Source organism: uncultured Roseovarius sp., from assembly GCF_913057115.1.
Taxonomy (GTDB): domain Bacteria; phylum Pseudomonadota; class Alphaproteobacteria; order Rhodobacterales; family Rhodobacteraceae; genus Roseovarius.
Window position 1 is genome coordinate 57,002 of the sequence record NZ_CAJXNN010000002.1, and the last position, 112,967, is coordinate 169,968.

Annotated in this window: 110 protein-coding genes, 1 tRNA gene and 1 other RNA gene (2 of these 112 running past the window's edge); 44 read left to right on the plus strand and 68 right to left on the minus strand. The window is 61.4% G+C overall.

The features are described 5' to 3' along the window. Positions 1–1,288 carry the 3' portion of a 3-hydroxyacyl-CoA dehydrogenase NAD-binding domain-containing protein gene (locus QZ498_RS01415; RefSeq protein WP_294619483.1) on the plus strand. It extends 908 nt beyond the left edge of the window, so only the last 1,288 of its 2,196 coding nucleotides appear in the window; the start codon falls outside the window, past its left edge; its stop codon occupies positions 1,286–1,288. A gap of 67 nt (positions 1,289–1,355) precedes the next feature. Here QZ498_RS01415 and meaB read toward each other — a convergent pair whose 3' ends face one another. Continuing rightward, positions 1,356–2,330, minus strand: coding sequence for a methylmalonyl Co-A mutase-associated GTPase MeaB (meaB, locus tag QZ498_RS01420; protein ID WP_294619485.1), 975 nt, complete (start codon positions 2,328–2,330; stop codon positions 1,356–1,358). 88 nt (positions 2,331–2,418) lie between these two features. Here meaB and QZ498_RS01425 point away from each other — a divergent pair, with 88 nt between their 5' ends. From QZ498_RS01425 to QZ498_RS01440, 4 genes are all read left to right on the plus strand, one after another. After that, positions 2,419–3,120 carry a DUF3108 domain-containing protein gene (locus QZ498_RS01425; protein ID WP_294619487.1) on the plus strand — a complete coding sequence of 234 codons (702 nt, stop codon included), beginning with the start codon at positions 2,419–2,421 and terminating at the stop codon, positions 3,118–3,120. A 41-nt stretch (positions 3,121–3,161) separates the two neighbouring features. Further along, positions 3,162–5,618 (plus strand): ATP-dependent helicase HrpB, encoded by a 2,457-nt coding sequence (gene hrpB / locus QZ498_RS01430; RefSeq protein ID WP_294619489.1) that lies wholly within the window; start codon positions 3,162–3,164, stop codon positions 5,616–5,618. Positions 5,619–5,725: 107 nt separating this feature from the next. Next, the gene (locus QZ498_RS01435; protein ID WP_367117609.1) at positions 5,726–6,151 is read left to right on the plus strand and encodes an NUDIX hydrolase; all 426 of its coding nucleotides are present in this window, start codon (positions 5,726–5,728) and stop codon (positions 6,149–6,151) included. Positions 6,152–6,247: 96 nt separating this feature from the next. Then, the gene (locus QZ498_RS01440; protein ID WP_294619492.1) at positions 6,248–7,729 is read left to right on the plus strand and encodes an inorganic phosphate transporter; all 1,482 of its coding nucleotides are present in this window, start codon (positions 6,248–6,250) and stop codon (positions 7,727–7,729) included. Here the strand turns inward: QZ498_RS01440 and QZ498_RS01445 are convergent. Beyond that, on the minus strand, positions 7,726–8,718 hold the full coding sequence (locus tag QZ498_RS01445; protein ID WP_294619494.1) for a sterol desaturase family protein: 993 nt from the start codon (positions 8,716–8,718) through the stop codon (positions 7,726–7,728). The two genes, QZ498_RS01440 and QZ498_RS01445, sit on opposite strands and share 4 nt — an antisense overlap. A 91-nt stretch (positions 8,719–8,809) precedes the next feature. Between QZ498_RS01445 and QZ498_RS01450 the strand changes: the two genes are divergently transcribed. After that, positions 8,810–9,751 (plus strand): LysR family transcriptional regulator, encoded by a 942-nt coding sequence (locus tag QZ498_RS01450; protein WP_294619496.1) that lies wholly within the window; start codon positions 8,810–8,812, stop codon positions 9,749–9,751. Here the strand turns inward: QZ498_RS01450 and gndA are convergent. From gndA to QZ498_RS01465, 3 genes are all read right to left on the minus strand, one after another. Continuing rightward, a complete protein-coding gene (gene gndA / locus QZ498_RS01455) occupies positions 9,748–11,148 on the minus strand; it encodes an NADP-dependent phosphogluconate dehydrogenase (RefSeq protein ID WP_294619498.1) in 1,401 nt (466 codons plus the stop codon). The two genes, QZ498_RS01450 and gndA, sit on opposite strands and share 4 nt — an antisense overlap. A 76-nt stretch (positions 11,149–11,224) precedes the next feature. Continuing rightward, positions 11,225–12,151, minus strand: a complete 927-nt coding sequence (gene argF / locus QZ498_RS01460; protein WP_294619500.1) for an ornithine carbamoyltransferase — start codon at positions 12,149–12,151, stop codon at positions 11,225–11,227. 32 nt (positions 12,152–12,183) lie between these two features. Next, entirely contained in the window at positions 12,184–13,371 is a 1,188-nt protein-coding gene (locus QZ498_RS01465; protein ID WP_294619503.1) for an aspartate aminotransferase family protein, read from the minus strand. Between the two features lie 264 nt (positions 13,372–13,635). Here QZ498_RS01465 and QZ498_RS01470 point away from each other — a divergent pair, with 264 nt between their 5' ends. The 5 genes from QZ498_RS01470 (at position 13,636) to QZ498_RS01490 (ending at position 18,993) form a co-directional block, all read left to right on the plus strand. Then, positions 13,636–14,538, plus strand: coding sequence for a DMT family transporter (locus QZ498_RS01470; protein WP_294619504.1), 903 nt, complete (start codon positions 13,636–13,638; stop codon positions 14,536–14,538). Positions 14,539–14,598: 60 nt separating this feature from the next. Beyond that, on the plus strand, positions 14,599–14,991 hold the full coding sequence (locus QZ498_RS01475; RefSeq protein WP_294619507.1) for a hypothetical protein: 393 nt from the start codon (positions 14,599–14,601) through the stop codon (positions 14,989–14,991). After that, on the plus strand, positions 14,988–15,914 hold the full coding sequence (locus QZ498_RS01480) for a sterol desaturase family protein (RefSeq protein ID WP_294619509.1): 927 nt from the start codon (positions 14,988–14,990) through the stop codon (positions 15,912–15,914). Before QZ498_RS01475 ends, QZ498_RS01480 begins: the two co-directional genes overlap by 4 nt. A gap of 167 nt (positions 15,915–16,081) precedes the next feature. Continuing rightward, positions 16,082–17,332 carry a Zn-dependent hydrolase gene (locus QZ498_RS01485; RefSeq protein ID WP_294619511.1) on the plus strand — a complete coding sequence of 417 codons (1,251 nt, stop codon included), beginning with the start codon at positions 16,082–16,084 and terminating at the stop codon, positions 17,330–17,332. Between the two features lie 218 nt (positions 17,333–17,550). Beyond that, entirely contained in the window at positions 17,551–18,993 is a 1,443-nt protein-coding gene (locus QZ498_RS01490; protein WP_294619512.1) for a D-alanyl-D-alanine carboxypeptidase family protein, read from the plus strand. Positions 18,994–19,266: 273 nt separating this feature from the next. Here the strand turns inward: QZ498_RS01490 and ccoS are convergent, their stop codons facing one another. From ccoS to ccoN, 9 genes are all read right to left on the minus strand, one after another. Beyond that, entirely contained in the window at positions 19,267–19,425 is a 159-nt protein-coding gene (ccoS, locus tag QZ498_RS01495; protein WP_294619514.1) for a cbb3-type cytochrome oxidase assembly protein CcoS, read from the minus strand. Positions 19,426–19,429: 4 nt separating this feature from the next. Continuing rightward, complete coding sequence (locus tag QZ498_RS01500; protein WP_294619516.1) at positions 19,430–21,616, minus strand: heavy metal translocating P-type ATPase; 2,187 nt, start codon at positions 21,614–21,616, stop codon at positions 19,430–19,432. 4 nt (positions 21,617–21,620) lie between these two features. Next, positions 21,621–22,076, minus strand: coding sequence for a FixH family protein (locus tag QZ498_RS01505; protein WP_294619517.1), 456 nt, complete (start codon positions 22,074–22,076; stop codon positions 21,621–21,623). Next, the gene (gene ccoG / locus QZ498_RS01510; protein ID WP_294619518.1) at positions 22,076–23,515 is read right to left on the minus strand and encodes a cytochrome c oxidase accessory protein CcoG; all 1,440 of its coding nucleotides are present in this window, start codon (positions 23,513–23,515) and stop codon (positions 22,076–22,078) included. Before ccoG ends, QZ498_RS01505 begins: the two co-directional genes overlap by 1 nt. Positions 23,516–23,617: 102 nt before the next feature. Beyond that, complete coding sequence (locus QZ498_RS01515; RefSeq protein ID WP_294619520.1) at positions 23,618–24,514, minus strand: LysR family transcriptional regulator; 897 nt, start codon at positions 24,512–24,514, stop codon at positions 23,618–23,620. Positions 24,515–25,005: 491 nt separating this feature from the next. After that, positions 25,006–25,878: a cytochrome-c oxidase, cbb3-type subunit III gene (gene ccoP, locus QZ498_RS01520; RefSeq protein WP_294619522.1), complete on the minus strand. Its 873-nt coding sequence runs from the start codon at positions 25,876–25,878 to the stop codon at positions 25,006–25,008. A gap of 5 nt (positions 25,879–25,883) precedes the next feature. Then, the gene (locus tag QZ498_RS01525; RefSeq protein WP_294619524.1) at positions 25,884–26,114 is read right to left on the minus strand and encodes a cbb3-type cytochrome c oxidase subunit 3; all 231 of its coding nucleotides are present in this window, start codon (positions 26,112–26,114) and stop codon (positions 25,884–25,886) included. Positions 26,115–26,131: 17 nt separating this feature from the next. After that, positions 26,132–26,860 carry a cytochrome-c oxidase, cbb3-type subunit II gene (gene ccoO / locus QZ498_RS01530; protein WP_294619526.1) on the minus strand — a complete coding sequence of 243 codons (729 nt, stop codon included), beginning with the start codon at positions 26,858–26,860 and terminating at the stop codon, positions 26,132–26,134. 16 nt (positions 26,861–26,876) lie between these two features. Further along, positions 26,877–28,481: a cytochrome-c oxidase, cbb3-type subunit I gene (ccoN, locus tag QZ498_RS01535; protein ID WP_294619528.1), complete on the minus strand. Its 1,605-nt coding sequence runs from the start codon at positions 28,479–28,481 to the stop codon at positions 26,877–26,879. Between the two features lie 201 nt (positions 28,482–28,682). Between ccoN and QZ498_RS01540 the strand changes: the two genes are divergently transcribed. Next, the gene (locus tag QZ498_RS01540) at positions 28,683–29,522 is read left to right on the plus strand and encodes a universal stress protein (RefSeq protein WP_294619530.1); all 840 of its coding nucleotides are present in this window, start codon (positions 28,683–28,685) and stop codon (positions 29,520–29,522) included. 74 nt (positions 29,523–29,596) lie between these two features. Here QZ498_RS01540 and QZ498_RS01545 read toward each other — a convergent pair whose 3' ends face one another. Together QZ498_RS01545 and fnrL are read right to left on the minus strand one after the other, a co-directional pair. After that, positions 29,597–32,143: a VWA domain-containing protein gene (locus QZ498_RS01545; protein WP_294619532.1), complete on the minus strand. Its 2,547-nt coding sequence runs from the start codon at positions 32,141–32,143 to the stop codon at positions 29,597–29,599. 307 nt (positions 32,144–32,450) lie between these two features. After that, positions 32,451–33,197, minus strand: a complete 747-nt coding sequence (fnrL, locus tag QZ498_RS01550; protein ID WP_294619534.1) for a transcriptional regulator FnrL — start codon at positions 33,195–33,197, stop codon at positions 32,451–32,453. A 71-nt stretch (positions 33,198–33,268) separates the two neighbouring features. On the opposite strand from fnrL, the gene hemN reads away from it, so the two are divergent. Continuing rightward, positions 33,269–34,624, plus strand: a complete 1,356-nt coding sequence (hemN, locus tag QZ498_RS01555) for an oxygen-independent coproporphyrinogen III oxidase (protein ID WP_294619536.1) — start codon at positions 33,269–33,271, stop codon at positions 34,622–34,624. Here the strand turns inward: hemN and QZ498_RS01560 are convergent. The 5 genes from QZ498_RS01560 to QZ498_RS01580 form a co-directional block, all read right to left on the minus strand. Beyond that, a complete protein-coding gene (locus QZ498_RS01560; protein WP_294619538.1) occupies positions 34,621–36,213 on the minus strand; it encodes an ABC transporter ATP-binding protein in 1,593 nt (530 codons plus the stop codon). The genes hemN and QZ498_RS01560 overlap by 4 nt on opposite strands. Then, positions 36,210–37,316, minus strand: a complete 1,107-nt coding sequence (locus QZ498_RS01565) for an ABC transporter permease (protein ID WP_294619540.1) — start codon at positions 37,314–37,316, stop codon at positions 36,210–36,212. Before QZ498_RS01565 ends, QZ498_RS01560 begins: the two co-directional genes overlap by 4 nt. A 3-nt stretch (positions 37,317–37,319) precedes the next feature. After that, entirely contained in the window at positions 37,320–38,411 is a 1,092-nt protein-coding gene (locus QZ498_RS01570; protein WP_294619542.1) for a microcin C ABC transporter permease YejB, read from the minus strand. 7 nt (positions 38,412–38,418) lie between these two features. Continuing rightward, entirely contained in the window at positions 38,419–40,263 is a 1,845-nt protein-coding gene (locus QZ498_RS01575) for an extracellular solute-binding protein (protein WP_294619694.1), read from the minus strand. A gap of 268 nt (positions 40,264–40,531) precedes the next feature. Continuing rightward, a complete protein-coding gene (locus QZ498_RS01580; RefSeq protein WP_294619544.1) occupies positions 40,532–41,569 on the minus strand; it encodes a cytochrome c family protein in 1,038 nt (345 codons plus the stop codon). A 120-nt stretch (positions 41,570–41,689) separates the two neighbouring features. Between QZ498_RS01580 and QZ498_RS01585 the strand changes: the two genes are divergently transcribed. Further along, a complete protein-coding gene (locus QZ498_RS01585) occupies positions 41,690–42,523 on the plus strand; it encodes a prephenate dehydratase (RefSeq protein ID WP_294619547.1) in 834 nt (277 codons plus the stop codon). A gap of 104 nt (positions 42,524–42,627) precedes the next feature. On the opposite strand, the gene QZ498_RS01590 is transcribed toward QZ498_RS01585, so the two are convergent. After that, positions 42,628–43,095, minus strand: a complete 468-nt coding sequence (locus tag QZ498_RS01590) for an SRPBCC family protein (RefSeq protein WP_294619549.1) — start codon at positions 43,093–43,095, stop codon at positions 42,628–42,630. 41 nt (positions 43,096–43,136) lie between these two features. Further along, entirely contained in the window at positions 43,137–44,108 is a 972-nt protein-coding gene (gene nudC, locus QZ498_RS01595) for an NAD(+) diphosphatase (RefSeq protein WP_294619551.1), read from the minus strand. A 202-nt stretch (positions 44,109–44,310) separates the two neighbouring features. Here nudC and QZ498_RS01600 point away from each other — a divergent pair, with 202 nt between their 5' ends. Next, positions 44,311–46,188 (plus strand): bifunctional 2',3'-cyclic-nucleotide 2'-phosphodiesterase/3'-nucleotidase, encoded by a 1,878-nt coding sequence (locus QZ498_RS01600; RefSeq protein ID WP_294619696.1) that lies wholly within the window; start codon positions 44,311–44,313, stop codon positions 46,186–46,188. A gap of 42 nt (positions 46,189–46,230) precedes the next feature. After that, an RNA gene (gene ffs / locus QZ498_RS01605) (signal recognition particle sRNA small type) lies at positions 46,231–46,329 on the plus strand. Between the two features lie 31 nt (positions 46,330–46,360). On the opposite strand, the gene QZ498_RS01610 is transcribed toward ffs, so the two are convergent. The 3 genes from QZ498_RS01610 to QZ498_RS01620 all read right to left on the minus strand — a co-directional run bounded on the left by QZ498_RS01610 (position 46,361) and on the right by QZ498_RS01620 (position 49,433). Then, a complete protein-coding gene (locus QZ498_RS01610; protein WP_294619553.1) occupies positions 46,361–47,359 on the minus strand; it encodes a type I glyceraldehyde-3-phosphate dehydrogenase in 999 nt (332 codons plus the stop codon). 214 nt (positions 47,360–47,573) lie between these two features. Beyond that, the gene (locus QZ498_RS01615; RefSeq protein WP_294619555.1) at positions 47,574–48,236 is read right to left on the minus strand and encodes an SOS response-associated peptidase; all 663 of its coding nucleotides are present in this window, start codon (positions 48,234–48,236) and stop codon (positions 47,574–47,576) included. 3 nt (positions 48,237–48,239) lie between these two features. After that, positions 48,240–49,433 carry a class I SAM-dependent methyltransferase gene (locus tag QZ498_RS01620; protein WP_294619557.1) on the minus strand — a complete coding sequence of 398 codons (1,194 nt, stop codon included), beginning with the start codon at positions 49,431–49,433 and terminating at the stop codon, positions 48,240–48,242. A 101-nt stretch (positions 49,434–49,534) separates the two neighbouring features. Here QZ498_RS01620 and QZ498_RS01625 point away from each other — a divergent pair, with 101 nt between their 5' ends. From QZ498_RS01625 to QZ498_RS01640, 4 genes are read left to right on the plus strand one after another with little or no spacing between them, the layout of a single operon-like run. Beyond that, positions 49,535–49,873, plus strand: a complete 339-nt coding sequence (locus tag QZ498_RS01625) for a DUF952 domain-containing protein (RefSeq protein WP_294619698.1) — start codon at positions 49,535–49,537, stop codon at positions 49,871–49,873. After that, a complete protein-coding gene (locus QZ498_RS01630) occupies positions 49,870–50,928 on the plus strand; it encodes a quinone-dependent dihydroorotate dehydrogenase (RefSeq protein ID WP_294619559.1) in 1,059 nt (352 codons plus the stop codon). Before QZ498_RS01625 ends, QZ498_RS01630 begins: the two co-directional genes overlap by 4 nt. Next, on the plus strand, positions 50,925–51,266 hold the full coding sequence (gene arsC, locus QZ498_RS01635) for an arsenate reductase (glutaredoxin) (protein WP_294619562.1): 342 nt from the start codon (positions 50,925–50,927) through the stop codon (positions 51,264–51,266). The genes QZ498_RS01630 and arsC overlap by 4 nt, the downstream gene beginning before the upstream one ends. Before the next feature lie 60 nt (positions 51,267–51,326). Continuing rightward, positions 51,327–52,970 (plus strand): hypothetical protein, encoded by a 1,644-nt coding sequence (locus tag QZ498_RS01640; protein ID WP_294619564.1) that lies wholly within the window; start codon positions 51,327–51,329, stop codon positions 52,968–52,970. Between the two features lie 231 nt (positions 52,971–53,201). Here the strand turns inward: QZ498_RS01640 and ileS are convergent, their stop codons facing one another. Both ileS and QZ498_RS01650 read right to left on the minus strand, forming a co-directional pair. Then, on the minus strand, positions 53,202–56,108 hold the full coding sequence (gene ileS, locus QZ498_RS01645; RefSeq protein WP_294619566.1) for an isoleucine--tRNA ligase: 2,907 nt from the start codon (positions 56,106–56,108) through the stop codon (positions 53,202–53,204). Positions 56,109–56,196: 88 nt separating this feature from the next. Next, positions 56,197–56,397 carry a hypothetical protein gene (locus tag QZ498_RS01650; protein WP_294619568.1) on the minus strand — a complete coding sequence of 67 codons (201 nt, stop codon included), beginning with the start codon at positions 56,395–56,397 and terminating at the stop codon, positions 56,197–56,199. Positions 56,398–56,445: 48 nt separating this feature from the next. Here QZ498_RS01650 and QZ498_RS01655 point away from each other — a divergent pair, with 48 nt between their 5' ends. Beyond that, the gene (locus QZ498_RS01655) at positions 56,446–57,078 is read left to right on the plus strand and encodes an MSMEG_1061 family FMN-dependent PPOX-type flavoprotein (protein WP_294619570.1); all 633 of its coding nucleotides are present in this window, start codon (positions 56,446–56,448) and stop codon (positions 57,076–57,078) included. Positions 57,079–57,189: 111 nt separating this feature from the next. Continuing rightward, complete coding sequence (locus QZ498_RS01660; protein ID WP_294619572.1) at positions 57,190–57,600, plus strand: group III truncated hemoglobin; 411 nt, start codon at positions 57,190–57,192, stop codon at positions 57,598–57,600. Between the two features lie 23 nt (positions 57,601–57,623). On the opposite strand, the gene QZ498_RS01665 is transcribed toward QZ498_RS01660, so the two are convergent. From QZ498_RS01665 to dapE, 3 genes are read right to left on the minus strand one after another with little or no spacing between them, the layout of a single operon-like run. After that, complete coding sequence (locus tag QZ498_RS01665) at positions 57,624–58,193, minus strand: TIGR04282 family arsenosugar biosynthesis glycosyltransferase (protein ID WP_294619700.1); 570 nt, start codon at positions 58,191–58,193, stop codon at positions 57,624–57,626. Continuing rightward, positions 58,193–58,615 carry a GNAT family N-acetyltransferase gene (locus tag QZ498_RS01670; RefSeq protein ID WP_294619574.1) on the minus strand — a complete coding sequence of 141 codons (423 nt, stop codon included), beginning with the start codon at positions 58,613–58,615 and terminating at the stop codon, positions 58,193–58,195. The genes QZ498_RS01665 and QZ498_RS01670 overlap by 1 nt, the downstream gene beginning before the upstream one ends. After that, the gene (gene dapE / locus QZ498_RS01675) at positions 58,612–59,766 is read right to left on the minus strand and encodes a succinyl-diaminopimelate desuccinylase (protein WP_294619576.1); all 1,155 of its coding nucleotides are present in this window, start codon (positions 59,764–59,766) and stop codon (positions 58,612–58,614) included. The genes QZ498_RS01670 and dapE overlap by 4 nt, the downstream gene beginning before the upstream one ends. 290 nt (positions 59,767–60,056) lie before the next feature. Here dapE and QZ498_RS01680 point away from each other — a divergent pair, with 290 nt between their 5' ends. Together QZ498_RS01680 and QZ498_RS01685 are read left to right on the plus strand one after the other, a co-directional pair. After that, positions 60,057–61,655, plus strand: a complete 1,599-nt coding sequence (locus QZ498_RS01680; RefSeq protein ID WP_294619578.1) for a Hint domain-containing protein — start codon at positions 60,057–60,059, stop codon at positions 61,653–61,655. Between the two features lie 2 nt (positions 61,656–61,657). Continuing rightward, positions 61,658–62,746: a Hint domain-containing protein gene (locus QZ498_RS01685; protein ID WP_294619579.1), complete on the plus strand. Its 1,089-nt coding sequence runs from the start codon at positions 61,658–61,660 to the stop codon at positions 62,744–62,746. An 11-nt stretch (positions 62,747–62,757) separates the two neighbouring features. On the opposite strand, the gene QZ498_RS01690 is transcribed toward QZ498_RS01685, so the two are convergent. After that, the gene (locus tag QZ498_RS01690; RefSeq protein ID WP_294619580.1) at positions 62,758–63,090 is read right to left on the minus strand and encodes a hypothetical protein; all 333 of its coding nucleotides are present in this window, start codon (positions 63,088–63,090) and stop codon (positions 62,758–62,760) included. A 171-nt stretch (positions 63,091–63,261) separates the two neighbouring features. On the opposite strand from QZ498_RS01690, the gene QZ498_RS01695 reads away from it, so the two are divergent. Then, the gene (locus QZ498_RS01695; protein ID WP_294619582.1) at positions 63,262–63,654 is read left to right on the plus strand and encodes a rhodanese-like domain-containing protein; all 393 of its coding nucleotides are present in this window, start codon (positions 63,262–63,264) and stop codon (positions 63,652–63,654) included. Positions 63,655–63,663: 9 nt separating this feature from the next. Here the strand turns inward: QZ498_RS01695 and QZ498_RS01700 are convergent, their stop codons facing one another. From QZ498_RS01700 to QZ498_RS01715, 4 genes are all read right to left on the minus strand, one after another. Beyond that, positions 63,664–64,695, minus strand: a complete 1,032-nt coding sequence (locus tag QZ498_RS01700; protein ID WP_294619584.1) for a sodium:calcium antiporter — start codon at positions 64,693–64,695, stop codon at positions 63,664–63,666. A 158-nt stretch (positions 64,696–64,853) separates the two neighbouring features. After that, a complete protein-coding gene (gene dapD, locus QZ498_RS01705; RefSeq protein ID WP_294619586.1) occupies positions 64,854–65,681 on the minus strand; it encodes a 2,3,4,5-tetrahydropyridine-2,6-dicarboxylate N-succinyltransferase in 828 nt (275 codons plus the stop codon). 103 nt (positions 65,682–65,784) lie between these two features. Next, on the minus strand, positions 65,785–66,204 hold the full coding sequence (locus tag QZ498_RS01710) for a hypothetical protein (protein ID WP_294619589.1): 420 nt from the start codon (positions 66,202–66,204) through the stop codon (positions 65,785–65,787). Positions 66,205–66,238: 34 nt separating this feature from the next. After that, the gene (locus QZ498_RS01715; protein ID WP_294619591.1) at positions 66,239–67,162 is read right to left on the minus strand and encodes a threonine/serine dehydratase; all 924 of its coding nucleotides are present in this window, start codon (positions 67,160–67,162) and stop codon (positions 66,239–66,241) included. An 81-nt stretch (positions 67,163–67,243) separates the two neighbouring features. Here QZ498_RS01715 and QZ498_RS01720 point away from each other — a divergent pair, with 81 nt between their 5' ends. Continuing rightward, positions 67,244–68,065, plus strand: a complete 822-nt coding sequence (locus QZ498_RS01720; RefSeq protein WP_294619593.1) for a TIGR00730 family Rossman fold protein — start codon at positions 67,244–67,246, stop codon at positions 68,063–68,065. Positions 68,066–68,074: 9 nt separating this feature from the next. On the opposite strand, the gene QZ498_RS01725 is transcribed toward QZ498_RS01720, so the two are convergent. The 8 genes from QZ498_RS01725 to QZ498_RS01760 form a co-directional block, all read right to left on the minus strand. Next, the gene (locus QZ498_RS01725) at positions 68,075–68,614 is read right to left on the minus strand and encodes an adenine phosphoribosyltransferase (protein WP_294619595.1); all 540 of its coding nucleotides are present in this window, start codon (positions 68,612–68,614) and stop codon (positions 68,075–68,077) included. A 204-nt stretch (positions 68,615–68,818) separates the two neighbouring features. After that, positions 68,819–69,367, minus strand: coding sequence for a hypothetical protein (locus QZ498_RS01730; protein WP_294619597.1), 549 nt, complete (start codon positions 69,365–69,367; stop codon positions 68,819–68,821). Positions 69,368–69,541: 174 nt separating this feature from the next. Beyond that, entirely contained in the window at positions 69,542–70,414 is an 873-nt protein-coding gene (locus QZ498_RS01735) for an S-methyl-5'-thioadenosine phosphorylase (RefSeq protein ID WP_294619599.1), read from the minus strand. Between the two features lie 120 nt (positions 70,415–70,534). After that, the gene (locus tag QZ498_RS01740; protein ID WP_367117610.1) at positions 70,535–70,735 is read right to left on the minus strand and encodes a hypothetical protein; all 201 of its coding nucleotides are present in this window, start codon (positions 70,733–70,735) and stop codon (positions 70,535–70,537) included. Between the two features lie 115 nt (positions 70,736–70,850). Continuing rightward, positions 70,851–71,543 carry a gamma-glutamyl-gamma-aminobutyrate hydrolase family protein gene (locus QZ498_RS01745; RefSeq protein WP_294619602.1) on the minus strand — a complete coding sequence of 231 codons (693 nt, stop codon included), beginning with the start codon at positions 71,541–71,543 and terminating at the stop codon, positions 70,851–70,853. 1 nt (position 71,544) lies between these two features. Beyond that, the gene (locus QZ498_RS01750; protein WP_294619604.1) at positions 71,545–72,504 is read right to left on the minus strand and encodes an amidoligase family protein; all 960 of its coding nucleotides are present in this window, start codon (positions 72,502–72,504) and stop codon (positions 71,545–71,547) included. Positions 72,505–72,580: 76 nt separating this feature from the next. Continuing rightward, complete coding sequence (rlmN, locus tag QZ498_RS01755; protein WP_294619704.1) at positions 72,581–73,768, minus strand: 23S rRNA (adenine(2503)-C(2))-methyltransferase RlmN; 1,188 nt, start codon at positions 73,766–73,768, stop codon at positions 72,581–72,583. Positions 73,769–73,880: 112 nt separating this feature from the next. Beyond that, a complete protein-coding gene (locus QZ498_RS01760) occupies positions 73,881–74,465 on the minus strand; it encodes a DNA-3-methyladenine glycosylase I (protein WP_294619606.1) in 585 nt (194 codons plus the stop codon). A 110-nt stretch (positions 74,466–74,575) separates the two neighbouring features. Between QZ498_RS01760 and QZ498_RS01765 the strand changes: the two genes are divergently transcribed. The 4 genes from QZ498_RS01765 to gcvA all read left to right on the plus strand — a co-directional run bounded on the left by QZ498_RS01765 (position 74,576) and on the right by gcvA (position 78,899). Further along, positions 74,576–75,412, plus strand: a complete 837-nt coding sequence (locus tag QZ498_RS01765; RefSeq protein ID WP_294619608.1) for an EAL domain-containing protein — start codon at positions 74,576–74,578, stop codon at positions 75,410–75,412. 132 nt (positions 75,413–75,544) lie between these two features. Next, positions 75,545–76,720: an acetyl-CoA C-acetyltransferase gene (locus QZ498_RS01770; protein ID WP_294619610.1), complete on the plus strand. Its 1,176-nt coding sequence runs from the start codon at positions 75,545–75,547 to the stop codon at positions 76,718–76,720. Positions 76,721–76,912: 192 nt separating this feature from the next. Further along, positions 76,913–77,635 carry an acetoacetyl-CoA reductase gene (phbB, locus tag QZ498_RS01775; RefSeq protein ID WP_294619612.1) on the plus strand — a complete coding sequence of 241 codons (723 nt, stop codon included), beginning with the start codon at positions 76,913–76,915 and terminating at the stop codon, positions 77,633–77,635. 310 nt (positions 77,636–77,945) lie between these two features. Further along, the gene (gcvA, locus tag QZ498_RS01780) at positions 77,946–78,899 is read left to right on the plus strand and encodes a transcriptional regulator GcvA (RefSeq protein ID WP_294619613.1); all 954 of its coding nucleotides are present in this window, start codon (positions 77,946–77,948) and stop codon (positions 78,897–78,899) included. Here gcvA and QZ498_RS01785 read toward each other — a convergent pair. From QZ498_RS01785 to QZ498_RS01795, 3 genes are all read right to left on the minus strand, one after another. Next, entirely contained in the window at positions 78,896–79,066 is a 171-nt protein-coding gene (locus tag QZ498_RS01785) for a YdcH family protein (protein ID WP_294619614.1), read from the minus strand. The two genes, gcvA and QZ498_RS01785, sit on opposite strands and share 4 nt — an antisense overlap. Before the next feature lie 113 nt (positions 79,067–79,179). Further along, entirely contained in the window at positions 79,180–79,950 is a 771-nt protein-coding gene (locus QZ498_RS01790) for a methyltransferase (RefSeq protein WP_294619615.1), read from the minus strand. Further along, positions 79,943–80,158 carry a DUF2007 domain-containing protein gene (locus QZ498_RS01795; RefSeq protein ID WP_294619617.1) on the minus strand — a complete coding sequence of 72 codons (216 nt, stop codon included), beginning with the start codon at positions 80,156–80,158 and terminating at the stop codon, positions 79,943–79,945. Before QZ498_RS01795 ends, QZ498_RS01790 begins: the two co-directional genes overlap by 8 nt. Before the next feature lie 55 nt (positions 80,159–80,213). Between QZ498_RS01795 and QZ498_RS01800 the strand changes: the two genes are divergently transcribed. After that, positions 80,214–81,215 (plus strand): polyprenyl synthetase family protein, encoded by a 1,002-nt coding sequence (locus QZ498_RS01800; protein WP_294619619.1) that lies wholly within the window; start codon positions 80,214–80,216, stop codon positions 81,213–81,215. On the opposite strand, the gene QZ498_RS01805 is transcribed toward QZ498_RS01800, so the two are convergent. The 3 genes from QZ498_RS01805 to QZ498_RS01815 all read right to left on the minus strand — a co-directional run bounded on the left by QZ498_RS01805 (position 81,212) and on the right by QZ498_RS01815 (position 85,515). Beyond that, complete coding sequence (locus QZ498_RS01805; RefSeq protein WP_294619621.1) at positions 81,212–82,051, minus strand: 4-(cytidine 5'-diphospho)-2-C-methyl-D-erythritol kinase; 840 nt, start codon at positions 82,049–82,051, stop codon at positions 81,212–81,214. The genes QZ498_RS01800 and QZ498_RS01805 overlap by 4 nt on opposite strands. Further along, positions 82,038–83,753 (minus strand): tetratricopeptide repeat protein, encoded by a 1,716-nt coding sequence (locus tag QZ498_RS01810; protein WP_294619623.1) that lies wholly within the window; start codon positions 83,751–83,753, stop codon positions 82,038–82,040. The genes QZ498_RS01805 and QZ498_RS01810 overlap by 14 nt, the downstream gene beginning before the upstream one ends. A 112-nt stretch (positions 83,754–83,865) precedes the next feature. Then, positions 83,866–85,515, minus strand: a complete 1,650-nt coding sequence (locus QZ498_RS01815) for an electron transfer flavoprotein-ubiquinone oxidoreductase (protein ID WP_294619625.1) — start codon at positions 85,513–85,515, stop codon at positions 83,866–83,868. A 268-nt stretch (positions 85,516–85,783) separates the two neighbouring features. Here QZ498_RS01815 and greA point away from each other — a divergent pair, with 268 nt between their 5' ends. The 3 genes from greA (at position 85,784) to QZ498_RS01830 (ending at position 87,821) form a co-directional block, all read left to right on the plus strand. Next, positions 85,784–86,254, plus strand: a complete 471-nt coding sequence (gene greA / locus QZ498_RS01820) for a transcription elongation factor GreA (RefSeq protein ID WP_294619627.1) — start codon at positions 85,784–85,786, stop codon at positions 86,252–86,254. 13 nt (positions 86,255–86,267) lie between these two features. Then, positions 86,268–87,281, plus strand: a complete 1,014-nt coding sequence (locus tag QZ498_RS01825) for a hypothetical protein (protein ID WP_294619629.1) — start codon at positions 86,268–86,270, stop codon at positions 87,279–87,281. Positions 87,282–87,365: 84 nt separating this feature from the next. After that, on the plus strand, positions 87,366–87,821 hold the full coding sequence (locus QZ498_RS01830; protein ID WP_294619631.1) for a universal stress protein: 456 nt from the start codon (positions 87,366–87,368) through the stop codon (positions 87,819–87,821). Between the two features lie 3 nt (positions 87,822–87,824). On the opposite strand, the gene QZ498_RS01835 is transcribed toward QZ498_RS01830, so the two are convergent. The 5 genes from QZ498_RS01835 to QZ498_RS01855 are packed head-to-tail and all read right to left on the minus strand — an operon-like array spanning position 87,825 to position 93,774. Further along, the gene (locus QZ498_RS01835) at positions 87,825–89,315 is read right to left on the minus strand and encodes a class I adenylate-forming enzyme family protein (protein WP_294619633.1); all 1,491 of its coding nucleotides are present in this window, start codon (positions 89,313–89,315) and stop codon (positions 87,825–87,827) included. After that, positions 89,312–90,715: an aldehyde dehydrogenase family protein gene (locus QZ498_RS01840; protein ID WP_294619634.1), complete on the minus strand. Its 1,404-nt coding sequence runs from the start codon at positions 90,713–90,715 to the stop codon at positions 89,312–89,314. The genes QZ498_RS01835 and QZ498_RS01840 overlap by 4 nt, the downstream gene beginning before the upstream one ends. A 59-nt stretch (positions 90,716–90,774) precedes the next feature. Beyond that, positions 90,775–91,743, minus strand: coding sequence for a tripartite tricarboxylate transporter substrate binding protein (locus QZ498_RS01845; RefSeq protein WP_294619635.1), 969 nt, complete (start codon positions 91,741–91,743; stop codon positions 90,775–90,777). A gap of 40 nt (positions 91,744–91,783) precedes the next feature. Further along, on the minus strand, positions 91,784–92,248 hold the full coding sequence (locus tag QZ498_RS01850; RefSeq protein ID WP_294619636.1) for a tripartite tricarboxylate transporter TctB family protein: 465 nt from the start codon (positions 92,246–92,248) through the stop codon (positions 91,784–91,786). Continuing rightward, the gene (locus tag QZ498_RS01855; RefSeq protein ID WP_294619638.1) at positions 92,245–93,774 is read right to left on the minus strand and encodes a tripartite tricarboxylate transporter permease; all 1,530 of its coding nucleotides are present in this window, start codon (positions 93,772–93,774) and stop codon (positions 92,245–92,247) included. Before QZ498_RS01855 ends, QZ498_RS01850 begins: the two co-directional genes overlap by 4 nt. Positions 93,775–93,877: 103 nt before the next feature. Here QZ498_RS01855 and QZ498_RS01860 point away from each other — a divergent pair, with 103 nt between their 5' ends. Beyond that, the gene (locus QZ498_RS01860; RefSeq protein WP_294619640.1) at positions 93,878–94,894 is read left to right on the plus strand and encodes a LacI family DNA-binding transcriptional regulator; all 1,017 of its coding nucleotides are present in this window, start codon (positions 93,878–93,880) and stop codon (positions 94,892–94,894) included. Positions 94,895–95,158: 264 nt separating this feature from the next. On the opposite strand, the gene QZ498_RS01865 is transcribed toward QZ498_RS01860, so the two are convergent. Then, positions 95,159–95,896, minus strand: a complete 738-nt coding sequence (locus QZ498_RS01865) for a glutamine amidotransferase (RefSeq protein WP_294619642.1) — start codon at positions 95,894–95,896, stop codon at positions 95,159–95,161. A 215-nt stretch (positions 95,897–96,111) separates the two neighbouring features. Here QZ498_RS01865 and QZ498_RS01870 point away from each other — a divergent pair, with 215 nt between their 5' ends. After that, positions 96,112–97,329, plus strand: coding sequence for a glycosyltransferase N-terminal domain-containing protein (locus QZ498_RS01870; RefSeq protein WP_294619644.1), 1,218 nt, complete (start codon positions 96,112–96,114; stop codon positions 97,327–97,329). Beyond that, positions 97,329–98,321 carry a tetraacyldisaccharide 4'-kinase gene (lpxK, locus tag QZ498_RS01875; protein WP_294619706.1) on the plus strand — a complete coding sequence of 331 codons (993 nt, stop codon included), beginning with the start codon at positions 97,329–97,331 and terminating at the stop codon, positions 98,319–98,321. Before QZ498_RS01870 ends, lpxK begins: the two co-directional genes overlap by 1 nt. An 86-nt stretch (positions 98,322–98,407) precedes the next feature. Here the strand turns inward: lpxK and rpe are convergent, their stop codons facing one another. The 3 genes from rpe to QZ498_RS01890 form a co-directional block, all read right to left on the minus strand. Beyond that, the gene (rpe, locus tag QZ498_RS01880) at positions 98,408–99,091 is read right to left on the minus strand and encodes a ribulose-phosphate 3-epimerase (protein ID WP_294619646.1); all 684 of its coding nucleotides are present in this window, start codon (positions 99,089–99,091) and stop codon (positions 98,408–98,410) included. Positions 99,092–99,228: 137 nt separating this feature from the next. Next, positions 99,229–99,963 carry an SDR family NAD(P)-dependent oxidoreductase gene (locus QZ498_RS01885; protein ID WP_294619648.1) on the minus strand — a complete coding sequence of 245 codons (735 nt, stop codon included), beginning with the start codon at positions 99,961–99,963 and terminating at the stop codon, positions 99,229–99,231. After that, positions 99,960–100,688, minus strand: a complete 729-nt coding sequence (locus tag QZ498_RS01890; RefSeq protein ID WP_294619650.1) for an SDR family NAD(P)-dependent oxidoreductase — start codon at positions 100,686–100,688, stop codon at positions 99,960–99,962. The genes QZ498_RS01885 and QZ498_RS01890 overlap by 4 nt, the downstream gene beginning before the upstream one ends. A gap of 163 nt (positions 100,689–100,851) precedes the next feature. Here QZ498_RS01890 and QZ498_RS01895 point away from each other — a divergent pair, with 163 nt between their 5' ends. Together QZ498_RS01895 and QZ498_RS01900 are read left to right on the plus strand one after the other, a co-directional pair. Beyond that, on the plus strand, positions 100,852–102,495 hold the full coding sequence (locus tag QZ498_RS01895; RefSeq protein ID WP_294619652.1) for a long-chain fatty acid--CoA ligase: 1,644 nt from the start codon (positions 100,852–100,854) through the stop codon (positions 102,493–102,495). Further along, complete coding sequence (locus QZ498_RS01900) at positions 102,492–102,905, plus strand: PaaI family thioesterase (protein ID WP_294619654.1); 414 nt, start codon at positions 102,492–102,494, stop codon at positions 102,903–102,905. The genes QZ498_RS01895 and QZ498_RS01900 overlap by 4 nt, the downstream gene beginning before the upstream one ends. On the opposite strand, the gene QZ498_RS01905 is transcribed toward QZ498_RS01900, so the two are convergent. Next, positions 102,902–103,315 (minus strand): NUDIX hydrolase, encoded by a 414-nt coding sequence (locus QZ498_RS01905; RefSeq protein WP_294619657.1) that lies wholly within the window; start codon positions 103,313–103,315, stop codon positions 102,902–102,904. The genes QZ498_RS01900 and QZ498_RS01905 overlap by 4 nt on opposite strands. A gap of 104 nt (positions 103,316–103,419) precedes the next feature. On the opposite strand from QZ498_RS01905, the gene QZ498_RS01910 reads away from it, so the two are divergent. Beyond that, complete coding sequence (locus tag QZ498_RS01910) at positions 103,420–104,673, plus strand: DNA polymerase IV (RefSeq protein ID WP_294619659.1); 1,254 nt, start codon at positions 103,420–103,422, stop codon at positions 104,671–104,673. Between the two features lie 147 nt (positions 104,674–104,820). Here QZ498_RS01910 and QZ498_RS01915 read toward each other — a convergent pair whose 3' ends face one another. Further along, complete coding sequence (locus QZ498_RS01915; protein ID WP_294619661.1) at positions 104,821–105,414, minus strand: NAD(P)H-dependent oxidoreductase; 594 nt, start codon at positions 105,412–105,414, stop codon at positions 104,821–104,823. A gap of 102 nt (positions 105,415–105,516) precedes the next feature. Here QZ498_RS01915 and QZ498_RS01920 point away from each other — a divergent pair, with 102 nt between their 5' ends. Next, on the plus strand, positions 105,517–106,092 hold the full coding sequence (locus QZ498_RS01920) for a TetR/AcrR family transcriptional regulator (RefSeq protein WP_294619663.1): 576 nt from the start codon (positions 105,517–105,519) through the stop codon (positions 106,090–106,092). Positions 106,093–106,094: 2 nt separating this feature from the next. Here QZ498_RS01920 and QZ498_RS01925 read toward each other — a convergent pair whose 3' ends face one another. Next, positions 106,095–106,958, minus strand: a complete 864-nt coding sequence (locus QZ498_RS01925; protein ID WP_294619665.1) for an N-formylglutamate amidohydrolase — start codon at positions 106,956–106,958, stop codon at positions 106,095–106,097. A 146-nt stretch (positions 106,959–107,104) separates the two neighbouring features. On the opposite strand from QZ498_RS01925, the gene QZ498_RS01930 reads away from it, so the two are divergent. From QZ498_RS01930 to QZ498_RS01940, 3 genes are all read left to right on the plus strand, one after another. Further along, positions 107,105–107,179: transfer RNA gene (locus QZ498_RS01930), tRNA-Val, on the plus strand. An 80-nt stretch (positions 107,180–107,259) separates the two neighbouring features. Further along, positions 107,260–107,385: a type B 50S ribosomal protein L36 gene (gene ykgO / locus QZ498_RS01935; RefSeq protein ID WP_008562923.1), complete on the plus strand. Its 126-nt coding sequence runs from the start codon at positions 107,260–107,262 to the stop codon at positions 107,383–107,385. Positions 107,386–107,552: 167 nt separating this feature from the next. Further along, positions 107,553–108,065, plus strand: coding sequence for a hypothetical protein (locus QZ498_RS01940; protein ID WP_294619668.1), 513 nt, complete (start codon positions 107,553–107,555; stop codon positions 108,063–108,065). Between the two features lie 182 nt (positions 108,066–108,247). Here QZ498_RS01940 and QZ498_RS01945 read toward each other — a convergent pair whose 3' ends face one another. The 6 genes in view from QZ498_RS01945 to QZ498_RS01970 are tightly spaced (at most 16 nt apart) and all read right to left on the minus strand, a layout consistent with a single transcriptional unit that may run on beyond the window. After that, the gene (locus QZ498_RS01945) at positions 108,248–108,616 is read right to left on the minus strand and encodes a carboxymuconolactone decarboxylase family protein (protein ID WP_294619671.1); all 369 of its coding nucleotides are present in this window, start codon (positions 108,614–108,616) and stop codon (positions 108,248–108,250) included. Positions 108,617–108,619: 3 nt separating this feature from the next. Next, entirely contained in the window at positions 108,620–110,308 is a 1,689-nt protein-coding gene (locus tag QZ498_RS01950; protein ID WP_294619673.1) for a thiamine pyrophosphate-binding protein, read from the minus strand. Between the two features lie 12 nt (positions 110,309–110,320). Next, entirely contained in the window at positions 110,321–111,121 is an 801-nt protein-coding gene (locus tag QZ498_RS01955) for an alpha/beta hydrolase (protein ID WP_294619675.1), read from the minus strand. Beyond that, the gene (locus QZ498_RS01960; protein ID WP_294619677.1) at positions 111,122–111,718 is read right to left on the minus strand and encodes an amino acid synthesis family protein; all 597 of its coding nucleotides are present in this window, start codon (positions 111,716–111,718) and stop codon (positions 111,122–111,124) included. It abuts the gene before it with no gap. Then, positions 111,708–112,766, minus strand: a complete 1,059-nt coding sequence (locus tag QZ498_RS01965) for an LLM class flavin-dependent oxidoreductase (RefSeq protein WP_294619679.1) — start codon at positions 112,764–112,766, stop codon at positions 111,708–111,710. Before QZ498_RS01965 ends, QZ498_RS01960 begins: the two co-directional genes overlap by 11 nt. Positions 112,767–112,782: 16 nt before the next feature. Further along, a protein-coding gene (locus tag QZ498_RS01970; protein ID WP_294619681.1) for an aldehyde dehydrogenase crosses the window boundary here: on the minus strand, positions 112,783–112,967 show its end. 1,288 nt of this gene lie beyond the right edge of the window; the window shows 185 of its 1,473 coding nt (coding positions 1,289–1,473); its start codon lies beyond the right edge, outside the window — the gene reads right to left on this strand; its stop codon occupies positions 112,783–112,785.

The following is a 112,967-nucleotide window of genomic DNA, read 5'->3' on the forward strand; positions in this document are numbered from 1 at the left end:
GCTTTTCATCAACAAGGAAGCACTTGAGAAAGGCGCGAACCGCCCCGATGTTCCGGACCATAAGGTCAAGAAGGTCGGCGTCATGGGCGCGGGCATGATGGGCGCGGGCATTGCGCTTGTCTCGGCCATGGCCGGGATGGAGGTTGTCCTGATCGACCAAAAGCAGGAGGCCGCTGACAAGGGTAAATCCTACACCGCCGATTACATGGATAAGGGCATCAAACGCGGCAAGGCGACCGAGGAGAAGAAAGAGAAAACGCTTGGTCTCATCACCGCCACCACCGATTACGCCGCGCTTGAGGGCTGTGATCTGGTGATCGAAGCGGTGTTCGAAGACCCCGGCGTAAAGGCCGAGGTTACAAAGAAGGTTCTGGAAGCCGTCGGCGACGATTGCATCTTTGCCACCAACACCTCGACCCTACCGATCACGGAACTGGCCAAAGCCTCCGACAAGCCCGAGCAATTCATCGGCATCCACTTCTTCTCACCGGTTGAGAAGATGATGCTGGTCGAGATCATCAAGGGCAAGGAAACCGGCCCGCGCGCCGTGGCCAAGGCGCTGGATTACGTCCGGCAAATCCGTAAGACCCCGATCGCGGTGAACGATGCGCGCTTCTTCTACTGCAACCGCTGCATCATCCCTTACATCAACGAAGGCATCCGCATGGTGTCCGAAGGCGTGGCACCCGCGCTCATCGACAATGCCGCACGCCAACTGGGCTTCCCGGTGGGGCCGCTGCAACTGGTCGATGAAACCTCGATTGATCTGGGGGCCAAGATTGCCCGCGCCACCCGTGCCGCCATGGGCGACGACTACCCCGATGAAGCCGTCGATGAGGTGATCTTCTGGATGGAAGGCGAAGGGCGCTTGGGCCGCAAGGCAAACGCCGGGTTCTTCGACTACGACGAGAAGGGCAAACGCCAAGGGTACTGGGCCGGACTGGCGGAGAAATATCCGCAGGCCGAAGATCAGCCCGACCTGATCGAAGTTCAACATCGCCTGATGTTCGCTCAAGTCCTCGAAGCGGTCCGCGCACTGGAAGAAGGCGTGCTGGAAGACATCCGCGAAGGCGACGTCGGCGCGATCCTCGCGTGGGGCTTTGCCCCGTGGTCGGGGGGCCCCTTCAGCTGGCTGGACATCATCGGCACGCCTTATGCCGCCGAGCGTTGTGACCAACTGACCGAGGCGCATGGCGCGCGGTTCACCTGCCCTGATCTGCTGCGCGAAATGGCCGATAAATCCCAAAGTTTCTACGGACGCTTCGGGTCACAGGCCGAAGCCGCCTAAGCGGAACACCGTAGCCCCAAAAGAAAGCGCCCCAAACCGGGGCGCTTTTTTCATGGCGTCGGGCACTTTAATCCGACAAGCCCTGCAACAACTGCTGCGCCGCAACTGCTGGCGTTACCGCCCCTTCGGCAACCGCATCGGCGGCCTCTCCCATGGCCCGTTGCGCCTCGGGCGTCCGAAGCCGCGCCAAAAGCCGCTGCTTCACCTCTTCCTCGAACCAATAGCGCGCCTGCTCGGCACGGCGACCATCGAAATGCCCGGTCTCACGCCGCCATTCCACCAAGGAGGTCATTTCCTCCCAAGCGGTACGCAACCCCTCTTCCTCAAGGGCGGACACCATCATCGCCTTGGGGAAGCCCTCAGGGTCTTGCGGGCGTTTGCGAAGCAGACGCAAAGCCCCGGAATAATCCGAACAGGTCCGCGTCGCCGCCGGTTTCAAATCGCCATCGGCCTTGTTGATCAGGATGATATCGGCCATCTCCATGATGCCGCGCTTCACCCCCTGCAACTCATCGCCCCCCGCCGGGGCCAGCAGCAGCACGAAGAGGTCCGACATCTCGGCCACCACGGTTTCCGACTGCCCCACGCCCACGGTTTCGATCAGAACCACGTCAAAGCCCGCGGCCTCGCAAACGGCGACCGCCTCGCGCGTCCGGCGGGCCACACCGCCCAAATGCGATTGGCTGGGCGAGGGTCGGATAAAGGCATTGGGATCACGGCTCAAACGCTCCATCCGCGTCTTGTCGCCCAGGATCGACCCGCCCGACCGGGCCGAACTGGGATCAACCGCCAGAACCGCCACCCGTAGGCCCTGCCCTGTCAAAAGGGTGCCAAAGCTTTCGATAAAGGTGGATTTGCCCACACCCGGCGTTCCCGAAAGTCCCACCCGAATGGCCTGCCTATTGCTGTCCTTGAGCATCTCCAACAGCTCGGTCGCCTGTTCCCGATGATCGGCGCGTGAGCTTTCGATCAGGGTAATCGCACGGGACAGGGCGCGCCGATCCCCCTTGATTATTTTCTCGCTGAGTTGTGCAATGTCCATGGAAGCGGCCCGATGTTCGATTGGTCCCCTCCCTATGCCTTGGGTGGCTGGCGAATGTCCAGACCGGCTCCCTACTGCGGAGGTCTGCATGATACGAAAGTGCCTTGGTCTTGTCTTGTGGATGCTTGCAGCGCCAGTGGCGTCGCAAGAAAAAACCGCCATCCTCTATGACGTCCACCTGATCGGCGCAAAGATCGGCGAAGTCACGATTGCAGGCAACCAAGCCAACGGCAGGTATGCCGCGCGCTCACAGTTCAGAACAACAGGGGTCGTCAAAGCCCTCAAGCGCATGCACGGCGACGTTTCGGTCAAGGGGCGCGTGGCCGGAATAAGTCACACCCCCGGTCAATATTCCGAGACAATCAACGACGGCAAACGCTTCACCGATGTGAAAGTCAGGTTCGAAGGTAAACCACCCAAGCTGATATCAGGCGACCCCGACAGCCGCGCGGCTCCCGCCGAGACAAACGGTTTGAGCAATGCGCTTGATCCCTTGACAGCCCTCTACCTCATCCTGCGTGACCAGCCCCGCAAGGAACTGTGCCAGTTCCGGCGCGAAATCTATGACGGCCACCGGCACGCGCGCCTCTCCCTCGGCAGTCCACGGGAAAAACAAAAGCGCGTCACATGCGCGGGCGAATATCGCCGGATTGCCGGCTATTCCTCCTCCGAGAAGAAAGAACGCCGCATTCCCTTCACCGTGCTTTACGAGGCCAAGGCAGGCGAGATGCTCGCCACCCGTGTGGATATCCAAACCAAATACGGCAAAGCGGTTTTGCTTCGCCGCTAGAGGCTATGGAAAATCGCCAACACTTGGCCGATAACGCGGGCATGACCGCCCAACTACCCATCCAAGATGCAATCGCGCCGCTGCTTGAGGCTTTATATGCCCAGGGTCGCGCCGTGCTTCAGGCCCCGCCGGGGGCGGGCAAGACAACCGTGGTCCCGCTTGAGATGCTGAACGCGGGCCTGACCAAGCACCGCATCCTGATGCTCGAACCCCGCCGCCTCGCCGCCCGCGCCGCCGCTGAACGGATGGCGCAAACCTTGGGCGAAAAACCGGGCGAAACCGTGGGTTACCGCGTTCGGGGTGAGGCGAAGGTGACAAAATCCAGCCGCATCGAAGTGGTCACCGAAGGGATCCTCACCCGGATGCTGCAATCCGACCCGGAACTGCCGGGCGTGGGCGCGGTGATCTTCGACGAATTTCACGAACGATCCCTCAATGCCGATCTGGGCCTCGCCCTCTGCCTTGAGGTGGCTGAGGCCCTGCGCGATGACCTGATCCTGCTGGCCATGTCCGCCACGCTGGATGCCGCGCCGGTTGCGGCGCTGATGGGCGACGTGCCGGTCATCACCTCCGAAGGGCGCAGCTTTCCGGTGGAAACCCGCTGGCTCGACCGGCCCACCCCCAAGCAGCGCCGCTTTGAGGAGGCCGTGGCCGATCTGGTGGCACAGGCCGTGTCAGAAACCCAAGGCGGCGTTCTGGTCTTCCTACCCGGTGAGGGTGAAATCCGCCGAGTCGAGGCCCTGTTGCAAAGCCGCCTGCCCGCCGATTGTCACCTGCGCCCCCTCTTCGGGGCCATGGATTTCGCCAAGCAACGCGCCGCGATTGCCCCTTGCGCCAGTGGCCGCAAAATCGTGCTGGCCACCTCTATCGCTGAAACCTCCCTCACGATCCAAGACATCCGGGTTGTCGTCGATGGCGGCCGCGCCCGCCGCGCGCGGTTCGATCCCGGCTCAGGCATGTCGCGGCTTGTGACCGAGAAAGTCACCCGCGCCGAAGCGACGCAGCGCGCAGGCCGCGCGGGCCGCGTCGCCGAAGGCACCTGTTACCGGCTTTGGACCAAAGGGGAGGAAGGCGCGCTTCTGGCCTATCCCCCGGCGGAAATCGAAGCGGCGGATTTGGCGGGGCTGGCGCTTGAATTGGCCCTCTGGGGGGCCACGCCCGACGATCTGGCCTTTCTCACACCGCCCAACCCCGGCACCTATGCCGAGGCGCAGGCGCTTTTGCAGATGCTGGGCGCGCTCGATGATCAAGCCCGCATCACGCCCCACGGCAAAACACTCGCCGCCCTGCCGCTGCATCCTCGCTTGGCGCATATGCTGGCCGTAGCGGGGTCAGATGCCGCAACGCTTGCGGCACTACTGGCCGATCGTGACCCGCTACCGCGCGGCGCACCCGTTGACCTGTCTCTACGCCTTTCGGCACTGCGCGACCCAAGAGGTTATGGCGGCCGGCACCCATGGCCTGCCAACCGCGGCGCAGTGGAGCGTATCCGCGCCGAGGCCAAGCGCCTGCGCGCGCAGGCCAAGGCCAAGGATGCGCGCCCCCTCAACGATGCCGCCATGGCCGCCCTCGCTTACCCCGACCGCGTCGGTCTGCGCCGCAAAGGGAACGAGTCCCGCTTCGTTCTTTCCGGCGGCAAGGGTGCGATCCTGCCACAAGAGGATGATCTTGCCGCTGCGCGCCTCATCGTTGCCACCGATCTCGATGGCAACCCGCGCGAGGCCCGCATCCGGCAGGCGATCCAGATATCCGAGGGGGAGTTGCGCGACCTCTTCGCGGATCAAATCACATGGGTCGACCGCTGCGCTTGGGACAAACGCGAGCGCCGCGTCGTCGCCCGCCGTCAGGAGTGTTTCGGGCAACTCGTTCTGGATGATCGCGTCTGGAAAGAAGCCCCCTCCGACCAAGTGGCCCTTGCCATGCTGGACGGCGTGCGCGATCTGGGCCTGAATTGGAGCGATGCCGCACGCCGCTTCGTGGCGCGGGTTGAACTCGTCCGCGACGGCAGCGACACTCTGCCCGACATGCGCGAGACCACATTGCTCAATACACTGGACGGCTGGCTCTTGCCGCATCTGACAGGGCTCAAAACCGCACAGGACTGGAAAGGCTTCGATATGCTCGACGCCCTGCGCGCGCGGCTGACATGGGACCAGATGCAACATCTGGATGCCGCCGCCCCGGCGCATTTCACCACGCCCTTGGGCCGTCGCATTCCCATCGACTACAGCGGCGAAACCCCGGTAATCTCGCTTCGCCTACAAGAAATGTTCGGCCAAACCACGCACCCGATGGTCGGGCACACGCCCTTGCGGGTCACCCTTCTTTCCCCCGCTGGACGTCCAGTGCAAACCACCATGGACATCCCCGGTTTCTGGGCCAATTCCTATGCCGATGTCCGCAAGGATATGCGCGGGCGCTACCCCAAACATCCATGGCCCAAAGATCCGACCGAGGCAGACCCGACCCTGCGCGCGAAACCTCGCAAGGGCCAATAATTTGCATTTCCAAACTATCCACATATATTGGAGCGATAATAATTATTTAACCTTGAGCAGACACAGACGTTCTTATGACCGAAGGAATAAAGAGAGCATGGGCTGAAATGGTCCAGCCGTTGCTGCGGCGCCCCCCCGAATGTCAGGTGGCGGCGCTTTGTCTGCGCGAAGGGCCTCGCGGCTCCAAGGTGCTTTTGATCACCAGCCGCGACACAGGCCGTTGGGTCATTCCCAAAGGCTGGCTGATGGAAGGCAAAACCGCCCGCGAAGCCGCACAAGCCGAGGCATGGGAAGAGGCTGGCGTACAAGCCGCCAATGTCGAAGCCGACCCTATCGGCAGCTATACCTACGACAAGCGCCTTGATGATGGGTATGTCACGCCTGTCGATGTCCACGTGTACAAGATGGTTGTCACCGACCTCGTCGATATTTTCCCGGAAGCCCGAGAACGGACACGCAAATGGGTTAGCCCGGCCGAGGCTGCTGAAATGGTCGAAGAACCCGGCCTTCAGGCGCTTTTCCAAGGACTGTAAAAGTTTTGTAACGGTTTTATGACGACCGCGCATTGATAATCCAGATCAGACCCACTAGCGGTGAGCCCCGAACGCGCTATTGGGGAGGCTGCGATTGTGGCACAGACGCCTGAATCCAATCAGTGGAAAACACTGGACAAAGACCTCAACCGGATTTCGCAAGTTGAATACGCGACGACCTATGTCTCGCGTCCGCTTATCGGCATGGGCCTTGCACTTGTCTTCATGTTCATCGCGGGCCTTGGGGCCGCGCTGTTCTTCGGCACCCACCCCAATAACATGGTCGTGGTCGCGGCTGCGGTGTTTGGCGCCTATATGGCGCTCAACATCGGGGCCAATGACGTGGCCAACAACATGGGACCCGCCGTGGGGGCCAATGCCCTGACCATGGGCGGGGCCATCGTGATTGCCGCCATTTGCGAATCCGCAGGCGCACTTTTGGCCGGGGGCGATGTGGTCTCCACCATCTCCAAGGGCATCATTGACCCCAAAAGCGTATCCGAAGCGCGCGTTTTCATCGGGGCCATGATGGCCGCGCTGATTTCGGCAGCGCTATGGGTCAACCTTGCCACCAAAGTGGGTGCACCGGTTTCAACAACCCATTCGGTAGTGGGGGGCGTCATGGGGGCCGGGATCGCGGCCGCAGGCTTTGCCGCCGTCAACTGGCCCACCATGGGCAAGATCGCCGCCAGTTGGGTGATCTCCCCGGTCTTGGGCGGGGTGATCGCGGCGCTGTTCTTGGCCCTCATCAAATCGCGCATCATCTACCGCGAAGATAAAATCGCAGCCGCCCGCACTTGGGTACCGATCCTCGTGGGCATCATGGCAGGGGCCTTTGCCTCCTACCTTGCCCTCAAGGGCCTGAAACGGATCATCAAGATCGACATTCAAACAGCGCTCCTGATCGGTTTGGTGATCGGCCTTGCCATCTGGGCGCTCACCCGCCCCCTGATCCGCCGACAATCCGAAGGCATGGAAAACCGCAACAAATCCCTCAAGGTTTTGTTCGGCCTGCCGCTTGTATTCTCGGCCGCGCTTCTGTCCTTCGCCCATGGGGCCAATGACGTGGCCAATGCCGTGGGCCCCCTCGCCGCCATCGTCCACGCCAGCGAATTCGGCGTCGCGGCGGGCAAGGTCACCATCCCGATGTGGGTCATGGTGATCGGGGCCTTCGGGATTTCCTTCGGCCTCTTCCTTTTTGGCCCGAAACTCATCCGCATGGTCGGCAGCCAGATCACCAAGCTGAACCCAATGCGCGCCTATTGCGTCGCCCTGTCGGCGGCGATCACCGTGATCGTCGCCTCGTGGCTTGGCCTGCCGGTGAGCTCCACCCATATCGCCGTGGGTGGCGTCTTTGGCGTGGGGTTCTTCCGCGAATGGCATATGGAACGCCGCCTTCGCAACGGTCGGCGCGCCGCCGGGAAACCCAAGATCTTGGCCGTAGAAGAACGCCGGCGCCGCAAACTCGTGCGCCGCAGTCACTTCATGACCATCGTCGCGGCATGGGTGATAACCGTTCCTGCCGCCGCCCTGATGTCGGCGCTCATCTTCCTGCTGATCAACTCAACACTGGCCTAACCCCGCCGCCCACGGCGATCTTTCAGCGCCTCATGCGCGTCAACCGTGCCGTCGTGGAAGGTGCCAAACCACTTGTCCCATGGCATCTCAAGGTTGCCATAGTTCACCTCGAAATACCGGTGGTGCATCTGGTGATGGAAGGTCCCAAGCGCCAGTTGCTTGCGATCCTTGACCAACAAATCCTCGTACCCGGTGTGCGAGGTCGCCGCCGTCAAAGACTGATGCTGCATATGGAACAGAATATGCAGCGGATGCGCCGGCACGATGCAATGCACAAGGATCGAACTGAAGAAAATCAGATGCTCTACCGGATGCATGGATAACCCCGACCAAGGCCCGACATTCACGTTCCGATGATGCAACGCATGCGCCAACTTATAAAGCGGCCCCCAATGCAAGGCCCGATGCACCCAGTAGAAGTGAAACGAAATCCAAACCGGCGTCAGCAGAAAAATCAGCACGAACCAAACCGGGCTATCGGCCCATGCCAGCACCGGAATCCACCCGTTGCCCATAAGCCAGAACATCAAAACTTCATAAGCGGTCCAAAAGCCTACACCGCTGAACAAGGTCCAGAACATGTTGTCCCGCACCTGCCCGCCAAAGGTGAACTGCCGCCCCTTCACCATCAACTCTCGCGGATCGAACTTCAGGCGATCCCCCTGCCCGCGACGCATGTAGAAAAACCAATGCAAGCCCCCGGCAACCACTGACATCAGCACGATATTGCGCAGCCAGATGAAGGCGACCCAGTCAAGCGACAGGGTTTTCGTTGTCTCCAAGGACGGCTGAAACCACGCCCAGGTGATCAAGGCGACGACAACCAGAATGCTGTTTTCCGCCAAACGCAGCCACCGTGCGGCGATCCATTGCACCATGCGCGCCGGATTTGGCGGCCATGAAAAGAACGGCGAAACCGCAATCGGCACCTCCGGCACATGATTCCAACCGGGCAATGTTTTTGACTCTGACGGGGTCTTGTCCTGCATGGCTGTTCCTTTCCCTATCTCACGAAAAGCTTGCCACACCGCCCCTTCCCGGAAAAACTGAAATAAGTGATAAATGATTTCAGGTTTTCATATGTCAGATCAAATAAGCCCCCTCCGCCTCTCGCTGCGCGCCTTGCGCGCCTTTACCGCGACGGTCGATCACGGCTCCATCAGCGCGGCGGCGCAAGCCCTGAATGTGGCTCCCTCCGCTGTCTCGGCTTTGCTGGATCAGGTCGAGGGAGAGTTTGGCGCCACGCTTTTGATCCGCAGCCGCGCCCGCGGCGTCGTCGCCACAGCCGAGGGGCGGCGCATGGCCAACCGCTTCCGCCGCTTGCTCGAAGACTATGCCGAGATCATCGAAGACGGCCATGAAATCGCCAAGGGCATGCAGGGCACGCTGCGGGTGGGCTATTATGCCCCCGTCGCCCCGGCCTTCCTGCCATCGGTGCTGAAACCGCTGATGCAGGCCAACCCCGGCCTACGCCTCGACCTTCGGGAAACCGACAACGACACGGCACAGGAGAGCCTGCTGGCCGGGGGTTTGGATGTCATCCTCTTCGCCGGGCAGGACATCCGCGCCGGCATCGAAACCCACAGCCTTCTTGATTTGCCGCCCTATGTCCTTGTTCCCGCCGCACACCCCTTGGCCGCACAGGACAGGACCACGCTGCAAGAGGTCGCCACCTACCCCCTGATCGAACTGAACCGCCCGCTCGCGCGGCCCTATGTCGCCCGGCTTTTCGCAGATCAAAACCTAACCCCGCAGGTCATCGCCCAAGCCAATACCACCGAAATGGTTCGTAGCCTTGTCGGCGCCGACCTTGGCCTAGCCATTCTCGCCATGCGCCCCCGTACTCAAACAAGCTATGCCGGGGATACGCTCCGCGCTCTTCCGCTCGACCCAGACCTACCGCGCCTGCACCTCCTCTCGGGGAAAATACCCGGTCAGAACCGCAGGCTTGTGTCGGCCTTCATCGACGCCCTGCACGGTTGGGCGCAAAGCGCGTCTGCCTTGGAATTTTCAGTGCGTTAATCCCACCAAGGCCCATGGTGCTTGCCGCTTTCGCCAAGCCGCTCAAACCCGTGGTGACCAAAGAAATCACGCTGCGCCTGAATGATATTGGCGGTCCCATGGCCCTGCCGCATGCTGTCATACCACGAAAGCGCCGCCGACAACGCAGGCACCGCATGACCGCCCTGCACGGCCCCGGCCACAACCTCACGCAGCGCCGGAATGCTGGCCGCCAACATCTGCGCAAAGCGCGGCGCAAGGATCAACTGCCCGGCGGGCAACTCCCCCCGGAAGGCCTCGGAAATATCGTCCAACAGCGCCGACCGGATAATGCAGCCCGCGCGCCAAATCTCGGCAATCCGCGCATAATCCAAGGGCCAGTCATATTCCTTCGCCGCCGCTTCCAAAATCCGAAACCCCTGCGCATAGCCAAGGATGCGCGCCGCAAGGAAAGCCTCGGCCAAGGTCTCGCGCGGCACATCCAACGCATGGCACGCCCCGCCAAGAATCCCCTCGGCGGTCTGGCGTGTCTCTTTTTCCGATGACCAACTGCGCGCGCCCACGGCGGCCTCGATCGTATTGGCCGCCTGTCCCATGCGCACGGCCTCAACCACGGTCCAGCGGCCGGTGCCCTTCTGGCCCGCCGCATCCTTGATCACATCCACCATCGGGTGGCCGGTTTGCGGATCATCATATTGCAGGGCCTTGCCCGTGATCTCGACCAGATAGGATTTCAGCGCGCCGTTGTTCCATTCCTCGAAAATCTGGCCAATCTCCGCCGGGGCAAGCGCCTTGCCATGGCGCATCAACCCATAAATCTCGGCGATCATCTGCATATCGGCATATTCAATGCCGTTATGCACCGTCTTGACGAAATGCCCAGCCCCATCGGGCCCAAGGTGATCGACACAAGGGTCCCCCTCGAACCGGGCCGCAATGTCGCGCAGGATCGGGCGCAACTGCTGCCAGCTATGCGCGCTGCCGCCCACCATCATCGAGGGGCCAAATCGCGCGCCTTTTTCACCACCCGACACACCCATCCCGACGAAGTGAATGTCATGCTCTGCCAAAGCGGCGGTTCGCCGCCGGGTGTCATGGAAATTCGCATTGCCGCCGTCGATGATCGTATCGCCCGGCGCCAATAAAGGCGTCACCGCTTCGATCATCGCATCCATCGGCGCGCCCGACGGGATCATAAACAGGATCACCCTTGGCGTCACAAGACCTTGAACAAAACTCTCAAGCGTCTCATGCGGGTGCAACTTCGCGCCAAGCTCCCCCGCTTCATTCACAAACGGGGCGATCCACTCAACCTCGCGGTTGGTCACCGCCACCTCAAACCCGCTTTCGGCCATGTTCAGCGCAAGTGCGCTACCCATGGTACCCAGCCCATAAACCCCGATTTGTGCCTTTGGCATATCAGCCCCTGTTAGCGATCACAGGCTTCAGCCTACTGAAATGGTCCGCAGGCGCAAGCCATCCCGGCACGCCGGATCAAACACCCAGACACCACCGCATGATCGCCTTTTGCGCATGCAGACGATTTTCGGCCTCATCGAAGATGACCGAGTGCGGCCCGTCCATCACCGCACTTGTCGCCTCATCCTCGCGGTGCGCGGGCAGGCAATGCATGAACAAGGCATCGGGTTTCGCCGCTGCCATCAGGCGCTCATCCACCTGATAGGGGCGCAGCATATTGTGCCGCCGCTCCTTGGTGGATTGGCTGTCATGCATGCTGACCCAAGTATCGGTCACCACCAGATCAGCACCCTCAACGGCTTTCATCGGGTCACGCTCAATCTGCACCGTGCTACCTTTACTGCGCGCCAACCCGATAAACTCATCCTCCGGATCCAGTTGCGACGGCCCCGTAAAGGTCAGGTCGAACCCAAACTGCCCTGCGGCATGCAGGAAGGAGGAACAAACGTTATTGCCATCCCCCGACCACACCACCTTTTTCCCGGTGATAGGGCCACGGTGCTCCTCATAGGTCATGACATCGGCCATGATTTGGCAAGGGTGGGTGCGGTCGGTCAGGCCATTGATCACCGGCACATCGGCATATTCCGCCATCTCCAAGAGAACCGATTCATCAAAGGTCCGGATCATGATCAGGTCAACGTAACGCGACAGGACACGCGCCGTATCGGCAATGGTCTCACCATGGCCCAACTGCATGTCGGCCCCGGACAAGACCATCGTCTGCCCGCCCATTTGCCGGACGCCAACGTCAAAGGACACGCGCGTCCGGGTCGAGGGTTTTTCAAAGATCAAAGCGACCATATGACCGTCCAACGGCATTTGGTCATCAGGCGTGCCACGCGGTCGACCCTTGCGCGCATCCTTCATTGCGCGTGCATTGTCGATCATCTGCCGCAGATCATCTGTCTCAGTCTTATGGATATCCAGAAAATGGTTCATTTGTCGTCTTTCACTTCAAAGCTCTGACTGCATCAGGCCGTTTGCATCGCTTGTTCAACTTGGGTGGCGGCGGCATCAAGGCGGCGCAGGGCCTCCCCGATGTCCTCGTCCGAGATATTGAGCGCCGGCAGAAGCCGCACCACGTTATCAGCCGCCGGAACGGTGGTGACTTCGGCCTCATAACCCGCCGCAACCACATCGGTATTCGCCGCCTTGCAGATCAGCCCCAGCATCAGGCCCTGACCGCGCACGCCCTCGAATACCTCCGGATGCGCTGCAACCAAGCCTTCCAACCCTTGGCGCAACAACCCCGCCTTGCGGCTCACCTCCTGCAAAAACGCAGGCTCGGCCACGATCTCCATCACCTTCGCGCCCACGGCACAGGCCAAGGGGTTACCGCCATAGGTGGACCCATGCGTGCCCGCCGTCATACCGCTGGCCGCATTCTCAGTGGCCAGCACAGCCCCCAGTGGGAAGCCCCCACCGATGCCCTTGGCCACCATCATGATGTCAGGGTCCACCCCAGCCCACTCATGGGCAAACAGCTTCCCGGTCCGGCCCATGCCGCATTGCACCTCATCCAAAATCAACAGGATGCCGTGATCATCACACAGATCGCGCAACCCCTTCAGGCATTGATCGGGCAGCGGGCGGATGCCGCCCTCGCCCTGCACAGGCTCAATCAGGATCGCGGCGGTGTTCTCGTTGATCGCCGCGTGCAGGCCCTCGTGATCGCCCCATGCCACATGCTGAAAGCCCGGCAAAAGCGGCCCAAAGCCCTTGGTCATCTTCTCTGATCCTGCGGCGGCAATCGCCGCATGCGACCGGCCATGGAACGACCCTTCAAAGGCGATGATCTCGACCCGCTCGGGCTGCACCTTCTCGTAGAAATACTTGCGCGCCATCTTCACCGCCAATTCACAAGACTCCGTCCCGGAATTGGTGAAAAACACCGTGTCGGCAAAGGTGGCTTCTACCAGCTTATCGGCAAGCGCCTGCTGCTGCGGAATGTCATACAGGTTCGAGGTATGCCACAGCTTGCCCGCCTGCTCGGTTAGCGCCTCCACAAGCGCAGGGTTGGCATGGCCCAAGGCATTCACCGCAATCCCGGCGCCCAGATCCAAAAATCGGCGCCCATCTTCCTCAATCAGCCAGCTTCCCTCGCCTTTGACGAAGGTCAAAGGCGCACGGTTATAGGTCGGAAGGACAGACGGGATCATGGATGTATCCTTTGTTCAAGAAGCTCTCTAGGTGCCGCATGGCACAGGCTAAGTCAATCATTTGGGGGGTTGGCGGCGCGACATGCGCCATGGATCAAAAGGGTGACGGACGTCAGGCGCGGGTGCGTCGGCGTCGGGTCTCGGAATATGTCACAGGTTTGATCATGGCGGCGGTGTAGCGCGATCCTTGCCGCAAGGGAAGGCATTTTTGCCCGCGCCACTTTGGGCTTGTCCAAAGCGCGCAAAAAGATCACTGCATAGCCCATGTTCACACCCCAAGCCCAGAACCCCGCGCTTGCCGCGGGCCTTACTGTTCTTGCCGCGGCTTTCGCGGCGGGAACGACCCTGCTTGCCAAGGCATTGGGCACGGGCGTTCTCGGCCCCGACATGCACGCTCTGCAAATCAGCTTTGGGCGCTTTCTCTTTGCCCTGATGGCCATCTCTTGCGCGGTGGCGGTCCTGCGCCCCACGTTCACCCGCCCGCACCTTGGCCTGCATGCCGGGCGCTCGGCCCTTGGGTGGAGTGGGGTCACGCTGATGTTCGCGGCGGCGGCCTTTATTCCTTTGTCGGATGCCACCGCCATCAGCTTTCTCAACCCGGTGTTCGGCATGCTTCTGGCCATTCCGCTTTTGGGCGAAAAGGTTGGCCCCATACGGTGGAGTGCTGCCATCATCGCCCTTGCCGGGGCCGCGATCCTCACTCGTCCGGGTGGCGAGGCGATTGAACTGGGTGCGGTGTTGGCGCTCTGCTCGGCGCTCTGCCTTGGGGCTGAACTTATCTTGATCAAGCGCCTCTCAGGCCGGGAAGCTCCCATTCAAATCCTCTTTATAAACAACGCCATAGGCCTCTGTATCGCGGGCATCGCGGCCTCTTTCGTCTGGCAAACTCCGACCCCGGCGCAATGGGCGGCCCTTGCCGGGATCGGGGTGCTCATGGCCGGGGCGCAGGCCTGTTTTGTCAACGCCATGGCCCGCGCCGATGCAAGTTTCGTCGCGCCCTTCTTCTATGCTGCCCTCGTCTTTGCCGCGCTCTATGATGCTGCTGTCTTCAAAGTGCTGCCCGATGGTATCTCAATCCTCGGGGCCTGCATCATCCTCACCGGCGCGGGCCTTCTGGCATGGCGCGAGGGCCGCATCCGCGCCCCCTTCCCCGCCCCGCGCAAGTGACGCAACGCCAGCTTTGACAACCACGACCCGGATTTGGCTTAATCCCGCAAGGGAGGAGCCATGCCGCTGCACATTCTATTGCCATTGGTGGTTTTGGGCATCGCAGGTATCGCGGTGCTTTTGCATCTTATCGGCTGGTCAAAGCCTGCTACCTTGGCAGATGATGCGGCGGCAAAACGGGCATGGCTCGAGGAATTCCCCGACGACCCGCCCAAGCGCGTGGTGCTGAGCCATGATCACCACGCCGCCCTGATCGAAACCGAAAAAGGCCATGGCGTGGTCTGGCCCATGGGGGCCGACACCACCGCGCGTTACCTAACCGATGCGAAAATATCCCGCACGGGCAAAGGCTTACGCATCGACCTGCCCGATTACACCGCCCCGCGAATCCACCTGACACTGGACGCGGAGGAAGCCAACCAATGGCCCAGCCTGATGGAGCACCCCGCATGACCGACCAGATCACCTTCCCCGATGTCGTTAGTTGGGCCGTGCCCTTCTTCATCGCCGCCATACTGATCGAGGTGCTTTGGATCGCCATGAAAGGCAAAGGCGGACGGTACGAAACCCGCGACGCGGTTACCTCGCTTATCATGGGGGCGGGTAACGTGGCTTCGGGACTGCTGCTTGGTTTCATCGCCTACGGATTTTTCATGGTATTATGGGCCCTTACACCGCTTGACCTTGGCACATCGTGGTGGGTCATCGCGGTCTGTTTCGTGCTGGATGACCTGCGCTACTACTGGGTGCATCGCTTTGGCCACCGGATCAGATGGGTCTGGGCCAGCCATGTGAACCACCATTCCAGCCAGCACTACAATCTCACAACCGCCCTGCGCCAAACGTGGACAGGCACCTTTACCTTCATGATGATCGTGCGTAGCCCCTTGATTTTGCTGGGCTTTCACCCGGCCATGGTGCTGTTCTGCGGCGGGCTGAACCTGATTTACCAGTTCTGGATTCACACTGAGGCCATCGGCAAAATGCCCAAATGGTTCGAGGCGGTGATGAACACCCCCTCGCATCACCGGGTCCACCATGGCCGCAATGCGCGTTATCTGGATGCGAACTATGCCGGAGTTTTCATTGTCTGGGATAAGCTCTTTGGCACCTATGTGCCTGAACTGGAAGAAGAAAAACCCGATTACGGCTTGGTTCACAACCTTGGCACCTTCAACCCGCTCCGCGTCGCCTTCCACGAATGGGTGGGCATTTTCAAGGATGCCACGCAACCGGGCATCACATGGCGCGATCGGTTGAATTACTGCGTCATGCCCCCGGGGTGGAGCCATGACGGAAGCCGCGACACCAGCGAAGAGATCAAGCGCAAGTACCTTGCCCACCACCCCGAAAAACGCGGCACGCCGGGGTTTTGAAGAACGTACGACTCGTACGTTTTCTACGTGAGTTTCGTACGAAAATCGCAGCCCCCTGAATTGGGTTCGTACGAGTCGTACGAAACTCCGCCACCCCGTCATCGGGCTTGACCCCATCCGCCCGCTGTGGCCGCATGGCAGCCAACACCCGACACAAGGAGTCTGCCATGCCCGCCCCAGGTGAAAATCTGCGTATCAACCCCGAACGGCTTTGGGACAGCCTGATGGAAATGGCCAAGGTCGGCCCCGGGGTGGCGGGCGGCAACAACCGCCAAACCCTCACCGATGAAGATGCCCAAGGCCGCGCCCTTTTCCAAAGCTGGTGCGAGGCGGCGGGGGCCACCATGGGGCTGGACCAGATGGGGACGATGTTCGCCCAACGCGACGGCACCGACCCCGACGCCCTGCCCGTCTATGTCGGCTCCCACCTTGATACCCAACCGACGGGCGGCAAATACGACGGTATCCTTGGCGTGCTGGCGGGGCTTGAGATTCTGCGCACGCTCAACGATCTGGATATCCGCACCAAGCGGCCCATCGTCGTGGTCAACTGGACCAACGAGGAGGGCGCACGCTTTGCCCCTGCCATGCTGGCCTCGGGCGTCTTTGCCGGGCTGCATACCCAAGACTGGGCCGAGGATCGCGTCGATGCCGAGGGCAAGCGTTTCGGCGATGAGCTGGACCGCATCGGCTGGCGCGGAGACGAAACCGTGGGCGCGCGCAAGATGCATGCTTTCTTTGAGCTGCACATCGAACAAGGCCCGATTTTGGAGGCCGAAGGAATTGACATCGGCATCGTCACCCACGGCCAGGGCCTGCGCTGGACCGAAGTGACCCTGACCGGCAAGGACAGCCACACCGGCACCACGCCCATGCACCTGCGCCACGACGCGGGGCTTGCCATGGCGCGGATCATCGACCGGGTGGAACGCATCGCACTGGATAACGCCCCGCGCGCCGTGGGCTCGGTCGGCCATATCGAAGTGGCCCCCAATTCGCGCAACGTGATCCCCGGCAATGTGGTCTTCACCGTCGATCAACGCTCCCCCGATCTTGATGTGCTTGAGGCGATGGTGACGCAGATGAAATCCGAGGCGCGCGAGATTTGCGAGAGCATGGGCGTCGAGGTCAGTTTCGAAACCGTGGGCGGTTTCGATCCGGTCACCTTCGATCCCGAGTGCGTCTCGGCCCTGCGCGCCGCCGCCGAACGCCTCGGGTACAGTCACCGCGATATCATCTCGGGCGCAGGTCACGATGCCTGCTGGATCAACCGGGTGGCCCCCACCGCCATGGTGATGTGCCCCTGCGTTGGCGGGTTGTCGCACAACGAGGCCGAGGAGATCACCCGCGATTGGGCGCGTGCCGGGGCCGAGGTATTGATGCACGCCGTGGCCGAAACGGCAGGTATCGAAGGCTGAGGTTTAACCACGCAGAGCCGCCACATTCTTGCCGCAATCGCCAGTGTTGCGGCGAATGAGGTGCGTCACACAAGATGTTGATAGCTGGCAGCGCAGGTACCAAGAATTTCCAGTTAAATGAGTACTTTAAACAGTTTGGCGGCTGTGCTACGCTTACGGCAATAAATTTAAGTCAGTCGGATAACCGGCGGCGAACGAGGCAGAAAAAGAGTAGTTCCATGAAGGCTCGGAGCAGTCAGCCGATCCGTTGGGGTTTGGTGGCCCTGGCGACGATCTGGATGTTGATCATCGTCCCGCTGAGCGCGGCGGCGGCCCCCTATGCAGCACTGGTGATGGATGCCCGGAGCGGTGAGGTCTTGCACTCCCGCAATGCCGACACGCGATTGCATCCTGCCTCCCTGACAAAGATGATGACGCTTTATGTCGCCTTCGAAGCGGTCGAGAATGGCGAGATCGGACTTGATACGCCGGTGCGCATCTCAAAGCACGCCGCGAGCGAACCGCCCAGCAAGCTGGGCCTGCGCGCCGGGCAAACGATCCGCCTGCGCTATCTTTTGCGTGCTGCCGCGATCAAATCGGCCAATGACGCGGCGACAGCCATCGGGGAAGCGATCGAGGGCTCGGAAGCGAAATTCGCCCGTCGCATGAACCGCACCGCCAAGGCCATGGGCATGACGCGCACCACCTTCAAGAACGCGCATGGCCTGACCGAAAGCGGCCACCTGTCGACCGCGCGGGACATGACCCTTCTGGGCCGCCATGTGTTTTACGACTACCCGGAGTATTACAATCTTTTCTCGCGGATTTCGGCGAATGCCGGGGTGAAGAAGGTCTATCACACCAACCGCCGCCTCCTGCGCAACTATCGCGGCGCCGACGGGATCAAGACGGGCTACACCCGGGCCGCCGGTTTCAACCTGACCGCCAGCGCCGAGCGCGGCGGCGAACGGATTATTGCGACGGTGTTTGGCGGGCGCTCCACCGCGTCGCGCAATGCCAAGGTGGCCGAATTGCTGGACCTTGGGTTCCGCCGCGCGCCCAGCCGCGTGGCCGTGCACAAACCTCGCCGCCCGGCTTACATGGGCAAGGTGCGCGATGGCACGCCGGGCGGCTTTGGCAAGAGAGTTCGCCTTGTCACTGCGGCGGCCGTGAAGAAAAGCCTGCGCCCGCAGGCCCGCCCGGTGCCGGAGACCGTCCCGGTGGCAATCGCCGCCAGGGACGATATCGAAAAGGCGATCAAGGCCGCGCAGGCCGCCGATCTGGCCGCCGTGCAGGAAGAGTCGCAAGACGTGGCAACCGCCGCACTGCCAAAAGTGAACCCCGAAGCGCGCCCAGAGGATCTCGTGCTGGCCAGCGTACAAGAGCCCGCCGAAGACCCTGTGCAAGAGGTCGTCACCCGCATCTCCACCTCGGGCGGGCGCAATTGGGGCATCAACGTGGGCCGCTATCCCAGCCAATACAAAGCACGCAAGGTGCTGTTGAAAACCGCCCTGAACGAGATGAGCACGCTGGACGGATCGTTGCGCAAGGTGGTCAAACGGCGTTCCGGGTTCGATGCGAACTTCATGGGATTGAGCCGCGAAACCGCCGATCTGGCCTGCCGCCGCTTGCAGGCAAAGCAAATCACTTGTTTCATGATAGAACCCGGCGGCGGTGCCTGAGGCGGAAGAGGCACTTTAGGGGGCTTTGCCCCCTCGGCCTACGGCCTCACCCCCAGGATATTTATAAACAGAAGAAGTAAGGGATCCTTAACCCTGGCCGGATATTCTCGGTTGGCGGCACAGGCAGGGATGCCGATGGCCGTAACAGGAGAAGGCCCTTTTTGGGGTCTCGGGCGCGGGGTTGCGAACTCCGCGTCTTCTTCTGTTCAAAAATATCCCGGGGGAGTCGCCCAAAGGGCGACGGGGGCAGCGCCCCCTTAGACCGTCCAATGGTTAGCGCTTGGGGTGATCGTCATACTCGTCGCTGAGAATGCGCCGCGCGTCGCCCTCGGGGTCGTCGTACTGGTTGCTTTTGACCGTATAGACGAAGAAGGCAAGGCCCAAGCCCCCCAGAAACAGCGAGATCGGAATGAGATAGGCGAGAATGGTCATCGGGTCACCTCAGGCGCAGGGCATTGAGCGACACGGTAATCGAACTGGCCGACATGGCCAAGGCCGCGATCAGCGGTGAGCATAGTCCCGCCACCGCCAAGGGCACGGCGATCACGTTGTAAACCGTGGCGATGCGGAAATTTTCGCGGATGCGCCGGGTGGCGGCGCGGGCCGTGTCGCAGGCTGCTGCAATCGGCGAGAGGTCGCCCCCCAAGAGCACGATATCCGAGGCGACCCTTGCTGCATCCAGCGCCGTGGCCGGCGAGATCGAGACATGTGCGGCGGCCAGTGCGGCGGTGTCATTCAACCCATCGCCCACCATCAGCACATGTTTGCCCTCGTCGCTCATCGCCTGAATACGGCCCGCCTTGTCGGCGGGCAGCGCTTCGGCCATCCAGTGGGTGATGCCAAGGCGCTTGGCCAAGGCCTCAACCGCCGGGGTGGTATCGCCGGACATCAGGTACACCTGCTTGCCGCTGTCGAGCAGAGCCTTCACCGCCTCCTCGGCACCCTCGCGCAGGCGGTCGGTAAAGGTGAACCCCACCGGCGCGGCCTCACCCCGTTGCAGGAAGGTCGCGGTTTCCGCGCGCCCCTGCGCCCCGGTCCAGCTGGCCCGGCCAAGGCGGACCTCTTGCCCGTTCAGCATCCCCTTGGTGCCATAGCCCGGCACCTCGGTCACATCCGTGACTTGCGCCGGGGCAAAGCCTGCATCACGGGCGGCGCGGGTGATGGCCTGTGCGAGTGGGTGCGATGACCCTTCGGCCAGTGCCAGCGCCAGTTCCACGTCACGGCGTGGCAGATCGGCCAGATTGGTGAGTTCGGGTGTGCCCGCCGTCAACGTACCGGTCTTGTCGAAGACCACCGTATCCACCTGCGCCAAACGCTCCAGCGCGGTTTCATGCTTGATCAGCATCCCCCGCCGGAACAGCCGCCCCGAGGCGGCGGTTGTCACCGCCGGTACCGCAAGGCCCAGCGCACAGGGGCAAGTGATGATCAGAACGGCGGCGGCAATATTGAGCGCCGTGCGCAGATCGAAGGTGTAAAGGTACCAGCCCACGAAGGCCAAAGCCGAGAGGATATGCACGCCGGGCGCATAGAGCTTCGCCGCCTTGTCAGCCAGAGAGGTATAGCGCGAGCGGCCGGATTCCGCGATGGCCACCAGATCGGCCATTTGATGAAGCGAAGTGTCTTGCCCCACGGCACTGGCGCGAATGGTCAGCGGCCCGGTCAGGTTCACCTCCCCTGCCGAAACCCCCTGCCCCACTTCGGCAAAGACCGGCAAGGTTTCGCCCGTCAGAAGCGAGCGGTCCAACTCGGACGTGCCTTGGGTGATCTCGCCATCCACGGGCATGCGTGCGCCGGGGCGTACGAGGATCAAATCCCCCACGGCCAGATCTGCCACGTTCACCACTTCCTCGCTGCCGTCCTCGCGCACGCGCGTGGCGCGTGGCACCTCAAGCGCGGTCAGTTCCTCCGCCGCCGAGCGGGCAATCGCGCGCGTGCGGTGGTCAAGGTAGCGGCCTGCCAGCAAGAAGAAGGTCAGCGCCAGAGCCGCATCGAAATAGGCGTGCTTGCCCGAGAGCGAGGTTTCCCAGAGCGAGGTGATGATCGCCAGCAGGATGGCCAGCGTGATCGGCACATCCATGTTGAGTTGTCGGTTGGACAGCGCCGCCCATGCGTTGCGGAAAAACGGCTGCCCGGAAAAGGCGATGGTCGGCAGGGCAATGGCCGCGGAAATCCAGTGGAACAGGTCGCGCGTGGCATCCGCCGCGCCGGACCAGACCGACACCGACAAAAGCATGACGTTCATCGAGGCAAAGCCCGCCACCGCCAGCCGCATCAACAGGTCGCGGCCCGCCTTGTCGGTTGCCGTGGCATTCAATGTGCCGGCGTCCAGCTCATGCGCCTCGTATCCCAGCCCTTCGACCAAATGCTTCATCTCTTGAGCGGTGACATCCGGCTCGGCCTCGATGCTGGCGCGCTTGAGGGTCAGGTTCACCCGAGCGGATGTGACCGCCGGATGCGCATTCAGCGCCTTCTCGATCTTGGTGATACAGGCCGAGCAATGAATCCCCGGCAGCGACAGGGCGATCTGGGCCGGGGTCCGGTCGACCTCGGCCAGCGATTCCGCCGCCGGGGCGGCGGCACAGGCCGGGCAAGCCGAGGTGTTGGAGCGCATGGTGGCGGTCATCACATCAGTCCTTGATCAGCACGACCCGCTGTTTGAACTCGGTCCCGTCATCGGCCAGCGCGATCATGCGAATGTTCCAGTTTCCATCGCCCAGTTCCACCGGTGCCACATAGGCCGAGCCATTGAAAATGAACTCGGGCGTAACGTCATCTTTCACATGGGTCGCGCGGCCTACCGTGGCTTTGAGGTCGGCCACTTCGACGGGGGCACCCTGCGGGTCGGTGATGCCAAGCGTTAGGATACCCGCCTTGTGGTGTGCGCTAATCTGCCAACCAAGCGCCTCCTGCGCTGCCTTGCGATCATCGAACGTCTGGCTGGCCACATAGGAATTCTTAACCTCCAACCCGGGGAAGGTTTTGACCGCGGAATAGGCCAGCACGAGATTGACCCCGATAATCACGGTGAAAGCGGCGACAAAGCCAAAGAGCACATGTTTGCCGGTGAGTTTGCGTTCGGCCATCAGTTGGACCTCCCGTTAAAGAATGTATCTTCGTAAGCGCGTTCGCCATTGGCGATATCCTCGACCCAGAGGCGGACCTCGGTGCGCTCATCCTCGGCAGCGTCCGAGGAAGGCGGCGCAATGAGGTAGACACGTTGCAGTTTGGTGGAGTCCGCGGGGACATCCACGGTGGCATAGGGCGTTCCCTCCAGTTGCAGGCGGATCGACGGATCCTCACCCTTGACCGAAAGGCGGAAGGGGCGATCCTCGCCATGCTTGTTGCGCAGGCGCACCTCATAGGCGTTGCGGATCGAGCCATCGGACATGGTCACGAAGGTCGGGTTACGCACCGGGGCCACTGTCATGTCGATATCAGACCGGATGAAAAGCGCAAAGATCAGGCCGACCCCGACCAGCGACCAAAGCGAGGTATACAGGATCGTCCGGGGGCGCAGGATATGCTTGATGATCGGTTTCGGCTCACCGCCCGCGCGCTCGGACACTTCATCGGTCAGCGCCATGTAGTCGATCAAGCCGCGGGGCTTGCCGATCTTGGCCATGATGTCATCGCAGGCGTCGATACAAAGCGCACAGGTGATACACTCAAGCTGTTGCCCGTCGCGGATGTCGATGCCCACCGGGCAGACGTTGACGCAGGCCATGCAATCAATGCAATCGCCCTGTTCGGCCCCGGCCTTGACCTCTTCTGAGTTCTTGCGCGGCTCACCACGCCATTCGCGGTAACCGACGGTCAGGGTGTCTTCGTCCATCATCGCCGCCTGAATGCGCGGCCACGGGCAGGCATAGATGCAAACCTGCTCCCGCGCGATCCCGCCGAAAAAGAAGGTGGTGCCGGTCAGGATGGCGACGGTGGTATAGGCAATCGGGTGGGCGTTCAGCGTGAACAGATCTACCAAAAGCGTTGGAGCATCGGCGAAATAAAACACCCAAGCGCCGCCCGTCGCCGCCGCGATCAACAACCACGTGATCCACTTGGTCAGGCGCAGGCGCACCTTGCGCGCATCCAGCTTTTTCTGCCGATGCAGCCGCAGGCGCGCGTTGCGGTCGCCTTCGATCCAGCGCTCCACCAGAATGAAAAGGTCGGTCCAAACCGTCTGTGGGCATGCATAACCGCACCACACGCGGCCCAAGGCCGAGGTAAACAGGAACAGGCCCAGCCCGGCCATGACAAGCAAACCGGCGATGAAGTAAAACTCATGCGGCCAAATCTCGATCCAGAAGAAATAGAAGCGGCGGTTGGCAAGGTCGATCAACACCGCCTGATCCGGCAGGCTTGGCCCCCGGTCCCAGCGAATCCAGGGCGTCAGGTAATAGATGCCCAGCGTGACCGCCATGATGATCCACTTGAGATTGCGGAATTTGCCGTAAACCTTCTTTGGAAAGACAGGCTCCCTGGCGGCATAAAGGCTTGGGGGTGTGTCGGGTTGGGTGTCGGCCACGGAATCACTCCGATGTTCGCGTTCTTGTTCTAGGCTGTTCTTTCAGGCGCGGGGCTGGCCAGCCTTGATTTGGGTCAAATTCTGACTCTGAAAGTGATCTATTCATTCCTGCGCCAAATCGCGTGCGGCATTTCGCGCCTCGCGCCGCAGCCAATTGGCAAAGGCTTTGGCGCGCGGGCGCAGTGGGCCTTTGCGCGAAACGATGTAGTATCCGGCGCCTTCCTTTTCGCGGAAGAGTTCCAGCAACCGGCCGGCGGCAATGTCCCGGCACACCCATTCATGCACGGTCACCGCCACGCCATAGCCATTGCGCAGCCCATCCAGAAGCAGGTTCCCCGGAACTTGCGTCAAACCGCCTTCGCGGTCTGCGGTAACGCCTTGGGACCGCAGCCAATCCGAGGACTCATTCGTTCCGTACTCCTGCAACCATGGCAGGCCGACGAGATCGGCAGGTTCCGATATCTCCTTGCCCTCGACAAGGCCGGGGGCGGCCACCGCCACGATAGGCGACTTGAACAACAGATGCGCATCAAGACCCGGCCAATCCCCGCTGCCATGGCGAATGGCAATGTCGATCCCGCCGGGCTCAAGCGTGACCATCTGCGGTGTCGGGTCGATCATGATGTCGGTGCCGGGATGCGCCTGCCGGAATGCGGCCAGCCGCGGCATCAGCCAATGCGCCGCGAAACTGGGCGTGGTCGAGATTTGCAGCGCACGCCCCGCATCAGCCCCGGTCAGCGCCTCTATGGTGCGGGCAATGCCGCCGAACCCGCTTGTTAGCGCCTCGGCCAGTTGCCGCCCCTCGGGCGTCAGGGCCAGACTGCGCCCCGACCGATCCACCAGCGTCAGCCCCATATGCCCTTCAAGCGTTTTGATCTGCTGGCTGATCGCCGCGTGGCTGACGTTCAGAGCCGCACCCGCGGCACTGGCCGAGCCTGTCTCGGCCAAGGCGGCAAAGGCGCGAAGCGCGGTCAGGGGCGGCAGGTTCAGCCAATCCAAGTGTCAGTTTTCCTTACATCTCAAAATTTTTCCTGAGTCGCATTATGCGCAGTCAGTAGCCATAAATAAAGGCAGGAAACGCACAGAGGAAAGGACAAACCATGCTTGGTATTTTCGCAAAATCTTTCAATACTGCCACTCGGACCGATCACCGCGTACATTGGGGCGCACCGGGCCATTGGAAAAAGGGGCCCGCCTTCGACACCCGCGACAGCGCCGAGCTCGTCGCCCACACAGAGGGCCGCCGCCGTGACTGAAGGCTTGGCAGACCCGCTTGAGCGCCCCGGCTCAATGGCCGGCCACAGGCAGCACTGGCCTTGGACACATGGCCGTTGGAAAACGCCAAAAACGCCCGAGCGGCGTTGACAGAGGCCAGTGATTTCGCGGAGAAAAGTGGCACCGGCCTTCCAGGAAACGCGCGAACAGGACGGAAGGGCCGGTGCCGAACCCGCAGGCGCGATGCGTCTGCGGGTGTTCTTTTCAGGCGGGGCTTATTCGCCGCCGCCCAACTGGTGGACATAGGTGGTGACAGCGCGGATTTCCGCCTCGCTGAGTTCGGCACCACCCATCGGGGGCATCACGCCAAAGCGCGAGTTGACCACCGTGTATTTCACCGCGTCGTAATCCCCACCATAAAGCCAGATGGCATCGGCAAGGTTCGGCGCGCCTTGGTAGATATCGCCCATCCCGTTGTCGCCGTGACAAGCGGCACAGTTGTCCAGATAGACAGTCTGGCCCGCCTCGACCAATGACGCATCGACCGGCTCGTATGCAGGCGACAGCGACATCACGTAGTTGACCACCTGTTCAACCTGCGCCTCGTCCAGAAGCTCGCCAAAGGCGGGCATTTCCGAGTAACGCGCATCGGGGTCGTCTTCGTTCCGGATGCCGTGTTTGACGCTGTAATGGATGTCCTCCATCGTGCCGCCCCAAAGCCATGCATCGTCTTGCAGGTTGGGATAGCCCTTGGCGCCAGCCGCGCCCGAGCCGTGACACTGCGCACACCACGTCATGAAGATCGACTCACCCGCCGAGGTGGCATAGGTGGCCAGTTCTTCATCACCAGCGATCGAGGCCAGCTCGACCGAGGCGAGTTTTTCGTTGATCGCGGCATTGGCGGCTTCGGCCTCGGCGATGTCCTGCGCCACGTTGGCGCGGGTCGACCAGCCAAGGTAGCCCGAGGTGGCATCCTTGATACCGGGCCAGGCCGGATAGGCGATGGTGTACCAGATGCCCCAGACGATCGTGGCGTAGAAGATCCACAGCCACCAGCGCGGCAGGGGGTTGTTATACTCCTGAATGCCGTCCCATTCGTGGCCGGTGGTATCCGGTTCCTGTTTTTGCTGTTTTGGATTTTTTGCCATGTCGTTCACGCCTCCTTGGCGTCGGCTTCACCGCGCTTGGCGGAATTGTCTTCGGCGTCAGCGTCCTCGCCCGTGGCGGGCTTGTCCTCGTGCCGGAAGGGGATGTTCGATGGGTTATCATAGGTCTTGGTGGATCCGGGTCGGAAGACCCAGATCACCACACCGATGAAGAACACAAAGAGAAACAGAAGCATCCAGCTGTCGGCGAACTGACGAAGAAAGGAATAGGTTTCCATTGGTCCTTGTCCTTTTCCTAGCGGTTTGCCACCGGGGTGAAGGTTGAGAAGTCAACCAAGGTACCCAGCATTTGCATATACGCGATCAGCGCGTCAGCTTCCGATATGCCCGGCTGCCCGTCGAAGTTGCGCACGTTCACGTTTTCGCCGTAGCGTTCGAACAACCCGTCGGTGTCACCGAATGGATCGGTCTGCACGGCAAAGTCAGCCTGCGCGTTTTCGATCATCTCGTCGCTGTAGGGCACACCCACAAGGGCATGTGTCGACAGCAAGTCCGCGATATAGGTGCCTTCGATCATCCGGTCTTCGAGATAACCATACTTGGGCATCACCGATTCCGGCACCACCGATTGCGGATCGCGCAGGTGGTCGACGTGCCACTCGTCCGAATAGCGGCCACCGACGCGGGCAAGGTCGGGCCCTGTCCGCTTGGAGCCCCACTGGAACGGGTGATCGTACTGCGATTCCGCGGCGAGGCTGTAGTGACCATAACGTTCGACCTCGTCCCGCATGGGGCGGATCATCTGGCTGTGGCACACATAGCAACCCTCACGGATGTAGATATCGCGCCCGGTCAGTTCCAGCGGGGTGTAGGGGCGCATGCCCTCTACATCCTCGATGGTGTTCTCCAACCAGAACAGGGGTGCGATCTGTACGATGCCGCCGATGGTGACAACGAGGAAGGCAAAGATCGAAAGAAGCGTAACGTTCTTCTCAAGGATCGTGTGTTTGTCGAGAATTCCCATTGATCGGTCCCTCCTCTTATTCGGCCGGGACAACGGAGTTGTTGGCTTCGACAGCCGGGCTCCGTCTTACGGTCATGTAAAGGTTGTAGCACATGATGATGCCACCAGCGACATAGAGCACCCCGCCCAGACCACGTACGATGTACATGGGCAGCTTGGCGTCCACGGTGTCGGCGAAGGAGTTCACGAGGAAGCCGTTTGCATCCACTTCGCGCCACATCAGGCCCTCCATGATGCCGGTCACCCACATGGAGGCGGCGTAGAGGATGATGCCAATGGTCGCGAGCCAGAAGTGCCAGCTGACCATGCTCAGGCTGTAAAGACGTTCCTTGTTCCACAGCTTGGGCACGAGGAAGTACAGAGCACCGAAGGTGATCATGCCGTTCCAGCCAAGCGCGCCAGAGTGGACGTGGCCAATGGTCCAGTCGGTGTAGTGCGACAGCGAGTTCACCGCGCGGATCGACATCATCGGACCCTCAAAAGTCGACATGCCGTAAAAGCCGATCGAGATCACCATCATGCGGATGATCGGATCGGTGCGCAGTTTGTCCCATGCACCCGAAAGCGTCATCAGGCCGTTGATCATGCCACCCCAGGAGGGCATCCACAGAACGATCGAGAACACCATGCCCAGCGTCGAGGCCCAGTCGGGCAGCGCCGTATAATGCAGGTGGTGCGGACCGGCCCAGATATAGATGAAGATCAGCGCCCAGAAGTGGATGATCGACAGTTTGTAGCTGAACACGGGGCGTTCGGCCTGTTTCGGCACGAAGTAATACATCATGCCAAGGAAACCGGCGGTCAGGAAGAAGCCCACGGCGTTGTGGCCGTACCACCATTGCGTCATGGCATCCTGCACGCCCGAGAAGACCTGAACCGATTTGGAGCCCCAGATGGAGACCGGAATGCTCAGGTTGTTCACCACGTGCAACATGGCCACGGTGATGATGAACGACAGGTAGAACCAGTTGGCCACATAGATATGCGGCTCTTTCCGCTTGACGATGGTGCCAAGGAACACGGCCAGGTAGGCAACCCAGACGATGGTCAGCCACCAGTCAACGTACCATTCCGGCTCGGCGTATTCTTTCGACTGGGTCGCGCCCAGAAGATAGCCGGTGGCGGCAAGGACGATCACCAGTTGGAAACCCCAGAAGACGAACCACGCAAGATTGCCGCCCCAAAGGCGGGCTGCCGATGTGCGTTGCACCACGTAGAAGGACGTCGCGATCAGGGCATTGCCCCCAAACGCGAAAATCACCGCCGAGGTGTGCAAGGGCCGCAACCGACCGAAGTTCATGTAGCCCTGCGCCCACTCGAAGTTGAGCTGCGGAAAGGCCAGTTGGAAGGCGATGAACGTCCCGGCCAGAAAGCCGACAACGCCCCAAAGGGCGGTCGCGATCACGCCGGCGCGCACGACGCCATCCATATATTCGCCGGACAGGTCCACGTTCGGTACGGGCTCATCCGTATTGCGCAAAACCCAAATAAATAGGCCACCAGCGGCCAGCGCCACCGTCAGCGCATTGACCAGATAGGCCAGATCGCGCGCGAAATTGGCGGCAATCAACGCGAAAAGCGTGATGAGGCCAAGCACGATCAGCTTGATGTAGTTCGTCATGTTGCGTCCCTTCGTCTCTTACCGCGCGATTCGAACTTCGTCGCGCGGGCGCGTTTAGACTGCTGCGTTAATGCTGCGCGTGCCAAGACGTTGCCTTGATCTGCATCAATAACGGGTGGCACATTTCTTGATGCGCATCAAAGCGGAATCCATGCGAAGGCGATTAGCGTAGGAGCAGCAACCAAACATGAGGATACCCCGATGACGTATAACAGCCTGTTCTCCGTGGTTACCGATGAAGCCTTTGTCGACGACACCATGGCGCAGGCCATGGCCATGGCAACCGCGCATGATGCGCATCTGGATGTGCTGTGCCTTGGCGTCGATCGCAGCCAGACGGGATATTACTACGCCGGGGCAAGCGCCGTGGTCTTGCAGGAAACCATCACCCGGGCGCATGAAGAATCAGAGGCGCTTGAGGCGAAAGTCAAGAAACTGCTCGACGGCTCGGGCATCCGCTGGGCCAGCGAAACCGGTGTCGCGCAACTGGCCGATCTGGGCCGTCATGTGGCCGCAAGGGCGCGGTTTTCGGACTTGGTCGTGCTGCCGCGTCCCTATGGCGACAACTGCGGCGCTGAACTGGAACCGGTGACCGAATCGGCGCTTTTCGAAGGCAATACTCCGGCGCTGATCGTGCCCCCCAAGACAAAGCCACAGCCCACACCGGGCCGGATAATGATCGGCTGGAACGAAAGCAACGAGGCGCTCAGCGCAATCCGCGCGGCGATGCCGCTTATCACGGCGGCGGACGCGGTGCATGTGGTGGTGATCGACCCGCCGCAGCACGGGCCCAACCGCTCGGACCCCGGCGGGCTGGTCTCGCAATACCTGGCACGGCACGGCGCGAAGGTGGAAATCGACGTGCTGTCGAAGACCCTGCCGCGCGTGTCCGACGTCCTGCTGCGCCATGCCGACGACATGAACGCCGATATGCTGGTCATGGGGGCCTATGGCCACTCGCGCTTCCGCGAGGCGGTGTTTGGCGGGGCCACGCGCGATATGTTGGAACAAACCGACCTGCCGGTGTTCATGGCGCGGTAAGACCATCCCGAATTACCGACAAAGGCACACCCGCTTTGGGTGCGCCTTTCTTGTCTTCCGCATAAGCCTTTTAGCTACTCCACGGTAATCGTCTTTCGCGCCAAGACCTTCTTGTTGGCCACATCAAGGACCCGGATCTCGTAGATCCCGGCCTCATCCGGCAGGCTGATACGCATGGGCGGATCGCCGGTGATCTTCTTGGCCGCAATCCAGGTGAAAATCGCCTGTTCCGCAAGCGCCACGGTGATACGCTGATCGGCACTGGCGCTTTCTACTGCCCAGCCAACCTCGATCTCGGCCCCCACCGTGGCCGTATCCGGGGCCTCGATCGAGGCGCCGGTGCTCAATTGCGCATCCTTGGGCAACACTTCGACTGTCGCCCGTGCCAGAACCCGCCGTCCTTCGCGCAGAAGATACCGCGCCTCGTAAAGGCCGGTCTCATCGGGCGCGGTGATGTCGTGTTGCGTCTTGTCGCGCACCTGAGTGTAGGCCCCGTATTCATCCTCGGGGGCGCCCACGGGCACGAAATTGATGTAATCCGAAGAACTTACCGTCCCCGTCCACGTGATCCGCAGGTCATCCCCGGCCCTGACTTCACCGGGTGCGGAAACCGAAACCTCTGGCTCGACGATCTCGACCATCGCCGTTGCCAAGGTCTTGGAGCCCTCGCGCAACACGTAGCGAATTTCATAAAGCCCGGTCTCTGCCGGCGCCTGCAATTCGCCCTCGGTATTGGACCGAACGACAATATAGTTGCCGAAATCCCCCTCGTCGGTGCCCATCGGCACGATGTTGATATAGTCTTGTGCGCTCACCCCGCCGGTCCAGGATACCTCGAACTTGCTTCCGGCCAGCGCGGTGTCCGGCGCGGATACGCTCACCTCGGGTTCTGTCACTTCGATAGACGCGCTGGCGATGGTTTTCGATCCTTCGCGCAGGACATAGCGCAACTCGTAGAGGCCAGGATCGGCCGGGGCGGTCAGGGTGCCGGTCTCGTTGTCGCGAACGACGATGTAGTTTCCGAACTCGCCTTCATCCGACCCGGCGGGCAGAATGGTCATATAGTCTTGATTGTTGATCGTGCCGGTCCAGGACACATCGAACTTTGCCCCGGTGACCACCGCCTCCGGCCCGGAAATCTCTACCGAGGGGGTCGTCACCTCCATCATTTCACTTGCCAGCGTCTTGCGCCCTTCGCGCAGCACGTAACGCACTTCGTACATCCCCTCGACAGCAGGCGCCTTCAGCTCCCCTTTGGAATTGTCGCGCACGACAAAGTAGTTGCCGAACTCTCCTTCATCGGCCCCCACCGGGACGATGGTGATATAGTCCTGGCTGTTGACCGTCCCTGCCCAGCTGACATCGAAGGCCGCGCCGGTCTGCGCAGTTTCGGGTATCTGCAAGGTCACCTGCGGGTCCGTCACCTCAATCTGGCGCGAGGCCACGGTGCGCCGGTCGACGTTCAGAAGATAGCGAACTTCGTACAGCCCCGGCTCAGCCGGGGCATTGAGCCTGCCTTCTGCCTTGTCCCTGACGGTCAGATAGTTGCCGAACTCCCCATCATCGGCCCCCATAGGCACCACCGTAACATAATCCCTCTGATTGATCGTCGGCGTCCATGACACCTCGAAGGCCGCGCCGGTTTCAACGCTTTCGCCCGCCGAAAGCTCGACCTCGGGCTTGGTAATCTCAAGGTCGGCGCTACCCAACACCTCTTTGCTTTCGCGATGGACATAGCGAATCTCATACAGGCCTTCTTCGCCCGGAACCGATAGGGTCACCTCGTCCGAGTTACCGACCCGCTTATAAGGCCCGAACTCATCCGCGTCCGCGCCGAAGGGTACGATATTGATGTAATCCGCATCGTCGATGGTGGGCTCCCATGTCACTGCAATCTCCGATCCGCCAACTGCGGTCTCCGGTCCGGTCACGGTGACCGACGGGGCCTCGGGTTCGGGGTCCGGCGCTGGTTCGGGGTCCGGCGCGGCCTCCGCCACGGCTGTCCCCACCGCATCGAAGGCCTTGCCAAGCTCCTCCGCGTTCGTCGCGGCGATATACTCGCCGCCGGTGATCTCGGCGATGCAGGCCAAGGAACTCACATCATCATTACCGCCAAGCCCGAAGCCAACGACATGCGCAGTGAAATCGACGCCACCGCGTTCCAGGGCCTCGGCCAAGGCGCAGGGATCACGTTCACAGCTTTCGACGCCATCGGAGATCAGAACGACAGTGGCGGGTTGATCGGTATGCGACAGGGTCTTTGCGGCCATTTCGACGGCATCGGTCAGCGGCGTTTTCCCGGTGGGCGTGATCGCATTGACGCGGTCCAGAATAGACTGCCGTGCGCCTTGGCCCGGCGACACAAGAACTTCGATATCGCCGCAATCTCCACGACGCCTGTGGCCATAGGCCATGAGGCCGACGCTACGATCATCGGCCCAGTCACCCAGTAGGTTATCCATGACATCGCGGGCGATCTCGATCTTGGCCTTACCGTCGATCTGGCCCCACATGGAATTCGAGCCATCGAAAACGACCATGACATTCTCGTCGGCCTTTGCCGGTGAGGCCAAAACCAAGGTCGCTGAAAACACGCTCCCCAGAAATCCCGTCCAACGCATGGCAAACCCCTTCCGGTCAATGCTCCTGAATGCGTTGAGTGAACCACACTCTTGTGTGTTGTTTCAACTTTCACGGTGGATCGCAGGGTGGGGCGGCACTGCGGCGGGTTGTTTTGGCCGGCAGCGTGGCATCGGGTTTTCGTACAAAACACGCGTATGTTTTGTACGGTTTTCACCGCACGTTCCGTTAATTCGGGGGGTATCGGGAAAGAATACCGACGCAATACCGACGTCATACGAACGCGTTACAGCATGGGATTTCTGTTGTTAACCAGTGGGTTATCACCGATTCGCCCGCGAGTGCCGATCAGGCCAGCATCCCGCCGTCGTTGTCGTCGCCCGCTTCTTCCATCAAACGGTCGAAATCCGGCACGGTGATGTGGCGCTTGCCCTCAAGTTGGATCACCCCGTCCCTTTTCAGCGCCGATATCTGTCGGCTGACGGTTTCAAGCGTCAGGCCAAGGTAGTCGGCCATGGCTTCCCGCGTCAGCGGCAGGTCGAACACCATCGACCCCGTGGGCTTTGTCAGCTTGAGCGAGGCATCTCGCCGCGCGATGATCGAAAGCAGCGAGGCGATCTTCTCACGGGCGGTCTTGCGGCCCAGAACCAGCATCCATTCGCGTGCCGCGTCCAGTTCATCGAGGGTCATTTCCAACAGGCGCTGCGCGATATGCGGTGTGTGGACCATAAGCTCTTCAAAGGGCTTTTTTCTAAAGCAGCACATGACCATATCGCTTGTCGCGACCACGTCATAAGCCGCCTCATCGCGGCCCGGACGGCCGACGAAATCACTGGGCAACAGCAGGCCAACCATCTGGGTGCGGCCATCCTCCATGGTCTGGGTCAGGGTGGCGATTCCCGATACGACCGAGCCCACGAAATCCATCTTGTCGCCGGCCCAGATCACCGTCTGGCCGGCTTCGAAACTGCGGTAATACTTGATCTGATCCAGCGATTCCAGCTCGTCCGCCTCGCATCGCGCGCACACAGCACGATGCCGGATGGGGCAGTCACCGCAATCGCGCGGAACGGCTTTGGTCTCTTCGTCGAGCATAGCGGATCACATTCCTGTTCTTTTGATCTGCATCAAGGATGCCACTCGTCACGCGATATAACGGTACGCACATGATTACAAAAGCACAACTGGGCAAGTTGGGTCTCTTTGACGCAAAGGTTCCGAGATACACCAGCTATCCCACCGCCCCCCACTTCACCCGCGATATCACTGCGGGTGATTTTGTAAACTGGATCGAGGCGATACCGGAAGGATCGCAGATTTCGCTCTATGTTCACGTACCGTTTTGTCGGCGGTTGTGCTGGTTCTGTGCCTGCCGCACGCAAGGAACGCAAAGCGACAAACCTGTCATGGCGTATCTGGAGACGCTCAAGGCTGAACTCAAGATGTTGAAACAGCATTTGCCCAAGGGCGTCACCCTGTCGCGCCTGCATTGGGGTGGTGGCACGCCCACGCTTTTGCAACCGGGCATGATGCAGGAGCTGGCCGGGGCGATCAAAGATGTGGCCCCATTTGACACCAACACCGAATTCTCGGTCGAAATCGACCCCAACGAAATTGATAGCGCGCGTCTTGATGTGCTAGCCGCCGCAGGGATGAACCGTGCCTCGATCGGGGTACAGGATTTCAACGAGGAAATTCAGCAGAGTATCGGGCGTTTGCAGGGCTACGATATCACCCGTTGGGCCGCCGAAGAGATCCGCGCACGCGGTGTGCACAGCCTGAACGCCGATATCCTTTATGGCCTGCCGCATCAGACCAAGGCGCGGATTACGGAAAGCGTGCAGAAGTTGCTTTCTCTCAACCCCGACCGGGTGGCGCTTTATGGCTATGCCCATGTGCCCTGGATGGCCAAGCGGCAACAGATGCTGCCCTCGGATGCCCTTCCAACGCCGCAGGAGCGGCTGGAGCTTTATGAAACTGCCCGAAAACTGTTCCTGTGGGACAACTACGCCGAAATCGGGATCGACCATTTCGCCACGCAGGACGACGGCCTGACCATTGCCCAGAAAACCGGCAAACTCCGCCGGAATTTCCAAGGCTATACCGACGACACCGCCGCGGCGCTGATTGGTGTGGGGGCTTCCTCGATTTCGCGCTTTCCGCAGGGCTATGCGCAAAACGCGCCCGCCACGGGTGCGCATACTTCGGCAATCCGCGAGGGGCGCTTTTCGACCACGCGGGGCCATGTGTTCCGCGGTGAGGATAAGTTGCGCAGCCGATTGATCGAGCAATTGATGTGCGAGTTCCGGATTGATGCCGGTGAGATCACCAAGAGTTTCGACATCACCGCGCCCGCCCTACGCAAGATGTTGGACCGTGTCGGTTCAGAGTTCCCCGGCCTGTTGCAGGTGGATGAACATGGGCTGTTCATCCCGATGGAGGCCCGCCCCCTGACCCGCATGATCGCCCGCAGCTTTGACGCCTACGAGTTGGACAAGGCCGGGCACAGTTCGGCCATCTAGGCCGGTTTGAGGTCAAGCGCGGCCTGAAGCAGGTTTCGGGCGTATTCCGTTTGTGGTGCCTCGAACAGGGTTTCCGCATCGGCGTATTCAACGACATCGCCCTGTTTCATCACCACCACGCGGTGACTCATGGCGCGCACCACGGCCAAGTCATGCGAGATGAAAAGATAGGCCAGCCCGTATTTCACCTGTAGCCGCCGCAGCAGATCGACGATTTGCACCTGCACGGTCATATCGAGCGCCGATGTGGGTTCGTCCAGCACCACCATCTTGGGCCGCAGGATCATGGCGCGGGCAATGGCAATCCGTTGTCGCTGGCCGCCGGAAAACTCATGCGGGTAGCGGTCCATCGTGGCGGGGTTGAGGTCCACCTCTTCCATCACTTCGGCCACCAGATCGCGTTCGGCCCGGCCATCGGGGTTGCCATGCACGCCAAGCCCCTCGGCAATGATCTGTTCGCAGGTCATGCGCGGGCTGAGGCTTCCAAACGGGTCTTGGAACACGATCTGCATCTGGGCACGCCTACGGCGCAACTGCCGGGTGGACCAGCCATGCACGTCTTCGCCATCGAAGGTGATGCCGCCCTCGGATTGGATCAGGCGCATGATCGCCAAGGCCAGCGTGGTTTTGCCCGAACCGGATTCGCCCACGATGCCAAGGGTTTCCCCCGCCCGGACGCTGATCGTGGCCTCGTTGACGGCCTTCACATGGCCCACGGTCTTGCGCAGGAACCCCTTCTGGATCGGGAACCACACGCGCAGCTTGTCGGTTTCCACAAGCGGACGCGCATCCTCTGGCACCGGGTCAGGCTCCCCCGAGGGCAGGGCATTCAACAGCTTTTGCGTATACGCGTGCTGTGGGTTTGCGAAAATCTCGGCCGTGGGGCCGCTTTCGACAATCTCGCCATCCTTCATCACACAAACTTTGTCGGCGATGCGCTGCACAACGTTGAGGTCATGGGTGATGAACAAAAGGCCCATCCCCTCTTCGCGTTTGAGCTCTGCCAAAAGGTCGAGAATCTGCGCCTGAATTGTCACATCAAGCGCTGTTGTCGGCTCGTCGGCAATCAGGATGTCTGGCTTGTTGGCAAGCGCCATGGCGATCATCACGCGCTGCCTCTGCCCACCCGACAACTGATGCGGATAAGCGCCAAGCCGGCTTTCGGGGTCACGGATACCCACCCGGTCCAGAAGTTCGATGATGCGGGTGCGGGCGGCGTCATCGGTCAGGCCCTGGTGCAAGGCAAGGCTTTCACCGATCTGCTTTTCAATCGTGTGCAGCGGGTTGAGCGAAGTCATCGGCTCCTGGAAGATAAAGCTGATGTCGTTGCCGCGCACCTGCCGCAGGCGCTTGTCCGGCGCCCCGATCATCTCTTGCCCGTCATAGGTGACGCTTCCTTCGACCTGCGCCGACGCCCCCAGCAGGGAAACGGTGGACAGCGCCGTAACGGATTTGCCTGACCCGGACTCGCCCACAAGGGCCACGGTTTCGCCCTTGTCCACGGTGAAGGACACGCCATGCACCGCCGGGATGATGGCCCCGTCCTGCTTGAAGCTCACCTTCAGGTTTTCAACACACAACAGGCTCATTCAAAGGTCTTTCTGGGATCAAAGGCATCGCGCACACCTTCGAAGATGAACACCAGCAGCGACAGCATGATCGCGAAGGCGAAAAAGGCGGTGAAGGCCAGCCACGGAGCCTGAAGGTTCTGCTTGGCTTGAAGGGTCAATTCGCCCAATGACGGGGCCGAAGACGGCAAGCCGAAGCCCAGGAAATCCAGCCCCGCCAGAAGCGAGATCGTGCCGGTGATCACAAAGGGCAGCATGGTCAGCGTCGCGACCATGGCATTGGGCAGCATGTGGCGGAACATGATGGTCAGGTTCGACACGCCAAGCGCCTTGGCCGCGCGGACATATTCGAGGTTGCGCGCGCGCAGGAACTCGGCGCGCACAACGCCCACGAGGGCCATCCAGCCAAACAGCACGGTAATCACCACCAAGAGCCAGAAACTTCGCGGCAGGATCGCGAACAGGATGATGATCACGTAAATCTGTGGGGTGGAGGCCCATATCTCGATGATCCGCTGGAAAATCAGGTCGAGCCAGCCGCCGAAATACCCCTGAATCGCCCCGGCGAAAATCCCGATGATCGACGAGAGCGCGGTGACGATCAGCGTGAACATCACCGACAGGCGGAAGCCATAGATCACCCGCGCCAACACATCGCGCTTGGTGTCATCCGTGCCCAGCCAGTTCTGTTCGTTGGGTGGCAAGGGGGCCGCCCCAGGGCGATCGACCGAGGTGTCATAGCTATAGGGAATAGGTGGCCAGATCATCCAGCCCTTGGTAATCTCTTCACCTTCTACAACACCGTCTTGGGAATCTTCGATTACCCCCTCGGGATCATCGAAACAGATATCCAACCCGCCCGATGTGATCAGGCATTGCACCTCGGGGTCGCGATAGATCGCCTCGGTCTCGAAATCACCGCCGAACTGGGTTTCGGGATAGAAATTGAAGATCGGAGTATAGAAATCTCCGCGATAGTTCACGAGGATCGGTTTGTCGTTCGCCACGAACTCGGCAAAGAGCGTGATCACGAAAATCACCGAGAAGATGATCAAGGACCAAAAGGCGCGCTTGTTGCGTTTGAAATTGCGCCAGCGGCGTTGATTGAGGGGGGATAGTGCCATGGCCTACCCCTCCCGCTTTTCAAAGTCGATGCGCGGGTCGACCAGCACGTACATCAGGTCAGACAGGATATTGACCAGCAAGCCGATCAGCCCGAACAGGAACAGCGTGCCGAACATCACCGGATAATCGCGGCCCACCGCAGCCTCGAAACCAAGCCGCCCCAGACCATCGAGCGAAAAGATCGTTTCGATCAGGACCGAGCCGCCAAAGAAAACCCCGATAAAGACCGCCGGGAAGCCCGCGATCACGATCAGCATGGCGTTGCGGAAGATATGGCCGTAAAGCACCTTTCGCTCGCTCAACCCCTTGGCGCGGGCGGTCATCACATAGTGCTTCTTGATCTCGTCCAGAAAGGAGTTCTTGGTCAAAAGCGTCAGCGTGGCGAAGGCCGCAATGGTCGAGGCCAAGACCGGCAAGGCAATGTGCCAGAAGTAGTCAAGCACTTTGCCCACAAGGCTTAACTGCTCCCAATTGTCCGAGGTCAGGCCCCTGAGCGGGAAGATCGAGAAATAGGAACCCCCTGCGAACAGCACCAATAGCATGATGGCGAAGAGGAAGGCCGGGATGGCGTAGGCCACGATGATGATCCCGCTGGTCCATGTGTCAAAGCTGCTGCCGTCATACACCGCCTTGCGAATGCCAAGCGGGATGGAAATCAGGTAGGCAATCAGGGTGGACCACAGGCCAAGCGTGATACTCACCGGCATCTTTTCCAACACCAGATCAAGCACGTCGATCTTGCGGAAATAACTCTCGCCGAAATCGAAGCGCATGTAGTTCCACATCATGTTGAAGAACCGTTCAAGCGGCGGTTTGTCGAGGCCGAATTGTTCTTCCAGCTCGGCAATCAGTTCCGGGGGCAGGCCCCGCGCGCCAAGGTATTGCTCATTATCGCCGCCGCCGGTCATATCCTGACCCGCGTCATTGCCCGACCCGGCGAAGCCTTCAAAAACGTCGCCTTGGCCCTGCATATTGGCGATCACCTGCTCCACCGGGCCACCGGGCACGAATTGGACCAAGGCGAAATTGATCACCATGATCCCCAGCAATGTGGGAATGATCAGCAGCAGCCTGCGCAGGATATAGGCGCCCATGGGCGGGTTACCTCAACGCGCCAGAGGCTTTCAGCGCCTCGGCCTTCTCGGCGTTGTACCACCAGAAATCCAGCACGCCCAAGGCATAGGGCGGCAGGGTTTCGGGGTGTTCGTACATGTCCCAATAGGCCACCCAGTAGCTATCGTTGTACCAGACCGGCACCATGAAACGCTCGAACCGCAAGGCGCGGTCAAGTGCCGTCAGGGCCACGCGCTCTTCCTCGCGGGTTTCGGCCGCAAGCGAGGCGTTGATGATGGCATCGACCATCGGGCTGGCCAGCCCTGCGGGGTTAAACAGGCTAAACGCCGCCTCAGAGGAGCCATAGCGCTGCAACAGGCCGGTGCCGGTGCCGAGGAATGTAGTGTAGTTGTCGAACACCATGTCATAATCGCGGTCGCGGTTGCGCAGGGTATATTGTGACGGGTCCACGTTCTCATACCGTGCGTCAATGCCCATCAGTTGCAGATTGCTGACAAAGCTTTCGACAACCGCACCCAGCGTGGCTGATCCGGACGACGGAATCGGGAAGTCAATGCTCAAGGTTTCACCTTGCGCGTTGCGACGTATGCCATCGTCGCCCACGGTCCAGCCCGCCTCATCCAGCAGTTTCATCGCCTTGCGCAGGTTCCGGCGATCATTGAGGCGTGACGCGCGCGATTCATGGGCGCGCACCGCCGGTTCGGTCAGCATCTCGGGCGGAATCACGTCACCCAGGGATTTCAGAAACTCAAGTTCGGCCCCTTCCGGGGGCCCCATCGCCTCGATCGGAGTGTCTTGCACGAAAGAATGGCGTTGTTTGAACAACCCGTATTGCAGGGATTCATTGGTCCATTCGAAATTATAGGCGAGTGCCACGGCCTTGCGCACGCGCTCGTCCTTGAACTTGTCGCGGGCGAGGTTGAAAACGAAGCCCGTGGGGGTGGGCGGTGTACCGTCGGGCAGTTCATCAAGTTTCACGTGGCCCGCATTGGCCGCCGGAAAATCATATCCCGTCGCCCATTTCTTGGAATTTCCCTCCGAGCGGAAGGTATATTCACCCGCCTTGAAAGCCTCAAACGCGGCGCTGTCATCGGCGAAGTATTCGATTCGGATACGGTCGAAATTGTGGCGCCCTTGGTTGATCGGCAAATCCCAGCCCCAGTAATCGGGATTGCGCTTGTAGGTGATGCTGCGATTCACATCGACACTTTCCACCTGATAGGGGCCAGAACCGGGCGCGGCCTCAAGCCGGGGTTCATCAAGACGGGCCGCGTTTTCTTCATACCATTTGCGGGGAAAGACCGGCGTACCGCCCACCTGATCAATCAGTGAGCGGCGCGAGATGCCTTCGGCAAAAGTGAATTTCACGGTGTGATCGTCCAGGGCCTCGGCCCCCGTGACCCGGCGGCTGACTGCCTGCGCGTAGGATGGCAAGCCCTGCTCCAGAAACAGGTTGTGCGAGAACACCACGTCATGCGCGGTGACCGGCGTGCCATCGGCAAACCGCGCCTCGGGGCGCATGTGGAAAATCACCCATGTCTTGCCCGCGTCATACTCAAGGCTTTCGGCCAACAATCCATAGGATTCGCCATAGGCATCGGCGGGTGCGGGGCCGCCACCGGCGGGCATTTCCCCAAGCAGGCTTTCATATACCATCCAAGACAGCCGCCCGGCCCGGCCCTTGCGCGAGTAGGGGTTCATCGAATCAAAGGTCCCCGGCGCATAAAGCGAGATTTCCCCGCCCTTGGGTGCCTCCGGGTTCACGTAGTTGAAATGCGGGTAATCGGCGGGATAGCTAAGGTCGCCGTAAAAAGAATAACCATGCGAGCGGATGATCCCGTCGCTTTCCTGCGCCATGGCCTTGTGCACCATGAGGGCGGCGATCAACAGTCCAACCAAAGCGAGGGTTGCGACGCGCGGGGCGGTGAGAATCATCGCCCGGGCCTTGGCCCGGTTGCGCTCTGTTGTCATGCCGTTCTCCTTTTGCTGCCGATAGTCAATCTGGCGCGTTTACGGTTGCAGGCAAGCTAATGGACGCAGGCCGCCATATTCAAGCACCGAAAGCAGGACGGCGGCACAGTGCGCAAAAAAACCGCCGCCCACGGAGGGCGGCGGCGCTGGAATTCACTTGCAGCACTGATTATTCAGTGGCGCTTTGCATGTAAGCTATAAGCGCTGCGCGATCTTCTTCCTTGCGCAGGCCCCGGTAGCTCATCTTGTTGCCCGGAGCATAGGCCTTGGGGTCTTCCAGCCATGCGTTCAGCTCATCCACGGTCCAAGCCTTGTCGGAAAGGTCTTGCAGCGCGCTGGAATAGCGGAACCCTTCGACGCTGGCGATTGGACGGTCAACGATATTGGCCAGATGTGGGCCAACGCCGTTCTTGCCATCTTCCAGCTTGTGGCAGGCTTGGCACTGACGCCATGCTTTCTTGCCATCCGCAGGGTCGGCAGCCGCGACCATATCGGCAAAACCACCTGCGGCAGCAGCTTCTTCGGCGGCAGGCGCTTCAGCAGCGGCTTCCTCGGTTGCAGCTTCCTCGGTTGCAGCTTCCTCGGTTGCAGCTTCCTCGGTTGCGGCCTCCTCGGTTGCGGCTTCCTCGGCGGCGGGTTCTGCTGCCGCTTCTTCTGCGGCGGCAGGCATCTCAATCTCATAGGTGTCGCCATCGGATTGATCGAGATAGGCGATCAGGTTCGCGCGGTCTTCCATGTCCTTGACGCCAGCAAAGCCCATGGTGGTGCCCGGTGCATAGCCTGCGGGATTCTCAAGAAATGCCGACAATTCTTGCGGTGTCCAAACATCGACAACCGCTTTCAGGCTACCGGAATACCCGAACCCGTCGGCACTGGCGACCTCGCGACCGACCACTCCGTAAAGGTAGGGGCCCGCCCCGTTGGCGCCTTCTTCAAGCTGGTGGCAAGCCTTACACTTGTTGTAGACCCTTTCACCCTTGCCTGCATCGGCAGCAACGAAAAGCTCTTCAAAGCTGGGGCCAGCGTCTTCCGCTGCTTCGCCACCTTCATCATCGCCGGTTTCGATCACATAGGCCTGCTTGTGGTCATCGCCGTGACCGCCGCCGGTGTGATAAATCAATTCGGCAGCCCAGCCGCCCAGCAGAAAGATCAGGAGGGCGCCACAGAAGGCACCAACGACCTTGGTAAGTGTCATCGTATCGAACATAGGCCCGTTTCCATTTGAATTCCGTCGCGGCGTATCTATCCGCTTCCCCTATGCGGGCGCAAGGTGTAGTTTCCGCGACCAAACGCCCGACTGGGGGCATTCAACAGGAAAAAACCCGTAATGACCAAGCGCATTGCCTTTCAGGGTGAGCCGGGTGCCTATTCGCATCAAGCCTGCCGCGAGACATATCCCGAGATGGAATCGATGCCCTGCCGCACCTTCGAGGATGCGATCGAGGCGGTCCGGTCCGGCGAAGCGGAATTGGCGATGCTGCCTGTTGAAAACTCCACTTTCGGGCGGGTGGCGGATATTCACCACCTTCTACCGGAGTCGGGCTTGTACATTGTTGGTGAGGCTTTCGTACGCGTCCACATCAACCTGCTTGCCCTGCCCGGCGTCACTTTGGACAGGGTCGAGCGCGCCATGAGCCACACCATGCTTCTGGGGCAATGCCGTGAGTTTCTGGGCAAGCACGGCATTCACCGCGTCACCGGTGCCGATACCGCAGGATCGGCGCGACATGTGGCCGAAGCCGGAGAGCCTGCCCTGGCCGCGCTTGCCAGCGAATTGGCGGGCGAGATCTACGGGTTGGACGTGTTGGCCCGCGAAATCGAGGATCACGGCAACAACAGCACCCGATTCCTTATCATGTCACGCGAGCCGGACTGGAGCCGCCGTGGCACAGACGGCATGATGACGACCTTCGTCTTTCAAGTGCGCAACATTCCCGCCGCGCTCTACAAGGCCATGGGCGGCTTTGCCACCAATGGCGTCAACATGACCAAGCTGGAAAGCTACATGGTGGGCGGGTCGTTCACGGCAACGCAGTTCTATGCCGATATTGAAGGACATCCCGACGACCCCGAGGTGAAGCGCGCATTGGATGAACTGGACTATTTCACGTCCAACATCACCATGCTCGGCGTTTACCCGGCTGATCCACGCCGCCATTAGGCGCGGCATCCCTCCGGGGATGTCAATTGGTACAAGGCACCGAATATTTCGTTTCGGATGGCATTGCTTAGCCCAATATGAGCCTGTTTGGCACAGGGTGTCTTTTATGCGATGCGCTTGTGTCGCTCTTCCAGTTCCTTCGCGAAGTGCGCGACCCGAAACCGAAACTTCTTATCCAGACCTGAACGCGCCAGTTTCAGCGATTGCACCAACAACCGAGCTGTCAGGTTCCGCGGTGCAAAGGTGCTTTCCACGCTCAATCTCGTTCGATTGCGCGACAAAGCCACCAGATCGACGTCCAAGGTACCGCTTAGCAACTGCGTTTCGTATAGGCACCCCAGTGAATTTGGCCTTTCAAACTGCGTGACTTCGATGCGGATTTCGCGTTTGCGGCCACGAAAGTTGAACTGCGCCTCCCAAGTAAGCCCGACCCCGGCACTCTGAAGCGTATCGACCCGCTGTACCTCGGCACCGCGACGCAGAGCCGCGCGCTCGAATGATTGGAAATCGGACACTGCGTCGAAGACGAAATCAATTGGCGCTTCAACGTCTTCTTTGGTGCTGAACTTCATTCACTCGCCTCTGGTTTTCCTGCTCGGTCGAGAGTTTCGCCTCATTCAAGTGTATCCGCAAGCCAGTTGCGCAACAAAAATTGCGCAATCGCCCCCCTGCGCGCGGGCATAAGTATAGGGTGTTGCCCAGCAAATGCGGCAAGCACATCATCGCGCGACACCCAGATAGCATCCTCGATTTCAGTGGGGTCGATATTGATATCATGCGAGGTGGCACGCCCCCAGCACCCGAACATCAGTGACGACGGAAACGCCCATGGTTGACTGGCCAAGTAGGACACTTCGCCCACCTTGACGCCAGCTTCTTCGAACACTTCACGGCGCACGGCAGCCTCCATCGTTTCACCGGGCTCGACGAAACCCGCCAGCAGCGAGTACATCCCCTCGGGCCATCCCGGAGACCGGCCCATCAGCACTTGGTTACCATGCGTGATCAGCATGATGACAACCGGATCGGTACGCGGAAAATGCTGCCCCCCGCAGTCTGGACAACCGCGTTGCCAGCCTGACATGACCTCTCGGCTTTCCGAGCCGCATCGCGAACAATACCGATGGGTCTGGTGCCACCCCAAAACCGCGCGCGCCATTGCGGCGAGTTCGGCGTCGCGCGCGTCCAGACGGGTCATGATGCGGCGCAATTCGGCAAAAGCCGTATCACCGGGCAGATCCGGGTGTGATTGTTCGGAAGCATCTAGAAACCGATCCAGTTCGGCCAAATCCAAATCTTCGGGCTGCCAATCCGACAGATCGTGCGCATGGATCAGTTTCCCCGTTTCGTCGCGCCCCAGCAAGAGCTGCGTACCGCCATGGCTGGCCAAAACCGGGTGATCCAACGGCACACGGACCAAAGCATCAAGATCAGGGCATTTCACAAGCGGCTTGCCGCGCCACATGACGAGCGTGCAGGCCCCGTGATGCTCGATTTCTCGCTGTATCGCCTCGTCGTCGCCTCGGATTTCTGCGGCCCGATCAAAGGATGACCCGCCAAAAGTGACGGTTTCCGCGTGTTTCATTGCCCCACCCCTTTAGTAAACACGTCGTGTGAACATATTTTAAATTCTTGATTTTTATACCACCTCAACTTTAAAGTGTGTGTATTATACGCCTACATTGAATACCTGCGTGTGCTTTGTCTGTTGTGTTCTACACACCGGGTCTTTTGGAACCAAGCAAGCATTCTCATTCATCGAGATATCAACCCGTCAGGACCCACCGATGCCCTACCGTACCGATGCGCAAATCACTGTTGAATTGCGCCTTCTTGAAACAACCGATGTGCACGGGCAAATCTTACCAGTCGACTATTTGACAAACGGCAAGGATACCGGTGCCGGGCTGGCCCGCATCGCCACGCTAATTAAGCAGGCGCGGCGCGAGGCCGAAAACTGCTTGCTGTTCGACACCGGTGATTTCCTGCAAGGCGCGCCACTTATTGACGCAACCGGACAGTCCGATAGCGGCTGGACCGGCCCGCATCCCGCCATCGAGGCCATGAACGCACTTGCATATGATGCCGTTGGCCTTGGCAATCACGAGTTCAACTTTGGAGTCGATTGGCTGCTCGCGACACTTTCCTCGGCCGCGTTCCCTGTTACCTGCGCCAATGCCATTCGGACTCCGGGGCAAACTCCGCAGCACGATGAAACCTTGGTGTCCCAATACCTTATAATTGATCGCACCTTGCGCGACAAAGTGGGCCGAATGCACCGCCTGCGCATAGGCGTCATTGGGCTTTTGCCGCCCCAGATTACGCATTGGGACCGTTTTCACCTTGAAAACCGGGTGGTCAGCCGCCCTATCGAGGCCACGGCGCGCGCCCTTGTACCCAAGATCCGCGCCGAGGGCGCCGATATCGTTGTTGCACTCGCGCATACGGGAATCGAACTGCAAGCTCCTTTTGTTTCCGAGGAAAACGCAGCCCTCGCACTCGCAGATGTTCCGGGAATTGATGCCATCCTCGCGGGGCATAGTCACCTGGTCTTTCCGTCATCGGATCATGCTCTGATTGAGGGCGTGGACAATGAGCGAGGTCGCCTGCGAAATGTCCCGGCAGTCATGGCAGGTGCACATGGATCACACCTTGGAGTGCTGGACCTCACCTTGCACAAAAGCCAAGAAGGTTGGACCGTTGCCTCAAGCAAGGCAGAAGCACGCGCGGTCGCGCCCGAACGACCGCACCCCCCGGTCGTTCCTGATCCAGACCTTTGTGCCTTGCTCGAACCGGCGCATCAGGCAACCTCGGCGCTCATGCAGAAACCATTGGGTCACAACCCCGATGGCATGCACACCTATCTTTCCATGGTGCGTAGCGATCCGGTGGTACAGCTCATCGCGAGAGCGCAACGTGACGCCCTGTACCGGATCGTGCCCGAAGAAACGCTAAACGACTACCCGGTGGTCTCGGCCGCCTCAGCTTTTCGAACGGGGGGGCGCGGGGGGCCGGCTCATTTTACCATCATTCCTGCCGGCCCGCTCACCCTGAGACATGCTTCAGACATCTATGCCTTCCCGAATACGCTTTGCGCGTTGATTCTCACAGGGCGGCAGTTATGGGATTGGTTGGAACGGGCGGCGGCATATTTCAATCAGGTCGTCCCCGGTGTGCCCGATCAGCCTCTCATCAATCCTTTCTTTCCCGGTCATCATTTCGACGTCATCGACGGGCTGAGCTACGAGATCGACCTTTCAACACCCAGCCGATACTGTCCTGATGGAACACGCACGAGCCACAAAGAACATCGAATCGTGAATCTCCGCCATGAAGCACAACCCATTGATATGGAACAGGAATTCATTGTCGCCACCAATAATTTCCGACTTCATGGGGGGGCTCCTTATGCATCGCGCGAAAATATTCGCAGGGTATACAAAAGCCATTTCCCCGTGATCGAAGCCGTGAAAGGGAAACTTCGCGTCATGGATAAAGCGGTCGATGCGCAAGGGGCATGGCGATTCCGATCATTGCCGGGCACCAGTGTCGTCTTCGAAACCGGGCCTGGCTTGCGAGAATTCCCCGAAGATATCAATGCGCTCTGTCTGAGCGATCTTGGCGATACAGACGCAGGTTTTGCGCGTTTCCGGATGGAATTATAGGGACCCCTTGCGAATCCAAGCTATGGCGACTATCTGAAAACTCGAGAGGTTGGCGCGGGCAAGCGCCTCGCCAACCCGGTCAGGTCCGGAAGGAAGCAGCCGTAACGAGCCCCGCTTGGGTCGTTGTCCAGCCTCTCACCCTATATTTACTCCTTATTTTCAATGGCTTGCACTATCTACGCGCAATTAGGCGCGCCATGTCGAGCATTCGGCAGGAAAACCCCCATTCGTTGTCATACCATCCGAAAACGCGCAGCAAACCGCCGGTCGAAACCGAGGTTTCAGGGTCGCAGAGGATGATGGATTCGGGTCGCCCGCGCAGATCGGAACTGACCAATGGCTTTGCCGTCCAGCCAATAACATGCGAGGAAGCCGCTGCTGCTTTAAGAATTGAATTCACATCATTTTTCGTGACGTCGTCGCGGGTCTGAACCGTCAAATCTATGCAGGACACACTTGCCGTTGGCACGCGGATCGCGCGGGCCTCGATCCTGCCTTTCATGTGAGGCAAGACAAGACCCGTCTGGTCCTGCGCGGATGTCGTGGTCGGCACCATGGACAGGGCGGCGGCGCGGCTTCGCTCGGGGGCTTGGCGGGGTTTGTCGACGGTGGGCTGGCTGCCGGTGTAGCAATGCACCGTTGTCATCTGGCCGCTGATGATCCCGAAGGCGTCATCAAGCAGCCGAACAAGCGGGGCAAGGGCATTCGTGGTACAAGATGCATTCGAGATAATCCTTTGATCTGAAAGATCTTTTTCGTTTGCACCCAAGACAAGTGTCACATCTGCCTCGGCTGATGGCCCCGAGACCAACACCGCCTCGGCCCCGGCCTCAAGCCCGCGTTCGGCAATTGCGCGGGTGCCGCCCATGCCTGTGCACTCCAAAACAAGGTCGATTCCGGTAAGGTCGAGGGCGCGGAGGTCGGATTCAGAGTGGAAGGGGATGCGGTGGCCATCGACCAGAAGCGCACCATCCCCCGCCTGCACATCCCCCGGCCAAGGGCCGAAAACACTATCGAATTCAAAGAGATAGGCACAGGTAGACAGCGGTTCGATCTCGTTGATCAGAACCAGTTCGATATCGCGGGCATCGCGCAGAAGGATGCGCAGGATGGTGCGGCCAATGCGGCCAAAGCCATTGAGGGCAACGCGAATGGGACGATCTGCGGGCATGGCGGCAAATCCCTTTGAAACAACAGGTTAGTCGCCGCCACAGTTGCCGCAAAAGCCCCGAAAGACCACCCCAGAAATATAATTTGATCAAATTCCCGGCGCGCGGAGGAAGTTTCGTACGAGTCGTACGTTTACCCCCCGATTTTCGTACGAAACTGCGGCCCTTGCTGTAAGCACTCGTACGAGTCGTACGAAACAACCGGCAAAGGGTGCGTTATTCCTCAATCGGCTCGATCAGCTCTGGCCCTTCGGCGCGGTTGGAATTGACTTTCGGATCGACGCGCCAGAAACGCAGGGCATCCTCGGGCGCGGGCCGCATCAAGGGAGCCGCGCCATGCCCCGCCTCGCCCAGCCAGAGCGGCCAGTCGTCCGGCTCCAGGACAACGGGCATGCGGTGGTGGATCTTCGACATCGGCGCATTGGCGTCACAGGTGACAATCGCGCAGGTCGACATCCGATCCTCGCCTTGCCCCCAATCCTGCCAGACACCCGCAAAAGCCAAGGGCGCGCCATCGGTACGGGTGATGTACCATGGCAGGCGGTTGCCCGCGTCGTCCTTGGTCCATTCGTAAAACCCATCAGCCGGGATCAGGCAGCGGCGTTCGCGGCAGGCGGCGGCAAAGGCCGGTTTCTTGGCGATGCTTTCGGCGCGGGCATTGATCAGCAGCGGGCCATCACTGGGGGATTTGTACCAATGCGGAATGAAGCCCCATCGCATCGCGCCAAGGCGCCGCCCCTCGCCGCCGGTGACCACATGCACCGCGTTTGTGGGACAGACGTTGTAATTGGGCACCTTTGGCAAGTCATTGGCCGGGGCTGCGGCGAAGAGTTGCGCCATGGCGTCCGAGGGGGTGGTTATGGCAAAGCGGCCACACATGGATCAGGCCAGCAGGCTGGAATAAAGCAGCAGGCCCCAAGGCGCGAGCTTGGCGTCGACCTTGCCCCATGTTGCGCCCATGGCGATCGGGTCTTGGCCCGTCGCCTGCGCGATCTGTGCCAAGGATCGACGGCCATTTATTGCGGCAATCAGCGGTGCGGCCTCTTTCGGCAGGGTCAGTTTCTCGCCGATGCCATCGGAACTGACCGGGATTTGCTGCCCCTTGGCGACCGCTTGGGCCAATGGGCCGGCTTGCACGCCTTTGAGGTGGGGAATGAGCGCGCGGTTGCTGCCGCGCGCAGGCTTGCGGGCCTCATCCGAAGCGGTGACATAGGCGGTATGGGTGCGGATCGTGCCATTGAGGCGCTCGGCTGTGGCCATGGCCGTAACCTCATCCATGCCTTCGGGGACGGGGGCGAAGCGTGTGAGGTCGTAAAGCGCAGGGCAGGTGAAGCCCGACAGCGCCCAGCCCGTGGTGCTGAGCGTGTCGATCAATTGGCGGACGTCATAGGACCGATCTTGGGAGTGCAGGAGCAGGTCATAGAACCCGGCGTCGCCATGGGTGTGGTCGTTGAGGTTGGGATTGACCTTGAAGGGGTGGCCCTCGGGCAATCGCTCCATAATTTTGCGCGCGGCTTTGAGGCGGTCTTTGGGGGGCATATCGCCGTAAAGGTCGCCAAAGGCCTGTTGCAGCGGGTAGACCCCCGACCGCCCGTAAGGCGCATAGACCATCATCCCCATACCGCCCCCCGGCGCCAGCGCGGCGCGCAGGGCGCGAAACCCTTCTTCCGGTTCGGGCAGGTGGTGCAGCACACCGCAACAGTCGATGTAATCGAACGATCCAAAGTCCGGCGCATCGAGAAGCGAGCCGGTGTGAAACGTGATGCTGTCGATCCCGCGCGCCTTGGCCCGCGCCTCGGCCACTTGGCGCGAGGCGGTGGAGAGGTCGATATAGGTGATCTGACAGGCACGGCCCGCCTGTTTCATCACCGCGGCCAGTTGGATCAGCCCATCGCCGGTGCCGCCCCCGGCCACAAGCGCGCGCAGGGGTTTTGACCAATCGCGCGCCCCGCCCCAGAGGAAATGGTCCATCTCCAAGGGGTGTGAGGGGGAACCCATGATCAGGCGCTTGGCCTCATCCGCCGGGTCGCGGTGCGGATAGGGATAGGCCTCATATTGGTCTTTGACGGTGCTCATGGGTGCGCTTTCGGTGGTTGGTCCGTAGAATGCCCGGATTGACGGGGGGCGCAAGGGCGAAGCCGCTTGACCGTCGCGCATGGGCGGGGCATGACCGGGACATGCTGATTTACAAGATTTTCCGGGCTGACGAATGGCAGGCGTTGCGCGCCGAGACGGTCAGCCAAGGTGCCCCGGTCGACCTTGCCGATGGCTATATTCACTTTTCGACCGCCGAACAGGCCCCCGAAACGGCGGCCAAGCATTTCGCCGGTGAGGATGAGCTGATGCTGGTGGCGGTTGAGGTCGACCGTTTGGGCGAAGCGCTCAAATGGGAAGTGTCGCGCGGCGGGGCGAAGTTTCCGCATCTTTATCGTGAGCTGCGGCTGGAGGATGTGGCATGGGCGCAGCCCTTGCCGCTGACGGGTGGCGTGCATGATTTTCCGGCGGGGATGGAATGAGCCTGTTTGAACAACTGGGCCTTCGCGCCCTGCGCGGGCTGGACCCGGAGCGCGCCCATAACGCGGCACTTTTGGGCCTGCGGGCGGGTGTTGTGCCGCTTCCGGGGCTTGTGACCTCGCCGCGGCTGCGGTGTGAGGTGGCGGGCCTGCATATGGCCAATCCGGTGGGCTTGGCGGCGGGGTTCGACAAGAACGCCGTGGCGCTGTCGCCCTTGTCGCGCGCCGGGTTCGGCTTTGTCGAGGTGGGGGCCATTACGCCGCGCCCGCAGCCGGGCAACCCCAAGCCGCGCCTCTTTCGTCTGTCCGAGGATCGCGCGGTGATCAACCGCTTTGGCTTCAACAACGACGGGATGGAGGCGGCGGCGGGGCGTCTGGCCAATCGCCCGCGCGACATGGTGCTGGGCCTTAACCTTGGGGCCAACAAGGACAGCGCCGACCGGGCCGAGGATTTCGCGCGGGTGCTGTCGCATTGTGGGCGGTATCTGGATTTTGCGACGGTCAATGTGTCGAGCCCCAACACCGAGAAGCTGCGCGATTTGCAAGGGGCGGCGGCGCTGCGGCAATTGCTGGCAGGTGTGATGGAAGCGCGCGATTGGCTGGAAAGCCCGATCCCGGTGTTTTTGAAGATTGCGCCAGATTTGAGCGACGGGGAACTGGCCGAAGTGGCGGGCGTGGCGCAGGAGGCGGGTGTGGCCGCCATCATCGCCACCAACACCACGCTTGACCGCGACGGGCTGCACGGGCCCCATAAGGCCGAGGCCGGGGGGCTTTCCGGTGCGCCCTTGTTCGAGAAATCCACGCGGGTTCTGGCGAAACTGTCGGCGCTGACCGGCGGGGAAATGCCCTTGATCGGGGTGGGCGGCGTTGGCTCGGCTGAGCAGGCCTATGAGAAAATCCGCGCAGGCGCCAGCGCGGTACAGCTTTATTCGGCGCTGGTTTACGAGGGGCTATCCTTGGTGCCGCGCATCGCCCATGGGCTTGAGGCGCTGTTGGAGCGTGATGGTTTTGGGAATGTGGCCGAGGCCGTGGGCACAGGACGGGGGGATTGGACATGATCACCATTTGGCACAACCCGCGATGCAGCAAATCGCGGCAGGCCTTGGCCCTGCTGGAAGGGCGCGGCGAGGAGGTGCAGGTGCGCCGCTATCTCGACGATGCGCCAAGCGCCAAGGAGTTGCGCCTGACCCGTGACACGCTGGGCCTGCGCGCGATTGAGATGATGCGCACGGGCGAGGCGGCATTCAAAGAACTGGGCCTGAGCAAATCCGATGATGACGAGGCACTGATTGCGGCCATGGCCGCCAATCCCAAGCTGATTGAACGCCCGGTCGTCTTTGCCAAGGGACAAGCGCGGATCGGTCGCCCACCCGAAGCGGTGCTTGAGATTCTGTGATTTGGCGTTGCGGTGAACCTCGTTTAGCTTAGCTCAAATCAGATTTACTTCGGGGAGCGGATGACCACCACATCACAACGCAAAGGGCCGATGGCATGGATTGATGCCGTGGTCTTTGATCTGGCCCGGCAGATGCGCTGGACCTTCCTGCCGCCCTTGATGGTCTATTTCGCCGCTGGCTTTTCCGGGCTGACGGGAATCGTCGGCACCTTTTTCGTCAAGGAATATCTTGATCTCTCGGCGGCCTATCTGGCCGGGCTGGCGTTTTGGGCGGGCCTGCCTTGGGCGCTGAAGATGCCCTTGGGCCATCTGGTGGATATCATCTGGCGGTGGAAATGGCTGTTGGTTTACCTTGGCGCGGGGCTGATCGGGCTGAGCGTTTTCATCATGTATCTGGTGCTGACCCAGACCGAGATGATGGAAGCCGTGATGCCAATCAGCGCGTGGTATATCACCAGTTTCCTGATGGCGCCATGTGGGCTGGTGGTTCAGGACGCGGTGGCCGATGCCATGTCGGTCGAAGCGGTGCCGAAGGTGGATGCCGAGGGCAACCCCATTTCCGAAGACACCTCGCGCGCCCTGCATACCACCATGCAAACGCTGGGCCGATTTGCCCTGATTGGCGGGACGGTGGCGGTGGCCGTTCTCAACATCAACATGTTTTCCGGGATCGAGGATTTGGCCGCCGAGGCCAAGCGGCAGGTCTATGCCAATATCTACCTTGCCGCCTTGGCGATTCCGCTGGTTTCGGTTTCGGGCGTGATGCTGGCGGGGGTGCAGAAATGGCGCGCGCGGCACAACCTGCTGAAAACCGGCCTCTCGCCCGAAGCGGCCGACGCCCTGTTCGAGCGGCCGGACGAGGATACCAAGCCCAACCCGTGGTATTTCATCGGTGGCGGGGCCTTTGTGGCGCTAACGCTGGCCGTCGGACTTGGCGGGCTGCCCTATGGGCAAGAGATCATCTTTGCCGGGTCGATGGCGATTGTCCTGTTCCTGATGCGGCAGTTGATCGCGGTGCTGTCCCCGGCGAAGGCGCGCACGCTGATCGGCACGGCGGTGATCATTTTCATGTTCCGCGCCGTGCCGCGACCCGGTGATGGGATCACTTGGTTCAATATCGACGTTCTGGGCTTTGACCAACAATTCCTGTCGGTGCTGTCGCTGATCACCTCGGTATTGACCTTGGTGGGCATGGTCGTGCTGCGGCCCCTAATGGCGTCAAAGCCGATTGTCTGGATCATCGTCATGCTGACGATTGCGGGCGGTGTCCTGACCCTGCCGAATATCGGGCTTTATTACGGGATACAGGACGTCACCGCGCCCTTGACCGGCGGCGTGGTGGATGCCCGCTTCATCGCCATTCTGGACACGGCGATTGAATCGCCGCTGGGTCAGGTGGCGATGATCCCGATGCTGGCATGGATCGCACGCAATGCGCCCAATGACCTGAAGGCGACCTTCTTTGCGGTGATGGCGTCCTTCACCAATCTGGCACTCTCGGCCAGCAGCCTGACGACCAAGTACCTCAACGAGATTTTCATCGTTACCCGCGAGGTCACAGACCCCGAGACCGGGGCGGTGACAGTGCCGGCGGATTATTCGCAGCTTGGGGTGCTGTTGATTGTGGTGACCTTGATCACCGTGGGGGTGCCTTTGTTGGTGGTCTGGTTGGTGCAGCGCTCGCCGTTGCGGACAACGGATTGAAGGCAAGAAGGGCCGCGGCAAAGACGCCTCGCTCGTTTACCGTCTTGCCCGGGCTTGCCCCCGGGAGGGCGCATGGGTGCCGTTATGCGCCGAAGAAATGGTTCGAGCGCGACGGCGTAATATCCTGAATGAGGGTTGCAAAGCCCTCCCAGGGTCGGGCGCGGCCCTTCTTTCTGCAATTACCGCCCAAACGCAAAAAACGGCCCGACCAACAGGCCGGGCCGCTTCGTTTTATCCAAGCGCCTCGTTGCAGCGCTTGCAGGTGCCGGGGTGCTTATGCGTGCCCACATCCGGCAGGATTTTCCAGCAGCGCTGGCATTTCTCGCCTGCGGCGCGTTCAAAGACCACCGTTACACCCTCAACCTCGGGCAAACGATATGCCTCATCGGGGCTTGGGTCGCCCGTCAGCACGATATCCGAGGTGATGCAGATATCGTGGAAGTTCACCGATTTCAGCGCCTCCAGCATCTCGCCCTCGCGGACATGCACCACCGGGGCGGCCTCCAATGACGCGCCGATCACCTTGTCGGTGCGCTGCACCTCCAATGCGGCGGTGACGACCCGGCGGGCGCGGCGCACCATGGCCCATTTCGCCGCCAGCGGCTCATCCAGCCAATCGGCGGGGGTTTCGGGAATATCGGTCAGGTGGATGGAGCTTTCCTCGCCCGGGAAGCGTTCAAGCCAGACCTCCTCCATCGTGAAGACCAGCACCGGCGCAAGCCATGTGGTCAGACGGTGGAAGAGGATATCCAGAACCGTGCGCGCGGCGCGGCGGCGGGCGGTGTCGCCATCGCAATAAAGCGCATCCTTGCGGATATCGAAGTAAAACGCCGACAGTTCCACCGTAGCGAAGTTGAAAAGCTGCTGGAACACGCCTTGGAAATCATAGGCGTCATAGCCTTTGCGCACCACATGGTCCAACTCGGCCAGACGGTGCAGAACCCAGCGTTCCAGTTCCGGCATCTCCGCCGGGTCCACCCGGTCGCTTTCCTCGAAATGCGCCAAGGCCCCCAGCATGAAGCGCATGGTATTGCGCAAGCGGCGGTAGCTGTCGGCGACGCCTTTGAGGATCTCCGGCCCGATGCGCAGATCGGCGGTGTAATCCGCCTGCGCCACCCAGAGCCGCAGGATATCCGCGCCATATTGCTTGGTCACATCCTCGGGCGCGACGGTGTTGCCCAAGGACTTGGACATCTTGTTGCCCTTCTCATCCAAGGTGAACCCGTGGGTCAGAACCCCGCGATAGGGCGCATGGCCGATGGTGCCACAGGCCTGCAACATCGAGGAATGGAACCACCCGCGGTGCTGGTCGGTGCCTTCAAGGTATAGATCGGCGATACCGTCGTCGGAGCCATCCTCACGGTCGCGCAGAACGAAAGCATGGGTCGAGCCGGAATCGAACCAGACATCCAGGATGTCATCGACCTTTTCCCACTGATCGGCGTCATGGTCATTGCCCAAGAACCGCTCTTTCGCGCCGGGCTTGTACCATGCATCGGCACCCTCTTCCTCGAAGGCCGCAAGGATACGGGCATTCACCGCCTCATCGCGCAGAAGGTAATCCGGGTCGGTGGGCATCGCGCCTTTCTTGACGAAGCAAGTCAGCGGCACGCCCCAAGCGCGTTGCCGCGACAGCACCCAATCGGGCCGCGCTTCGATCATCGAATAAAGGCGGTTGCGCCCGGTCTTGGGTGTCCAAGTGACCAGTTGGTCGATCGAGGTCAGGGCGCGTTCGCGGATCGTCTTGCCGTATTGGTCCTGCCCATCGCCGACCTCGCGGTCGATGGCGGCGAACCATTGCGGGGTGTTGCGGTAGATAACCGGCGCTTTCGAGCGCCAGCTATGCGGATAGCTGTGCTTGATCTTGCCACGCGCCAGCAGGCCGCCGACGGAGGCGAGCTTGTCGATGATCGCTTTGTTGGCGTTGCCCTCTTTCCCCTTGCGGTCAAGAATGTATGTACCGCCAAAGAAGGGCAGATCGGCGCGGAAGCCGCCATCGTCCATCACGTTGTAGGTGATGACCTGCTCCAACATGCCCAGATCACGGTAAAGCTCGAACTCCTCCATCCCGTGGGAGGGGGCGCAGTGGACAAAGCCGGTGCCTTCCTCGTCGGTGACGAAATCGGCGGCGCGGAAATCGCGGGGGTCGTCCCATTCGCCGTTTGCGCCTTCGGCCCCGGCGAGTGGGTGGGCGAGGGAAAGCCCCGAAAGCTCCTCGGCGCTCACGCCACGCACACGTTTCCACATGCTGTCTTCCAGACGGGCGCGCGCCATCACGTCCCCGGCCAGCTTGTCGGCCAGCAGGAAGCGGTCGCCGGGCTTGGCCCAGCATTCCTCGGGCGTGTCGGTGACCTCATAGAGGCCATAGTCAAAGCTTTCGCCATAAACGACGGCCTTGTTCGACGGGATGGTCCATGGTGTCGTGGTCCAGATCACCACGTTGGCGCCTTGCAAATCGCCTTCGGTGGTCACCGGGAATTTCACCCAAATCGTGAAACTTTCCTTGTCGTGGTACTCGACCTCCGCCTCGGCCAGCGCGGTTTTCTCGATGGGCGACCACATCACCGGCTTGGAGCCTTGGTACAGCGTGCCGTTCATCAGGAATTTCTGGAACTCCTCCGCGATGATCCGCTCGGCGCGGTAATCCATCGTCAGATAAGGCTTTTCCCATTTGCCGGTCACGCCGAGGCGCTTGAACTCGTCGCGCTGCACGTCGATCCAGCCATCGGCAAACTTGCGGCATTCCTGACGGAAATCGACGATATCGACCTCGTCCTTGTTTTTACCCTTCTTGCGGTACTGCTCTTCGATCTTCCATTCGATGGGGAGGCCGTGGCAATCCCAACCGGGGATATAGCGCGCGTCGCGGCCCATCATCTGTTGGGAGCGCACGACCATATCCTTGAGGATCTTGTTGAGCGCGTGGCCGATATGCAGGTGGCCGTTGGCGTAAGGAGGGCCATCGTGCAGGGTGAAGGGCTTCCTACCCTCTGCTTTTTCGCGAAGGCGGTCATAGATGCCGATCTTTTCCCAGCGGGCCAGCCACTCGGGTTCGCGTTTCGGAAGGCCCGCGCGCATCGGGAATTGGGTTTGCGGCAGGTTCAGGGTGTCTTTGTACTCGGGCGTGTCAGCGCACATCGGTGACGTCCTTTGTCACTTGAATTTCGTCTTGGGGGGAGGGGCGGCGCGAAGGCTCATACGCCATTGTCCCGGCGGCTCGTATCACTCAGAGCGCCGGGCAGGTAATTCGAATGATGATGGCGAAGCGGGTCATCATGGGGCGCGTTATACGCCCCAGTTGGCGCAGCGTCCAGAGGGGGGCGGCACCGCTTTCTTCAAAAGAAAGCGGACCGAAATCTTTTGAAGATTTCGGCACCCGCGCAGGCCGTTGAAGCGCATGGCGGCATGATACTTCATCGCGCGTCATGGTTGCGTTCCATGCTACCCTTGCGCCACGCACCAAGCAGGAGGCCCCATGTACACCCCGAAACACGTGATCACCTCGGTCGATGAAATCTACGCCGACATGCGGCAACCCTATGACAGCCAGATCAGGAAGTTCCTTGACCATATCGATGATCTTTGCCGCGCTTGGATCGAAAAGGCGACCTTCCTGACCATGGCCACCGTGGACAAGGCGGGGAATGTGGATGTCTCGCCCAAGGGCGACCCGGCGGGCTTTGTTAAGGTGCTGGACCGGCATACGCTGGCCATCCCCGACCGCCCCGGCAATCACCGCTATGACGGGTTTCGCAATATCCTTGAAACGGGGCGCGTGGGCCTGGTTTTTCTGGTGCCTCACCGCAACGAGGTTCTGCGCGTCAATGGGGCGGCTTGGGTGGTGCGCGACCGCGACGTGCTTGACCAATGCGCCATCAAGGGCCGGGTGCCGGATTTTGCCGTGATCGTCCGGGTGGAAGAGGCGTTTTATCATTGTGGCAAATCAATCATCCGCTCGCGCCTCTGGCAGAGCGATCAGCACCCCAAGCCGGAAGGGTTGCCCACCTATGCCGAGGCCTTGATCGCCCATGGGGAACTGTCCGTCAGCTATGATGAGATGGCCGCGCATTTGAAGAACAATGACGAAAACCGGCTTTATGACGAATAACGCGTTCACTCGTTGCACGCGTTCCGCCTTTGGCTGATGTCGAGAGTGAAAGGCGGAACGCTTTAGGGATTGGCCTTGAAACCGCTCAGGCGCTGACGCATCTCTTGGCCTATGAGCAACGCCCTGCCCCCCCGGTTCGACATCACCCGCCCCGAGATCGAGCGGGTCGTGGCCGAATTCTATGCCACCATTCGCGAACACCCCGGCCTTGGGCCGGTCTTTGCCGTGCATGTCAGCGACTGGCCCGCGCATGAGGCCAAGGTGGCCGATTTCTGGGCCAATTCCATCCTGCATGAACGCAGCTATGACGGAAGCCCCATGGCGGCCCATGTGAAGGCCGGAAACGTCAAGCCGGGAATGTTTTCAACATGGCTTGATCTGTTTGACGCGACCCTGCGGCGCGAGTTGGAGCCGGGCAAGGCCGCCGCGTGGTCGGCGCTGGCGCATCGTATCGGGCGCAGCCTGCGGGCCGGCGTGGTGGAGCGTGAGACCCTGCCCGGTGGGGTGCCAAAGCTGCGCTGAGCGGGCTTGGCGCAGGATGCCTTTTACAAATCCGCCGCCTCATCCACATCGTTGAGGGTATCGACCAAAGCCACGCGCAGGCCCGGCAGGGTGTCAAGCGTGTCTGAGAGCGTGTGTTCGCTGGACCATCGCACGCCTTGAAAGAGGGTGGCAGGTGGCGGGGCCACGCGCTTCATTCCCACCAGCCAATATCCACCATCCGGCGCGGGGCCCAAAACCGCCTCGTGATTGCCCAGCGCGGCAAAGGCGCGGGCGATATGGGCGGGCGTGATGCCGGGAATATCGCCGCCCACGATACAGACCGGCCCGCGCGGCAGGCCGCGCAGCAAGCGGCCCATGCGGTCGCCCAGATCGCCGCGCCCCTGCGCCACGCGCGGCAGATGCGCGGGCCAGATGCGGCTTTGCAGGCCTTCGTGGTCCGGCGACACCGCAAGGGTGAGATCCCAGCGCGGATCGTCCAGCCGCCGCAACAGGCGTTTTGTCTGGTGGCGAAACCACCATGCGGCGCGGGTCATACCGATCTCGCGCCCCAACCGGGTTTTGACGCGGCCCGGGTGCGGCTCTTTCACCATGACCACAAGGCGCGGGCGGATCACAGGGCGCGCTCCATATCGCGGTGGGGGATGCCCGCGTCGTCGTATTCCGGGCCGTAGGCGGTGAACCCCAGGCCCTCGTAAAAGCCGATCGCGCGGGTTTGCGCGCCCAGTTCGGCGCGGGTCATGCCCGGCAGCGTGGCGATGTGATCGACGCAGGCCTTGACCAGCGCCGCACCGATGCCCCTGCCCCGCCCTTGCTTGAGAACGCAAACGCGGCCGATTTTGCCGGTCTCGCCTTTGAAAAGGATGCGCGCACAGCCCACGGGTTTGCCCTCCAGCGTGGCAAGAAGGTGATGTGCTTCACCGTCCCGACCATCCATTTCCTCGGCTTCCGAAACCCCCTGTTCGTCGATAAAGACCGTCCGGCGCAGGGCAAAGCAGGTGGCCAGATCATCGGTCAGGGCCACAGCAAGCGTCATGCGAAATAATCCCGCAGGATACGGCCATAGATGGTTTTGAGGCGCGGGATCAGGGCGACCTCAACCCGTTCGTCCACCTGATGCATGGTTTTGCCGACAAGGCCGAACTCCACCACCGGGCAGTGATCCTTGATAAAGCGCGCGTCCGAGGTGCCCCCCGTGGTGGAGAGTTCCGGCGTCATGTTGGTTTCGGCCTGCACCGCCTTGCTGACCAGATCGGACAGGTCGCCCGGCGGGGTCAGGAAACTTTCGCCGGATATCTTCACCTCCATCTCGGCCTTGACGCCAAATTCCTGCGTCACGCGGTCCAGTTCGTATTGCAGCCAGTCTGTCAGGCTGGCGCCACTATGGGCGTCGTTGAAGCGGATATTGACCGTGGCGCGACATTGCGCGGGGATGACGTTGGTCGCCGGGTTGCCGGTGTCGATGGTGACGGCGGCAAGGGTCGAGGCATCGAAATGCTCGGTGCCTTGGTCCAACTCGTGGCTCGATAGCCTGTCGATCAACCGCGCCATGGCGGGCAGCGGATTGTTGGCGCGGTGCGGATAGGCGGCGTGACCCTGTTCACCCGTGAGGGTGATCCAAGCGGTGAGCGAGCCGCGCCGCCCGATCTTGATCATCTGGCCCAGTTCATCGGGGCAGGTGGGTTCGCCCACAAGGCAATGGTCCATCGCCTCGCCATTTTCCTGCATCCAGTCCAGCAGGGCCGCGGTGCCATCCACGGCATCGCCTTCTTCGTCGCCGGTGATGGTCAGGATCAGCGCGCCATTCTTGGGTGGGGTCGTGTGCACGAAATCAATCGCGGCGGCGACGTATGCCGCGACGCCCGATTTCATATCGGTCGCCCCGCGCCCCCAAAGAAAGCCATCCTTTTGCTCTGCCCCGAAGGGCGGCATGGTCCAGGCCGCCTCATCACCCAAGGGGACCACATCGGTGTGGCCGTTGAACCCGAAGGTGCGCGCCGCATCCTTGTCCCCCCAGCGGGCGAACAGGTTGCTGACACCGCCACGGTCGACGCGGGTGCAGTCGAAACCCGCATCGGTCAGCAGTTTTTCAAGCAACACCAATGCGCCACCTTCCTCGGGGGTGACGGATGGGCAGCGAACGAGATCGGCTGTCAGGGCGATGGGATCGACGGGGCTGTGCGGCATGGGGCTTCTTTCCTTTGACGTGCTGCCTTGGCCTAGCGCGGAATGCGGCCACGCGCAAACCTGTGACCTTACGACCACCCATTCAAGATGCTGATTTTTCTTAACTTGTTTTCGTGTTCTTGATAGGATTGACTTCAATAAAACCCGAGGCAGGGCAAAACAAAGCCGGGCGAAACGCCCATGGACCGAGCAGTCCATCCAAGAAAATAACGCGGCAAGGGCCCTGATGCCCTATGTCTGCAAGGCTTTGTAACGCTGCGCTGACCTTGGATGTGAGGTGGGGCAGAGTTATGGTTCAAGGGGTCGAAATCCCGATTGACGACAATGCGTCTGCGGTCGAAATGGCCGAGACGATTTTCGGCGAAGGCACGACAATTGTCAGTGCCTCCTATACCGGGGACAGGGATTCCTCGGGGATTTACACGGATGGCGACAGCATCGCCCCGGGTGTCACGCCCAGCGATACAGGCGTGATGTTTTCTACCGGGGATTTGCGGGGCTTTACCAACAGCAGCGGCAACGCGTGGTGGAATCAGGACGCCAACCAGTCCAGCAGCACCACCACCAATTCCAGCGGCCCCAACAACAACGCCGATTTCAACGCGGCGGCGGGTGCCAATACCTACGACGCCTCGTTTCTGGATGTGGATTTCATTCCCACGGGCGACGTGATGACGATGCAATTCGTTTTCGCCTCGGAGGAATACCCTGAATATGCCAACGGGGCTTTTCAGGACTTTGTTGGCGTCTGGATCAACGGCACGCAGGTCGAGATGTCCGTGGGCGATGGTGACATCGACCCCAACAACCTGAATGGCGGCTCCGCCGAAAACCTGTTCATCGACAACACTGACAGCCAGTACAACACCGAGATGGATGGCTTCACCGCGACGCTGACCCTGACCATCCCGGTCAATGCCGGAGAGGTGAATTCGATCCGGATCGGGATCGCCGATGTCACCGACAGCAACTATGACTCGACGCTGATCATCGCCGCCGACAGCGTGCAAACGACGCTTGTCGCCAATGATGACAACATCCGCGTGGACCCGGATGACAGCCGCACCCTAGACATTCTGTCAAACGACGTGAACAACACCGGCGGGACGCTTTCGATCACCCAGATCAACGGTCAAGCGGTGGTCGCGGGCGATATCGTGACGCTCAATTCGGGCCAGCAAATCCAACTGAACGCCGATGGCACGATCGACATTGTCGCCGACAGTGACGAGGAAAGTTTCAGCTTCAACTACGAAGTCACCAGCAGCACCGGCCAGAACGATGTCGGTTTCGTAAATGTCGATCAGGTGCCCTGCTTCGTGGCCGGGACGATGATCAAGACGCCGCAGGGCGATATGCCGGTCGAACAGTTGCAGGCCGGCGATCTTGTGATCACGCAGGACAATGGCGTGCAACCGGTGCGATGGGCGGGACGCCGAGAGGTTTCGGCAACCGGGCAATATGCGCCGATCCGGATTGCCGCCAATACATTCGGGCGGCACCGTGCCTTGCTTTTGTCGCCGCTGCACCGGGTGTTGATACGCGACAGCCTGTCGGAGATTCTGTTCGGCGAGCCGGAGGTTCTGGTTGCGGCGCGCGACCTGATCAACGATCTGAGCGTACGGCGCATGGAGGGGGGCATGGTCACCTACGTGCATATCCTCTTTGACGAGCATCAGGTTGTCTATTCCGAGGGGCTGGAAACCGAAAGTTTCCTGCCCGGCCCGCAGATCACCAAGAGTTTCGAGGCGGAGATCGTCGCGGAAATCTACGCTCTCTTCCCAGAAATCGACCCATCCACCGGCGCAGGTTACGGACCGGCGGCGCGCCCTTGCCTGAAACCCTATGAGGCAAGGTTGCTCATGCGCGAACAAGAAAGAGCGGCCTGACCTTGGCCTGGATCGGCATATCGGACCACGCCGGCGGGTGTTTCGCGGGCCAAGGCCTGACCAGCCGCCAACAACAGACCGCACCGATCCCAAGCGACATGCTGATGCCGCGCGGCACGCTCTTGCTGGAAACGCGCCTGTCGCCGGAAGGGCGACCGCAAACCCTTTTGGCCTTCAATCGCTCGCACCCCTGGCCCGGCAGCTTCACGCTTCAGGCCTTGCCGGATGGCGGTATCGTTCTTGTCGAAGCGCAGGGTGACGACATGCGGCACGTGACCTTGCCGCTCGAGCCGGATGGACGGTTGGATGTCTTGCGGCTGACTTATGCGTGGGACGCCCCGGCGCGATGGGCACAATTGAGTGTCGAACGGCCCGAGGCCGATACGCCTGTATTCGCTGAACCGCATTCCCCGCACCCGCTCTTGATGTCGGATGCGCAGATCATTTCGACCGACCCGAGGCGGCGGACCGTTGACCGCGATGTTCTTTTCTTTGCCCTATCCGAAAGTGTTGAACCAGTAGGCCCCATGCCGGGCCTGACCGGGGCCGTACCCATCGCGACCCCACAAGGCGACGTCCCCGTGAGGGACGTGAAACGCGGCGATCTGGTGGTGACCCACGACGGTGAGGTTGTCCCGGTGCTTCAGGTGGTCAAACGTGTCGTTCCGGCCAAGGGCAACCTCAGGCCGGTCCACCTGCGGGCACCTTACTTCGGCCTGCGCCGCGATATCCTTGTCGCCCCGCAACAGCGTCTGGTGATCGGCGGGAGCGAAGTGGAATATCTGTTTGGCCGCGAGGCTGTTCTGGTGCCGGCCCAGCATTTGGTGAACGGGGTATCGGCCCTGCACGGGGACGGCCCGGATTTCGTGACGTATCACCACCTGCTGCTTCCGGGGCATGAGGTTGTCATGGCCGCCGGCTGTCCGCTCGAAAGCCTTTATGTCGGCCGGTTACGCCGCAGGCCCGAGGCGCTTGCGCGCAGCGTTCTGGCGCCCTTTGACCGGTCACGGCTACCCGAGCACGCAAAACCGGTCTGGCCGATTCTCAAACCCTTCGAGGCGATCACGCTGGCGATGAACCGGGCAGCCTGAGCCGCGCCGGGTCAGTCGTAGAATGGGGTCACCTGCGCCACGATCACGGCGTTTTCCTCCAGCGCGCGCTGCATCAGGGCGCGCTCTTCATCATTGATGTCGTGGCCTTCGGCCTCGCGTTCGGCCAAGGTGCCGTAGCCGCTGACATCGAGGGGGGCCATATCCGCCTGTTTGAGGATGGCCACGGTTTCGCGCACCGCCTCGGCCTCGTCCACGCCACTGGCATAAACCATGAGCGCGGCACCAGTGGCCTTTTTCGGCAGGCCGTCGCCGTCCTTGCGGCCCACCTGAACGAGTAGGGTATAGACCTGCTGTTTCGACGGTTTGTCTGATGTCTTCGTCATACCGGCCCCCGCCGCATGTTTCGCCTGTCGCGCCCTACCCCTTGCACCCTGCGCCGTCAATCCAAGCTCCGTGTGCCGGGCATCAATTCATCCCGGCCGCCTGCCTGGCTTTCAATACATTGGGCGAGGGTCTAGTGTACCCACGACAGGACGACAAGGAAGGAACAGTGCATGAAACGCGCAAGTGACATGGTGGCCGAAGCCAACGCCGTGGTGGATCACGCCCCGGCCTCCGAAATGCTCCCCTTGCATGGCCAAGAGGGGGTGACATTCGTCGATCTGCGCGACCCGCGCGAGTTGGAACGCGAGGGCATGATCCCCGGCGCCTTCCATTGCCCGCGCGGGATGCTGGAATTCTGGATCGACCCGGAAAGCCCCTATGCCAAGCCGCAGTTTCAAAACGGTGGCCGTTTCGTGTTCTACTGCGCGTCAGGCTGGCGTTCGGCCCTGTCGGCACGGGTGGCCCAGGACATGGGGCTGGAGGGAGTCAGCCACATCGACGACGGGTTCTCGGGGTGGAAGAAAGCGGGCGGCCCGGTGGGGGAGCGGCCCAAGAAGGGCTGAAACAGCCCGCTAACCGCTGATCACTTGCACCACGACAGCGCAGGCATAGACCACGATCATCAAGACACCATCAAGCCCGATGCGACCCGGCCCGTGCTTTTGCCGAAAAACCAGCCCGGCCAGCAGAACCGCGGTCATCACCAGCCCGGTTGCAAGCCAGTAGACGTCATCTCGCGTCAAGGCATGATAAAGCGAGCCTTCGCGATAGGCCGCATCGGCAAAGATGAGAAACAAGGTATCGAAGGTATTGCCGCCGATGATGCCACCCACCGCCAGTTGCAGTGCCCCACGGCGCACGGCCGCCAGTGTCGTCACCAGCTCGGGCAGGGACGTGACCACGGCGGTGATCAAGGCCCCCACCAGCGATGAGCCCAGCCCGAAGCGGGCGATGAATTCGCCCCCGGCCTGACCGATGATCAGCCCGCAGAGGCCCAGCAGGGTGACAAGGCCCAAGAAGGCCAGCGCCGGGGCCTTGGCCGAGCGGTTCGGTTCTTCTGCATCTTCCGGTTCATCGCGGCGGGTTTCATGGGTCTGCACCGGCGTCCACATCGGGCTTTCGCTGACATGGGCGGAGATGCGCAGGCCCGTCAGATAGGCAAGGAACAGCACGACCGAAACCGGGTGGATTCCGAGCACCGCAGCATCGGGCCCGAAAATGCCAAGCAAGGTCACGCTGAGCAGGATGATCAGCATAACCGCCTGCACGAGATTTTCGGGCTGTGCGGCAGAGTGTTCGAGGTTCGCCTTGCGGTGCAGCACATCGGCGATGGCCAGAAACAGCGTTTGCGCCGCGATTCCGCCGATGGCATTGGAAAAGGCAAAACTGGCATCTCCGGACCATGCGCCAGAGATTGAGACGATGATACCGGACAACGAGGTTGCACCCCCCAGGATGACGCCGCCGGCCAGCGCCTCGCCCAGACGGGTGCGATCGGCCAGCATATCGGCCAAGGCTGTCGCCCGGACCGAAGCGATGACGACGACAGCACCGGCCACGCCGAAGGCAAGCAGCAACACGGGGGTGGAAAGCGTGCCGATCATGGGGCGGCTTGGTCTGTCAATGGGGCCAATTGGGTCATGCAATGGATTAACCGCCAGCCGCTTGGCAAGTTCCCATCAGAGGCCAAAAGAGGCCGGTGCACTGCAAAGGGCGCGCCCCGCACCCAGCGGAACGCGCCCTGTTTTCAATTCAAGCTGGATCAGTCGCGCAGCAACTCGTTGATGCCGGTTTTCGAGCGGGTCTGTTCGTCCACCCGCTTCACGATCACCGCGCAATAGAGGTTGAGGTTGTTCTTGGTCGGCATGGAGCCGGAGACGACAACCGAATAGGGCGGCACTTCGCCCATGAAGACCTCGCCGGTTTCGCGGTCGACGATCTTGGTGGATTTGCCGATATATACGCCCATGCCAAGGACCGAACCTTCGCGCACGATGCAGCCTTCGACCACTTCCGAACGCGCACCGATAAAGCAGTTGTCCTCGATGATTGTCGGGCCGGCCTGCATCGGCTCCAACACACCACCGATGCCGACGCCGCCCGACAGGTGGACGTTCTTGCCGATCTGCGCACAAGAACCGACGGTCGCCCAAGTGTCGACCATGGTGCCCTCATCCACATAGGCGCCGAGGTTCACGAAGCTGGGCATCAGAACGACGCCTGGGGCGATATAGGCCGATTTGCGCACCACGCAGTTGGGCACGGCGCGGAAGCCTGCGGCTTTCCATTCGCTATCGCCCCAGCCTTTGAACTTGCTATCGACCTTGTCCCACCAGCCGGCACCCTGCGGGCCGCCGTCTTGCAGTTCCATATCCTTGATGCGGAAGCCCAGAAGCACGGCCTTCTTGGCCCATTGGTTGACATGCCAATCGCCGTTTTCCTGACGCTCGGCGACGCGCAGTTTGCCACTATCCAGGGCGTTCAGGGTGTCTTCGATGGCATCGCGGGTTTCACCGCCGGTGCTGGGCGTGATGGTGTCACGGATTTCCCATGCGGATTCGATGGCGGTTTCAAGCTGTGCATTGGACATGGCGTCTCTCTCCCTCGGGTCGGGTTGTTTGGCTTTGCATGGCCTATAAGGGGCCGGGGCGCGGGGTGCAATGCGACGCGGCGCGCGTCAAAGGCGGCAAAGCCTATCTCACACGATTGAAAAGATAGGCGTGGCTATGGCCGGGGAACGGCGCGTGAAAGCGGCGCATGAGGCGTGAATAGCTATAGCCGAGGTCCGAGGCCTTGGCGCGTTTCTCGCCGCTTTTGCGGCAATGCAGGGCAAGGCCAGCCCCGGCTTCACGCAGAGTGTAGCCCTTGGCCGCAAGACGCGATTGCAAATCCGGCCAATCCCTAGCATAGGCGAAATCCTCTGCGAGGAGCGCCCGCAAGGGCGCGATGAGCCGCTCATCAGGCCTGACGGCCTTCTTCGCGCGGGTTCGGCGAAACAGATCCCGTCGGATCGCATCGCGGATCAGCGACGTCGGATCGCCGCCGTCTTGCGCCGCGATCTGCCGCAGGGCGGCATCGGTCGCGTCATCTATCCATAGGTCCAAGCGGGGCATATGCTCAGCCTGCCCCAGCTTGGTAAATGATCGGTTAAACCGCCAGCGGATCTGGCGCGATATTGCCGCCGCAAATCAAAACCGCCACGCGCTCGCCGTCTTCCGGCACATAGGCCCCCGCCATCAGCGCCGCCAACGCCGTTGCCCCTGCCGGTTCCACCAGTTGCCGCGCCTCGCGCCAAAGCGCCTCTTGCGCCAGGGTGATGTCGCGGTCCCGGACGGTGACGCTTTGCACCCCTTGCGCTTGGGCCAGATCAAAACAAATCTGGCCGATACGCCGCGCGCCAAGCGCATTGGCGGCAACTCCCGCCACATCGACATCCACGGGTGCGCCGGTATCCAGCGCCTTGTGCAGGGCGCAAGCACGCTCGGGCTCGACCGCCACCACCTTGCGCGCACCGGAAAGCCAGCCAAGCGCCCCGGCGATCAACCCGCCACCGCCCACGGCAATCAGCACGGTATCGGCCTTGAGGCCCTGATCCTCCCATTCGGCCATGCATGTGCCTTGGCCCGCCACGGTGGCGGGCGCATCATAGGCGTGGATTTCCATGGCCCCCGTCGCCTCGCGCCATTCGGCGGCGCGGGTGGCGGCCTCGGCATAGGCGCCCTTGACCACCTGCAATTCGGCCCCCGAGGCGCGGATCAACTCCATCTTGGCCGGGCCTGCGATTTCTGGAACATAGATGCGCGCACGGTGGCCGAGTGTGGCGGCCGCATAGGCCACCGCCGCGCCGTGATTGCCGCCCGAGGCGGCCACGACCCCACCCTCCGGCACCGGTTGGCTTAGCAGCGTGTTAAAAGCCCCGCGCGCCTTGAAGCTGCCGGTATGTTGCATCTGCTCGAACTTCATCTCGACCGGGAAATCCAAGCCGAAGCCCTGAACCGTCCCGACCGGCGTGCTCCGGACAAAGGGCGCGATTCGGCTTTGGGCGGCGGAAATCTCATCCTTGGCTGGCATCCTGCCTCTCCTTGTCTATGGTCAACTCTGCCCCGAGGCGATACGCCTTGTGGCATGGACCATACGAAGGACGCGCCCGCGATGAAAGACGAACGCAACAGCCAGTTTCGCGATGCTCATTCCGATATCAACACGGCCGAGCAGATTCCCGACACCCCGCAAACCCGCGCCCCGGCCTACAGGCTGGCCTTTGCGGACCCGGATTTTCTGTGCCGGGATGAGTTGCGCCCCGTGCGCCTGCAACTGGAACTTCTCAAGCCCGAGATGATCCTCAATGAACGTGGCATCGAGAGCACGGTGGTCATGTTCGGCGGGGCGCGCATCCCGGAGCCCTCCAAGAAAGACAGCGCGCGCACGGAAACGCTGGCGGATTTATCCAAATTCTACGACGAGGCGCGCGAATTTGCCCGGCTGATGACGATGAAATCCATGGCCACCTACGGGCGTGAATACGTCATCGCCACTGGCGGTGGGCCGGGGGTGATGGAGGCGGGCAACCGCGGCGCGGATGATGCGGGCGGCTCGTCCATTGGCCTGAATATCGTACTGCCGCATGAGCAGGCCCCGAATGAATATGTCACCCCGGGCCTGTGCTTCAACTTCCACTACTTTGGTATCCGCAAGATGCATTTCCTGATGCGGGCCAAGGCGGTCTGCTGTTTCCCCGGTGGGTTCGGCACTTTGGACGAGCTCTTTGAGGCGCTGACGCTCATTCAGACCGACCGGATGAACCCGGTGCCCTTCTTGCTGTTTGGCGAGCCCTTCTGGCGCAAGATCATCAATTGGGAGGCGCTGGCCGAAGCCGGGACGATTTCCGAGGACGATCTCAAGCTGTTTCGCTTTGTCGAGACCGCGCAGGAGGCAATGCAAATCATCAACGACTGGCACGCCGAGGAAGATTGAGGCGCAGGCTCACTCACCCTCATAGGCGCAGAGCGCATGCACATCCATGCCCAGCGCCTCAAGCCTCGCGCGGCCGCCCAGATCGGGCAGGTCGATGACAAAGGCGCAGCCGATGATCTCGCCGCCCAAACGCTCAATCAGCTTGATCCCGGCTTCGGCGGTGCCGCCGGTGGCCAGCAGGTCATCAACAACGAGGACTTTCTCGCCCGGTTGAATGGCATCGTCATGGATTTCAACGACCGCCTCGCCGTATTCCAACTCGTAGTCCTCGGAAATCACGGCCCCGGGCAGCTTGCCCTTCTTGCGGATGGGGACAAAGCCGGCGGACAATTGGTGTGCGACCGCACCACCAAGGATAAAGCCGCGCGCCTCCAACCCCACGACCTTGTCAAAGCGCACCCCGGCATAGGGGTGCAGCAACTGGTCAATCGCCATGCGAAAGCCGCGCGGGTCGGCAAAAAGCGTCGTGACATCGCGGAACATGATCCCTTCGTGCGGGAAATCGACGATGGTGCGGATGTAATCCTTGACCGAAGTGCTGGCGGGCATGGCGGACCTCGTGATGAAATGCGTGTCGCGCGCCTATGTGACGCAAGCCGCGTTCAGAGGCAAGTCTGCGCTGCAGGGGACAAGGCTGGCCCAAAGCGTTCGACCCAAAACCTGAGTCATGGTTTTTGGGCGACCGCAGCGCAGCATATGACTGTTGCACGCGTCCTGCCTTTATCTGATGTGTCAGGTTAAAGGCAGCACGCGTTAGAAGGCGCGCCGCCAGCCAAGCGCAAAGGCATTGGAGCCTGAATCGGGCCGCAACAGGCCGAAGGCATCCGACCGGTGGTGGACCCGAACGAAAAGTTCGTCCTCCCTGCCGCCGACCGAGAATGCGGCCTCGGCCAGCCAATAGACCATGGTCCTTGCCGCGTCGCCGCGCACCCTGACTTCGACCTCGGGCACCTTGGTGGTGTGCGACAGGCCCAGCCCGAACCCGAGGCTTTCAAGCGCGGGGGCGAAGGGCAGATCGGGATGATACCGAAGCGTGGCCGGCGCGACGAATTCGACAAAGGCCTGATCGCCAAAGTGCAGGTTGACCTGAACCTCGCCACCGACCGACCAACGGCCGGTGCCCAAGGGTTTGTCGTAGGCCCAGAAAACACCGGCAAAGTAATTGTCGGCAAAGTCGTATTCGCCGGGCCGCAGAAGGTCATTCGCGCGATTGTTCGTCATGTTCCCGAGGAACAGACCCATCCAGCGTGTTCCGGCTGGATCATTACCCGGCTCTGCCGTGGCCGATCCGGCGCAAAGCATGAGGTATCCGCAGAGGGCTGCCGCGGTCGGTGCGTTTGGGGTCACGGGCAATGCTCTGGTTTGATTGATATCAATCTTGGCGGCAGCATACGCGGTTCCTGACCGGCACGGCAAAGGGAAAAGGGGCCGCGATGTGGATTGCCGGATGGTGACGCGTTTTCGGCACGGGTCCAGTCAGGCCAAGACCCGCCCCGCCACCGCATCCAGCTTGGCCAAAAGCGCGGGGTCGCGTTTTTCCGGGGCGGTGAGGATGGCGAACTCCAGTGCCCTGTCGCAGCCATGCGGGCAAGGCGCGCGGTCGGCACCCAGAAGCGTGGGCAGCCCGGCCACCAGCGCACGGGCCTTGGCGGCGTTGCCGGTCAGGGTAGCGATGATGTCCGAGACATCCACCTCGCCGTGGTCGGGGTGCCAGCTGTCGTAATCGGTGACCATGGCCACGCTGGCATAACAAAGCTCGGCCTCGCGGGCGAGTTTGGCCTCGGGCATGTTGGTCATCCCGATCACATCCGCGCCCCAGTGTTCGCGGTACATCTTGGATTCGGCCAAGGTCGAAAACTGCGGGCCTTCCATGGCAAGATATGTCCCGCCGCGATGCACATTGATGCCCGCCGATTTGGCCGAGGCCTCACAAGCCTCGCCCAGACGCGGGCAGGTGGGATGCGCCACGCTCACATGACCCACGCAACCGGGGCCGAAAAACGATTTCTCACGGGCAAAGGTCCGGTCGATGAACTGATCCACGATCACGAAATCCCCCGGCGCCATTTCATGCCGGAAGGAGCCACAGGCACTGACGCTGATCACATCGGTCACGCCAAGGCGTTTCAGCGCGTCGATATTGGCGCGATAGGGAACCGAGGTGGGGGTATGCACATGCCCGCGCCCGTGGCGGGGCAAAAAGGCCATCGGCACGCCGTCAAGGGTGCCGGTCAGGATTTGATCCGACGGATCGCCCCAAGGGGTTTCCACGCTGACCCATTCGGCATCGGTCAGCCCGTCAATCTCGTATAGGCCCGAGCCGCCGATCACCCCGATCCTGGTTTGCATATCCGTCGCCCTTCTTTTCGCGTAATCCGTCTAACGGAATACGCTGGGGCATGGATTTGCAAGCCGGAAATCCGGATGGCGGCCTGATCGCCTTGGGCCGTGTTGTCTTGTGGTGGGGGCTCAGGCCGCCGCGCCAAGCGTGCAGATATCGCTGCCTTTGACCAAGGAGGTCACAACCTGCCCCTCTTGGCTGTCACGGATGGCAAAGCCATAGCCGCGCAGGCGGTGTTTCCATTCCCGGTCGGACACGCACATTTGCCGCTCGCGCAGAACAAAATCGCGGACATCGTCAAAGGCTTGATTACTCGTCATCATGGTCATCGTTCTCGTCCCTTAAACAATAAGTGATGCTGGAAGGGATAGTTGACGGATGTGGCAAGATTCTGCCGGGAATCTGACGCGCTTGGGAATTCTTTGGGATGACCACAGGCGGGTTTCAACCGAGGGTAGGCGCCATCGCCCGATCATCCGCCGCCGCGCGGACCAGTGCCTTGAAAAGCGCCTGTTGGCGGTGGGCATAGAACAAATGCTCGGGGTGCCATTGAACACCCAAGACAAAGGGGGGGCGCGCCCGTTCGATGGCCTGTATCATGTCGCCTTGGTCGCGCGCGGCAACGCGCAACCCGTCACCCAATTGATCAACCGATTGACTGTGCAGGGCGTTGATGCGCATCGGATCGGTGCCCACAAGGCTGGCCAAATGCGTGCCGGGTTCGATGCTGACCTCCTTGCGCGGCAGGATGGTGCGCAAACGATCACTGTTCTTGTAGATGCCATAGGCGTCCTGGTGCAGGCTACCGCCCAGGGCGACATTGATCATCTGGCTGCCCCGGCAAATGCCCAGAACGGGTTTGCCGGCTTCGAAGGCTTCAAGGACCAGCCGCCGTTCCAGCGCATCTCTCCCCGGGTCCAGCCGTGCCGAACGGACCAGTTCGCCACCGTAAAGGTCTGGCGAAATGTCATCTCCGCCACCGATGACAATCGCATCGACCGTGTCGACCTCCGCCTCGCGGCCATCGACCCAACGCACCGCGCGTCCCCCCGCCATCCAGACGTTGAACGCGATAAGCGGAAAGATGCGCCAGCCCGAGCGGCGCGACGTGGTGACTCCTATCAGCGGTCTGTTCATGTCATGCCCCTGATGTATCCACCCCGGCCGCCTGCAGGATCTCTCCACAGCGCCGCGCCCAGCTTTGCCGCGAGATCGTGACGACACCGTGGTCCTTTTCCCACGCGCGGCCCAGCTGATCCAAAAGCGCGGCGTCCTGCGCCACGCGTTCGACCACCAGCCAGCGTTGCCATTCATCCACCAGCGACCAGCCCGCATCGTCGATCAGGCAATCGGGCAGACGAAAATGGAACGTCGGGCGTGCCGAAACCTTGCCAGACACCGCCGCCGCGACCCTGTCAGGCGCGAGTTCCGCAAAGATCGTCAGCATATCGAGCCCCCTGTTGCGTGTCGGGTTGTGGTGAAGGTAGCTCTCCATCACCTCGCTGACAGGGGCATCGGGGCTGAGCGCGATCAGGTCGCGCACAAACTCGGTCGGGTACGGGTCGGTGAAGGGCAGAAGGCGGCGCGACTCGTCAATCGGATTGGCGCTGCGCATCCAATCCTCGATCAGGGCATAGGCCAAGAGGGGCCTGACGATATCGGCATCGCGGTATGACGCGATCTGCACGTTCAAATGCACACCAAAGCCAAAGACGATGCCCGCGCCACTGCCCAAGGCCCCCGCCTTGCGCAAGCTGTCTCGCAACCCATCCAGCCTTTGCAAACCGTCGCGATCCAGCGGCTCGGTGACAATTTCGACCGGCACCACCTCGCGCCCCAGATCAAGCGCCAGATCGCGCAGTTTGCTTTTTGCGGCACTGCGCAGGAAGGTATCAAGGTAAACCTCGATCTTGCCGATGCGGCTGCCCATTACACGCCATATATGGCTGTCGATTTGGCAAACCTCTCCGCCCAGGTCCTTGGCGCAGATCTGCGCCACCTCGGCCTCTCCCAAGCCACCAAGTTCGATCTCGACACCAGTTTTCCGGGGTTGGCCCTTGGCGTCCACGGGTCGCGGCAAAGGGGAGAATTCGCGCATCACAAAGCACTTTCGACAAAGGGATTCGCCCTTAGTCTAACGCGGCTTGCGCCCGTGACCACCCGGAGTTCAGGGCCTAGCCGATCCCGGCTTCGGCCTCGATCTGGCGGCGGCTTTTCTTTGCCCGCTCACTGGCCGATTTGAGCTGCCCGCAGGCGGCCATGATATCCTCGCCGCGTGGGGTGCGGATGGGGCTGGCGTAGCCCGCCTTGTAGACGATATCGGCAAAGGCCTCGATCCGGTCCCAATCGCTGCGCTCATGCGGGGCACCGGGCCATTCGTTGAAGGGGATCAGGTTGATCTTGGCCGGAATGCCCTTGATCAGTTGCACCAAGCGGCGGGCATCCTCGTCACTGTCATTCACGTCCTTGAGCATCACGTATTCAAAGGTGATCCGCTCGGAGTTCGACGCCTTGGGATATTCCCGCAAGGCATCCAGAAGCGCCTCAATATTCCACTTCTTGTTGATCGGAACCAGCTTGTCGCGCACCTCGTCGGTGGTGGCATGAAAGCTGACCGCCAGCATACAGCCGATTTCTTCGGCCGTCTTGGCGATTTCGGGGACGACCCCCGAAGTGGACAGCGTGATCCGCCGACGGCTGAGGGAAATCCCTTCACCATCCATGGCGATCTTCATCGCGTCGCGCACGTTTTCGAAATTATAGAGCGGCTCGCCCATGCCCATCAGCACGATGTTCGACAACAGGCGCGGGCCGTTTTCGCCCGTCCCCTGCCCCGGCTCGGGCCATTCGCCCAGATCGTCGCGCGCCATCATCACTTGGCCAATGATCTCACCGGCGGTCAGGTTGCGCACCAGTTTCTGCGTGCCGGTATGGCAGAACGAACAGGTCAGGGTGCAGCCCACTTGGGACGAGATACACAGCGTGCCACGATCGGCTTCGGGGATATAGACCACCTCAACCTCATGGCCCCCGGCGATCCGGGCAAGGTACTTGCGGGTGCCATCGGCACTGACTTGGCGGCTAACCATCTCGGGAATTTCGATCACGAAATTCTCGGCAAGTTCGGCGCGATAGGCTTTGGAGAGGTTCGTCATCTCGGCAAAATCGCGCACGCCCCACTGATAGACCCACTGCCAGATCTGGTTGACCCGCATCTTGGCCTGCTTTTCCGGCGTACCATTCTCGATCAGAACCTCGCGCAGCTTGTCCCGCGTCAGACCGACGATATTCATCGGCCCCTCGGGCAGCTTGCGGGGAATGGTCATCACGTCTTGGGTGATCGGGGCGGTGGTCTCGGACATCAGTTCGCGCTCATATAAGGTGAGATGCTGCCCAATATAGGATTTCATGGCAGATTCCAAAAGATTCCCGCCGCTTTCGGCACACCGACGCGATACCGACAAAATACCGACGTTATACCGACGCGGAGTTTTGGCCCATCTCGGCCACAGGCTTGTGGCACGGGCAGGTGGTCAGATGGTCATTGACCATGCCCGCCGCCTGCATGAAGGCGTAGGTGATCGTCGGCCCACAGAACTTGAAGCCTCTTTTCTTCAAATCCTTTGAAATTGCTTGAGAAATTTCTGTCTGGGCGGGAACCTGCGAAAGCTGGCTCCAGGTGTTTTGAATGGGCCGGTGATCGACGTAGGACCACAGGTAGCGGGCAAAGCCCTCTTTGGCCTCGATCTCCTGCCAGACCCGGGCGTTTGCAAGGGTCGCCTCGACCTTCCCGCGGTGCCTGACGATCCCTGGATTTTGCAGCAGTTCCTCAATCTCCGCCGCGCCCCATGTGGCAATTACATCCGGATCAAACCCCTGAAAAGCCTCACGAAAATTCTCGCGCTTGCGCAGGATGGTGATCCAACTGAGCCCAGCCTGATACCCTTCCAGGATCAGCTTTTCCCAAAGCGCGCGGCTGTCATACTCGGGCACGCCCCACTCGTCATCGTGATAGGCATGATACAGCGGATCATCTCCGGCCCAGCCACAGCGCTCCATGCGTTAACCCTTTTTGAAGGCCCTTGGGCAGATTTGCGACAAATGCCGCGTTTAACATTTCATTAGCGGCCCTGCCCCAGCCTGTGAAGCGGTGAATTCGGAGGTGAGATATGGGGCAGAAACGCAAATGGGCGAATATCCCGGCCGGGCATGATAGCCCGCTGAACTATGCAATCAGTGCGCGCGACCGATCGGTGATCGACATGGTGGATCAAGCGGTGCGCCACAAGCAGGTCATGCTGGCCTATCAGCCCGTGGTGCCTACCGGGCAGGAAGGGCGCCCGGCGTTCTACGAAGGGCTGATTCGGGTGATGGACGAAACCGGGCGGGTGATTCCCGCGCGCGAATTCATAACCGAGATCGAGACGATGGAGACCGGGCGGGTGATTGATTGCCTCGCGCTGGAAAAGGGCCTGCGCACCATGCGGGAGTATCCTGATCTGCGCCTTTCAGTGAACATGTCGGCACGCTCCATCGGCTACCCGCGCTGGAACCGCATCCTCAAGCACGGCATGGGTCAGGACCCAACCATTGCCGAACGGCTGATCCTCGAGATCACGGAAAGTTCGGCGATGCTCGTCCCCGATTTGGTGGTCGGGTTCATGGACGACTTGCAAAGAAAGGGCATCAGCTTTGCACTGGACGATTTCGGGGCCGGCTACACATCTTTCCGTTATTTGAAAGAGTTTTACTTCGATATTCTCAAGATTGACGGGCAGTTCATCCGCGGCATCGCAAACAGTCCGGACAACCAGGTTTTGACCGCTGCGCTGAAATCCATTGCCGAGCAATTCGATATGGTCACCGTCGCCGAAAGCGTCGAACAGCCACAAGATGCCGCCTATCTTTCGGCCATCGGAATCGACTGCATGCAGGGCTATTATTTCGGTGCCCCCACGATCGAACCCCCTTGGCTGGATGCCAAGCTATCGAAAGCCTCCGCCTGACCTGTGACATGTGGTCCGTTGCCGCAATGCGGCATATGCGCTATTAGGCCCGGGAACGGCGGGGAATACTGGGGCCCGCACTTGTTGTGACGTCCGGGCGTTCCTCGACCAAAATTCTGGTGGAGGACACACATGACCAACGTAGTAATCGCATCCGCAGCGCGTACCGCTGTCGGCTCTTTCGGCGGCTCTTTTGCAAACACACCGGCCCATGATCTGGGCGCGGCCATGCTCGAAGCCGTGGTTGAGCGCGCAGGCATCGACAAAGGCGAGGTTTCCGAAACCATCCTTGGTCAGGTTCTGACCGCCGCCCAAGGCCAAAACCCGGCACGGCAAGCCCATATCAACGCGGGCCTGCCGCAAGAATCCGCCGCCTGGAGCATCAACCAGGTTTGTGGCTCGGGCCTGCGCTCGGTCGCATTGGGCGCACAGCACATCCAACTGGGCGATGCCGATATCGTCGCCGCCGGCGGTCAGGAAAACATGACGCTCAGCCCCCACGCCGCACATCTGCGCGCGGGCCACAAGATGGGCGACATGAAGTATATCGACACGATGATCCGCGATGGCCTCTGGGATGCTTTCAACGGCTATCACATGGGCCAAACCGCTGAAAACGTTGCCGAAAAATGGCAGATTAGCCGCGATCAACAAGACGAATTCGCGCTGGCCTCGCAAAACAAGGCGGAAGCCGCGCAGAAGGCTGGCAAGTTCGACGATGAGGTGATCCCCTTCACCGTCAAAACCCGCAAGGGCGACATCGTGGTCGACAAGGATGAATACATCCGCCACGGCGCGGTCATCGAAGCCATGCAAAAAATGCGCCCGGCCTTCACCAAGGACGGCTCAGTCACCGCGGCCAACGCCTCGGGCCTGAACGACGGGGCCGCTGGTGTTCTGCTGATGAGTGCCGATAACGCCGAAAAGCGCGGCATCACCCCGCTGGCGCGCATCGCGTCCTACGCCACGGCCGGTCTGGACCCGTCGATCATGGGCGTCGGCCCGATCCACGCCAGCCGCAAAGCCTTGGAGAAAGCGGGCTGGTCGGTGGACGACCTGGACCTCGTGGAAGCCAATGAAGCCTTCGCCGCCCAAGCCTGTGCTGTGAACAAGGACATGGGCTGGAACCCGGACATCGTGAACGTCAACGGCGGTGCCATCGCCATCGGTCACCCCATCGGGGCCTCGGGTGCGCGTATCCTCAACACCCTGCTGTTTGAAATGCAGCGCCGCGACGCCAAGAAAGGCCTTGCCACGCTCTGCATCGGTGGCGGCATGGGCGTTGCCATGTGCATCGAGCGCCCGTAAGGCTCGGGTGTAGCTGAACCAACAAAAAGGGCACCCGATCAGGTGCCCTTTTTTCTTGTCCACCGCAGCATGAGGCCAAGACCGGCACAAAAACTTCTGCACTGCGGCAATTTGTGTGGGTAATAATGTTGCGCCCGCTACTTTAAAAGTTTAACAGAGTTACCAACGAAATACATCAATCGGAGGAATCCAATGGCTAGAACAGCACTCGTCACCGGTGGATCGCGCGGCATCGGCGCGGCCATTTCCAAGGCCCTGAAGGCCGAAGGCTACAATGTCGCCGCCACCTATGCCGGCAACAATGAGGCCGCCGCCCAGTTCACCGAGGAAACCGGCATCAAAACCTACAAATGGAATGTCGGCGACTACGAAGATTCGAAGGCCGGTATCGCCAAGGTCGAAGAGGAACTTGGCCCGATCGACGTGGTCGTCGCCAACGCGGGCATCACCCGCGATGCGCCCTTCCACAAGATGACCCCGGAACAGTGGCAGCAGGTGATCGACACCAACCTGACCGGCGTGTTCAACACCGTGCACCCGGTCTGGCCCGGCATGCGTGAGCGTGGCTTTGGCCGCATCATCGTTATCAGCTCGATCAACGGTCAGAAGGGCCAGTTCGCGCAGGTGAACTATGCCGCGACCAAGGCGGGCGATCTGGGTATCATCAAATCGCTGGCCCAAGAAGGTGCGGCCAAGGGCATCACCGCCAACGCGGTTTGCCCCGGCTACATCGCGACCGAGATGGTCATGGCCGTCCCGGAAAAAGTGCGCGAATCGATCATCGCACAAATCCCGGCTGGCCGTCTGGGTGAGCCGGAAGAAATCGCGCGCTGCGTGGCCTTCCTTGCCTCGGACGACGCGCAGTTCATCAATGGCTCGACCATTTCGGCGAACGGCGCACAGTTCTTCGTCTGATCTTTGCCTAAATACACAAAAAGGGCCGGTCATCGCGACCGGCCCTTTCGTTATTCCAGATGTCACTTGCAACGATCATCCGGAAGATTTCTGCCCCGTCAGCCGGGTCCAAATACGGCCAAGGGCCTCGCCACGGGCGGCATGGGCGGCGCGATAGGCATCGCGGGTACGGGTGTCACTGGCAACTTCGATCATCGGGCAATCCTTTCTGTTGGATGCAGTATTTCTTGACTGCACCCAATATGCACCCCACGATCAAAGCCCGCAAACGAGACTTTCTATCACTTCACTTAAATGATACTTAACTGAAATGCCGGACCGCCTCCCCCCTTTGACCGCCCTACGCGCCTTCGACGCCGCAGCAAGGCACATGTCTTTTCAACAGGCGGCGGCAGAGTTGAACGTGACCCCCGCCGCCCTGTCGTTCCAGATCAAATCATTGGAAGAGCATTTGGGCGCGTCGCTCTTTCGCCGCCTCAACCGCGCCGTGGAACTGACCGAAGCGGGCCGCGCCCTTGCCCCCGGCACCAAGGACGGCTTTGAAACGCTGACCGCAGCATGGCGCGCGGCACGGCGGGTGAATGATCATGCCTCGCTCACCGTCACCGCGGGCCCCGCCTTTACCGCCGCATGGTTGGCCCCACGGCTTTACAGTTTCGCCCAAGCCCACCCCGAGATCGAACTGCGGCTGAGCGCCGGGTTGGGCTTGGTGAACCTGGGTCGGGACGGTGTCGACGTGGCCATACGCTTTGGCTATGGCCCGGACCCCGATCTTTACGAGGAACGCTTTCTGGATGAATGGGTCACCCCGATGATGACCCCCGATTTGGCCAAACAGATGCCGGGCCCCGCCGATCTGGCCGGGGCGCAACTGCTGCATCAGGATGATATCCGGTTTCTCGACCCGCCCTGCGACTGGCCCGCGTGGTTTCAGGCGGCTGGCCTGCCCGCCCGCGATTGGACGGGGCAACGTTTTTCGCAAGCCGACCACGCGCTTGACGCCGCCCTGTCGGGGGCGGGCGTGATCCTTGGGCGGATATCGCTGGCCGCGCGATTGTTGAGCGAGGGACGGTTGGTTGCTCCCTACCGCCTTGGCCTGCGGACCGAGGCGCATTACCGGATTTTATGCGTAAAAGGCACCGAGACACGGCCCCATATTGCCGCGTTTCGTTCTTGGCTGCGCGATCAGACGGCCGTGGTCAGCGAACACGACCGTCATTTTGAGCTGATAAACGCGGGCGATGTGCCGCGCGTGGCCCGTTAGGCGCTTTCGCTCAGGCGTTCGATTTCTTCCTTGATACGAAGCTTTTGCTTCTTGAGGTCCGCGATTTCCAGATCGCTGGTGCCGGGGGCGCGCTGCGCCTCTTCCACCCGTTCCGAGAGATCCTGATGTTTCATTTTCAGTTGCTCGACATGCGAACTCAAGCTCATATGCGTATCTCCTCTCTGGATGGTGTGAACACCTCCAGTGCAGCACAGTTTTACAATTCTGTCACGCTGCAACCGCGAATTACGCAAAAAATTGCGAGTCCAATTTAAATCTTTTAGTCCGGGAACGGCAAAGGGGCCCCAAGCCTTAGAATGCAAGTTGTTGCCGCGTTGTAGTTTTCCCGGTCCCCCGGGTGGCTGTCCCCCTCATGCAGAACCCAGCCATCGTGCAGACGAAATGCCGCACGCCCGCCCTTGCGCCCGCGCAGCAAAACCAACCGTGCCGCGCGACCCTTGCGGGGAATCAGCGGCAGGACCTCAAGACTGCCCAAGTGCTTTGCCGCATGGCCTAGCATCTCGGGCAGGCGCTCGGCCCGCTGGATCAGCGTCACCGTGCCCTTGGGCGCACAGCGTTTTGCCGCCGCCGTGATCCAAGCCTCAAGCGGCGTTGCCTCACCGCGCGCCACCTCCCGGCCTGCATCGCTTACCTTCGTACTCGCGTTGCGGTCAAAATAGGGTGGATTGGCCAGAACATGGGCGAACTGGCGTTGCTTGAGGGCCTCTGGCATCTGCGCAAGGTCCCCCTCGACAACCTCAAGCGCCAAACCGTTCTCATTGGCATTACGCCGCGCCAATGCGGCATAGCCCGGCTGAACCTCAAGCCCGACTGCCTGCACCCCCGGCACCCGTTGCGCCACGCACAGCGCCGCAACACCGGCCCCACAGCCCAGATCAAACACGCTGTCGCCCTCACGCGCGGGCACGCTGGCGGCCAGCAAAACGGGGTCCACCCCCGCGCGATACCCTTGCTTGGGCTGCCAAAGGCGCAATTGCCCGCCCAGAAACTCATCTCGGCTGAGCGCATCATCGGGCCAATGTTCAGCCATCCACCTCGATCCCGTTATCCTCAAGCACCCGGCGCGCGCGGTCAAAATCGCGCTCCCCCACCATCAGACGACGCGGGAATATCCCGATCCCACCTTCAAGGACGCTCATATTTACGTCCATTTCAAAGCAGTCTATACCCTCGCCCTGAAGCAGCGCTTGGGCGAACGGGATCAATGTCGGATCGGTGGTGCGAAAAAGCTGTTTCATGGGGATGACATAAGGGCACCGCGCGGGATTTGTCGACCGGTGTGACGGGAGTGTGATGGTATTGGACCACGCTGCAACAAAACCGCATGAGGAACTGGCCGCACATCTGAGCGACAAGATGGAGGCGGTGAACACCCTGATCCGCACGCGCATGGCCTCGCGCCACGCTCCCCGTATCCCCGAGGTCACGGCCCATCTGGTCGAGGCGGGCGGCAAGCGCCTGCGCCCGATGCTGACGCTGGCGGCCTCCAATCTTTGCGCCTATGACGGCGAATTTGACGTGCATCTGGCGGCAACGGTGGAGTTCATCCATACCGCCACCCTGCTGCACGATGACGTGGTCGATGAAAGCGAACAGCGTCGCGGTCGGCCCACGGCGAACTTGCTGTGGGACAATAAATCAAGCGTTCTGGTGGGCGATTACCTTTTTGCCCGCGCCTTCCAGTTGATGGTCGAACCCGGCAACCTGCGGGTGCTGGATATCCTGTCAAACGCCGCCGCCGTGATTGCCGAAGGCGAGGTTCTGCAACTCAGCGCCGCGCAGGATTTGAACACCGGCGAAGACACCTACCTGCAAATCGTGCGCGGCAAGACCGCCGCCCTCTTTTCGGCGGCCACCGAAACCGGCGGCGTCCTCTCGGGCGCGCCCGAAGATCAGGTGCGCGCGCTGTTCGACTACGGCGATGCGCTTGGCATTGCTTTCCAGATCGTTGATGATCTGCTGGATTACCAAGGCGACAGTGCGGCCACCGGCAAGAACGTCGGTGACGATTTCCGTGAACGCAAGCTGACCCTGCCGGTGATCAAGGCCGTGGCCATGGCCGACACCGAAGAGCGCGCCTTCTGGACCCGCACGATCGAGAAGGGCAAGCAGGAAGACGGCGACCTGGATCACGCCCTTTCCCTTCTGAACAAGCACGGCACCCTTGAGGCCACGCGTCAGGACGCCCTGATGTGGGCCGGAAAGGCGAAAACTGCCATGCAGGCTCTGCCCGATCATCCGGTACGCCGCATGTTGATTGATCTGGCCGATTACGTGGTCGCGCGGGTCAATTAAGGCTCTGAGGCATTGAGGCGCACTGCCTCGACCCACCAGCTTGGGTGTTGTTCCCGCAAACGCCCGGCCGCCGAGGCCGCCGTTTCCGCATCGGAATAAAGGCCAAAGCACGTCCCCCCCGATCCCGACATGCGCGTCAAATGGCACCCCGGCGTGACCGACAGCACATCGAAAACCTGCTGAATGACCGGCTCGGCCTGCATCGCAGGGGCCTCAAGATCATTGCGCATGGTGGCAAGCCATTCCACCAAGGCACCCGCGTCATCGAACTTGGGCAGTTCTTCCGGCATTGCGGGGTTGTCGGCCCGCTCCAACCCGGCAAAAACCTCTCTTGTCATCACCGGCAGCTTCGGGTTCACCAAAACCGCGTGCAACTCCGGCAGACCCGCCACCGGTGTGATCGCCTCGCCCACACCGCGCATCCGGGCCGCGCGCCCGTGCAGGCAAACGGGAATATCCGCCCCCAAGCCAAGAAGACCCTCAGGAAGCGGTTTGCCGGACATCTCGGAAAGGGCCTTGAGCGTCGCCGCCGCATCACTCGATCCACCGCCGAGGCCGGCGGCATTGGGCAGATGCTTTTCCAGATGGATATCGGCGGAAAGCCCCATCAACCTGGCCGCCTTGACCACAAGGTTACTGGCATCCGCCGGAACTCCCGCCGCCATAGGACCATCCACCGTCAGCATGGTCGTTTCGCTTTCACGTAGCCTCAGGCGGTCGCCGATATCGGCAAAGACAACCAAGGAATCCAATTCGTGATAGCCATCCTCACGGCGCCCTGTCACATGTAGGGTCAGGTTGATCTTCGCCGGAGCAAACCCCTCACTCGCCGTCATCGGCCACCTTCAGGGGCGGAGCGCCCTCTTCTTCAAGCACTTGGTCCAGCCCGACCTCAAGCTTGCGGCGAATACGGTCGGGGTCGATGTCCTGCAAAGGGGTATCATCATCAATGAAAGACAGCGCGCGCTTCCATTGGAACCGCGCCTCGGTCTCGCGCCCCACGGCCCAGAGCACATCCCCCAGATGGTCGTTCACCACAGGGTCCACGGGCATAAGCTCGGCGGCGCGTTCCATGTGGCCGATGGCCTCGTCATAGCGGCCTAGCCGGTAAAGAACCCAGCCAAGGCTATCGACGATATAGCCGCTGTTGGGCTGCGCCTCGACGGCGCGTTCGATCATATCAAGAGCTTCATCCAGCTTGATCTGCTTTTCCACCAGCGAGTAACCGAGATAGTTCAAAACCTGCGGCTGCTCGGGGTTCAGTTCAAGCGCACGGCGGAAATCGGCCTCGGCCTTGTCCCAGATGCCTTGCCGCTCATAGCTGATGGCACGGGCGTAATGCACGAACCACTGATCGGCCTCGCGTTCCTCGTAAAGCGCGATAGCCTTGTCATAGGCGCTGGCCGCATCGTCGAATTGCTCCAACTGCCGGAACAAATCACCGGCCGAGACATGCACCGTGGGCTGATCGGGATGGGTTTGCGCCAACTGCTCCAACACCTCGATGGCCGCGTCGGTCTTTTCCGCTCGGCGCAGGGTATCGGCCCGGCCAAGTTCCGCGGCGAGGAACGAAGGATGCTCGCGCGGGACGCGCTTGTAGGCCTCGGTCGCCAATTCATAGCGCTCCAGCGATTCCAGCAATTGCGCCGACATGATAACCGCGTCGATGTGGTCGGGGCTAAGGTGTTCGGCCACCCGTGAATACAGCAGGGTATAATCCTCGCCCGTGTCGCTCATCAAGGCGCGCCCCAGTGAGAAAAAAACCTCGGCCACGCCATCGGATGCCCCGCTTATCATGCTGAAGGGCACTTTGTCGCCCGCCGCCAGACGGTCGCGCAACACCTGAATCTCGGGGTCCAGATCGGTGCCGAATGTATCGTCGATCTGCGCCACCGCGTCCTCGTTGCGGTCCAGTTGGCTCAGCACTTCAGCCCAGGCCAGGGTGCCACGGCGTGTCCGCTGCATCGGGCCGTCGCTGTCACCGGCGAAAATCTGGTCTGCGCTTTCAAAATCCCCGACCGAGGCCAGCGCCAGCGCCTTGTGATAGATCGCGAAACCACGCATACCGCGTTCACCGGCAACGCTGTCGAACAATTCCAGGGCTTTGCTCATGTCGCCTTGGCCCAGATGTGCCCAGGCCGCGATCAGCCCATCGGCCAGTTGCCCCACGCCATTGCCCGCCTCAAGCCGCGCCAGCAGGCCATCGTAATCCTCTTGCAGCACATCTTCGGCGACAAGGACCATATGCGCCACCTGGCTGCGCAGCTCATCGGATTCGATCTTGCGGGCAATCGGCAAGGCGCGGTCAAAATTGCCCAAGGCCACATGCGCGACAACAGCGTTTTCCATGATGACCGGGTTCGACTGGTCCTGGGTCAAGGCACGGGTGAAATACTCCGCCGCGGCGGTGAAATCATGGTCATACCGCGCCTGACGCGCGGCCAGATAGGCGCCCGATGCCTCCTCGGCCATGGCCGGGGGCGGCGCAGCCTGCAAAACGGTTGCGATGGCGATTGCGGATAGGGTTCGGAATGTCACGCTGGCCTGCCTTGATCTGCCCGGAGTTCGCCGGAAATCTAGTACGCCCAACCGCCCAAAGCAATGCGGGGCGGCCCGAAGACCGCCCCGCAGGCAGAAAATCACGCTGTGTTTACATATTCGGATAGTTCGGCCCGTCCCCGCCCTGCGGCGTGACCCAGTTGATATTCTGGCTGGGGTCCTTGATGTCGCAGGTCTTGCAATGCACGCAGTTCTGGAAGTTGATGACGAACTTCGGCTCCTTGCCTTCTTCGCGCACCACCTCGTAAACCCCCGCCGGGCAATAGCGTTGCGCCGGTTCATCGTATTTGGGAAGGTTGACGTTGATCGGCACGCTGTCGTCTTTCAGGGTCAGGTGCGCGGGCTGGCTTTCCTCGTGGTTGGTCATCGAAAAGCTGACATTGGTCAACCGGTCGAAGCTCAGCTTGCCATCCGGCTTGGGATAGCTGATTTCCTTGTGCTTATCGGCAGGTTCCGTCGCCTCGGCATCCGATTTGCCATGGCCCATGGTCCCGAACAGCGAGAAGCTAAGCGTGTTGGTCCACATATCAAAACCGCCCAGGGCAAGCGAGGCTGTCAGGCCCCACTTCGACCACATCGGTTTGACGTTGCGCACCTTCTTGAGGTCTTTGCCAATGGCGCCGGTCCGCACCTCGTCTTCATAGGCCGACAATTCATCGGTCGCGCGACCCGCCTCGATCGCCTCATGCGCGGCCTCGGCGGCGGCTTTCCCCGACAGCATGGCGTTATGGTTGCCCTTGATGCGCGGCACGTTGACCATGCCAACCGAACAGCCCAGCATCGCCACACCCGGTGCCACCATCTTCGGCATCGACTGATAACCGCCCTCGGAAATCGCCCGCGCCCCATAGGCCACGCGCTTGCCGCCTTTCAAAAGCTCCGCCACCATCGGATGATGCTTGAAACGCTGGAACTCCATGTAGGGGTAAAGGTGCGGGTTGCGGTAGTTCAGGTGCACCACGAAGCCGACGTAAACCTGATTGTTATCAAGGTGGTAGATGAAAGAGCCGCCCCCGGCATTGCCATTGAGCGGCCAGCCCATGGTGTGGGTCACGCTGCCCTCGCGGTGCTTGTCGGGGTCGATCTCCCAGATTTCCTTCATGCCAAGGCCGAATTTCTGCGGCTCTTTCCCGGCGCTCAGGTCGTATTTGTTGATCACTTCCTTGGCGAGACTGCCGCGCACGCCTTCGGACAAGAAGACATACTTGCCATGCAACTCCATCCCCGGCTCATAGGCAGGGCCGGGCGTTCCATCCGGGTTCTTGCCGAATTCACCGGCCACGACACCTTTCACGTTGCCGTTCTCGTCATAAACCATTTCCGAACAGGCCATGCCGGGGAAAATTTCCACGCCCAGTTCCTCGGCCTGTTCCGCCATCCAACGGCAGACGTTGCCCATCGACACGATGTAATTGCCGTGGTTGTTCATCAGCGGCGGCATCGGGAAGTTGGGAATGCGCATTTGCCCGCCTTCACCCAGCATATAGAAATTGTCGTCCTTGACCGGCACGTTCAGGGGCGCGCCCTTTTCCTTCCAGTCCGGAATCAGCGCATCCAGCCCAGAAGGATCAAGAACCGCCCCCGACAGGATATGCGCCCCAACTTCCGAGCCTTTTTCAAGAACCACCACTTCACGCGAAGGGTCCAACTGTTTCAAACGGATCGCAGCCGAAAGGCCCGCAGGCCCCGCCCCGACGATCACAACATCGTATTCCATCGCTTCGCGCGTCACATCGGACATGGTTTGCATCCTTTTCTCAGGGCAGTTCGTTCATGTAACAAAGTTGCGCACGTGGTTAGCGCGCCGCCCGGTTGAAGGTCAATTGAAACACGACGTTAAATAAGGCTGAAAACGGCAAAATGCACGGGATCGCGACACCATTGCACAGTCAGGTGCCATGGCCTATTGCAAAGTCCGGTACGCTCAGGGCAATCTGGCGCGACCAAGCCGACAGACCTGCCGGGGGCGGCCCGAGGCCCGCGCCCCGCAACAATAGTGGATAGTGACGATGGAAAAGATCCCAATGACCCGCAAGGGCTTTGCCGCCCTTGAGGCCGAGTTGAAGCACCTGAAGTCCGAAGAACGCCCCGCCATCATCCGCGCCATCTCCGAGGCGCGCGAGCATGGCGACCTGTCGGAAAACGCCGAATACCACTCGGCCAAGGAAAAGCAGAGCTTCATCGAGGGCCGCATCAAGGAACTCGAAGGCGTCATCAGCCTTGCCGAGGTGATCGACCCTGCCAAACTATCGGGCCCGATCAAGTTCGGCGCCACCGTCACGCTGGTCGATGAGGACACCGACGAGGAAAAAACCTATCAGATCGTCGGCGAATACGAGGCCAGCATCGAAAACGGCCTTCTGAACATCAAATCGCCCATCGCCCGCGCCCTGATCGGCAAGGAAGAGGGCGACAGCGTCGAAGTCCGCACCCCCGGTGGTGAAAAATCCTACGAAGTGCTAGACATCGCCTATATCTGACAGGCTATCCCGAATGTCGCAAAATCAGGGCCAAGATCGTGCCGCCAAGGGTTTCGAGGGCAAAGCAGCCTCCGCAGGCGTCACCACGATCGAAGTGATCGCACTCATCCTGACGGCCTTCTGGCTGTTGGGCACTGCCGTATTTTTCCTCACGATGGACGCGGATGGTGGCGACGGCGGCAGCGCCCTGCGCTTCGTGATGATCCTGCTGGCGATTTTCATGCCCGTCGCGATGATCTGGGTGGCGGTCACCGCCGCCCGCGCCAGCCGCGTGATGCGCGAAGAAAGCCAGCGCTTGCAAACCGCGATTGACGCCATTCGCAAGGCCTATGTCAGTCAGAACAAGGCACAGTCCGAGTTGAGCGACCCCTCGGTGGCCAAGAAACTCGAAGAAATCGCCGCCGCACAGCGCAAGACCGAAACCGCGCTGGCCACCTTCTCGACCATCCGCACGGCCGCGCCCGCGCCGCGGCCCGCAGCGGCAGAGCCCGCGCCTCAGGCTGGCGACGACCAAGTCGCCCTGCCGCTCGGCACCACCGCCGAGGATATGCAGCCGCCGCTGGACAGCGCCGATTTCATCCGCGCGCTGAACTTCCCGGAAAACGCCAATGACCGCGAAGGCTTCGCCGCCCTGCGCAAGGCGCTAAAGGATCGCCCCACGGCGCAACTGATTCAGGCCGCGCAGGACATCCTGACCCTGATGTCCCACGATGGCATCTACATGGATGATCTGCGCCCCGACATGGCCCGCCCGGAAATCTGGCGCCGCTTCGCCGAGGGCGAACGCGGCCGCACCATTGCCGCGCTTGGCGGTATCCGCGACCGGTCTTCACTGGCGCTGACCGCCGCGCGCATGAAGCAGGACACGATCTTCCGCGATGCCGCGCACCATTTCCTGCGGCTGTTCGACAAGATGTTCACCCAATTTGCCGAAACCGCGTCCGATGCGGAAATCTCGGACCTCTCCGACACCCGTACCGCCCGCGCCTTCATGCTGCTGGGCCGGGTTGCAGGCACCTTCGACTGATCGGCCCCGGCGGGCTATGCCCGTTGGAGTGTATTGCGTGCTCTGCCGTTTGCCCCCATGATGCCCCCGAGGGAGAAAAAGATCATGCGCAAGTTTATGGTCGTGCTGGATGACAGCCGCGAATGTCTCAACGCCATGCGGTTCGCCGCGATGCGCGCCGCGCACACGCAGGCCGGCGTCGAAATCCTCGCGGTGATTCCCCCCGAGGAATTCAATCACTGGATCGGCGTTGGCGACATCATGCGCGAAGAAGCGCGTGAACGCATCCATGCCCATTTCGAAGTCTTCGCCAAATGGATGCGCGACAAGCAGGGCGTCGACCCCGAACTTGTCATCCGAGAAGGCGAACCTGTGAACGAGATCATCGCACAGGTGCAGGACGACCCCGAAGTCGGGGTTCTGGTTCTCGGCGCAGGCACCGGCAAGAAAGGCCCCGGCCCGCTGGTCACTCAGCTTACAAAGAACTCGGGCACCCTGCCGATCCCAATCACCATTGTGCCGGGCGATCTGTCCAAGGAGCGGCTGGAAGCGATCACCTGACGCTCAGACAGGTGGTAGGATATCGGCCAATTTCAATCTTTGGATCTTACCCGATGGCCCCTTGGGCAATTCGGCCATGAAATGCACCCTATCGGGCGATTTGAACGGCCCCAGCCTGTCGCGGCAAATCTCGATCAATTGCGCTGGCTCAAGCTGTGAGCCATCACAAACCCGCACCGCCGCCTCAACCGTTTCACCATAGCGCGTGCAGGCCCGCGCAAAGGCCGCCGCCTCCACCACATCGGGGTGGGTATAAAGCGCCTCATCCACCTCGCGCGGGGCAATGTTTTCCCCGCCCTTGATGATCAACTCCTTCAAGCGCCCGGTCACGAAAACATAGCCATCGCCATCCATCCGCGCCAAATCCCCGGTGCGCAGCCACCCATCGCGGAATGTCCCCTCGGTCGCCTCTGCGTTCTTGAGGTACTCCAGCATCACGTTTGGCCCGCGCACCACGATCTCGCCTTCCTCGCCGCGCGGCACCTCGCGCCCCTCACCATCCTGAATCTGCACCTCGCAGCCATAGGCAACACCGGGCGATCCGATCTTGCGTGGCTCGGGCGGCAGTGGGTTCGACAGGATTTGCGCCGCGGTTTCGGTCAATCCCATGGTCTCGATAATCGGCACGCCAAACCGCGCCTCAAACGCCTGCTGCGTTTCCACCGCAAGGGCCGAGGAGGCCGAGCGCCCAAAGCGCAACCGCGCGCGACAGGCCTCATCCGGCTCCCCCTTGCCATGCAACAGATGCGAAATGATCGTCGGCACCACCGAGAACCAAGTGACCTCAGCCTGCTCCGCCTGCGCCCAGAATTGCGAGGCCGAAAACCGCCCCGTCATGGCCAGCGATCCACCCGACACAAGGCTGCCCATTACCGTCACGCAAAGCCCGTTGATGTGGTAAATCGGCAAGACACAAAACCCCCGGTCCTGCGGGCCCAACCGATGCGCCACGGCGGTGGTCCAACCGCCCGCCAAAAGGCCGGCATGGCTATGCACCACCCCCTTGGGCCGCCCCGTGGTCCCCGAGGTATACATCAGCAGCGCGTGATCACTGGGCACAACGTCATGCAACAAGGCATCACTTTGCCCCTCCAGCGCAATCGCCTCGATTCTCGCACCTGCCGCTCCAAACAGATCAAGGCACTCAGGGTGCACATAGGCAAACCGCGCCTCGGAATGGTCCAAGGCATAGGCAATCGCATCGCGCCCGGCGGCCAGATTGATCATCACCGCCCGGAACCCGCCATAGGTGGCTCCGTAAAAGGCACAAAGCGCCTCGCGGCTGTTGGGCGCGATGATGGCGACGCTTTCGCCATTGGCAACACCACGCGCGGTCAGCGACCGGGCAAATCCCATCGCGCCCTCACGCAACGCGGCCCAAGTCAGCTCCTCCCCGGTTTCGGGGAAGACAACCGCCACGCCCCCGGCCTCGGCCCGCTGATCCAGCCAATCGCGCAGGGTGCCTTCAGGCGGGGTCGTCCGATCCAGCCTCATTTTCCGGCCTCGTCCCAGTAGCCTGCAAAAATATCCTCAAGGCTCGGCTCACGCGGCGGGGTTTCCCGCACGATCTTGGTGGATTGCAGGAAATGCCGCCAATGCAGGTTTTCATGCGTGGCATTGCCGCCCCACGATCCGCACCCCATGGACAACGAAAAGGGCATCCCGTTGGTGAACGACCCACCCGTGGCAAAGGTATGCGCCTGATTGACGATCACCCGGCTGGTCGGGATCGCACGGGCCAGCACCATGGGCCGGTCGGCATCGCTGCTATGCAGCCCCACGGAATGGCCCGCCCCCTGATGCAACTGAATGGCGCGGGTGGTCTCGATGGCCGCTGCGAAATCCGAGGCCCGGTAAAGCGCCAGAACCCGGCTGAGCTTTTCACTGCTCAAAGGATGATCCGGGCCAATCCCCGTGGTCGGCACGGCGATATACTGCGTCCCCTCCGGCACTTGGCCTTCCAGCCCCAGGGCCGCAATCATCTTGTCGGCATCTTGGGCAATCACCTCGCGGTTCAAATGCCCATCGGGCCACATCGCCGCCACCACGGCGGCCTCGTCGTCCACCACGGCCCCACCGGCACCCGCCATGGCCTCGATAAAGGCGTCATAAACCGCATCCACCACCACAACCGCGTTCTCCGAGGAACAGGAGGTGGCGTTGTCGAAACACTTCGAGGCGCGGATTTTCTCCGCCGCCGCCGCCAGATCGGCACTCTCATCGACAATCACCGTCACATTGCCCGCCCCCACGGCCACCGCCGGGGTGCCAGCGGTCTGGGCGCGATGCACGTTGTTCTGACTGCCGGTGCAGATGATCTTGTCGCAGCCCTCCATCAGGGCTTGGGTCTTTTCCTTCGATCCCGGCGCCGGAACCATCTGTACCAAATCCGGGTCTTCGCCGATCTTGGCAAATTCCGCATGGATATAGCCCAGCAACACCTCGCAACTGGCCACCCCCTTGGGCGAGGGGGCCACAACAATGGAATTGCCGCATTTCAAAGCATTGATAATGTTATTGGCCGGGGTCGCCGCCGGGTTGGTCGACGGCACAATCGCCCCCACCACCCCCATGGGCCGGGCAATCTCGGTAATCCCTGTCTCCGGGTCGTCCGAGATCACCCCATAAGTCACCGCATCCTTAATGTCCCGCATCAGGCCCAGCGTCTTGCGATGGTTCTTGGTGATCTTGTCATCCACATTGCCCAGCCCGGTGGTCTTGACCGCCAGTTCGGCCAAGGCCCGGTTGCGCGAAGGCTCCATGATGGCCCATGCCACCGCCTGCGCCGCCCGGTCATAGCGCGCCTGACTGCCGTCCGCCTCATACCGGGCCTGCGCGGCACGGGAGCGGGCAATCACGTCTTCCAGTTGGGCAAGGGGGCTTGGCGCGTTCATCTCTTGATCTCACTCGTTTGGGGATCGGGGCGCGCAATCACGCGCCCCGACAGGTTGGATTACAGGCCCGAAAGAAGCTCTTGCAGGGTTTCTTCCCGCGCGGCCCACATCTCAAGCACCTCGTCGCGGGTCATGATGTGCATCGGGCTACCACCCGCCTTCATCTTCTTCGCGACACGGCCATTCTTGAACATCTCCGGCACGGTGGCCGCCAGCTTGTCGATGATCGGCTGCGGCGTTCCCTTGGGCACCATCACACCCCGGAAGTTGACCGAGGAATTATCGATATCAAAGCCCTGCTCGGCCATGGTCGGCACATCGGGAAGGAAGTCATTGCGCTCAAGATCAAAGACCCCAAGGATCTTGACGTTGCCCGCTTCGCGCGCCCGGAAGGCATCCGACAGGTTGTTCACCCCGCCCAGCACTTCACCGGCGATCACGGCCTTCATGGCCCCGGCCCCGCCCTTGTTGTTGGGGATATAGGCCAGCTTCACACCCGCCGCTTTTTCAAGCTGAAGCGCGGCGATGTGGTGCCCCACGAAAAGCCCCGCGCCCGAGAAGGTCAGTTGGCCGGGGTTCTCCTTGGCATAGTTCACCACGTCTTCCATCGAATTGAACGGGCTGTCGGCGGCCACAACGAAGACCGCCGGGTCCGCGCCCCAGTTGGCAATCGGCTCAAAGCTGTCGGCGCTATAGCTCACCCCGCCTTCGATCGATTGGGCGATGAAATGCGGAATGTTGTAAGCGCCCAGCGTGTAGCCATCGGCCTCGGCTTGCGTTGCAAACCAGTTCCAGCCAACGCGCCCACCGGCCCCCGGCTTGTTGATAATGGCAATCGGCATGCCCAGCGCATCCTCGTTGCCCGCCGTCATGGTCACGATCCGGGCCTGAAAATCGGTGGCCCCACCGGCCCCATAGCTGACCATCATCATCAAGGGCCGCTCAGGATAGTTTCCGTGGTCATCCGCCGATGCGGCCCCGGTCAGTGACAAAAGCGCCATAGACGCCGCAGCAATCAGTTTTCTCATTGGTAGTCCTCCCATGGGTTGGCTCTGCCGCTGTTACGGTTCAGAAGAAAATCTCTCGCGGTGTGTACACCTTGAGCAACATCGCAAAGAGACCATACATAACCGCCAAGAACCCGGCGGTGATCAAAACGCGCTTGATCCATGTCCGCAGCTTGTTGTGCGGGGCCGGATCGTAAAGCGTCAGAAGAATGAAAAAGGCGATCGTCGTGGCGGTGTAGAAGCCAAGCCCCTTGGCCGCCCAAAAGATATAGATCAGCGCCACGACAAGCCCCGGCGCGATATTGATCATCTGCGTCCGGTTCAATCCGTTGCCCACCTTGGTTTTGCCGATCAAAGCCTTGCCAAAGGTCCAGAGCGCCAGCACCACGAAAACCGTGGAAATCAGCCGCGGGAACAGGAAGGCCTGTGCGGGTTGCGCGGTATAGCTGATATAGGCCACAGCGACGCCCACTGCGGCGACAATCCCGCTGGCCACCACGTGTTGGGTTTGCCACATCGCGCTCATGACAGGGCCTCCTCTTTGGCCACGGCTTCGTCCTTGGTGGTGTAGCGACGGTGGCGCAGTTCCATCCAAACCGAATAAACGATCGAAGCCACGACAATCCCGATCAGCGTCAGGTTCAGCGGCCCGGTCAGGAAATATGTCCCAAGGTTCGAGGTCGCATTGGCGATCATCGACCCTTGCACGAAATTCGCCTCGGCAATCGGCCCAAGGATCAGGCCCAGAACCAAGGGCGCGGCGGAAAACCCGAACCGCTCCAGGAAATACATCCCCGTGCCAAGGGCCGCCATGACATAGACATCGCCCATGGAATGCTGCACCGAATAGCTGCCGAACACCGCCAACCCCAGTACAACAGCGGCCATCACCGCATTGGGCACCTGCGCCACACGTGCGGCAAGCCCGGCCACATAGAGGCCGAAAATGCACATCATGATCTGCCCGATCAGCATCGAATTGATGAAGGTCCAGGCCACCTGCGGGTGATTGTCGAAAAGGTCACTTCCCGGGAAAATCCCATGGATCAGCAACCCACCCAACAGCACCGCTGCCGTGGGCGAGCCAGGGATAGACAGCGTCAGAAGCGGCACAAGGCTGGGGCCCACCATGGCGTTATTGGCGCTCTCGGCGGCAATGATGCCTTCGCTATGGCCGGTGCCGAACTTTGCGCGCTCCGAACTCACCTTCTTGGACTGGTCATAGGCCACCAGCCCGGCAATCTGCCCACCCACACCGGGGATCAACCCGATGAAAGACCCCACGGCTGTCCCGATCGACAAGGCCCGCGTACGCCGCGCCACCTCGGAAATCGCCTTGCGAATGGGGTGACGCTCAACACTCAAAACCTCGGCTTCCGACGGCTTACGCCCATTGGCGAACATCGTGATTACCTGCGGTATGGCGAAAAGGCCGATCAGCGCCGGAATGATGTTTATCCCACCCGCCACGGCATCATGAAAAATAAACCGCTGCGCGCCCATGATGTCATCGAAACCGATGGTCGCCAGCCAAAGCCCGATACAGCCCGATAAAAGCCCTTTGACCACCGAACTGGAATCCAGCGACCCGATCACCGTGACCCCCAGAATGGCCAGCCAAAACAGGTGCGACGGCCCAAAGGCCAAAGCCCATTGCGCCAAAACCGGTGTCAGGAAAATCAACAGCATGACGCCGAAAACCCCGCCGACAAGCGAGGCCAGGAACGACAGTTGCAGCGCTTTGGCGCCCTGCCCGTTGCGCGCCATGGTGTGGCCATCCAGCGTGGTGGCGATATTGGCCGGCGCGCCGGGTATCTTGAGCAAGATCGCACTCACCGCGCCCCCCGCCACGGTCGAGGTATAGGCCGCCCCCAACAGGATCAGGCCCTGCGTCGCATCCAATTTGAACGTGAACGGGATCAAAAGCGCCACCGCCATGGTTGGCGACAATCCCGGCGTCGCCCCCAAGATCAACCCGCCAATCGTGCCGATCAACAACAAGGCAAAGTTGATAGGGGTGAACACGTCTCCCATGTAGCCAATGAATTCCACTTGGGCGGCCTCCCTTTCCTCCCAGTTGACTTTTAACGGTAAGCCATGAAAACAGTATTGCAAATGTTTTCATTTTTAGTGCTGAAATCATGGGTAACCCACTGTGCAAAAAGATAAAAAAGCTGATATCATCGCTGTCGCAAAGGCTGCAAAGGTCTCACCCTCAACCGTGTCGCGCGCCTTCAACCACCCCGATCTGGTCAAGGCCACGACTCGCAAGAAGATCGACGCGGCGGTGCGGCGTCTGGGCTATATCCGCAACCGCGCGGCGCAAACCATCCATGGTATCCGAAGCGGCACCATCGGCCTCATCGTGCCCACCATCGACCACACGATTTTCGCCGAACTGATCCAGAGCTTTTCGGATGCCGTGGCCGAACAGGGCTTCACCATCCTGCTCGCCTCGCATGATTACAGCCTTGAACAGGAATATGCCCTGACCCGAAAGATGCTGGAGCACCGCGTCGATGGTATGGCCCTTGTTGGCGTCGAACACTCCAAGGATACCTACGGCCTTCTGGGGCAGCAAAACACGCCCTCGATCCTTCTATGGAACGTGGATGAAACCGCGCCCATCCCCTGCGTCGGCTCAGACAATTATCTTGCCGGACGGTTGATCGCCGAACACGTCACAACCCTCGGTCACCAAGACATTGCCGCGCTTTTCCCGCCGCTTGCAGGAAATGACCGCGCCGCGCGCCGCTTCGACGGCATGCAAGACACCCTTTGCAAGGCCGGATGCGAGGTTCCCCGCCACCGTATCCTCGAAACCACCTATAGCATCGCCGACGCCAAAGAGGCCGTGGGCCGCCTCATCACCCAAGGCCCCACGCCCAGCGCGATCCTCTGCGGCAATGATGTTCTGGCATGGGGTGCGCTACACGCCCTCGCCCGCGCGGGCCTGCGCGTGCCGCAGGATGTCACCGTCACCGGAATCGGCGATTTCAAAGGCTCGCGTGATTTCGAACCACCGCTCACCACCGTCCGCATCCCGGCCCCGCAAATCGGCACCTGCGCCGCCGAAATGATCGTCGCCTCAATCATCGGCACCGACCCCACCCCACAAAACGCCATCATCGCCCCCGAACTCAAGGTGCGCGCGACCTGTCGGGCGATTTAGGGTCCGTGGACAATCATAAACCGTCACCAGTTTCAGTCCAAAATCGCTCAGTTCAAGGAATTTGAGCGCCGAACTAGCGGGCTAATTCAAGCTCGAATGACGCAGAAATGGGCGATTTTGGCGAAGCCCCTTGGGGGCGCGGCGGATTTTGCCCACCGCTGCGTTGCTTTGCCCTTGCGATGACCCACATCGCGGCGGTCAAAGCGCCTGGCACTGTGCAAAATCCGTCTCGCGCTGGTGGCGGTTTATGATTGTCCAAGGACCCTAACCAAACCGCTTCACGAAATTCCGCAAGATCACCTCGGGCGCGGTGACATCCGCCGCCCGGCACATGGCAATCAGGTCATCGGCCGTTTCCGGCGGGAAATAGCCCTTGTGCTTGTAAATCTTGATCCGCGTCTCAAACCCCGCCGCGTCCGCCTCGGGGTGAAACTGCGTGGCATAGACATTCCGGCCATGCCGCACCATCTGGAACGGGCAGGCCTCCGAGGCCACCAGATGCACACAACCTTCGGGCAGCGCCTGAAGCGCCTCCTTGTGTCCAACAAAAGCGTCAAACCGCTCCGGCACCCCGTCCAGCAAAGGGTCATCCCGCCCCGCATCGGTCACCGCACAGGCCGATGTGCCCACCGGCTCGCCATAGCGCAGCTTGCTGACCTCGCCCGCCAGATGCTTGCCCAGAATGCCAATGCCGTAACAACAGCCCAGAAACGGCAGATCGCGCCCCGTCACCTCCGGCATGATCGAAAGCACCTCCGCCTCGATCTTGGCCTCCACCGGGCTTTTGTCCTCGGGCGCGTCACTCACGCAGCCCGGCCCGCCGCCGACAATCACCCCGGCCAAATCATCCAAATCCAGATCACCGGGCAAAGCCTCCTGATCCAACCGCACCCGGCGGGTTTGCGCCTCCTCCAAGCCGCCCTTGCGAAGGATCGCCGCGAATTCATCATCGGCGGCCTCTTTCTCAGGACGCAATTGCAGGATCAGAAAAGGTTTACTCATGGCACGCGGGCCTCACGGTCATCTCGGGTACCGTTGCACTGGCGCTTTTCCCCGCCCCCGTCAAGATGGCACAAGAGCGCCTTCCGCTTGACGCTGACAAGCAATAGAATACGCTGGCTTGGCCACGCTGACCCCGCCCAAGGACCGCACAATCATGGCCTCGCGCTACGCCTTTCCGCTCGTTGCACGCGCTTGCCGCGCCAAAGGGTAACCCGATGCCGCAGTCCCTCTCGCTCGCTGCCTATCTGGCCTATGCCCGCCGTGGCACCACTGATCAAACACCGCCCGACACGCCGCGCCCCGAGGGCGCGCTGATCTGGGCGCATGCCGTGGATGCCGACCGGGCCGACGCGCTGGTGCAGCTGGCCCAACGGCTGGCCGCCTTGCGTCCCGGCCTGAAAATGGTGCTGACCACACCCGAGGACAGCGCGCCCGTCAACCGCAATAGCAAGGCCGTTCTTCGTCAACCGCTGCCGGACGATACCATCGCCAGCGCCGAGACTTTCCTGAAGCACTGGCGTCCGGCGCTTTGCCTCTGGACCGGGGGCGACCTCAAGCCAGCCCTGCTCAGTTGCGCCGACAGGATGGAGATTCCGCTTTACCTCCTCGATGCCGACGAACACTTGTTCAACCGGCGCAGTTGGCGCTGGTTCCCGGATATGCCGCGCGCCCTTCTGGGCCTCTTTACCCAGGTTATCGCGCGCGACGAAGCCACCGCGGGCATCCTGCGCCGCTTCGGCCTGGCCGACGCCGATATCGCCATCACCGGCCCCTTCCGCGAAGGCACCATTTCGCTGCCCTACAACGAATCCGACCGCGAGGAACTGGCCGGGCTTCTGCGCGGGCGACCCGTTTGGCTGGCGGCCATGGCAAACCCCGATGAACTCTCGATCATTCTCGACGCTCACCGGCAAGTCAGCCGACAGGCGCACCGCTCGCTGCTCGTGATCGTCCCCGACGACGAGACCGACAGCACCAGTTTTCAGAATCGCTTGTCCGAGGGCGGTTGGCGCCATGTCCTGTGGTCCGACGGTGCCTTGCCCGAGGAAACCACCCAGGTCCTGCTGGCCGACACCCATGGCGAAATGGGGCTCTGGTATCGCATCGCGCAAATCACCCTGATGGGCAGCTCGCTCATCCCCGGCCAATGGGGCCGCGACCCCAATGAGCCCGCCGCCCACGGTTCGGCCATCCTCTATGGTCCCAACGTGCGCCGCTACCTCTCCAGCTACTCGCGCTATGCCGAGGCGGGCGCGGCCCGCATCGTCAAGGATGCCGACAGCCTCGCCGCCGCCGTCGTGTCGCTCATCCCGCCCGACCAATCGGCGGCCATGGCGCATGCGGCATGGGAGGTGGCTTCCGAAGGCGCGGGCGTCACCGACCAGATCCTCGATCTGGTGCAAGACACCCTCGACGCGCTGGAGGGCGAATGATGCGCACTCCCCGCTTCTGGTTCACCTCACCAGACCGGCCCGGCCTGCGCGCCCGCCTGCTGGCCCCCTTGGGCATGCTCTACGCTGCCGCCACCGCCCGTCGCGTGGCCCGCCCCCCCCAAATCCGGCCCAATGTGCCGGTGATCTGCGTTGGCAACCTCAATGCGGGCGGCACCGGCAAAACCCCCACGGTGATCGCCCTCGTGCAATGGCTGGCCAGCCAAGGCCTCACCCCCGGCGTCATCTCGCGCGGCCACGGCGGGTCCCTGCCCGGCCCGGTCGAAGTGAACGAACGCCGCCACAGCTACGAGGAGGTGGGCGATGAACCCCTGCTCATCGCCGCCTTCGCGCGTACATGGGTCGCCAAAGACCGCGCCGCCGCTGCCCAAGCGGCAGAGGCCGCTGGCGTTGATGTCCTCGTCATGGACGACGGCCACCAAAACCCCGATGTCGCCAAGGATATCACCCTGATCGTGGTGGATGCCGCCAAGGGCTTCGGCAATACCCGCTGCCTGCCCGCCGGCCCACTGCGCGAACCCCTGGGCCCCGGCCTTGCCCGCGCCGACCTGCTGCTCTCCATCGGCCCAAGCCCCGCGCAAGCGCAATTCGCGCAAGCCTACGGCCACCACATCACCATCCCGCACCTCACGGGCCAATTGGAACCGCTGCAAACCGGGATGGACTGGTCCGACATGCGCGCACTGGCCTTCGCGGGCATCGGCCACCCGGGCAAGTTTTTCGCCACCCTGCAAAGCCTCGGCGCCAGCCTCGCCCGCGGCGAGGCGCTGGAAGATCATCAACCCCTCACCCAATCGCTGATGACCCGGCTGGAAGGCGAGGCAAAACTCTTGGGCGCACAATTGGTCACCACGGAAAAAGACGCCGTGCGCCTGCCCAAGGACTTCCGCCAAAAAGTCATCACCCTGCCCGTCCGCCTGAACATCGATGATCTGGCACCGCTGCAAAAACGACTGGACCAGGCGCTGCAATAACAGCCCCCAAGCCCGTCTTCTTCTGTTCCCAAATATCCTGGGGGAGTCGCCCGCAGGGCGGCGGGGGCAACGCCCCCAAATCCGCCTCAGCCCGCGACAGCCGCCCGAATGGCGCGCATGTTCTCGCCATAAGGCGCAGGGTCGCTCACGCTGCCGCCCTTGAACACCGCCGAGCCTGCCACCAGCACATCCGCCCCGGCCTCGGTCATCAACGGTGCTGTCTCGGGCGTGATACCGCCGTCGATCTCGATGTGAATGGGCCGGTCGCCGATCATCTCGCGCAAGCGGCGCACCTTCTGGACCTGACTGTGAATGAACTTCTGTCCACCAAACCCGGGGTTCACCGTCATCACACAGATCAGATCCACCATGTCGAGAAGATACTCAACCTCTTCGATCCCCGTCGCCGGGTTCAGCGCCAGACCGGCTTTGCAGCCCGCCCCGCGAATGGCCTGCAACGTGCGGTGGGTATGCGCCCCCGCCTCCAGATGCGCGGTCAGAACATCGGCCCCGGCCTCGGCAAAGGCCTCGATATAGGGATCAACCGGCGCAATCATCAAATGCACATCCATCACCGTGCTGATGTGCTTTCGGATCGCGGCACACATCGGCGGGCCAAAGGTCAGGTTCGGCACGAAATGCCCGTCCATCACATCCACATGAATCCAATCGGCCCCCTGCGCCTCAACGGCTTCGATCTCTTGGCCGAAATTGGCGAAATCGGCGGACAGGATGGATGGTGCGATCTTGACGGTGCGGTCAAACGACATGGCAAATGCTCCCCTAGGCTGATCTGCACATGCGAGTTCTGGGCCTGAAGGTCAAGAGGGCCAAGCCCGTTCGAACGGGCTTGTTCGCGCGGTTTTCCAAACCGCGCGAACAAGCGCCTTGCAAGGCGCTTCCCCGTCTAGGGCAAGCTCAACCGCGCCATACGCCCGCCATCCACCGCCCAGACCTGCCCGGTGATGAAACTCGCCGCATCCGACAAAAGCCATGCAATCAGCCCCGCCACCTCCTCGGCCCGGCCCGTGCGGCCCACCGGGTGGATCCCACCGATCTTGGCGCGAAACTCGGCCGGGTCGCCAAGGCTTTCGATGAAAGCCTCATTGAGCTCGGTATCAATCCACCCCGGCGCCACCGCATTGCACCGCACCCCGTCCTTGCCATGGTCCACCGCCACCGCCCGCGTCAGGGCATGCAACCCCCCCTTGCTGGCGCAATAGGCCGGGTGCCGCGGGTTCGATCCCAGCCCCTCGATCGAGCCCACATTCACAATCGCCCCGCCGCGCTGCTTCAGATGCGGCATCGCATGGCGGATCAGCATGAAAGGGGCTGTCAGGTTCACCTGAAGCGTCGCCGCCCAATCCGCCTCACTGGTCTCCTCAACCGTGCCTTCGCGCATCATTCCGGCACAATTGACCAGAATATCCAACCGCCCGGCGCGCTCCATCACCTCGCCGACGATCCGTTCAGGGCATCCCGGGTCCATGAAATCCGCCGCAATCCCCTCATGCACCGGCTCCTCGCCGCGCTGCGCGGTAAAAACCCGGGCGCCGCCCGCAGCCAAAGCCGCCGCCGTCGCCGCCCCCATGCCGCTGCGCCCACCGGTGACCAGCGCCACCTTTCCCTCAAATCCGCTCATTGCACGGCCTTTCCGCCATTCACTTCAATCAAGGCCCCACATAAATATCGCGCCTGATCCGAGGCCAAAAACACCACCACATCGGCAATGTCCTCAGGCTCCGCGATCCGCCCCAAGGGGACCGAGGCGTTGAGCGCCTCAACCGCCTTGTCGGGGTCAAACCCCCGCGCCGCGAAGCCAGACCGCAACATCGGCGTATTCACCTCATTGGGGCACACCCCGTTCACCCGTATCCCCTGATGCGCATGATCCATACCCAAGCATTGGGTCATTGAGGCCACCGCCGCCTTCGACATCACATAAAGCGGATGGTTCGGCCCCGGATGCACCCCCCAGCACGAGGCGACATTGACAATCGCGCCACCGCCCGCGCCGTCCATCAACGGGATCGCCGCGCGACAAATCCGAAACGGCGCTTCGACATTGATCGCCATGGTCCGCGTGTAATCCGCATCGGTGGCCTCAGTGATCTTGCCGCGCGTGATGATCCCGGCGTTGTTGACCACAATATCCAAACCGCCCAGCGCCTCTGCCGCCCGCCCCGGCAAGCCATCGCAAAACCCCGCATCGGTCAAATCCCCACAGAGGGTCAGATCAGCACCGCTTTCAACCAGATCGGCCCCGGCCACCCTGGCCCCCCGCGCCTGCAACGCCGCCACAATCGCCCGCCCGATCCCCCCGGCGGCCCCCGTCACCAAGGCGCACTTGCCCGCCATATCCTTCATACTCGTCTCCCTGCACATCTGCTTTCCCCAGCACAGCACAGTCACCACGCCCCAGCCCCCAGAAAACCGACCCGCCCATGTCGTTTCATGCATCCCAATTGATCCCTCCCCGCTTTCATGCCACCGTCGCCAAACCGCGCGATCAGGGAGGAGACCAAGAAAAATGAAAGGCATGATGCAGCATCGCCCGCTGAGGATCATTGATATCCTCACCCACGCCGCCGAGGCCTTTGTCGATCAAGGCATCATCTCGGTCCGGGACGAGGGCGATATTCACCACGCCACCTACCCCGAAATCCTTGGGCGCACCGCGCAACTGGCCCATGCCCTCGACGCGCTTGGCGTGCAGATGGGCGACCGCGTGGCGACACTGGCATGGAACGGCCACCGCCATGTGGAGCTTTATTATGCCCTCGCTGGCATCGGCGCGGTCTGCCACACGGTAAACCCCCGCCTCTCGCCCGAACAAATGGCCTATATCCTCAACCACGCGGGCGACAGCCTCCTGTGCATTGATCCCAGCCTCGTACCTATAGCCGAGGCCGTAGCGCACGAAGCCCCCAAGGGCCTGCGCTACATCATCCTCACCGACCGGGCGCATATGCCCGACACCACGCTCGATGCGCTCTGCTACGAAGACCTGCTGGAAGGTCAGCCCACAACCTACGACTGGCCCGAGTTCCCCGAAGAAACCGCCTCGGGCCTCTGCTACACCTCCGGTACCACCGGCCACCCCAAGGGGGCGCTTTATTCGCACCGCGCCACGGTGCTGCACGCCCTCACTGTACCGCTCGCGCAAACCACCAGTTTCGCGGCAGGCAAACGGGTCATGCCCGTGGTCCCGATGTTCCACGTCAATGCATGGGGCCTGCCCTACAACGCGCCGCTGACAGGCATGACCATGGTCATGCCCGGCCGCCACCTTGATGGGGCAAGCCTCTGGCAATTGATGGAAGACCACGATGTTTTCTCCGCCTGGGGCGTGCCCACTGTCTGGGCCGGGCTTCTGGCCGAAATCCAATCCAAAACCCGCGCCCCCCATGCCTTCCGCGATCTGGTGGTCGGCGGCTCCGCCGCCCCCGCCAGCATGACCGAGGCTTACGAGGGCTTCGGCGTCACCGTGTCTCAAGCCTGGGGCATGACGGAAATGAGCCCCATCGGCACCCACGGCGTTGTCCCACCGCGGCTGCAAAACGCACCCCTCTCCGAACAAATGCAAATCAAGACCAGCGCGGGCCGCAAGAAATTCGGCCTTGATTTCAAACTGGTCGATGACGACGGCAACCTCATGCCCCACGATGGCGAGGCCGTGGGCGAACTTTACGTGCGCGGCAACACCGTCATCACCGGCTACTATGACAACCCCGAGGCCACGAATGCGGCGATGGATGCCGACGGATGGTTCGGCACCGGCGATGTCGCCTCCCTCACCCCCGAAGGGCAACTTATCATCCGCGACCGCGCCAAGGATCTGGTGAAATCGGGCGGCGAATGGATCAGCTCAATCGACCTTGAAAATGCCGCCATCTCGCACCCCTTGGTGAAAACCTGCGCCATCATCGCCGTGCCGCACCCCAAATGGGATGAACGCCCGGTTCTGGTGGTCGTCCCCGAAGGCGATCAGCACCCCACGCTCGAAGACATCCACGCCCACATGGGCGACCATTTCGCCAAATGGCAGCTTCCCGATGATCTGCTCTTCACCGATGAACTCCCCCTCACCGCGACCGGCAAAATCTCCAAGCTCACCCTGCGCCAGCAATTTGCCGACTACACCCACCCTGACCAGCGAAAGGGCGGTGCATGAGCCAGGACAACAGCCACCTGTTTGAAAAACCCTCTGCCATGGCCACCCATCTGGGGATTGAGATGACCGACTGGCAAAAAGGCTTCGCCCGCGTCGAGGTGCCCATCGCCCCGCATGTGGCCAACCGCCAAGGCATCCCCCACGGCGGGCTGCATGCCACCTTGATGGATACCGCCATGGGCTTTGCCGGATGCTTCACGGGCGATCCCGACAAACGGCAAATGGCCCTGACCCTGTCGATGACAGTCAACTACCTCGGCCAAGCCCAAGGCACCCGGCTCATTGCCGAAGGCCACGTCACGGGCGGCGGGCGCAAAACCTATTTCGCCAAGGCCGACGTATCGGATGATCTCGGAAACCTGATTGCCACGGCAACGGGTGTGTTTCGGTATCGCGGCACTCCCACCTAGGGCGCCAAGGTCGGCCCCTCCTGCAAAACCGTCCGCACCCGGTCCCTGAAATGCGGGATCGCCTCGTCATGCGCGGCAAAATCAACCGGGTCCATCAGGCACCACCCAACCCCCTCGCCGCCAAACCGCACGCCTCGCGCCCGCTCAGGCGGCAACCACGCGGCGAAAAACCAAACCGGACGCGGCACCTCGTAAAAGCGCCGCCAGCGCAACTCCTCCGGCGCCAGCGCAAGGCCCACTTCCTCCCGCGTCTCGCGCAAGACACAATCCTCGGCACTCTCCGCGCCCTCGCGTCCACCGCCCGGCAGATCAAGATACCCCGGCCAAGGGATCCCCGGCGTATGATCTCGCCGCAGCACCAGCAAATCAGCCCCCAGAAACAGGATCACCTTGGCCCCTTCGAATGGCATATCCCCGCCCAATTTCCAGTTTCGTACGAAACCCTGCTTACCGGGGATGAGTTTCGTACGAAACCCACGTACAATTCGTACGACTCGTACAACTTGGCCATGCCATGCCCGCCCTCTGCCGCGATTGCCTTGAAACCTTCGATAGCGCTGCCCGCTGCCCCGCTTGCGGCAGCCCGCGTATCATCGCGCATGACGAATTATTCGAGCTCTCCATCGCCCATATGGACTGCGATGCCTTTTACGCCAGCGTCGAAAAACGTGACGATCCCAGCCTCGAAGGCAAGCCCGTCATCATCGGCGGCGGGCGGCGCGGTGTGGTCTCAACCGCTTGTTATATCGCAAGAATTCGCGGCGTCCGCTCGGCTATGCCAATGTTCAAGGCGCTCAAACTCTGCCCCGACGCGGTGGTCATCAAACCTCGGATGGAGGCCTACGCGCAGGTCTCGCGCCAAATCCGCGCACTGATGGAAGACCTCACCCCGGCGATTGAGCCGCTCTCGCTTGACGAGGCCTTTCTGGACCTCACCGGCACCGCCCGCCTGCACGGCGCACCCCCCGCCGTGATGCTCGCCAAACTGGTCAAAACCATGCGCAGCGAATTGGGCGTCACCGGCTCTATCGGCTTGAGTCATAACAAGTTTTTGGCAAAAATCGCCTCTGACCTCGACAAACCCCACGGCTTTTCCGTGATCGGCCAAGCCGAAACCGCCACCTTCCTGCATGACAAACCCGTCAGCCTGATCTGGGGCGTGGGCCAAGCCACGCGAACGGCCCTCGATACCGCCGGCATCCGCACCATTGCCGATCTGCTCAGATGGGAGAAAACCGATCTCATCGCGCGCTTTGGCGCCATGGGCGACCGCCTCTGGCACCTTGCGCGCGGGCAAGACACCCGCCGCGTCAGCCCGAATTCTCCAATGAAATCAATCTCGAACGAGACCACCTTTTCCGAAGACACCGCCGATCTCGACATTCTCGATGGCCACCTTTGGAGGCTTTCTGAAAAGGTCTCCGACCGCGCCAAGGCCAAATGCACCGCGGGCCGTGTCGTCACCCTCAAACTCAAACGCGCCAACCACGCAATCCTTACCCGCCGCGTGGCGCTGAGAGACGCCACGCAACTGGCCGACACGCTCTATCGCACCGCACGCGGGTTGATGGATCAGGTCGAGGGCAACGCGCCCTACAGGCTTATCGGCGTTGGCCTGTCCGACCTTGTCCCACAAGACAGCGCCGATCTCTCGGGCGACCTGCTCGATCCCAATGCGAAAAGCCGCGCCAGCGCCGAACGCGCCACCGACTCGATCCGCAGAAAATTCGGCGCGGGCGCGATTCTCAAGGGCCGCGCCCTTCGCTAAAGCCCACGGCTTTCATCTTTCCCAAAATACTCCCGCCGAAGGCGACAAGCCCGTTCGAACGGGCTTGCACAGCACGGTTTTGAAACCGTGCAGGAAAGCGCCTTGCAAGGCGCTTGGGCCAAGCCGTTTCGAAACGGCTTGGTCCGGTCAGGCCGCCTTGGCGCCCAGCCCCGCAACCCGGTCCAACCAGCGCTGCACCTGCCCCGTCTTCGGGTGGCTCGCCCCTGAAAAATACGACACCCGCGCAGGTTTGATCCCCACAAATCCAAGGATTTGCCCCCGCAGCTGACGGATCATCGCACTGCCATGGCGCAGCCGTAGGAACCACCTTGGCGTATCCGACGTCACGATCACTCGCGCGGTCCGTCCGCCCAGCATCGGCGCGGGCATACCGATTTTCGACAGGTTGCGCGTATCAAAGGCCCGACCCGGCAAGAACGCCCGATCAAACAACCCCTTCAGCTTCGCAGGCACACTGCCCCACCACATAGGTGCCACCATCACGAAATGCTCACACCATTCGATATCTGCCATGACCTGCTCAAGCGCAGGCTCCAAGGGTTTTGTGTTCACGTAACCCGCGTTCTCATAATCCATATCGAAAGCCAGCTCGCTCAGATGCGCCACACGCACCTCGTGACCCTTGGCCACTGCCGCTTTGGCATAGGCCGCAGCCAAAGCCCGTGACAGCGTGTCTTTCGCCGGATGCCCATCCAGCACGTAAATCCGTTTGCGTTCCATGAGTCTCTCCAAAATTGACCATGGTCATTTTATATGCCGACAGAACGCCGCCCGGTCAACTCATAATTTGACCTCGGTCAATTTTTGTGCAAATTTTCCCACATGACCAAACAACAATCCCGCACTTTGCAAACCCGCGCCCGCCTGCTGGACGCCGCGCAAGAGATCATCGGCGAACTTGGCTACGAAGGCCTGCGTACCCAAGAGGTTGTGAAACGCGCCGGTGTGGCCAAAGGCACCTTCTTTGCCCATTTCCCCGACAAGGACGCGCTGATGGAAATCCTCATCGCCGCCGAAATGGACGCCTTCCTCGACCAAGCCGAGACCGCCCCGACACCCGACAGTATCGAGGCGCTCATGGCGATGATCATGCCGCTGATCGACTTCATGCGCTGCGAACGCTACGTGTTCGACGTGATCCTGCGCCACTCGGGGGCCGCAGCCAAGGACAACATCGGCCCGATCGCCCTCACCTTCGCCCGACAGGACGAGGTGTTCACAAAGCTGCTCGAAAACGCCCCCTTCCGCAAAGATATCTCGGCCGGACTCATGGGCGAAGGCATCCAAGCCTTCGCCATTCAGGCGCTGGCCCTCGATTTCTGCACCATCAACAACGAAATGCCGCTCGAAGAGCGGTTGTCGATCTATCTCGATGCATGGCTATTGCCCGAAGGCTAACGCTACTCCGCCGCCAAAGGCGCGGCCTTGGGGCGGCCAATGGCGGCCACCTCGGCAATCACCCCTTCGATCAGCCGCTTGAAGGCCTCGAAGTTGCCGTTGGGGCGAATCAATTGCTCATTCATGTAAAGCGCCCGGTCAATCTCGACCTGCACCGCATGACGGTTGCGCGACGGGCGGCCATATTGCTGCGTGATATAGGCCCCGGCAAAGGGCGTGTTGCGCACCACGACAAGCCCGGCCGCCTGAAAGGCCGCCTCGATCCGGCTCACCACCTCGTCACAAGCCGCCGCCCCGAACCGATCGCCCAACACCACGTCGGGCCGCTTCGCCCCCATGCGCACCACCGAATCCATCGCCTCATGCGGCATCGAATGGCAATCCACCAAAATCGATTGCCCAAACATCGAATGCGCCTGATCCAACTGCCCGGCCAAGGCCTCGTGATAGGGCCGCCAATAGGTCTCGATCCGGCGCTCGGCCTCCTCGCGCGACAGCTTCCCACGGTAGATTGGTCGCCCGTTGGCCACCACCCGCGGGATCACCCCAAGCCCCGAGGCGATGCGCGGGTTATGCCCGGCCTTGCGCACCCCTTCGATCAGCGCCGGGTCCAACTCGTCTTCGCTGCGGTTCAAATCCACATAGGCGCGCGGCGCCCCGGCCTTCAACAATGGCGCACCAAAGCGCGGCGCGGCTTCGAACAACTGATCAACGAAGGCATCTTCCGACGACCGCACCTGATGCTGGTCCAAGGCCGTTTTGCGCAGGAACGACCACGCATAATCCCGCCCGCTATGGGGCGAGGCAAAGACCACGCTGCTGGTCCGCCGTTCGGGGTGCGTCAGATGAAAAGCCGCCTTTGGCATCCGTCCCTCCTGTTGCGCTTTATCATAGACTGAAAATGTGTTTCTAAAAGCCCTTGATCCCCCCGCCGACTCCTTTTATAGACCCCGCTTACTGGCGCGGATTTCCGCGCCCCTATTCGTTGGGGCGCTTTCGCAAAGGTATTCATGGGCGATTAGCTCAGTGGTAGAGCACTTCGTTGACATCGAAGGGGTCACTAGTTCGAACCTAGTATCGCCCACCATGAATTCACTGTTCCGCAATCGCGTGGAACGCCCGTAACCCCAGGCGCTGGCCCGCGCCGCGACAAAGTAGGAGAAGACCATGAAGGTCAAGAACTCGCTCCGCTCGCTGAAGAACCGGCACCGTGACTGCCGGGTCGTGCGCCGCAAAGGCCGCGTCTACGTCATCAACAAGACTCAGCGTCGGTTCAAAGCCCGTCAGGGCTGATCCGAACGGATCCATGTTGCAAGGCCTCGCCACCCGGCGGGGCCTTTTCTTTTGGTAGCTGTCAACTCGGTGAAACAGACGCGCAAAGGGTTGTGCAAAGTTCTTCCTTGCCTGAGCGCAGATGATCTCCCTACCCTGAGCATGGCATTTCAACGCAAGGATTCTTCATGTTTTCCAGAACCACAGCCCTATTCGCCCCCCTTATCGCCCTCGGTCTGGCCACGCCAGCATTGGCCGAAAGCACCGGGGAGATTGCCCTGACCATCGCCGGCGAAGACCTCGTTCTTCCCCTTCGCGGCGGTCAAAGCGACTGGAGCGGAAGCGCCAACTGGCCCTCGGTCAGCCTCTCGGCCCGCGCCTTCAACGCAGATGGCGAAGACCCGGTTGTCCTCAGCCTCAGCTTCGACGCCGCGAACTGGACACCCAGCGTGCCCGAGTTGCGCCTGACGCGCTATGAAGACAGCCAAGCGGTGGAAAAGCTCTTTTCCGGTGAAGATCAAGAAGACGGCGCGCTCTCTGTCACCCTCGGCAGCCACGATCTGAACGGAACCACACTATCCCTCACCGGCAGTTTCCAAGGCACGATGGGCACCTCAGACAATTATGGCCGCGACATCGACCTATCACAGGGCAAGCCCGTCGAAGGCACCTTCGAGGTAACAGTCGAACAACTGGAATAGACCGGGCCATTCCTCCGCAGGCAAGGCGCTTCAAAGGCCTTTCTCCGGGTGGTTTTGCAAGCCAGAGTTTCGCGCGCAAGCGTAACGCGATGCCGAACTCAGATCATCATCCAGGCCCGGATAACACCAGCGATGAAAACCGTCTCCCCGACGCTCATAGCGCCGTGCACCATTGCCATCGCTCAACCTTGCTGCCCGGCCTTCTCGGCCTCTTCCAGAAGGATCGGCACGCCCATGGTCATCGAATGGATTCCCATGATCGAGGTCAGTTGGATCACCTCAAGGATTTCTTCCTTGGTGGCCCCGGCCTCAAGCGCGTTGGCCATGTGCCGCCGGGCACCCGAGGGCCAAAGGTGCGTGGTCGCCACATTGATGGCGATGAAAATCAACTCCTTGGTCTTTTGATCCAGCGGCCCGTTTTGCGGCACCGAGCGGAATTGCAGGAAGGCTTCGAGGTAGTCGGGGTCCAGCTCCTCCAGCGTGGTCCAAAAGGGGTTCCAATCGCCGGTGGCGCGTTGCGCTTCGGTGGCGGGGTATTTCGTGTCGGACATGGGTCAGCCCCCTCTGTGTTTGAAGCTATCGCGGCGGAAGGAATAAAGGGCTGCGGGGTCGACCATCACGTCGATCACGGCGGGTTTGCCGCAGGACAGCGCCGCCTCAATGGCCTCGGCGGTTTGCGCGAGCGTCTCGGCGCGGTAGCCCTTGGCACCGTAAAGTTCGGCCAGTTTGTCAAACGGCGGGCTTGAGATATCCGCGCCGATGTAGCGGCCGTTGAAAAAGTCGCGCTGATAGGCCTTTTCCGCCCCCCAGCAGCCGTTGTTCATCACCACGGTCACGGTGTTGATCCCGTAATCGACGGCGGTGGAGAGCTCCGAGGTGGTCATCCCGAAACCTCCATCGCCCATCAGCGAAATCACCGGGCGGTCGGGGCAGGCCAGCTTGACCCCCAGACCGGCGGCAAAAGAAAAGCCCACCAGCCCGAAATCAAGCGGCGTGAACAGGCTTTTGGGGTGCCAGTAGTTCAGCTTGTCGGTGGCTTGCAGACAAAGCGTGCCCGCATCCATGGTAAAGGCGCTGTCCTTGGGGCAGGTATCGCGCAGGGTCTTGAACAGGCCCGAGGGCTGGATGATGGAATTGGCCACGTCGGCCTCGGCGTCGCGGGTCGCAAGAAAGGCCTGCCGCTCGGCCTTATAGCTCTCGGTCCAGGCTTCGGCCTCGGCCCGGCGGCTGAGCTTCTCTGCTTCGGCGCGCAATTGGTCGGCCACCGTGGGCGCGTCGCCCCAAATGCCCAGCTCCACCGGGAAATACCGGCCAATCGCGGTGGGTTCCTGTTCGACATGGATGATCGCCGCATCGCGGTTGATGTTGTCATAGCTGTAGAAGGTGGCGTTGAAGCCGATGCGCGTGCCAAGGGCAAGGATCACATCGGCCTCTGTCATCAGCCGCGAGGCAACCTCGTTGCCCCGCGGGCCCATCTGGCCCGCGTTAAGCGGATGGCCAAACGGGATCGCGTCGCCATGCCCGGGAGAGCTTACAAGCGGCGCGTTAAAGGCTTCGGCCAGTGCAATGGCGCGGTCGGCGGTGCCGGTGTTCTTGATCCCGCCGCCCACCATGATCACCGGCCGCGCGGCCCCGGCCAGCATCTTGGCGGCCTGCGCAACGGAGGCCTCGGGCGCAGCCGTGGGGCCAACCGGGCGATAGGCCTCGGGCTTCGGCATATCGCCAAACTCCGCTTGCCCCGACAACACATCGCGCGGCAGGTTCAATTGCACCGGCCCTTTGCGCGGGGCGTTGGCGACGCGAAAGGCCTCTTGCACCAGTTCGGGCACCCGGTCGGTCGAAGGGGCGGTCCAAGTCTTCTTGGTGATGGGGGTGAAAAGCGCCTGTTGATCCACCTCCTGAAAGGCATCGCGATAGACATGCCCCGAGGCCAGCGCGCCACCGATGGATACGATGGGTGTATAAGCGGCCTTGGCCTGCGCCAGCCCGGTCACAAGGTTGGTGGTGCCGGGGCCGTTTTGGCCGGCCAGCACCACACCGGTGTCCCCGCTGGCGCGGGCATATCCATCGGCCATATGGGTGCCGGTGCGTTCATCATGCACACCGATAAAATTGATTTCTTTCGCATCGTAAAGCGCGTCGAACATCTCCATCGTGGCCGAGCCGATCAGACCGAAAACGAATTTCGTGTCCTCAGCCTTGAGGGCTTCGACGGCGGCCTGTCCACCGGAAAGCTGTGTCATGGGGGTATCCTTTTATTTGGCGAACACGCGGTTCAGGAACTCAAGAACCGGCTGTGAAAAGAGGGCGGGCTGTTCGATCAGCCCGAGGTGTTGAAGCTGCGGCACGATCTGGGTTTCGGCGCCGGGGGTCTCCTGCGCGATGGCGTGGCTCATCGACGGGGTGGAGCCGCTGTCATGCTCACAGGTGAGGGCCAGTATCGGCAGGGTGATGGGCGGGTCGGGCGCGATCAACTCGCGCACACCTTCGGCCAGCACCTGCCGGTGCGCCGCGTAATTGGCCGGGTCATTGGCCAGCACGATATCGCGGATAGCGGCCACCCGATCCGGATGATCGCGCCGGAAACTTTCGGTGAACCAGCGCGCCAGCGTCACGTCGATCCCTGCCGCCGGGCCACCCGCCGCCGTGTCACGGGCGCGTTGCTCAACGATCTGTTGCTGCTCCTCCCCCCGGTCATGGGGCGAGTTGAGAATGGCCAGCGCAGACACCCGGCCCGGATGGTCCATCGCGCAGCGCCGGTTGATCATCCCGCCCAGCGAAAAGCCCACAAGCGCGGCGCGCTCGATGCCCAACTCGTCCATCAAAGCGATCAGTTGTTCGCTGAGCGCCGTCAGGGTGACGGGGCCTTCGGGCAAAGCCGTTTCGCCATGACCCAGAAGGTCATAGGCCAGTACCCGGTAGTCACCCGCCAGCACCGGGGCAATCTCGCCCCATGTGCTTTCGCGCGTCAGGCCCAGCCCATGGATCAGCACCACAACCGGGGCATGCTTGGGGCCGGTCAGATCATAAGCCGTTCCCTGTTGCGAGACCGCCATTCACAGCCCCGCCGGGTTGTCGACGTCGCGGCCCATCTCGCGCAGGTCCTCGTAGCGGTCGCCGATACGGTGGTTGGGGTGCCCGCCCACCGAAGCACCCAGCGCCACGATGATTTCATCCTCGGCAGGGGCATCGGCGATGGAGGTCTGGATCGTCTGGTAATGCGAGCGCCGCCCGCCATCATCCTTGTCCATCAAGGGAATGGTGATCGGACAGTTGGCCGCCCCGCGTGTGTTGGAAAACACCAGATAGCTCTTGGCGTTGATCGCCTCGCGGAACTGATTGCCGAAATGCAGCGTGTGGGTCAGCGCTTGGGCATGTTCCACTTCGCCGCCCATGCCGACAACCGAGGCCTTGCCGCAGCCTTCCAATTGGTCTCCCGTGACATCCAGCAACATGCCGGTCAGCAGTTTGCCGATTTCCGGCCCGTGGTCCTGAATTTCCGGGCGCATGTTTTCCACATGGCCGCGCCCGAACCACGGGTTCTTGATGATGACCATCGCGGCCACCAGAAGCGTCGGTTCATCAACCTTTTTCCAGCCTTCAAGATAGGTGGTTTGCTGCCAAAGCAGCGTGCGGCGAATTTCAACCGGCATGGGCCATTTCCTTTTCTGCGAATGCGGGCAGGACTTTGTCGATGAAGAGTTGCAGCGAGCGTTTCTGCTGATCCATGTCCATGCCCATCGAGGCGTAGTAGATGAAGCCATCAAGCCCAAGCGCCTCGTAGCCTTTCAGCTTCTCGATGACCTGCTCGGGCGAGCCGAACAGAAGGTTTTCTTCCAGCGTCGCCGGGTCGTAGCGGAAGTTGCCTTCAAGGTCTTCCGGGGCCACCTCTTCGGGGAAGCCGTTGATGACATCGCCTGTCTGGGTCATCAGGTTGCCGAATTGACCCAACTGAACGCGCACCGATTGCAGGGCGTTCTGCCGGTCGTCCTCGGTTTCATAAACCGCCGCGTGGCGCATCATCACCCAGCGGCCATCGTATTTGCCGCCGTTCTTGGCAATCGCATCGTCGAGCCGCGCGCGATAGGTTTCCGCCTCGGACATGGGCATGGTCAGCGGCCAACTCAGGATGTTGCAGTTGTTCTGCACCGCATAGTCAAAGGTAATCGGCGCACGCGCCGCCACCCAGACAGGCACCTCGTCCTGCACCGGCTTGGGGCAAGAGGTCGCGCGCGGGAACTGCCAGAACTCGCCGTTGTGCTCATAGTCGCCCTTCCACAAAGCGCGCACCACGGGCAGCATTTCCTGCATGTAGCGATAGCTGTCTTTTTGATCGAGGCCCGGGAACATCCGGTCGAACTCACGCTGATAGGCGCCCGAGCCGATGCCGAACTCCAATCGCCCATCGCTGAGCAGATCAAGGAACGCGGCCTCGCCGGCAAGGTTGATGGGATGCCAATAAGCGGCATTCACCACGCCAATCCCGAGCCGGATATTCTTGGCATGCTCCCCCCACCACGTCAGGATTTGGAAAGGGTTGGGCGCAATCGTCATTTCCATGGCGTGGTGTTCGGCGGCCCAGGCAATTTCGAACCCCGCCGCATCGGCCATTTTCACCATTTCAAGCGTGTGGTCGCGCACGTCTTTCATATCCGTGTCAGGGCTCATCCGCTCAAGATTGATCGCAAGTTGAAATTTCATGGTGTCCTCCCTTGGCTCATCGCGACACGAACTGGCTTGCCAGCGGGTCCGATGATGTGTTCATCCAGACGGTTTTCGGGCGCGTGTAGTCATAGACCGCCTGAAAGCCGCTCTCGCGGCCGTAGCCCGAGGTTTTCATCCCGCCGAATTCGGCAATGGGTGAGACCGCGCGATAGGTGTTCACCCAAACGATTCCGGCCC

Bases quoted from the DNA above. Each gene is read 5' to 3' on its own strand.
- hrpB (WP_294619489.1), top strand. From the start codon at position 3,162: ATGACCGCCCAACTACCCATCCAAGATGCAATCGCGCCGCTGCTTGAG.
- QZ498_RS01795 (WP_294619617.1), bottom strand. From the start codon at position 80,158: ATGAAACAGCTTTTTCGCACCACCGATCCGACATTGATCCCGTTCGCC.
- QZ498_RS01485 (WP_294619511.1), top strand. From the start codon at position 16,082: ATGCCCGCCCCAGGTGAAAATCTGCGTATCAACCCCGAACGGCTTTGG.
- QZ498_RS01525 (WP_294619524.1), bottom strand. From the start codon at position 26,114: ATGGAAACCTATTCCTTTCTTCGTCAGTTCGCCGACAGCTGGATGCTT.
- QZ498_RS01445 (WP_294619494.1), bottom strand. From the start codon at position 8,718: ATGCAGGACAAGACCCCGTCAGAGTCAAAAACATTGCCCGGTTGGAAT.
- QZ498_RS01670 (WP_294619574.1), bottom strand. From the start codon at position 58,615: ATGACGCTTGCTGTGGCCCTGACCGATGATCTGGCCACCTGCTTTGCC.
- QZ498_RS01960 (WP_294619677.1), bottom strand. From the start codon at position 111,718: ATGCCGGTTGAAATTCGCCGCACGCTGCTTTGGCAGCAAACCACCTAT.
- QZ498_RS01630 (WP_294619559.1), top strand. From the start codon at position 49,870: ATGAGCCTGTTTGAACAACTGGGCCTTCGCGCCCTGCGCGGGCTGGAC.
- QZ498_RS01540 (WP_294619530.1), top strand. From the start codon at position 28,683: ATGACGTATAACAGCCTGTTCTCCGTGGTTACCGATGAAGCCTTTGTC.
- QZ498_RS01660 (WP_294619572.1), top strand. From the start codon at position 57,190: ATGAGCAACGCCCTGCCCCCCCGGTTCGACATCACCCGCCCCGAGATC.
- QZ498_RS01800 (WP_294619619.1), top strand. From the start codon at position 80,214: ATGGTATTGGACCACGCTGCAACAAAACCGCATGAGGAACTGGCCGCA.
- greA (WP_294619627.1), top strand. From the start codon at position 85,784: ATGGAAAAGATCCCAATGACCCGCAAGGGCTTTGCCGCCCTTGAGGCC.
- QZ498_RS01715 (WP_294619591.1), bottom strand. From the start codon at position 67,162: ATGCCAGCCAAGGATGAGATTTCCGCCGCCCAAAGCCGAATCGCGCCC.
- QZ498_RS01845 (WP_294619635.1), bottom strand. From the start codon at position 91,743: ATGAGAAAACTGATTGCTGCGGCGTCTATGGCGCTTTTGTCACTGACC.
- dapD (WP_294619586.1), bottom strand. From the start codon at position 65,681: ATGTCCAATGCACAGCTTGAAACCGCCATCGAATCCGCATGGGAAATC.
- QZ498_RS01580 (WP_294619544.1), bottom strand. From the start codon at position 41,569: ATGTTCGATACGATGACACTTACCAAGGTCGTTGGTGCCTTCTGTGGC.
- QZ498_RS01915 (WP_294619661.1), bottom strand. From the start codon at position 105,414: ATGGAACGCAAACGGATTTACGTGCTGGATGGGCATCCGGCGAAAGAC.
- QZ498_RS01895 (WP_294619652.1), top strand. From the start codon at position 100,852: ATGAAAGGCATGATGCAGCATCGCCCGCTGAGGATCATTGATATCCTC.
- QZ498_RS01950 (WP_294619673.1), bottom strand. From the start codon at position 110,308: ATGACACAGCTTTCCGGTGGACAGGCCGCCGTCGAAGCCCTCAAGGCT.
- QZ498_RS01500 (WP_294619516.1), bottom strand. From the start codon at position 21,616: ATGACCGCCACCATGCGCTCCAACACCTCGGCTTGCCCGGCCTGTGCC.
- QZ498_RS01680 (WP_294619578.1), top strand. From the start codon at position 60,057: ATGGTTCAAGGGGTCGAAATCCCGATTGACGACAATGCGTCTGCGGTC.
- QZ498_RS01850 (WP_294619636.1), bottom strand. From the start codon at position 92,248: ATGAGCGCGATGTGGCAAACCCAACACGTGGTGGCCAGCGGGATTGTC.
- QZ498_RS01940 (WP_294619668.1), top strand. From the start codon at position 107,553: ATGTTTTCCAGAACCACAGCCCTATTCGCCCCCCTTATCGCCCTCGGT.
- QZ498_RS01620 (WP_294619557.1), bottom strand. From the start codon at position 49,433: ATGAGCACCGTCAAAGACCAATATGAGGCCTATCCCTATCCGCACCGC.
- QZ498_RS01870 (WP_294619644.1), top strand. From the start codon at position 96,112: ATGCCGCAGTCCCTCTCGCTCGCTGCCTATCTGGCCTATGCCCGCCGT.
- QZ498_RS01465 (WP_294619503.1), bottom strand. From the start codon at position 13,371: ATGATCCCGTCTGTCCTTCCGACCTATAACCGTGCGCCTTTGACCTTC.
- QZ498_RS01765 (WP_294619608.1), top strand. From the start codon at position 74,576: ATGGGGCAGAAACGCAAATGGGCGAATATCCCGGCCGGGCATGATAGC.
- ccoP (WP_294619522.1), bottom strand. From the start codon at position 25,878: ATGGCAAAAAATCCAAAACAGCAAAAACAGGAACCGGATACCACCGGC.
- QZ498_RS01615 (WP_294619555.1), bottom strand. From the start codon at position 48,236: ATGTGTGGCCGCTTTGCCATAACCACCCCCTCGGACGCCATGGCGCAA.
- QZ498_RS01830 (WP_294619631.1), top strand. From the start codon at position 87,366: ATGCGCAAGTTTATGGTCGTGCTGGATGACAGCCGCGAATGTCTCAAC.
- QZ498_RS01575 (WP_294619694.1), bottom strand. From the start codon at position 40,263: ATGGTGCACAAGGCCATGGCGCAGGAAAGCGACGGGATCATCCGCTCG.
- QZ498_RS01735 (WP_294619599.1), bottom strand. From the start codon at position 70,414: ATGCAAACCAGGATCGGGGTGATCGGCGGCTCGGGCCTATACGAGATT.
- QZ498_RS01730 (WP_294619597.1), bottom strand. From the start codon at position 69,367: ATGCTTTGCGCCGGATCGGCCACGGCAGAGCCGGGTAATGATCCAGCC.
- QZ498_RS01590 (WP_294619549.1), bottom strand. From the start codon at position 43,095: ATGAAGTTCAGCACCAAAGAAGACGTTGAAGCGCCAATTGATTTCGTC.
- QZ498_RS01965 (WP_294619679.1), bottom strand. From the start codon at position 112,766: ATGAAATTTCAACTTGCGATCAATCTTGAGCGGATGAGCCCTGACACG.
- QZ498_RS01910 (WP_294619659.1), top strand. From the start codon at position 103,420: ATGCCCGCCCTCTGCCGCGATTGCCTTGAAACCTTCGATAGCGCTGCC.
- QZ498_RS01770 (WP_294619610.1), top strand. From the start codon at position 75,545: ATGACCAACGTAGTAATCGCATCCGCAGCGCGTACCGCTGTCGGCTCT.
- QZ498_RS01945 (WP_294619671.1), bottom strand. From the start codon at position 108,616: ATGTCCGACACGAAATACCCCGCCACCGAAGCGCAACGCGCCACCGGC.
- phbB (WP_294619612.1), top strand. From the start codon at position 76,913: ATGGCTAGAACAGCACTCGTCACCGGTGGATCGCGCGGCATCGGCGCG.
- arsC (WP_294619562.1), top strand. From the start codon at position 50,925: ATGATCACCATTTGGCACAACCCGCGATGCAGCAAATCGCGGCAGGCC.
- QZ498_RS01740 (WP_367117610.1), bottom strand. From the start codon at position 70,735: ATGACCATGATGACGAGTAATCAAGCCTTTGACGATGTCCGCGATTTT.
- QZ498_RS01865 (WP_294619642.1), bottom strand. From the start codon at position 95,896: ATGAGTAAACCTTTTCTGATCCTGCAATTGCGTCCTGAGAAAGAGGCC.
- QZ498_RS01790 (WP_294619615.1), bottom strand. From the start codon at position 79,950: ATGGCTGAACATTGGCCCGATGATGCGCTCAGCCGAGATGAGTTTCTG.
- ccoS (WP_294619514.1), bottom strand. From the start codon at position 19,425: ATGACCATTCTCGCCTATCTCATTCCGATCTCGCTGTTTCTGGGGGGC.
- QZ498_RS01905 (WP_294619657.1), bottom strand. From the start codon at position 103,315: ATGCCATTCGAAGGGGCCAAGGTGATCCTGTTTCTGGGGGCTGATTTG.
- gndA (WP_294619498.1), bottom strand. From the start codon at position 11,148: ATGCCAAAGGCACAAATCGGGGTTTATGGGCTGGGTACCATGGGTAGC.
- QZ498_RS01625 (WP_294619698.1), top strand. From the start codon at position 49,535: ATGCTGATTTACAAGATTTTCCGGGCTGACGAATGGCAGGCGTTGCGC.
- QZ498_RS01560 (WP_294619538.1), bottom strand. From the start codon at position 36,213: ATGAGCCTGTTGTGTGTTGAAAACCTGAAGGTGAGCTTCAAGCAGGAC.
- QZ498_RS01640 (WP_294619564.1), top strand. From the start codon at position 51,327: ATGACCACCACATCACAACGCAAAGGGCCGATGGCATGGATTGATGCC.
- rpe (WP_294619646.1), bottom strand. From the start codon at position 99,091: ATGTCGTTTGACCGCACCGTCAAGATCGCACCATCCATCCTGTCCGCC.
- QZ498_RS01545 (WP_294619532.1), bottom strand. From the start codon at position 32,143: ATGCGTTGGACGGGATTTCTGGGGAGCGTGTTTTCAGCGACCTTGGTT.
- QZ498_RS01885 (WP_294619648.1), bottom strand. From the start codon at position 99,963: ATGAGCGGATTTGAGGGAAAGGTGGCGCTGGTCACCGGTGGGCGCAGC.
- QZ498_RS01470 (WP_294619504.1), top strand. From the start codon at position 13,636: ATGTTCACACCCCAAGCCCAGAACCCCGCGCTTGCCGCGGGCCTTACT.
- rlmN (WP_294619704.1), bottom strand. From the start codon at position 73,768: ATGTCCGAGACCACCGCCCCGATCACCCAAGACGTGATGACCATTCCC.
- QZ498_RS01900 (WP_294619654.1), top strand. From the start codon at position 102,492: ATGAGCCAGGACAACAGCCACCTGTTTGAAAAACCCTCTGCCATGGCC.
- QZ498_RS01890 (WP_294619650.1), bottom strand. From the start codon at position 100,688: ATGAAGGATATGGCGGGCAAGTGCGCCTTGGTGACGGGGGCCGCCGGG.
- QZ498_RS01750 (WP_294619604.1), bottom strand. From the start codon at position 72,504: ATGCGCGAATTCTCCCCTTTGCCGCGACCCGTGGACGCCAAGGGCCAA.
- QZ498_RS01815 (WP_294619625.1), bottom strand. From the start codon at position 85,515: ATGTCCGATGTGACGCGCGAAGCGATGGAATACGATGTTGTGATCGTC.
- QZ498_RS01600 (WP_294619696.1), top strand. From the start codon at position 44,311: ATGCCCTACCGTACCGATGCGCAAATCACTGTTGAATTGCGCCTTCTT.
- QZ498_RS01425 (WP_294619487.1), top strand. From the start codon at position 2,419: ATGATACGAAAGTGCCTTGGTCTTGTCTTGTGGATGCTTGCAGCGCCA.
- QZ498_RS01475 (WP_294619507.1), top strand. From the start codon at position 14,599: ATGCCGCTGCACATTCTATTGCCATTGGTGGTTTTGGGCATCGCAGGT.
- QZ498_RS01720 (WP_294619593.1), top strand. From the start codon at position 67,244: ATGAAAGACGAACGCAACAGCCAGTTTCGCGATGCTCATTCCGATATC.
- argF (WP_294619500.1), bottom strand. From the start codon at position 12,151: ATGAACCATTTTCTGGATATCCATAAGACTGAGACAGATGATCTGCGG.
- QZ498_RS01570 (WP_294619542.1), bottom strand. From the start codon at position 38,411: ATGGGCGCCTATATCCTGCGCAGGCTGCTGCTGATCATTCCCACATTG.
- QZ498_RS01920 (WP_294619663.1), top strand. From the start codon at position 105,517: ATGACCAAACAACAATCCCGCACTTTGCAAACCCGCGCCCGCCTGCTG.
- QZ498_RS01610 (WP_294619553.1), bottom strand. From the start codon at position 47,359: ATGCCCGCAGATCGTCCCATTCGCGTTGCCCTCAATGGCTTTGGCCGC.
- QZ498_RS01745 (WP_294619602.1), bottom strand. From the start codon at position 71,543: ATGAACAGACCGCTGATAGGAGTCACCACGTCGCGCCGCTCGGGCTGG.
- QZ498_RS01785 (WP_294619614.1), bottom strand. From the start codon at position 79,066: ATGAGCTTGAGTTCGCATGTCGAGCAACTGAAAATGAAACATCAGGAT.
- fnrL (WP_294619534.1), bottom strand. From the start codon at position 33,197: ATGCTCGACGAAGAGACCAAAGCCGTTCCGCGCGATTGCGGTGACTGC.
- QZ498_RS01925 (WP_294619665.1), bottom strand. From the start codon at position 106,958: ATGCCAAAGGCGGCTTTTCATCTGACGCACCCCGAACGGCGGACCAGC.
- QZ498_RS01565 (WP_294619540.1), bottom strand. From the start codon at position 37,316: ATGGCACTATCCCCCCTCAATCAACGCCGCTGGCGCAATTTCAAACGC.
- QZ498_RS01695 (WP_294619582.1), top strand. From the start codon at position 63,262: ATGAAACGCGCAAGTGACATGGTGGCCGAAGCCAACGCCGTGGTGGAT.
- QZ498_RS01585 (WP_294619547.1), top strand. From the start codon at position 41,690: ATGACCAAGCGCATTGCCTTTCAGGGTGAGCCGGGTGCCTATTCGCAT.
- QZ498_RS01690 (WP_294619580.1), bottom strand. From the start codon at position 63,090: ATGACGAAGACATCAGACAAACCGTCGAAACAGCAGGTCTATACCCTA.
- QZ498_RS01825 (WP_294619629.1), top strand. From the start codon at position 86,268: ATGTCGCAAAATCAGGGCCAAGATCGTGCCGCCAAGGGTTTCGAGGGC.
- QZ498_RS01760 (WP_294619606.1), bottom strand. From the start codon at position 74,465: ATGGAGCGCTGTGGCTGGGCCGGAGATGATCCGCTGTATCATGCCTAT.
- QZ498_RS01655 (WP_294619570.1), top strand. From the start codon at position 56,446: ATGTACACCCCGAAACACGTGATCACCTCGGTCGATGAAATCTACGCC.
- ykgO (WP_008562923.1), top strand. From the start codon at position 107,260: ATGAAGGTCAAGAACTCGCTCCGCTCGCTGAAGAACCGGCACCGTGAC.
- QZ498_RS01840 (WP_294619634.1), bottom strand. From the start codon at position 90,715: ATGAACGCGCCAAGCCCCCTTGCCCAACTGGAAGACGTGATTGCCCGC.
- QZ498_RS01835 (WP_294619633.1), bottom strand. From the start codon at position 89,315: ATGAGGCTGGATCGGACGACCCCGCCTGAAGGCACCCTGCGCGATTGG.
- ccoO (WP_294619526.1), bottom strand. From the start codon at position 26,860: ATGGGAATTCTCGACAAACACACGATCCTTGAGAAGAACGTTACGCTT.
- QZ498_RS01955 (WP_294619675.1), bottom strand. From the start codon at position 111,121: ATGGCGGTCTCGCAACAGGGAACGGCTTATGATCTGACCGGCCCCAAG.
- QZ498_RS01700 (WP_294619584.1), bottom strand. From the start codon at position 64,695: ATGATCGGCACGCTTTCCACCCCCGTGTTGCTGCTTGCCTTCGGCGTG.
- ccoN (WP_294619528.1), bottom strand. From the start codon at position 28,481: ATGACGAACTACATCAAGCTGATCGTGCTTGGCCTCATCACGCTTTTC.
- lpxK (WP_294619706.1), top strand. From the start codon at position 97,329: ATGCGCACTCCCCGCTTCTGGTTCACCTCACCAGACCGGCCCGGCCTG.
- QZ498_RS01490 (WP_294619512.1), top strand. From the start codon at position 17,551: ATGAAGGCTCGGAGCAGTCAGCCGATCCGTTGGGGTTTGGTGGCCCTG.
- QZ498_RS01480 (WP_294619509.1), top strand. From the start codon at position 14,988: ATGACCGACCAGATCACCTTCCCCGATGTCGTTAGTTGGGCCGTGCCC.
- QZ498_RS01505 (WP_294619517.1), bottom strand. From the start codon at position 22,076: ATGGCCGAACGCAAACTCACCGGCAAACATGTGCTCTTTGGCTTTGTC.
- gcvA (WP_294619613.1), top strand. From the start codon at position 77,946: ATGCCGGACCGCCTCCCCCCTTTGACCGCCCTACGCGCCTTCGACGCC.
- meaB (WP_294619485.1), bottom strand. From the start codon at position 2,330: ATGGACATTGCACAACTCAGCGAGAAAATAATCAAGGGGGATCGGCGC.
- QZ498_RS01435 (WP_367117609.1), top strand. From the start codon at position 5,726: ATGGTCCAGCCGTTGCTGCGGCGCCCCCCCGAATGTCAGGTGGCGGCG.
- QZ498_RS01805 (WP_294619621.1), bottom strand. From the start codon at position 82,051: ATGACGGCGAGTGAGGGGTTTGCTCCGGCGAAGATCAACCTGACCCTA.
- QZ498_RS01450 (WP_294619496.1), top strand. From the start codon at position 8,810: ATGTCAGATCAAATAAGCCCCCTCCGCCTCTCGCTGCGCGCCTTGCGC.
- hemN (WP_294619536.1), top strand. From the start codon at position 33,269: ATGATTACAAAAGCACAACTGGGCAAGTTGGGTCTCTTTGACGCAAAG.
- QZ498_RS01650 (WP_294619568.1), bottom strand. From the start codon at position 56,397: ATGACGCGCGATGAAGTATCATGCCGCCATGCGCTTCAACGGCCTGCG.
- QZ498_RS01710 (WP_294619589.1), bottom strand. From the start codon at position 66,204: ATGCCCCGCTTGGACCTATGGATAGATGACGCGACCGATGCCGCCCTG.
- ileS (WP_294619566.1), bottom strand. From the start codon at position 56,108: ATGTGCGCTGACACGCCCGAGTACAAAGACACCCTGAACCTGCCGCAA.
- QZ498_RS01725 (WP_294619595.1), bottom strand. From the start codon at position 68,614: ATGCCCGCCAGCACTTCGGTCAAGGATTACATCCGCACCATCGTCGAT.
- nudC (WP_294619551.1), bottom strand. From the start codon at position 44,108: ATGAAACACGCGGAAACCGTCACTTTTGGCGGGTCATCCTTTGATCGG.
- dapE (WP_294619576.1), bottom strand. From the start codon at position 59,766: ATGCCGCACAGCCCCGTCGATCCCATCGCCCTGACAGCCGATCTCGTT.